Origin of the sequence: Pseudomonas viridiflava, assembly GCF_900184295.1 — a bacterium.
GTDB classification, from domain to species: domain Bacteria; phylum Pseudomonadota; class Gammaproteobacteria; order Pseudomonadales; family Pseudomonadaceae; genus Aquipseudomonas; species Aquipseudomonas viridiflava.
This window is the reverse complement of the sequence record NZ_LT855380.1, coordinates 2,810,941-2,926,283: the sequence shown is the minus strand read 5'-3', so window position 1 is coordinate 2,926,283 and position 115,343 is coordinate 2,810,941. Positions and strand designations below refer to the sequence as shown.

Below are 115,343 nucleotides of genomic sequence, written 5' to 3'. Positions count from 1 at the left end.
GTTGCGACCCACGTAATCCAGCGTGCCATCGCTGTTCCAGCGCACCAGATCGCCGCTGCGATACATACGTGCCTGGTTATCAGCACAGAACGGATCGGTGAGGAATCGTTCTTCGGTCAGGTCCGGGCGATTCAGGTAGCCACGGGCAACGCCCGCGCCCGCGATATAAAGCTCGCCGATCACACCGACCGGCACCGGTTGCTGTTGCTCGTCCAGCACATACAGGCGGGTGTTGGCTACCGGGCCGCCAATGTGCAATTGCGCGCCCGGAATCACCTGCCCCGAAGTCGCGACCACGGTGGTCTCCGTCGGGCCATAGTTGTTGATGACCGCAAAACCGGGGTCCTTGTCGAACTGGCGCAGGCGGTCGCCGCCGATCAACAGTGTGCGCAGGGTCGGATGCTGACGTGCACGGCCGAACGCCTGCTCGGCCACCGGCGTTGGCAGAAAGCTGACCTGAAGCGGTTGCTCCAGCCACCAGTCGAGCAGTTCGTCGACGTGCTCATTGGCGACTTCGGCAGGCGGCACATGCAGCACGGCACCTGCACAGAGCGCTGGCCAGACTTCCCAGGCCATGGCGTCGAAGCCGAAACCGGCAACGGTGCTGGTGTGGCTGCCTGCGTGCAGGTCGAATGCCTGGCAGTGCCAATGCACCAGATTGTTCAAGGTGCGGTGTTCGACCATCACGCCCTTGGGCTGGCCGGTAGAGCCGGAGGTGTAAATGACATAGGCCAGATGACGGTCATTGAGGCCTGCCACCTGCGGATTGCTGTCGGCTGCTTCGTGCCGGACGCCAAGGTCCAGATTCACCTGACGTACGTTGCCCACCAGACTGGCCGTCGAGTCTTCGGTCACGACGGCGCGCGGTGCGCTGTCTTCCAGCAGCCAGGCGATACGTTCTGCCGGGTACGCCGGGTCTATCGGAACGTAGGCGGCCCCAGCCTTGAGAATGGCCAGCATGCCGACCACACGGCCTGCACCGCGACGCAGACACAGCGCAACACGCTCATCCGGTTTCACGCCCAGGCTGATCAAGTGGTGTGCAAGGCGGTTGGCTCGCTGGTTCAGTTCGGCGTACGTCAGTACTTCGTCACCCTGTACGACCGCCTGAGCCTGCGGATCGCTTGCGGCGCAGGATTCGACCTGCGCGTGCACCGTCAGACCTTCGGCAAAGCTGCGTGCGCTGGCATTGAAGGCCGTCAACACGCGTTCCCGCTCGGCCGTTTCCAGAATCGACAGGCTTTCCAGCGGCTCGGGCAAGCCCTGTTCCAGCGCCTGCACCAGTTGCGTCACAGCGTTGTTCATCCAGCCGGCGATGCGCTCGGCCCCCATGCCATGCCGCGCAAGCACATGCAGGTCGAACCCTTCGCCCAGATCGTCCACACTCAAAGTCAGCGGGTAATTGCTGCGCACTTCGCCGCCCAGAACGCGCACGCCCTGCCACACACCTTCGCCGTCGCGAGGCCGGACTTCGGCGCTGTGGCGGTAGTTGAGCAAGGCGCTGAACAGCGGCGCGCCGGAAGCCACGCCGCTGCAGCGTTGAGCCAGCACCAGCGATGCCTGTTCATGGGCAATCAGGGCCGACAGCCTTGAATGCACGGCCTTCACGGCATGACGGGCGTTGCGTGTGGTATCAACCCGCAGCGGCAAGGTATTGATGAACACACCCAGCGCCCGGTCTGCGCCCTCGCCGCCTTGCATGCGACCCAGCAGCACCGTGCCGAAGACCACATCACGACGGTTGGCGATGACCCCGAGCACGCGGGCCCAGGCGGCGTGCATCAGGCTGGCTGCGCTGACACCTTGCTGGCGGGCCTGCTCGCGCAGACGCAGTGCCAGATCGTTGTCGAGTACCCGTCGGGCCTGCTCGACATCACCGCCGTCGGAACGCACGTCCTGCACCCCGAACGGCAGGGTCGGCTCGTCTACATCCCCCAGCATGTCGCTGAAAAACGCTTCGTGTCGCGCGTCATCATTGGCCATGCGCACATGGGCCACATAGTTACGGTATGGCACCGGCGCAGCGAGACGGGTTTGTGGTTCGAGCAGCAGTGCTTCCATTTCCCGAGTGACGATTTCCATCGCGGCGTTGTCGAGCACCAGATGGTGGAACAACAGAACGGCAGCGACTTCACCGTTGACCGGATCATGGGTATGAACCAGACGCATCAACGGCGCCTGGGAAAGGTCCATACGATGATGACGGGCGTCGAACTGCTGGTGCAGATGATCCATCACGGAGTCGGCAGCGTGCTCATCGGCAGCGCTGTTGAGGTTGACCTGCTGGACCAGCAGATCGGCCTTGCGCCAGACCACCTGTTGGGCGCTCTCAAGCCCTTTCCAGGCCACAGCGGTGCGCAGAATGTCGTGACGATCGATGACCTGTTGCAAGGCATCGGCCCACGCGTTCAGGCGCTCCGGGCTGTCGAACGCCAGACGCCATTGCAGCAGATAGGGGTCGCCCTGTTCGGCAGACAGGTGGTGATAGAGAATGCCTTCCTGCAGCGGTGCCAGCGGGTAGATTTCCTGCACATTGGCAGCGCCGCCCGGAACGCTGCCAACGATGCGGTCTATCGCGGCCTGATCGAGACAGGTCAGGCTCAGCATCTGCGGGGTGATGCGTTCGCAACCCGGTGGCACGGCGTTGGGCGGTACAGCCTGTTCGTGGATATCCGCCCTGCTCGCCGCCAGTGCAGCTACGGTTGGCTGTGACAACAACACATGCACATCAGCCTTGAGCCCGGCAGCACGCAGGCGCTCTACCAGCTTGATCGCGAGCAGCGAATGGCCACCCAGTTCGAAGAAGTTGTCATGCCGCCCTACCCGTTCAATGCCCAGCACCTGTGCCCAGACAGCTGCCATCGCGATTTCGGCTTCGCCTTCCGGTGCTTCGTACGCCTGGCCCAGCAGACTGGCAGGGTCAGGATTCGGCAACGCACGGCGGTCAAGCTTGCCGTTGCCGGTCAGCGGCAGGACGTCCAGACGGGTAAACGCGCGCGGCACCATGTACGCCGGCAATCGGGCGCGCAGGGCCTGGCGCAATTCGTCAGTGTCCACGCCCGAGGTTTCGGTAAACCACGCCAGAAGCTGCTCGTCGCGCACCAGCACTACGGCCTCCTTGACGCCGGTCTGACTGGCAATCACCGCTTCGATTTCGCCGGGTTCGATGCGCATGCCGCGAATCTTGACCTGATCATCGTTGCGGCCCTGGTAATCCAGCGTGCCGTCGGCATTCCAGCGCACCAGATCGCCGCTGCGGTACATCCGCGCCTGCGGGGCCAGGCTGAAGGGATCGGCCAGGAAGCGTTCTTCGGTCATTTCAGGGCGGTTGAGATAGCCACGCGCGACACCCGAACCACCGATGTACAGCTCCCCTGTCACACCGACCGGCAACTTTTGCAGCTGCGCGTCCAGCACGTAGACCCGTGTGTTGGCGATAGGACCGCCGATGTGCAGCGATGCACCGGCCTGCACCAGGCCGGAGGTCGCAACCACCGTGGTTTCGGTGGGGCCATAGTTGTTGACGACGGCGTAGCGGCGGTTTTCGGCGAACTGACGAAGACGGTCACCGCCGATCAACAGGGTGCGTAGCGTCGGGTGATCCTCATCGAGGCTGAACGCGTATTCGGCAACCGGTGTCGGCAGGAAACTGACGTCCAGCGGCTGCTTCAGCCACCAGCGCAGCATCGCATCGACGTCATCGCCATTTTCCTGAACCGGGGCCAGATGCAGCGTTGCGCCTGCGCACAGGGTCGGCCAGATCTCCCAGGCCATCGCGTCGAAACCGAAGCCTGCCAGACAGGACGCATGCCCGCCTGCACTCAGCTTGAACGCCTCGCAGTGCCAATCCACCAGATTGGCCAGCATTCGGTGCTCCACCATGACGCCCTTGGGCTGGCCGGTAGAGCCTGAGGTGTAAATCACGTACGCCAGGTTGCTGCTGCGCAGCGAGACAATGTTGGGTTTGATGTCGGAGCCACGGTCTTCATGGCAGTGGTCCAGCTCGATCACCGGCTGGCTCAGTTCCGGTAGACGCTCACGCAGGTTTGCACGCGTCAGCACCACCGACGGCGCGCTGTCGTTCAGCAGATAAGCCAGCCGCTCGCGTGGATGCGCGGGGTCAACCGGTACGTAAGCGGCACCGGCCTTCAGAATGGCCAGCAGGCTGACCAGCGTGTCCAGCCCTCGGCGCGAGACCACCGCAACGCGGTCGTCCGGCACAATGCCCGACTCGATCAGTCGTCGTGCCAGGCTGTTGGCACTGCGGTCAAGCTGGCTGTAGGTCAGGCTCTGACCATCGAAAATCGCTGCCACGGCTTCCGGACAATGACGGGCATGCTGCTCGATACGCTGATGAATCAACAGCTGACTGGCTGACACCGTTTCGGTGTCGTTCCAGCGGCTCATTTGTCGGCGTTCGGCAGGTGTCAACACATCGAACGCGCTGACCTGCAATGCAGGGTTTTCCAGCGCCTGCTGGATCACCTGCAGCAGCCGCTCGCCGATCGACTGGGCTTCCACATCATCGAACCAGGCGCGGTGATGGACCACGTGCAACGACGCCTGATCGCTGAACCTGTTGGTGCGCATGTGCAAGGCCAGAGGCGTCGGCTCATAGCCATTGGAGACTTTCACGGCCTGCGCCTGGATATCGCCAAAACGGTAGTCGTGGTCGTCTTGCTCGTAGGAGACCGAGACCTCGAACAACTGCGCCCGGTCTTCACGCGACACGCCAAGGGTGCGGTTGAGTTCGCTCAACGGAAAGCGCTGGTGACGGAAGTCGCGCTTTAGACTGTCGCGTACCTCGGTGACCAGTGCAGAGAAATCGAGGTCCTGTTCGAAGGCCATATGCACCGCGCTGACCTGCGCGAAATGCCCCAGCGTTGCCTTGAAACGTGCGCCCGTGCGGTTGAGCAATGGCAAGCCGACCACCCAGTCGTCGCGCTGTGCCGTGCGCGTGAAGTAGACATGCAGCGCAGCCAGCAGAACGTGAAACGCCGAGGCACCACGGCGCTCGGCGAACTGGTTCATGCGTGTGTGCAATGCGGCCGGGAACGCCAGTACACAGCTATGGGACGGTGCTGGGTCGGTGGACCTGCGGTTGTGGTAGCGGGACACCAGCAGCGGTTCCGGCAGATCCCGGTACTTTTCCAGCCAATAGGCCTTGTCCCTCTTATAACGGGGCGAATCGTGATAGCGCGCATCATCGTTGATGAAGTCGCTGTAGGACGGCCCCTGAAGATCAAGGCTTTCGCCTTCAGCGAGTGCGGTGTACTGCTCGGCCAGCGACTTGAGCAACTGGCCGAAGCCCCAGCCATCGAGAATCAGGTGATGGGCCTGAATGCCCAGCCAGTATTGATCCTCATCCGCGCGCACCAGGCAGAACCGGAACAGCGGGCTGCCATCAAGAGCATAGGGACGCTGCATCTGCTCGCGAATCAACGCCTGAGCGGCACTGATTCGCTCGGGATGGTCACGCAGATCGTGATGCGGCAGGGACACCGGGATGAAGTCGGCGTAGCGCTGCATCGGTAAACCGTCGGCACCTGCCCCCGGCAACAAGAGCGTGCGCAAGGCATCATGCGCTGCAACCAGTTGCTCGATTGCACGCTGCAACAGGACCATATCGACATGACCGACCAGCTTCACGTAGCCGCCGACGTTATACAAAGGCGAGTCGCCATGGCTGATCTGGTCCAGCCAGATGTCACGCTGGGCAGCGGTCAGGGGGAACAAATCAGTGGCCGACATGTCTCAAAGTCCTTCCTGGAAATTTAGTCGGGAATTGAAGCACTGGCATGTTGACACTGTATGTCCCGCTTAACCCGGACGCTGGCTCATAGCCATTACTCAATTGCCCGACCTAGACGCCTCGGCCCCTGCACGGGATGCTGCTGCATCCACCGATCTCTGTCCTTGCCTGTCCAGCGTGCGAAATGGGGTGGCAGGACTGTCCCTGTTTTCTGCTACAGACGTCGGATGGATCCTTCGGTTGAATACGCCGAATCATCCGCTGTATCTGCCGTCACCCTGTCGAAGGTCAATGTCAGGGCGGCGCTCATGCACGGACAGAGTCAAGGAGGCTAAAAGATGAAATCGACACGCTCGCCGAATGCCAGCCACGACCCGCGTTTCTATCAGGAACTCGGCCAACTGGTTTCCAGCACTGGCAGCTCGTCATTTGCCGGGCAAATGTTGCAACTGGTCGACACGCTGGTCTCGGTCCAGGGGATTGTTCTGTGCGAGTGGGCGCTTGATGCGGCTCAGTCAGGTGTCGAGCGCGTGACCCGCCTGGGTGGTGCGGGCGTTCAGCACGATATCTGCGCATCTGAAACCCTTCAGCAATCGTTGCTGCAGAGCATCGTGCACATGGACGCCTCTCTGCTGGTTCAGACCCGAGTGCCTGTTGGACAGAAATCGGCACGTCGTGACATTCAGGTCTGCAGCCTGGTGTCCAGCAGCGGCGAACTGCGCCGCATCATCTGCTTTTATCGACTGGCCGGTTCCAAAGCTTTCTCGCTGACCGAGTTGTCATTGCTCAAGAGTCTCTCCGACACCCTATTGCCGCTGGTCGAGCACCACTCACAGCTGCTGGTGCAATCTGCTGCGGAAAAGATCGAATCCGAGCCTGGCTCGATCGATGAAGCGTTCAGCGGGCGTCTGGCGCAGGACGCAATCACGCTGTCGGCGCGCGAGCAGGAAGTCTGCATCGGCCTGCTGACCGGTGGCTCGGTTGCAGAGATGGCACAAAGACTGAACCTCAAGAACAGTTCGGTGGAAACCTACCTGAAACGCGCAACCGCCAAGCTTGGCGTCAGTGGCCGACACAGTCTGGCGAGATGGATGGCCGGCCCGTAAGCCGTACAGGTCTCATTGCGTAGGAAAAAAGGGCCATGACGCGTCAGCGCATGGCCCTTTCTGATACTGATCGTGCCCATCGCTCCGCGTGGGCATGCCTCCCGTGACGCTCCGCGTCACAAATGGCACAGACTGTGGACTCAGTGAGCCGAGCGCCCGGCTCAGGTCACCTTTGCGCCCTTACGGCGCGCTACTTTGAGGGACCAAAGTAGCCAAAGTCCTTCGCTCCGGTTCCAGCCCCGGCTTCGCCGGGGTTCCTTCGTCCTGACACTGATTCGGGGGTCGCTGCAAATGGGCCATCCATGGCCCAGTGCAGCTCAATCGGCATCCATGCCGATTGCCCCCCGAATCAGCGCCAGGACTCAGCCTTCACCCACGTCGCAATCGGCGGTGTCCGCACTATCGCGCAAAAAAGCACGGGAGTGCCGCTGTCTCACTGGATAGCCAGATGACTTGTGTATAACGATGAGCGCGGAGCGTAGGAACGATCAGCGTGATCTCAAGCAAGCCGATCATGCCCATGCTTGTGCTCAGCGTTATACCCGAGTCTTGCTGCGACCACGGACTGTGGGAGGCGGCTTGCCGGCGACGCTTTTTCTGAAGCGACCTATCAGTGACTGAACGGACGCCATCGCCGGCAAGCCGCCTCCCACGGGGTATGCATTCAGTCAGTCACCTTCATTTTGCCCCCCCGTTTTGCGCGTCTTGCGGACTTGTGTATAACGACAGGCGTGCTGCTCAGTTCAGACGAAACGCGATCACGCTGTCACCCAGCGTCGTGCCCAGAGAACCGTGGCCACCTGCGGAGATGATCACGTATTGCTTGCCATCGCTTCCGATGTAGGTAGAAGGCGTCGCCTGCCCACCTGCGGGCAGTTCGTATTGCCAGAGCGCTTCGCCGGTGTTCACGTCGTAGGCGCGGATGAAGTTGTCAGCCGTTGCCCCGTGAAAAACCACACCGCCTGCCGTGACCAACGGACCGCCATGGGCCACCATTCCCATCGGGAACCCGACTGGAAAGCGGTCTTCCATGAAAGTGGTCTTGAGGTTCTTGGTCGTGCCGACCCGGCGTTTCCATTCGGTCTTGCCAGTGTTCAGATCCACACCGACCATGCTGCCCCAGGGCGGCGCGGTGCAAGGGATACCCAGGCCAGATGCCAGTCGCGAGATGCGGATCGCATAATCGCCGTTGAAGTTTTCGTTCCAGTACGGCTTGCCATCCTTGGTGAACAGACGCTTCTCCTGATCCTGCTCGGGACGCTTGATCAGGTTATAGATGTAGGCCAGACGCACAGGCGTTGCTACCAGAATCTGCCGGTCAGGATCTACCGCTACAGAGCCCCAGTTGAATACCCCGATGTTTCCGGGATAGATCAGCGAACCGGACTCGGTGGCCGGCGTCCAGGGATTACCATCGTAGCGCAGCGTGTTGAAGGTGGTGCGGCAGGCCATCTGATCGAACGGCGTGACGCCCCACATCGACTTCTCGGTCAGCGGCGGCGGAATGAAGTTGAGCCTTGAAACCGGCTGTGTCGGCGCAAAGCGTTCACCCGGCACGCCACCTGCTGTCTGCACCCTGGCCTGATCGACAGGCGTGATCGGTTCACCGGTCAGACGATTGAGGACAAAGATGTTACCCACCTTGGTCGGCAACAGCAGTGCAGGCTGTTTGCTGCCCTCCTTGCCCAGATCAAGCAACGAAGGCTGCGACGGGTTATCGCGATCCCACAGGTCGTTGTGGGAGGTCTGGAACTTCCATTTGAACGCACCGGTTTTCAGATCCAGCGCCACCAGTGCGTCACGGAATTTTTCGGTATTGCTGTTCGGGTCGCGACGCGTGCCGGTTTCGTCAGGCGACGCATTGCCGAACGGCACGTACACCAGACCGTTTTTCAGGTCGGCACTCAACGTGGCCCATGCCACCGGGGTGTCCTGCGGATAGTTCTGCTCTGCGGAAACAGGCGCGGTGTTTTGTGGATTATCGGGATCGAAGTTCCAGACCAGCTTGCCGGTGGCGACGTTGTAGGCGCGAATCACGCCTGACGGGTTGCCCTGGTCATAACCGTTATCCATCACCGAGCCACCGAGCACGATGAGATCCCCGGCTACCAGTGGCGCGGCGGTCTGCATCAGGGCGTGTGGGCGGACGTTGCCCATGTTGTCGTGCAGATCGACTACACCATTGCTGCCAAAATCGCTGCAGAGCTTGCCGGTGTCGGCATCGAGCGCAACCAGCCTGGCGTCCGCTGTGGCCATGATGATGCGTTTTTCGCACTGCGCTGCCGGTGCATTCTGAGCCGCAGGCGCTGCGTAGTAACTCACGCCACGACAGGTCTGGTGCTGCTGGAGGTAGGAACGGATTTTCTCCGGGGTGTATTTCCAGTCCGGCTTGCCGTTTTCCGGGTTGATGGCGTGTACTTCGTTATGAGGGGTGCACACATATACGCGGTTGTTGACCTTCAACGGCGTGGCTTCGAAAGTGTATTCGCCAGCATCCTTGCCCGCGTCACGCAGATCACCGGTGTGGTACTCCCAGGCCACCGACAGTTTGTTGATGGTCTGCGGATTGATCTGATCCAGACTCGAGAAACGCTGACCGCTTGGGGTGCCGCCATAAGCCGCCCATTCATTACCAGCGACCTCGGTACTGCGTGATGCGGTCGAGGTGCCAATCTGGCCCTTCACTGCATAGGGGTCGTAGAACATGAGCGCAATCACGATCAGCGCCATGATGGCGACAGTGCTGCCCAGAAAAGGGTGAAAGCCGCGATTGCTGCCGGCAGCCTGGTTGCGCAATAACGGGCGCACTACCCAAGGCATTGCCAGCCAGAAACCGATCAGCGCGAACAGGTCGCCCCGTGGAATCCACTGCCATTTATCAAAGCCGACTTCGTAGACGATCCACAGCACAATCCCCCACATCAGCAGCGCATACAGCGTCAACGCCGATTTTTTCTTCAGAAACACCAGTACTGCGGTGGCCAGCACGCCCAGGGCAATCACCGAATAAGCCGGGGAGCCGCCCACCGCTACCAGTTGTGCTCCCATATAAAGCAGCGCAATGCTCAGTATCGCCATCACGATACCTGTCGCTCTTAAAATCATCGTCCCTGTCCTTTCTTGTTATGTGATGAAACCGTGTGTTGAGCGCGTGTTTTTCAAGCGGCGGCTGAAGCCATCGCCGACAAGCCGCCCCCCACGGTCCCGCGTTTACTGAACGACAGTGCGATTTAGAAGACGTGGTGGTGCCTTCCACGAGACCTGCATCCAGCCAGCCGAAAAGGTTGTCTGACGACATACCTGTTCGGCACTGAAACGCAGTAAAGCGGTTTATGAAAGTGTTGGCAAGGCAACAAACCGTCAGGTCATCATACTTTGCGCGTGGCGTCATCCAGCGCAAGGATGGTGTGAGCGTTGGTCACAGTGGTCGCGAGGGTGTTGATCACACCGGAACGCAAAGCGCCCAGTGTCGCCGCCGCCTTGGTGTTTTCGCTGGCGATGGCCACCACATCCGGGATGCGAAACAGCTCCTGCACCGTCAGCCCGATCACCCTGCCCTGAATGGCATTGACCGCAGGCTGGCCATGAATGTCGATGAAGTCGTAGCCCATCATGTCGCCGACCGTGCCGGACAGCCGGGCCTGAGCGATTTCCTGTGGCGAGAACCAGCCCATGCGCACCATGTTGCTGTTCTCACTCATGTCACCGATGCCGATCAAGGCAATGTCGGCACGTCGCGCACGGTCCAGGGTAGAACGCACGGTGTCGTTATTGATCAGCACGCCACGCAATTCAGGATTGGCGACCAGCGCCGGGGCGTACAGGCTTTCGCTTTCGCCACCGAAACGCAGCGCCAGACGCCGACAGATGTGATCGGGGTTCATGTACTCGCCTGCCTTGAGCGAGCCGCCGATGGCACAGACAAAGGTGCAGTTGCGGGTCACGGGCAGGAACACATTGTCCGCCACCGCACCCACATTGCGGCCCATGCCGACGGCGACGATCATGCCGTCGCCCAGGGTCTTGTTCAGGTAATTGGCAACCAGACTCGCGACGGCAGAACGCTGGGTGTCGGGGTCGCTGTGATCGACTGCAATCAGAGCGCGATCCAGTTGAAAGCGCTCGACCAGCGCCTGCTCGAGTTCATTGTTCATCGCCGGATGCTGCAGAACACGCACTTCGACAATGCCTTCGTCACGCGCGCGTTTGAGCAATCGACTGACTTTTGCGCGGGACAGGTCAAAACGTTTGGCGATGGCTTCCTGAGTGACGTTCTCGAGGTAATAAAGCATCGCGACCTCGGTCATCAGATCGATGTCGCTGGCCATGCGCTGGTTACTGTCACTCATGTGGACGGGCTTCCGTTTCGACGTCAAAGGCGCATTCTCCCTACTCCCGGCCCTCTGCGTCCACTACTGATGCCCGTCGCGCTCGATGGCGCTGATGCGGTCGACCTTGGCACCCGAGCGCGCCGCCTCGAACTCCGACTCCAGAAATGACTTGACGATGCTTTTCGCCAGCTCCACGCCGATCACCCGCGCACCGATGGACAGGATCTGCGCATCGTTGCTCTTGCGCGCCCGTTCTGCCGAATAAGTGTCGTGGGCCTGCGCTGCACGAATGCCTAGTACCTTGTTGGCCGAGATCGCCATGCCGATTCCCGTCCCGCACACCAGTATGCCCAGCCGCTGCTGCCCGGCATTGATGGCGGTTGCCACGGCAAGGGCGATGTCCGGATACAGCACCGGCGCTGTCGAGTGGGTGCCGAAGTCGGTTACCGGGTGCCCCAGCGTTTCGATGTGCCGCTTCAACAACTCTTTGAGTTCATAACCCGCTTCGTCGCATCCGATAGCCACCGGGAAAAGTGTGTTCATGGCGTTTGGCTCCACTGCCGGGGGTCACATATCACTGACCAAATGTTCAATCGGTGAAATTCCGATCACTTATTTCTCAGATAATACCGGGATACTGTCAAGCAAGTTTTCGACGCATATTCAAACGATCGCTTAAAAACCGGCTTTAACCCCGATTTAAAAGCCTTTCGAAATTTATCGATGAAAGAGATTGACTGCACAGAATTTCATTTGATACACATATGCTCACTGAGCCACACCAGTGCACCTAATAAGAATTCACAGCACGAGGACACGCCGATGGCTATGCCATTACTGCTCCAGGCTGAACATGTCGCCAAGGCCTACGCCGGCATCCCTGCCCTGCGTGACGGCCGTCTCTCGTTGCGCGCAGGCAGCGTTCACGCCCTGTGCGGCGGCAACGGCGCAGGCAAATCGACCTTTCTCAGTATCCTGATGGGCATCACCCAGCGTGACGCCGGGACCATCCTGCTCAACGGCAATCCGGTGCAGTTCAATCGTCCAGGCGATGCGCTGGCTGCCGGGATCGCGATGATCACCCAGGAACTCGAACCCATCCCGTACATGACCGTCGCCGAAAACATCTGGCTGGGCCGCGAGCCGCGTCGTGCGGGCTGCATTGTCGATACCCGCGAGCTCAACAGGCGCACCCGCGAGCTGCTGGAGAGCCTGGAATTCGAGGTCGAGGCCACCAGCCCCATGCATCGCCTGAGCGTGGCGCAGATTCAACTGGTAGAAATCGCCAAGGCTTTCAGTCACGACTGCGAAGTCATGATCATGGATGAGCCCACCTCGGCCATCGGCGAGCGCGAAGCACAAACGCTGTTCAAGGCCATTCGGCGCCTGACCGCGCGAGGCGCCGGTATTGTCTATGTCTCACACCGCCTCAGTGAGCTGGCGCAGATCGCCGATGACTACACCATCTTCCGCGATGGGGCTTTTGTCGAAACCGGCCGCATGGCGGACATTGATCGCGCCCATCTGGTGCGCGGCATCGTTGGCCAGGAGCTGACGCGCATCGACCACAAAGTCGGTCGCGAATGCGCTGCCGAATGCTGCCTGAACGTTGAAAGCCTGAGTCGCAACGGCGAATTCCACGACATCAGCCTGCAACTGCGTCAGGGCGAGATTCTCGGCATCTATGGCCTGATGGGCTCGGGACGCAGCGAATTTCTCAACTGTATATACGGACTGACCACGCCGGACTCAGGCACCGTTACCCTGCAGGGCAAGCCCATGCCGGTCGGCCTGCCCAAGGCAACGATACGCGCAGGCATGTCGCTGGTGACCGAAGACCGCAAGGACAGCGGCCTGGTGCTGACCAGCAGCATTCTCTCCAACATTGCCCTCTCGGCGTACAAGCGTCTGTCGACCTGGTCGCTGATCGACGCACGCAAGGAAAGCCGTCTAGCCGAAGACATGGTCAGACGCCTGCAGATCAAGACCACTTCACTGGACCTGCCCGTCGCCTCCATGAGTGGCGGCAATCAGCAAAAAGTGGTGCTCGCCAAGTGCCTGTCCACCGAGCCCGTCTGCCTGCTGTGCGATGAGCCGACCCGGGGCATCGACGAAGGCGCCAAGCAGGAGATCTATCACCTGTTGGACCAGTTCGTGCGCGCCGGTGGCGCTGCCATCGTGGTGTCTTCGGAAGCGCCGGAACTGTTGCGCCTGAGTGACCGAATCGCCGTATTCAAGGCCGGAAAGCTGGTAACCATCAGCAGCGACACCGACCTTTCCCAGGAAGCCCTGTTGAGTCTTGCCTCATGAATGCCAAAACCGTCATCGCCCCCGCTAACGCTGCACCCCGAATCCGCCTGCGTCTGTCCCTGGACCGTTTCGGCCTGCCGCTGGTGTTCATCGTGCTGTGTATCGTGATGGCGTTCTCCAGCGAATACTTCATGACCTGGCGCAACTGGATGGACATCCTGCGCCAGACCTCCATCAACGGCATTCTCGCGGTCGGCATGACCTACGTGATCCTGACCAAAGGCATCGACCTTTCAGTCGGTTCGATTCTGGCGTTCGCCGGGCTGTGCAGCGCGCTGGTTGCGACTCAGGGCTATGGATTGCTGGCGGCGGTCAGTGCCGGGATGTTCGCCGGGGCAATGCTCGGGGTGGTCAACGGCTTCATGGTCGCCAATCTGTCGATTCCGCCGTTTGTCGCGACCCTAGGCATGCTCAGCATCGCCCGCGGCATGACCTTCATTCTCAACGATGGCAGCCCGGTGACTGACCTGCCTGAAGCCTATCTGGCGCTGGGCACCGGGCGAATCGGTCCGATTGGTGTGCCGATCATCATCTTCGCTGTGGTGGCGCTGATTTTCTGGATGGTGCTGCGTTACACCACCTACGGCCGCTACGTGTACGCCGTGGGTGGCAACGAGAAAAGCGCCCGCACCTCAGGCATCGGCGTGCGCAAGGTGATGTTCTCGGTGTACGTGGTTTCCGGATTGCTGGCAGGGCTAGCCGGCGTGGTGCTGTCCGCCCGCACCACGTCCGCCCTGCCCCAGGCAGGCATGTCGTATGAGCTGGATGCCATCGCAGCTGTGGTCATCGGCGGCACCAGCCTGTCGGGCGGCACGGGCAGCATCGTTGGCACCCTGTTCGGCGCGCTGTTGATTGGCGTGATCAACAACGGCCTGAACCTGCTCGGCGTGTCTTCCTATTACCAGCAGGTCGCCAAGGGCCTGATCATCGTGTTCGCAGTACTGATCGACGTGTGGCGCAAGAAAAAACGCTAATCGCTTTTCCTCTGAATGAACGACTGACTACAACAATAACGGAGTTCTCATCATGAAATTCGGCACATCCCTGGCCGCTGTCGCGGCGCTCACCCTGCTTGCCAGCAGCATTTCCCTGGCAGCTGACGGCAAGACCTACAAGATCGGCGCAGCCGTTTACGGGCTCAAAGGCCAGTTCATGCAGAACTGGGTTCGCGAGCTCAAGCAGCACCCGGCGGTCAAGGATGGCACCGTGCAAATCACCGTGTTCGACGGCAACTACGACGCGCTGACCCAGAACAACCAGATCGAAACCATGATCACCCAGCACTACGACGCGATCATCTTCGTGCCCATCGACACCAAGGCCGGCGTCGGCACCGTGGCCCGCGCCATGGAAAACGATATTCCGGTCATCGCGTCCAACACTCGTGTGGCCGGGACCAAAGTGCCCTACGTCGGCAACGATGATGTCGAGGGCGGACGCCTGCAGGCTCAGGCCATGGTCGACAAGATCAAAGGCAAGGGCAACGTGGTGATCATTCAGGGGCCGATTGGCCAGTCGGCCCAGATCGACCGTGAAAAGGGCGAGATGAAAGTCCTGAAGAAACACCCTGATATCAAGATCATTGAAATGAAAACCGCCAACTGGTCGCGTGCCGAAGCGCTAGCCCTGACTGAAGATTGGCTCAATGCGCACCCTAATGGCGGCATTTCCGGGATCATCGCCCAGAACGACGACATGGCGCTCGGCGCCTTGCAAGCCGTCAAATCACGCGGCCTGACCCCTGCTGAAGTGCCCGTCACCTCCATCGACGGCATGCCGGACGCCATTCAGGCTGCCAAGAAAAACGAAGTGACCACCTTCCTGCAGGATGCCCAGGCCCAATCCCAGGGCGCGCTGGACGTCGCCCTTCGCGCCCTCGCCGGCAAGGATTACAAGCCGCAGTCCGTGATCTGGGAGCGTTACGCCAAAGACGTGAAATGGGGTGATGGCACCGACAAGAACTACATCCTGCCATGGGTACCGGTGACCGACGCCAACGCCGATGCGCTGTATCAACAGGTGAGTGGCGGCAAGTAACCCTCTGCTGATCGTTCCGATGCGCTGCGTTCGGCGTCACACAAGTTCTGATGGCGAAATACGAAACTGATCGTTCCCACGCTCTGCGTGGGAACGCCGCCCAGGACGCTCCGCGTCCGCTCTCGGATATGACGCAGAGCGCCACGGGCTGCATGCCCACGCAGAGCGATGGGCAAGATCAGTGTGTTCCCTCCAACAACAGGAGTCATGTTCATGTCTGGATTCTGGAATCAGGCCTTCGACCTTACCGGCAAATGCGCCGTCATCACGGGCGGCGCGGCCGGGATCGGTCTGGCCTGTGCCAGCCTGCTGGTGGAGCGCGGTGCGCGGGTTGCGTTGCTTGATCGTGACCCCGCAGTGGTTGAAGTCGCCGCACGCCTGGGCGACGGCCATCTTGGCATCGCCGTGGACCTGCGTCAGCTCGATCAGGTGCAACGCAGCGTCGACCACGCCTTTGAGCACTTCAAGCGCCTGGATTATCTGATCAATAGCGCAGGCGTCGCGTTGCTGGACAAGGCCGTCGATGTCAGCGAAGACGCCTGGGACACCACGCTGGACATCAATCTGAAAGCCAGCTTTTTCGTTGCCCAAGCCTGCGCTCGGCACATGCTCGCCCAAGGCAGCGGGCGCATTGTCAATCTGGCGTCACAGGCGGCAGTGATCGGCCTGGATCGCCACGTCGCCTACTGCGCCAGCAAGGCTGCGGTGGTCGGCATGACTAAAGTGCTGGCCATGGAGTGGGCGCCGCACATCAACGTCAATGCCATCTCCCCCACCATCGTCGAAACCGCGCTGGGCAAGAAAGCCTGGGCGGGCGAGCTGGGTGAAAAGGCCAGATTGCAGATCCCGGCGGGACGCTTCGCCCAGCCGGAAGAAGTTGCCGGGCTGGCGCTTTACCTGCTCAGCGACGTCGCCGCCATGATCACCGGAGAGAACGTGGTGATCGACGGCGGCTACAGCATTCAGTAACCCCCTTTTCTGTCGCGAGGTTTCGTCATGTCCACCGCTACCGAACGCACCGCCGAACAACTCTCTCCCGTGATTCCCGCCACCATGCAGGCCGTGGTCTGTCATGGCCCGGAAGACTACCGGCTTGAAACGGTCGACGTCCCGACGCCCGGCCCTGATGAGATCCTGACCAAGGTCGAGCTGTGCGGAATCTGCATGGGCGACATCAAGACCTATCGCGGCGCGCCCTCATTCTGGGGCGATGCCGAGCAGCCGCGCTACGTCAAACCGCCTATGATTCCCGGCCACGAGTTCGTTTGCCGCGTGGTCGCCCTCGGCCCGGGTGCCGAAAAAAAACGCGGGGTGAAGATTGGCGACCGGGTGATTTCCGAGCAGATCGTACCGTGCTGGGGCTGCCGCTTCTGCAACCACGGTCAGTACTGGATGTGCCAGAAGCACGACTTGTATGGTTTTCAGAACAATGTTCAGGGCGCGATGGCCCAATACATGATCTTCACCAAGGAAGGCATCATCCACAAAGTGCCCGACTCCATCGCGCCGGACGAGGCGATTCTGATCGAGCCGCTGGCGTGCTCACTGCACGCAGCAGAACGCGCCAATGTCGATTTCGACGACGTGGTGGTGGTTGCCGGGGCCGGCACGCTGGGCCTGGGCATCATCGGCGCGGTGCGCATGCGTAACCCGAAAAAGCTCATCGTGCTGGACATGAAACCCGAACGCGCCGCCCTCGCCCTGCGCATGGGTGCGGATGAAGTCTGGAACCCGGCCGAAGTGGATGTACTGGCGAAAATTCGCGAAATCACCGAAGGCTATGGCTGCGACATCTATATAGAAGCCACCGGACACCACAAGGCGGTCAACCAGGGTCTGGCGATGCTGCGCAAGCTGGGTCGTTTCGTTGAATTCAGTGTGTTCAACGACGAGGCCACGGTAGATTGGTCAATCATCGGCGACCGCAAGGAACTGGACGTGCTGGGCTCACACCTGGGCCCCTACATGTACCCACGCGCCATCGATTTCATTGGCAACCGCAAGATCGACATGCGAGACGTGGTCACCCACAAATTCCCCCTCGCCGATTTCAAGGAAGCCTTCGCTGTGATGGAACGCGGCGACAAGTCGCTGAAAGTGGTGCTGGAACCGTAACACGCACGCTCCTTATAAAAAGAACACAGGAAACCGCGTTATGAATCGAGTCATCAACGATCCCGACCAAGTGGTCGAGGACATGCTGCGCGGCATTCTGGTTGCGCATCCCGAGCTATCGCAAGGCGACAGCAATCCCCGAGTCATCAGCAAGACCACGCCTTCACCCCACGGCCGGGTCGGCATCGTCACCGGTGGCGGTTCGGGTCACGAGCCAGCGTTTCTCGGCTATGTCGGCCCCGGCCTGGTCGATGCCGTGGCAGTCGGCGAGATATTCTCTTCCCCTACCGCCAAAAGTTTCTTCGATGCTTTCCGCGCAGCTGATCGTGGCGCTGGCGTGGCCTGCCTGTATGGCAACTACGCCGGTGACAACATGAACGTAAAGCTGGCGATGAAAATGGCCGCCAGCAAGGACTTGCAGATTCGCACCGTGGTCGCCAATGACGACGTGGCCTCGGCACCCAAAGCCGACATTGCCAAACGTCGCGGCGTGGCCGGTGAAATCTTCATGTGGAAGACCGGCGGCGCTGCCGCAGCGCTGGGCTACGACCTGGACGGCGTGATCCGTGTCGCCCAGAAAGCCGTCGATCAGTGCCGCTCCATCGGCATCGGCCTGACGCCCTGCACCATCGCGGCAGTCGGCAAGCCCAACTTCCAGATCCCGGACGGCCAGATGGAACTGGGTATCGGCCACCACGGCGAACCCGGCATTGAGGTCATCCCCATCGAGTCCGCCGCCGCCATGGCCGAACGCATGCTGGCGCCGATTCTCGCTGACCGGGATTTCCATCAGGACGACAGCGTCGTGGTGCTGGTGTCGGGACTCGGCGCAACGCCGGTCATGGAGCTGTACATCTTCTACGCCGAAGTCGAACGCCAGCTCAAGGCGCGCGGCCTGAACATTCATCGCTGCTACGTCGGCAACTACTTCACGTCCCTGGAAATGATGGGCGTGACCCTGACCCTGCTGGGCCTGGACGCCGAGCTGAAAACCTTGATCGACCACCCTTGCCGTTCCATCGGCATGACCCAGGCGGAGTGAACCATGAGCCAGCATTTTTCCTCTCGTGACGGCAGCGCCATCGTCACCGATCTGGTCACCGTGATCGTGGCTAACCGTGAATACCTCAGTGAAGTCGATGGTGCCATCGGTGATGGCGACCACGGCATCAACATGGCCAAGGGTTTTGCCCACTGCGGTCGCAGCATCGAGGGCCGACAACTGACCCTTGCCGAGGCGCTCGATGAACTTACGCTGAGCCTGATGGAAGGCATCGGCGGCTCCATGGGTCCGTTGTATGGCAGCCTGTTCATTGGCATGGCCGACGAAGTACGCGGCAGTGAGCAGATCGACGCAGCGACCTTCGCCCATTTGTTGCGCGGCGGGCTCACGTCCCTGCAGGACATCACCGAAGCGGGCGTGGGCGACAAGTGCCTGATGGACACCTTGATTCCAGCCGTCGAAGCCTTCGAACAGGCCCACGCCTCGGGCGCTTCGTTCAACGATGCGCTGGAAGCCATGAAACGCGCAGCCTCACAGGGACGCGACTCGACCAGGGACCTGATGGCCAAAATCGGCCGCGCCAGCCGTCTGGGCGAACGCTCTATCGGCGTGCTGGATGCGGGCGCGGTGTCGTGCTGTCTGATCCTGACCCGGCTGGCGGATTCGGTGCAGCCACGACTGGTCTAGCCGTGGCACCGGATGCTGATCCCGAGGTTATCAGGCTTCAGGAAACACCGGCTCCCCCAGATTCAGCATCAACCGATTGGCCCAGGCGAAAATCGAGATCGCATGAATCAGGTCCAGCACCTGCGCGTCGTCCAGTCCCTGCTCGCGCAGCGCGCTGATACTGCCGGCATTGAGCGAAGCGGGTTCAAGCGTCAGGTCGATGGCGAACCGGACGATAGCGCGCTCCCGATCATTGGTCCCTGCGGTAGCCGGGTCGGCGAACACCTGAGCGATGACGTCGTTGCGCTTGGCCAGTTGCTCGAAGCGCTGCGCATGCACCGAGGCACAGTACACACAGCGGTTGATGCGAGAGACCACGGTGCTGGCCAGTTCCCGCTCGGCGCGGGACAGACCACCTGGCGCGTACATGATGGCGTTGAATGCCTGAGAACGCTGACGAAGAATCGCCGGGTGATGCGCCAGGGTCAGGTAGTAATCCGAGGTTTTGGCCTGCGGATGGCTTTCTTCAAGCACGGCGAGCTGTTCAGGCATAGCGCTGTTCAGATCGACGGTGGGCAGCCAGGCTTTCCAGCCAAGCACCTGATTGGTGAAGCCATTGCTTTCGATAAGCTCGCTCATTGGGCTGCTCCGGCAGAGTGCATTGCAGCCAGCCCGGCGGCCAGACGCACTTGATAGGACATAAACGCAATCAGCTGTGCGAGCACCACGATTTCGGCGGTGCTCAACCCTTCGTGCTGCAATGCCAGCAGCGCGGCCTGATCACCATGCACCGGCGACTCGATCAACGTGCGGGTGAAACGCAGAATCGCCGCCAGCCGTGCATCGTCCAGTACATCAATGGCGCCCGCATCGACGTCGGCCAGTACCGAAGCTTTTATTCCCAGAGCCTGCAATTGCTTCAGGTAATGCGCGGTCAGCGTGGCCTGCTCGCCGAGCCTTGCGGCGTAATAGGCCACCCACAGGCGCTCGCTCAGCGACAGGTCGTTATCCAGCGCCGGATCGAAAAACAGGTTCTGACTGCCTTGGGTTGCCGAAGCCACTTTTTCACGCGCGTGGCGGATCTGGTGCAAAGGGCTGCCTGGCGCAATATTCAGCAGACTGTCGAGCAGATCCGGCTGTGGGTGAACTTCAGTCGTCAACGTCATGGGCATTCTCACTGTGAGTGTGGCCTTCGCACCGCGCGTCAAATGCTGATGCGAAGGCAGAGAGATCAGGGTTGTTCGGTGACCATGGTCGCAGCTGTGCGGTCGCTGACCAGTGGCTCGACTTTCAGGCCTTTGCGCGCTGCCCAGATGTTCTGATAGTGGAACAATGGAATGATGCCCACGTCATCACTGACGACCTTGACCGAGTCCTGAAGAATCTGGCGGCGTTTGGCTTCATCGAATTCGGCGGTCGAATCAGCGAGCGCCTTGTCCACCAGCGGGTTGCTGTAATGACCCCAGTTGGATGCGCCCTGCCCTTTGGCGCTGTCGACGGTGGTCAGGATATTGGTCAGCGCGTACGCCGCCTCGCCCGTTCCGTTACCCCAGGCGATGACGCTGATCGCCAGCTCGTTCTTGTTGGCCTTGCCGGCATAAACCGCCCATGGCAGCACTTCCAGCTGGACCTTGACGCCAATGCGCGACCAGAACTGCGCGACGGCTTGCATCACTTCCGGTGCCTGCGGGTAGCGATCGCCAGGCACATGCACGGTCAATTGAAAGCCTTCGGGAAAACCGGCCTGTGCCAGCAGGTCCTTGGCCTGCTTCGCGTCATACGGGATGTTCTTCACGTCCGGGTTGTAACCGAAGGTATTGGCTGGCATCCACTGATTGGCCTCGGTCACGGTGCCTTGCATGATGCGTTCATTGATGGCCTGACGGTTGATGGCCAGCGACAGTGCCTTGCGCACCCTGACGTCGAGCAGCGGGTTTTCGGGCAGCGGCTTGCCCGCATTGTCGCGAATGAATTCGTTGGGGCCAGCGCGGAAACTCGGCTGAATCAGCAACGCGCGCAGGCCCTGATAGGCATAGACCTTGACCGTCGGTGTCTGGCGCAAGCGTGCCACATCGGTCGGAGAAACCTTGTCGATCACGTCAACGTCACCTGCCAGCAATGCGGCAGTCCGGTTGGCCGCGTTGGCGATGAAGCGGTAATCGACCTTGTCCCAGGTCGGCTTCGCGCCCCAGTAAGCGTCATTGCGCTCAAAAACCGTCCGGTCGCCCGGCACGAAGGACACGAAACGATAAGGCCCGGTGCCGATCATGGCCTTGCCGGAGTTGTAGTCGGCACTGCTGGCGTTGGCGCCTGCGTGACGGCTGACGATGTAGATCGAATCGACGTCCGGCAGCAGGTTGGCGTTGGGCAGGCGGGTCTTGATGATCAGCGTGTGGTCGTCCCTGGCGGTCACGGATGCAACCGTGCGCGTGGCTCCGGCGTAGGACGCCACGCTGCCCGGCACGTTGCGGGCGCGCTCGAAGGAGAACACCAGGTCATCCGCAGTCAGCGGCTGGCCGTCCTGCCATTTGACGTCATCACGCAGGTCGAACTCCCACGTGGTGTCATCGACCACTTTCCAGCTTTTCGCCAGGCCAGGCAGCGTCTTGTCGTCGCGGCGGCTGACCAGCGACTCGAACGCATGCAATGCGACCGAACGGTCTCCTGCGTAGTTGTTCAGTTGCGGATCGAGGGATGAGATCGGGTCGGCATAGCCGATACGCAGGCTCTGCGCCGCCGCACTGCCTGCGGCCAGAACAAGGGCTGAAGCTAACAGGGAACGAACAAGTGGTTTCATGAGAATTCCTGGTACGCAATCAATGGCAAGAGGGAGCACGAGCATCTGCGCGCTCGTTCAGAGGTTGTCGTTGAGGTGACACGCGCTCCGGTGGTTCGGCGAAACCTCCCTCAGCGCTGGAACTTCTTCGCGGCAGCGCGCCATGGCGTGCGGGCAACGAGGATGGAAATGACACCCGGCAGGCGGGTTCAGCGGGCTGGGGATTTCCCCTTTGATCGCGTCATAACGGGTACTGCGGATATCGAAACGCGGGATCTGCGCCAATAGCGCCTGGGTGTACGGATGATTGGCACGGGCGAACAGATCGTCGACCGATGCTGTCTCGACCACACGGCCCAGGTACATCACGACGACCCGGTCACACAGGTGCTCGACCACCCCAAGGTCATGGCTGATGAACAGATACGTCAGGCCCAGCTCATCGCGCAGGTCCATGAACAGGTTGAGAATCTGCGCCTGGATCGACACGTCCAGCGCGGCGACCGACTCATCGCACACCAACAGCTCGGGCTGCACGGCCAGCGCTCTGGCAATACCGATGCGCTGGCGCTGACCACCGCTGAACTGGTGCGGGTAACGCTGGCGCAACTGCGGACTGAGCCCGGCGCGCTGCAGTTGCGCACTGACGTAGTCGTCCATGCCTTTGCTGTCGGTCAGGCCATGCAGCAGCGCACCTTCGCCGACGATACGGTCGACCCGCAGACGCGGATTGAGGCTCGACGACGGGTCCTGAAAGATCATCTGTACCTTGAGGCGCAACGCCTTGCGCTCGCTGGCCGTCAGGTTGTCGACGGGCTTGCCGTCCACCGACACCGAGCCCGAAGACACCGGCAGCAGTCCGGCGACCATGCGCCCGAGTGTCGACTTGCCGCAGCCGGACTCCCCGACCAGTCCCACCACCTCGCCCCGTGCGATGCACAGGTCCACGCCATCTACCGCATGGGTGACAGGTCTGGGTCGCGTCAGGTGCAGGCGCTGCAGAACGCCTTGAACGGAGCGTTCAGCCACCGGCTTGCCGAATGTCTTGCTGACCTGATGCAGTTCGATCAGGGGAATCTGTTCACTGGACATCGGCGGCTCCCGGATGAAAACAACGCACCGTCTGGCCGGGCGCGATTTCGCGTGGCGCAGGTTCCTGCGCACAGACCGACGAGGCTCTTGGACAACGGGCGGCAAACGCGCAGCCTTCCGGCATCGACAGCAGATCCGGCGCCATGCCGGGAATCTGCCGCAGGCGCTGACCTCGCCGGTTACGACTGGGCAGGCTGTCGATCAGCCCTTGGGTATAAGGATGTTGCGGGCGGTCCAGCACATCGGCGACCGAGCCCTGTTCGACGATGCGCCCGGCGTACATGACCGCCACGTCGTCGGCCAGCCCGGCCACCACGGACAGGTCGTGGGTGATCCAGATCAGCGACGTACCCTGCTCCCGGACCAGCTTCTGCACTTCGCTGAGAATCTGCGCCTGAATGGTCACATCCAGCGCGGTGGTCGGCTCATCGGCAATGATCAGGTCCGGGGCGTGCAACAGCGCGATGGCAATCGCCACACGCTGACGCATGCCGCCTGACAATTGATGCGGGTAGGCGCGCAGGCGCTCTTCAGGGCTGGCAATGCCCATCAGCGCCAACGTGCGGCTGGCGTGCTCACGTGCTTCGCGCTTGCTGACCGGACGATGCGCGCGAACGGCCTCCACCATCTGCGTGTCGACCCGCAGGACAGGATTGAGGGTCATCATCGGGTCCTGAAAGATCATCGCCACCCGATTGCCCTGCACGTCGCGCAATTGCGAGGCCGTGAGTTTCGTCAGGTCACGCCCCTTGAACAGCACCTGACCTGCGCTGATACGGCCCGGCTCGTCGACCAGTCCCAGAATGGAAAACCCCGTCACCGATTTGCCCGACCCCGATTCACCGACCAGCCCGAGAATCCGGCCCGGTTGCACGCTCAATGACACATCACGCACGGCCGGCAGCACGCCTGCTCGGGTATAGAACGAGGTGCACAGGCCGCGTACATCAAGGGTCGGCTGTTCAGCCATCGGTATTGCTTCAAGATGGCTCATCGCTGCAACCTCGGGTTCAGCACATCACGCAGACGGTCGCCCACCAGATTGATCGCGACGATGGTGATCAACAGCGCCAGCCCCGGAAACAGACTGATCCAGTATTCATTGCTGAGCATGTACTGGAAGCCATTGGCAATCAGCAACCCCAGCGAAGGTTCGGTGACCGGCACACCCAGGCCGAGAAACGAGAGGGTCGCCTCCAGCGTGATGGCGCGGGCAATCTGCAGCGCGCCGATGACGATCAGCGGCGGCAGACAGTTGGGCAGAATATGACCGATCACAATGCGCCATGGACCAATGCCCTGCCCGCGCGCCGCATCCACGTATTCGCGACGGCTTTCAGTCAGGGCCTGGCCCCTTGCAGTGCGGGCGTAATACGCCCATTCCAGCAATACCAGGGTGAGCATCACGTTACCGACGCCCTTGCCCAGCCAGGCGAGAATCATCAACGCCATGAGGATCACCGGAAACGACAGCAGAAGGTCCACCAGACGCATCAACAGCGCATCGACCCAGCCGCCTGCATACGCAGAGACCAGCCCCAGCAGCGTGCCGATCACGGCGGCGATCAGTGCCGAACCGATCCCGACCCACAGACTGATGCGCAGGCCGTAAATGATCGCTGAAACCAGGTCACGCCCCTGGCCGTCAGTGCCCAGCCAATAGGTGTAACCGGTGTCCATGTTCGGACTGCCGGGCGCCATGCGGGCATCCATGACGTTCAACTGCATCAGGTCGTAAGGGTTCTGCACCACGATCCAGGGCGCCAGCGCGGCGACCAGAATGATGATCATCAGAACCACCAGACCCAACATGGCAGACGGCGAGCGGGTGAACTCGACCGCCACGCGCCGCCACGGCGACTGCGCTTGCAGACCGACGCTGGCGGTGGCTGTTTTGGAGATGGCATTCATCGGGAAGCCTCGACGCGTACGCGTGGATCAAGCAGGTAATACAAGCCGTCGACGATCAGGTTGAGCACCACGAAAATCACCACGACGACCATCAGGTATGCGACCACCACCGGGCGATCCAGCATGTTGATGCTGTCCAGAATCAGCTTGCCGGCGCCGGGCCAGGCAAAGATGCTTTCTGTGACCACCGCGTAGGCAATGGTCGAACCCAGCTCCATGGCCAGTACCGTGACCACGGGGATCATGGTGTTGCGCATGACGTGCATGCACATCACCCGCAGTGGCGACAGGCCCTTGGCCCGGGCAAATTTGACGAATTCCTGGGGCAGCACCTCACGCACACCGGCGCGAGTCAGGCGCAACACCAGCGAAATCTTGAACAGCGCCAGATTCAGCGCGGGCAACAGCAAGTGCTGCAGGCCGTCCAGCGTCAGCCATGACCATTGCACGCCCAGCCACTCGCGAGTCTCGCCGCGCCCACTGGCGGGCAGCCAGCCCAGCGTGATCGAGAAGAGCATGATCATCATCAAGGCCACCCAGAACGCTGGCAGCGAGAAGCCGACAATGCTGCCCGCCATCAGCAGCTTCGAAACCGGATGATCCGGCCAGGTCCCGGCAAACATGCCCAGCGGCACGCCGATCACCACGGCCAGAAACAGCGCGCTGAAGGCCAGTTCGAAGGTTGCTGGCAGGCGTTGCAGAATCAGGCGCATCGCGTCTTCGTGGTAAACGAAGCTCTGGCCGAGATTGCCGTGGAGCGCGCCCTTGAGAAAGATCAGGTATTGCTGCCACAGCGGCTTGTCCAGCCCCAGATGCGCAATCGCCTGCAGGCGCTCGGCCTGATTGAGGTCTTCGCCCACCAGAATGTCCATCGGATTGCCAATGGCGTTCAGGCCGACGAATACCACCAGGGTCATCAGCAGAATCACCAACAATGACTGTGTCAGCCGACGCAATGCCCAGCCGATCATGAGCGTAACTCGTCGGCATTCGGCTGGCTGGCGACCCATTCGTCACCCAGCAATTCGGGATCGGCGTAGTCGCGCATGGCCTGAAAGTGCAACGCCACGTCTTCATTGAACAACTGCCCGACCAATGCGTGCGCCAGTCGCTTGGAGCCTTCGCTGATGGCCGGGATGTCACCGGACACCGCGCCATAGCTCAACGCTGCCGGGTAGCTGAAGCAGTGAATGTGCTCGATTCCGGGGCAGGCACCTGGCGTTTTCTCCTGAAACTCGAAGCAGTTGCCCAGGTCCGGCAATTGAGCCAGTTCCGCATCCTGTTCATCGGCAGACGCCTTGAAGCGGTCCTGCCAGACGCGAATGTGCGCGGAGAACGGTGCGAACTCAGGCCGCTGCGCAAAGTCGGTCCGAAAACCTGTCGCGAACACCACAAAGTCCGCCTCGATCCGTGCCGACGGCGTGTCCAGCCACACGCCGCCCGCAGGATTCTGCTCGACGCCCATCAGCGGACAACCGAGCAGAAACCGTGCCTTGCCGGAACCGGAGACCCGCAGCGTACTGCCGCGCGGTGGCGGAACCTGTTGAGTGTTGAGGTAATGACGGAGGCGCCACTTCCACTCATCCGGCAGGCGCCAGTAACCGTGGACCATCCCCGGATTACCTGCGCCCTTGCCCTTGTTGACGCGCGGCAGCACTGCACGGCGAATCAGCAGATCGACGCCTGTCGCGCCCGCCTCCAGCGCAGTCGCGGCGCTGTCCATGGCCGAAGCGCCACCACCGATCACAGCGACACGCTTGCCCTCGAACCAGTCGTCCTGCAAGCCGTCAGCGGAGTGAGCCCAAAGATGACGAGGCAGCGATTTCGCGAACTCAGGCACCCAGGGACCGCCCAGTCCGTCACGGCCGGTCGCCAGCACCACATGGCGTGCCTCGAAGAAAAGAGTCTGCGACGGTGTTTCGATATCCAGCGCGACCAACCCGTCCGCCCTGGGTGCGACCCGGCTGACACGGTGTTCATTACGCACATCCAGACTCAACACCTTGCGGTACCAGCGCAGGTAGTCGGCCCATTGCAGGCGCGGAATCTTGTCCAGCATCGCCCAGCCTTCGGTGCCGAACTGCGCTTCGTACCAGGCACGGAACGTGAGCGCAGGAAGACCGAGCGCCGGCCCCGTGAGCTGTTTGGGCGAGCGCAGGGTTTGCATGCGCGCCGTGGTCGCCCAAGGGCCTTCATAGCCTGCGGGCGATTGATCGAATATCACCGCGGCCACCCCCAGATGGCGCAGCTCGGCCGCCAGCGCAAGCCCCGCCATGCCACCGCCGATGATCGCAACGTCCAGCACGGCCCTGCCCTCGCTCTGGCGTGGTTTGACCCACGGGTTGGCAGGCAGGTCCAGCCAGGCAAGGTCCTGACGCAAGCGTGCTTCCAGTGCCGCAAGACCTGCGGGGGCATCTACATGGGGCATTGATCGGTACTCGGCAAATGATCGGGCAGACAACCCGAGCTTTCATTCAACCTTTCAAAATCCATTCCAATAACGAAATAAATGAATTCATTAAGGCTTTGAATGCGAAAACCGAATACTAAAAGGCGTTTTTTATTCCCGCAACGCGCAAAAAGGCATATTGATATTCCTAAATGTCAGGTCCTGACGATCTTTACCAACATCCGAACGGTCTTATTCTGCGTAAATGCTCTGCAACAGGGCGTCGTGAGCACTGGCTTCATGCATGACCATGTCCGGCAACAGCGTCTTCGCGGTGGTGGCAATTTCATCGATCAGCGCAAGGGCCACATCGGAGTGCGGGCTGGCGAACGCCGAAATCAGGCCGAAGAAAAACGGGATATTGCAGGCAATCGGCCGCACCACTACGCCTTGAATTGGCACGCCCATGGCCGTGAATGGATCGACCAGTGCGACTCCCAGCCCTGCCCTGGCCATCTGCATGGCGATCAGTGACGTGTTGGTATCGAGCATGTGCGGCAACTCGCCGCCCGCTGCCTGAAACGCCTTGTCGATGCGCCGACGAAACCGATAGGGATTGGCCATGGTGATCAGCGTCTGACACGCGAGCACGTCCATCGGTAGCACGTCATAAGCGGCCAGCTCTGAATCGGCCGGCAGGACAGCGACGCAAGGTGCTTCGCCTATCCAGTGAATCTCCAGCCCGCGATGCTCCAGCGGCAGGCTCACCGCCCCCAGGTCCGTGGTCTTGGACAGCACCGCCTGCACCACATTTTCCGGCGACATGCTCTGCAACTGGATCTGCCGTGGCTTCAAGTGCTCGGGCAGGCGTGCCAGCGCAGCGGGCAGCAACCCGGCGGCCAGGGCCGAAATCGCCACCAGCTTGATCTGATGATTCTCTTCCTCGGCGATATGCTGCGCGCGCTGGCGAATGTTGCGAATGCCCAGCAGCGCACTTTCTACCTCGCCATACATCATGAAGGCCTTGTGCGTCGGCGTGACCTTCGGCCCACTGCGCTCGAACAGCGCAAAACCCAGCTCCTGCTCAAGTTCCTGAATCACCCGGGTGACCGACGGCTGCGAGCGGCCGAGCATCTTGCCAGCGGCGGTGACACTGCCCGCCGACATCACTGCCGCAAAGGCTTCAAGTTGACGCAAATCCATAAGAACCCTTGATCGATACCGATGATGGCCGGAGCGCGCGTTGCGCGGCTTTGCCGTACGAGTGGCAAAAGTCTACACGCAGTGTGGAGCGGACGCGCCTGTACGGAGTACGATTTGCAGAGCCTGCACTGCCGCCCGAGAGCCCGACCGAACGCCGCCACTCTGCCACAGTCTCAACCCAGGCAACCCTGGAGGACAAAACGGATGATTTTCAACTCGCTGGTGTTTCTGGCCACGCTGATCGGCATGGAAGGCTTTGCGTTCCTGGCGCACAAGTACGTCATGCATGGCTGGGGATGGGGCTGGCATCGCTCGCACCATGAACCGCGGACCGGCTGGTTCGAGAAGAATGATCTGTATGCAGTGGTGTTTGCGGGCGTTGCCATCGTGCTGATTGCGCTGGGCACCGGGGGTTATCATCCGCTGGAGTGGATCGGTGCTGGAATGACGGCCTATGGCCTGTTGTATTTCGTAGCGCATGACGGACTGGTTCACCGGCGCTGGCCGTTCAGTCTTGTGCCACGCGCAGGCTATGCCAAGCGACTCTATCAGGCGCACCTGATGCATCATGCGGTGTCCGGCAAGCAGCGCTGTGTGTCATTCGGCTTTCTGTACGCGCCTTCCGTGGCAAAACTGAAGGCGCAACTGCGCGAGCTGCACGGCGGTCCGCTCAATAGGCACGACGAGGACGTTTCCACAGGTCGGGCGGACGTCGGGGATAGCGCTTCCCGCGCGAAATAGTGGCCTGCCATGCGCCGGCGGCGACCAGTCTGAGCTTGTCGAGTTTCGAGGTCGACTGGCGTGAGTCCCACGCCTGCGCTCCGGCCTCCCGCACCTTCACGCCTATCTCGCGGTAGACACCTCTGGCGGTGGCGACGGCCCAGGCCGAGCGCCACGGCAACGCGGCCAATCCGGCCTGCGCGCTGTCATAGAACGGCTCAGCCATGTCTACCAGCCGCCGGGCGAGCACGGCAATGCGCTGGCGATACTCCGGCTCGGCCAGCCGGTCACGCGGTATGTCCAGTTCGGTCAGCCAGTCGGCGGGCAGATAGCAGCGTCCGACGGCAGCATCTTCGACGATATCGCGGGCAATGTTGGTCAACTGGAACGCCATGCCCAGATCGCAGGCCCGATCCAGGATCGCTTCGTCACTGACGTTCATGACCTGCGCCATCATCAACCCGACGACCCCGGCCACGTGGTAGCAGTATTCCAGTGTGTCTTCGATGCTGCGATAGTCCCGTTGATTCACATCCATCGCAAACCCTGCGAGGTGGTCCAGCGCGTAATCCTGACGAATGCCGTGGCGGTAGACCACGTCCTTGAACGCGGCGAAGGCCGGGGTCTGCGGCGGGATGCCTGCGTAGACGTCATGCGTCCGGGCGATGAGCCCGGCCAGACGCTGGCGTACTTCTACGGGTGAGACGACCGTTGCGTCATGGCCCGCTTCCTGCCCATCGATCACATCGTCACAGTGACGGCACCAGGCGTACAACATCACGGCGCTGCGGCGTGTCAGCGGATCGAACAGTTTCGAGGCGGCCGCGAAGCTCTTCGAACCCACGGCAATGCTCTGTAAAGCATGGTCTACCAGTTGCTGATCCTGTGTATCCGGTGCTGTCATGCGTGGACGCCCTCCAGCATCAAGCCTGCGGTGGCCTTGGCCGAGCCGATCACACCCGGAACACCTGCGCCCGGATGCGTTCCGGCGCCGACCAGATACACATTGGCCAGATTCGCGTCGCGGTTGTGAGGCCGAAACCAGGCACTTTGTTGCAGGACGGGCTCCAGCGAGAAGGCCGAGCCCAGATGCGCGTTCAGTTCATCGCGGAAGTCGTTGGGTGTGAAGATCCGGCTGGTCACCAGGTCTTCGCGCAGGCCGGGCATGTAGTACTTTTCGAGGTATTCAAAGATCCGGTCCCGGTAGCGCGGCCCTTCGATTTCCCAATCAATCGGCGCATTACCCAGGTGCGGAACCGGTGACAACACGTAATGGCTGGAACAACCCGGCGGCGCAAGACTGGGGTCGGTGATGCAGGGTGCGTGCAGGTACAGCGAGAAATCCTCGGCCAGCGCATCGCCTTTGAAGATTTCCTGGATCAGTTCGCGGTAACGCGGCCCGAAGCACACGGTGTGGTGCTGCAATTGTGGCTGTGGTCGCTTGAGGCCGAAGTGAATGACGAACAGCGAGTTGCTGAACCGCTTTCGCTTGAGCCGCGCGCCCTCCTTCACGCCCCGTGGATACTGGGCCAGAAGATTGGCATAGGTGTGCACCACGTCGGCATTCGAGGCCACGCAGTCGGCGTTCAACACCCGGCCGTCATGCAACCGCACACCCGTGGCGCGTGCGCCGCTGACTTCGATGCTGGCGACTTCGGCATTGAGTTCGATGCGTCCGCCGATGTCCTCGAACAGTTTGACCATTCCCTGTACCAGTGCGCCGGTTCCGCCCTTCGGAAACCAGACGCCCCATTGGCGCTCCAGCGCGTGAATCAGGGTGTAAATAGAGGATGTGGCAAATGGATTACCGCCCACCAGCAACGAGTGGAACGAGAACGCCTGGCGCAGTTTCTCGTCTTCGATGAATTCGGACACTTTGGAGTAAACGCTGCGCCAGGCCTGAAGACGTGCCAGTTGCGGACCGGCCTGAATCATGTCGCGAAACGACAGAAACGGCACAGCCCCCAGTTTCAGATAGCCCTCGTTGAACACCGCTTTCGAATACGCCAGAAACCTCTGATAGCCCGCGACGTCCCTGGGGTTGAGCGCGCCGATCTGGCGATCCAGAGAAGCCTGATCGTTGGCGTAGTCGAACTGCGTGCCGTCCTCCCAGCACAGACGGTAGAACGGCGAGACCGGCAACAGGTCGACGTAATCCTTGATCGATTTACCGGCCGCCGTGAACAACTCTTCGATGGCCGAGGGGTCGGTGATCACCGTAGGCCCTGCATCGAAAGTGAAACCCTCGTCCTCATAGACGTAGGCCCTTCCGCCCGGCTTGTCGCGCTTTTCGAGCAGGGTTGTCTGCACGCCTGCGGCCTGGAGCCGGATCGCCAGTGCCAGGCCGCCGAAACCGGCGCCAATCACCACGGCGTTTTTTGCTGGGGTCATAGAGAATTCTCGTAATGTCTGGGCAGATAACGTACGGCGGCACGCATGGCTTCGGCGACCGGCACAGGAGGCTTGCCGACCAGCACCCGGACCTTGTCGCGGGCGAGCGTGTCACCGGCGTAAAAGCGGCGAATCAGGTTGTCGGGCAAACCGTAAAAGCGCTGCATCACTTGCCAGCGATCCTGAGGTCGGCCGGCCAGAAACAGCATCCGGTTGAGCAGCCGATAGAAGCGCTGGCGCTGCCATTGGGCACGCGCAAAGGCGCGAATGCCTTGTGCCAGCGACTCGGCTTCGAAGTCACGCTGGTGAGTGATCCACTCGGCCAGCCGCACGGCCAAGGGCAGCGAGTAGCCGGTGGTGCAGTGGAACAGCCCTGCACGCAAGCCGGAACGCGGCTGGCCCGGATGTTCGTTCCAGAACGCATTGAAATCCCCGGCCAGCGTAATGGGCAGCACACCCTGCTCTTCACGAAGGCACGACTGAATCGTCCAGCCGTGCTGACGCGCGTAGTCGGCAATGTGCCGACGCAACTCATCCGGTGACGACGATTGCCGATCCACGTAATGAGTGTCCTCGATCAGCAGCGTATCTCGGGTGAACGGCAGCACGTAGACGAAGCGATACCCGCTTTCCTGAGGCACGCGGGCATCCATGATGATCGGCATGTCCAGCCCGTGGGGGTGCTTCAATTGCAGCAACTGGCCCAGAAATGCCTGCTGTCCGAGTACCAGATGCTCGCTAGGCTGCACGCCACGGCCGTCGATCACGGCGCGGGCCTGCAGGCGCTCGCCATTGTCGAGCAGTACCGAGTCCGGGCTGACATCAGTGATACGCGTTCCTGTCATCAGGCTATCGTCCAACGCAGGCCCGATGACCTGAGCGAAGCGCTCGGAAGTGATACTCGCGTAACCACTCTCCATTCGCCGCGCTCGCTCTGGAAAGTAGACGTCGTAAGCAGGCCAGGTCTTGACCACCAACGGGCGGATCCATTGATGCTGATCCGGACTCAGATCGCCATCATGAAAGGACCAGGTGTGGTTGCCGCCCAACTGCGGCTGTTCCTCGACACACAGGATGTTCAACTCTGGCAGACGCTGCTTGAGTCGCCAGGCGATCAGCCCGTTGGCGAGTCCGCCGCCCGCCAGAATCAGGTCATAACGCATGAACGCCTCCTGCGAACACCGGTTGGCGCGTGCGAAGCACATCTTCGACGATATTTGCGGCCTTGAAGGTTCCGCCTGCCGAATCCAGTTCAGTTGCCAGCTGACGCAGCGGTTTGTCGGAATGCACAAGCAGGTGTTGTAACTGGGCCTGGATCTTCGCTGCTCGGGCGCGACGATGCAGCTGCTTGCCAAGCCTGTGATAACAGACCCTGGCTGCCACACCGGGCTGATCGAAGGCAATCGGCATGACCAGCATTGGCGTGCCGGCGGCAATCGCATCCATCACCGTGTTCAGACCGCCATGAGTAATCACCACATCGGCCTGCTCCAGCACCCACTGCTGAGGCGCGAATGCCGTCACCCGGACATCGCCCATCTGCCTGAGCGTCTGCTCCTGAGCGGCATCGAGGCCGCCACAGTGAGCGATCAGCAGTTGGGCATTCAGACGCTGGCAGGCAATCACCATCTGTTTGAACATACCCAGCCGACCACCCTGCAAGGTGCCCAGACTGGCGAAAATGAAGGGCCGGCTCGGATCGATGGACCACTCGCCCTGCACCTGATGGGGCGCCGATCGCAGCGGGCCGACGGTGTGAAAATGCGCAGGCCGGTTCTCACGCGGGAAATCGAAACCGTCCAGCGTCTGGCTGATCTGCGCAAACGGCGACAGGTACTCGTGCATGCCGTTGCGCGGGGTCACGCCCAATCGATGGGATGCCTCGTGCAGGACCTTGCGCAGCGGGCGCATCATCCAGTCGTACACCCTTGTGCTTGCCTCATAGAGGCGTCTGCTGCGCGCATCGGTGCCGTAGGCAAACGGCATCACCGGCAGCGGCAACCGGGGCTCACGGTTGATCGGCAGTGCGCAGGCCACTGAAACGAATGGCAGACCCAGCGCCTCCGCCACCAGCCCGCCGCCCGCCTCCATCTGATCGCACAGCAGTGCGTCGATGGCTTCGTGCGCCAGCGCGGCAGGCAGTTCGGTGCAGAACATGGCCGTCGTGCTACTCAGGTCGCGAATCACGCGGCGCAAGCCCAGCGGGCCGTGCGGAGCTGCGGCCCGGCGCAACGATCCAGCCAGACTGCCAGGCGGGTGGCTGATGGCGCCCAGGGTGTAAAAGCCAATGCGTGGATCGGTCAGCCAGCGATGAGCATCGGCCTGATGAAAGAACGTGACCCGGTGACCACGCTCGATCAATTCCAGCGCCAGGGCCTGGAGCGCCTGAAAGTGGCTGTAGAACGCGGGTGCCACGACGCCGAAATGACTCATGAAGCACGCTCGCTCGACGGGAGTGGATCGAGCAGTCGCGCCTCACGCAGTGCAGCCAGATCTCTGGAGCCGGTACAGAAGCAGGCGATGCGCAACTGGCGAATTATTGTTTCAAAATGTTCAATCACGGCGGAATCCGATTCCAGCGCCTCGGTAAGCACACCGGCAGCCTGTCCGACCAGATCCGCTCCGAGGCGGATTGCCCGGGCAGCGTCTATGCCGTTACGAATGCCGCCGGAGGCAATCAGCGTCGTGTGCGGCAGTGCCTGTCGGACTTTAATCAGACTCGTGGCCGTCGGTATGCCCCAGTCTGCAAAGGCCATCGCTACCTCTCGATCCGCCGACCGGGTGGCGCGCTCGCCCTCGATCGCTGCCCAGCTCGTGCCGCCCTTGCCCGCCACATCCAGTACCTGTACGCCGTGGGCAACCAGCGCGCGGGCGACCGGGGCCGACAATCCGGCGCCGACCTCCTTGACGATGACCGCCACGCCCACACTTTCGACCGTGCTCGCAATCGCATCCAGTACGCCGCGCCAGTTCTTGTCGCCCTCCGCCTGAACGGCTTCCTGCAAGGGGTTGAGGTGGATGATTAACGCATCGGCCTGCAACGCATCCACTGCCCGGCGCGCCAGGTCGAGGCCGTCCGCTTCAAGCAACTGCGCCGCGCCGATGTTGCTCAGCAATGGGATATCCGGGGCCAGACGTCTGAGTTCGCGGGTCAGGCCCTGATCGTTGGGGCTGCGCAATCCGACTCGCTGCGACCCTACGCCCATGGCAATCCCCAGCCGTTGCGCGGCCTGGGCCAGATGCCGATTGATCGCTGTCGAGCGTTCGGCACCGCCGGTCATCGAGCTGATCAACAGCGGTGCGCGCAGGGGAATACCCAGCAGACTGCTGCTTAAATCAATGTCGCCGAGGTTCAGTTCCGGTAACGCGCAATGTTCGAAGCGAACCGCTTCAAGGCCCGTGCCAGAGCCTGCGAAGCTTTGCTTGAGGACGATATCGAGGTGATCATCCTTGCGTCGACTGAGGTCGATGTTGTCCATGACAGCTCCGATTTAGCTGGATCATTTTTCCGAGCGTGTGGTCTCTAGATTCTTGAGGCACTCAGGAGCGTAGGTCGTTCCGTTTGATTGAAAGCCAGGAAATGAGCCTGAGACGAGACAGTTGGACTGTCGAGCCTACATAGCCAGAGTAGAAGCAATGACAAAAATGGAAATGGATGCCTCCCTCCATAGCGGACTGATCAAACAGCTGGCAGACATGCGTGAGCGCATCGAGAAGCGTCTGGATGAATTGCTGCCGCAGGAAGGTAATGAGCGCGACCTGGTCGCACTGGCAATGCGCGAGGGCACACTGGCACCCGGCAAGCGCGTGCGCCCCATGCTGTTGATGCTGGCTGCCGAAGGACTGGGTCATTCCGACCGCCAGTCTGAAGGCGCGTCGCTGGATCTTGGCTGTGCCGTGGAGATGATCCACGCAGCGTCTCTGGTGCTGGACGACATGCCGTGCATGGATAACGCGCAGTTAAGGCGAGGACGTCCCACAGTGCACCTGAAATTCGGTCAGGATGTGGCGATTCTCGCGGCGATCGCTTTGCTGAGCCGGGCATTCGGCGTGGTCGCGGCGATCAATGACGTGCCGCCTGCGAACCGTACCCGGATTGTTGAAATCCTCGCCGATACAGTGGGCATGCAAGGGCTGGTTCGCGGACAGTATCAGGACCTGCGTGAAGGTCAGCACAGCCGCTGTGCCGAAGAGATCGCCCTGACCAATCGGCTCAAAACCGGCGTTCTGTTTGGCGCCATCATGGACATGGCCTGGCTGATCGGCAGCGACGACGAACGCGTGCGGCTAGAGCTGCAGGGGTTTGCCACGGAGCTGGGGCAGGCCTTTCAGCTCTACGACGATCTGCAGGACGACGCGTTCGACAACGCCAAGGATCAAGGCAAGGACAAGGGCAAGTCGACGTTCGTTTCGCTGTACGGTCAGCAGAAAGTGGCTGAGCAGCTTCATGCCCATCTGTCGATGGCGGAAAAACACCTCTACCAGGCCTACGGCGACGCGCAAGCCATCAGTCCTTACCTCAAGCTGGTATTTTTCAAGGCGCTGTAACGCGAGCGCCCTGCTCGGCCGTCATCACTCGATTTCGGCCCTGTTCCTTTCCCTGATAGAGCAATGCATCCGCACGGTTGAGCGCAACCTGAAAGGCCTCGCCGGGATGAATGACTGCCGTCGCCAGCGTCGCCGTCACGTCCAGCTTGCGGGTGTCGATGTGCCCTGCCTCTTCACTGATCCGCGCCCAGATACGTTCGGCCACCTTGCGCGTATCGGCCAGCGAAGTGTCCGGCATCAATACCAGAAACTCTTCGCCACCCCAACGCGCGGCCATGTCGTTCTGACGCACGCAGGTGCTGATGATGCCTGCGACCCGTTGCAGGATGAGGTCGCCGGACTCATGGCCGTGAAGGTCGTTGATCTGCTTGAAATGATCGATGTCGAGCAATATCAGCGATGCGGAAAGCCCCTGGCGCTGCGACTCCATCTGTCGCACGCGGTGCAGGATTCGGCGGCGGGTGTAAAGGTTGGTGAGGCTGTCCCGATTGGCGATATGGAACAGGCTCAGCTGCATCGAAGAGGTAAAACGTACCGACAGTGCCGTGGCGTAGATCGACAGCGATGTGGCGATCAGCACATTGGCGATGCCGAACATGTCCAGAACCTCTCTGCTGAGCCCGGACGAGAGCCCCATATGACGGCGAAACGCGAAGCAGCCGACGGCCGCCATCAGGATCGACAGGCTGTAGACCAACCGTCGGAACGTGGCCAGTTGAAAGGTGAAGGCGATGATCGGCACGACGCAGAACAGGTAGAAACTGAAATTGCTGTCCCAGCCCAGCACCCAGGTGGCCAGAATCGCGTGACCTATGATTTCAAGGCTCATCAACTGACCCGCCTGCCGGTAGCGGCGACCGCGTATCAGGTACAGGCAATTGATGTAGATCAGCGTGCTCAGGAAGTTGGCGCCCCAGAGAATGGGCACGTCCAGTGCGATGAACAGCCCGAACAGAACAAAATGAATCAGGAGCGCGACGTACACGATGGGAATGATGTGTTTCCAGAACTGGACAGCAGTCTCCTTGAAGAGCTGGGAACGGTCATCGGCGGAGAGGATCATCACGTTATCTCGAGAGTACAGGTTGAATACGACCGTGGGGTATCAAGGCGTGATTCATGTCGTATTGTCGGCATGAACAGCCTGCGCTTGATGCGTCCCAGCAACAATAATTGTCGTTGCAACCGGGCTGTGAGGCTCTTGTTTGAAGGCATTGGCCCTTGAAAGTGCCCGTAGGGCCACAGAACAATTCGCTCGTGTGCTCTGGCATGCGGCTTGTGAAGGTGAAATGCCTCATTCAGGTCAAACACTGCTTTAATGGAACGCTGCTTCCCCAGCGCATGGCTGGCCTCGAATGACTGATAAGGAAGGGTACGGATGGAACGTCTCACAGCGAAAGACTTTGCACCTGAACTGCTCGAACTTTACGACTATTACGCCCATGGCAAGATCAACCGACGCGAATTTCTCGACCGCGCGGCAGTGTTCACCCTGGGCGGCCTTACCGCAAGCGCCCTGCTCGCTTCCCTGAGCCCCAACTATGCGTTGGCCGAGCAGGTGGAATTCACCGACCCGGACATCATCGCCGAATACGTGAATTACCCCTCGCCCAAAGGCCATGGTCAGGTGCGCGGCTATCTGGTGCGTCCCGCCAAGGCGACCGGCAAGGTTGCCGCCATTGTAGTGGCGCATGAAAACCGTGGGTTGAACCCGTATATCGAAGACGTTGCCCGGCGCGTGGCCAAGGCAGGCTTCATCGCCCTGGCACCGGACGGACTGTCATCGGTGGGCGGTTATCCGGGCAATGACGACAAGGGCCGCGAGCTTCAGCAGAAGGTCGACCCTGAAAAACTGATGAACGACTTCTTCGCCGCCATCGAGTGGCTGATGAAGCACGATGCAAGCACGGGCAAGGTCGGTATTACAGGCTTCTGTTATGGCGGTGGCGTCACCAACGCAGCGGCGGTGGCCTATCCGGAGTTGGGCGCGGCGGTCTCGTTTTACGGACGCCAGCCGAATTCGGAGGATGTGGTGAAGATCAAGGCGCCGATCATGATCCACTATGGCGAGCTGGACACGCGCATCAACGAAGGCTGGCCTGCTTATGAAAAGGCCCTGAAAGCCGCCCGCACGACTTACGAAACGTACATTTATCCGGGCGCCAACCACGGTTTCCACAACGACTCGACCCCGCGCTATGACGAGGCCGCCGCCAAACTGGCCTGGGACCGGACGCTGGGGTGGTTCAGGAAATATCTCGTTTGAATTGCTCCGCGTGGGCATGCCTCCCGTGACGCTCCGCGTCACAAATGGCACAGACTGCGGACTCAGTGAGCCGAGCGCATGGCTCACGTCACCTTTTCGCCCCTCGGCGACCTACTTTGAGGGGCCAAAGTAGGCAAAGCCCGCTGCTCCGGTTCCGGCCCCGGCTTCGCCGGGGTTCCTTCGTCCTGACACTGATTCGGGGGTCGCTGCAAATGGGCCATCCATGGCCCAGTGCAGCTCAATCGGCATCCATGCCGATTGCCCCCCGAATCAGCGCCAAGACTCAGCCTTCACCCACGTCGCGATCTGCGGTGTTCATGACATCGCGGTACAAAAGCGCATCGGTGCCACCGATTATCTAAGTGATCGGACCTGATGGGACGCGGAGCGTCCCGGGCGGCATGCCCACGCGGAGCGATGGGCACGATCATTCCTCCATGAGGACGTTTGTGTAACGACTAACGCAGATGTAGGGAAGATCGTGCCCCATCACCCCGCCCGCATCCGCTCAAGCAGCACTTGCAACGGATGCCTGATCACCTTGCCATCCTGACGCTTGACCTGACTTCTGCACGAGTAACCATCGGCAACCAATCGGTCATCCCCGCCATGACGCGCTACCAGCGGCTGCCAGGACTGGCTGTAGATGGTTTTACTGGTCTTCACGTTGCGGGTTTCATGGCCGTAGGTGCCGGACATGCCGCAGCAGCCGCTTGGCAATACCTGCAGGGTCAGGCCGTTGCGGGCAAAAGCTTGCTGCCAGAGGCCGACGCTGGCCGGTTCGTTGGTTTTTTCGGTGCAGTGCGGCAGGAAGTAATACGTTTCGCTTTCGGCTTCCGAACCCTGCTCGACCAGCGCCGAAGCCAGCCATTCCTGCGGCAGCATCACGGTCGGCACGTTTTCGCTGCCCAGGGTCTTGCTGTATTCCTGGCGATAGACCAGCGTCATTGCCGGATCAAGTCCGATCAGCGGAATGCCGGAATCCTGAAGCTTGCGCAGTGACTGACTATTGAAACTCGCTGCCTTTTCGAACGCACCCATGAAACCCTGGACCTGCAGGGGCTTGCCGTTGGGGGCGAACGGGGCAAGGTAAACCTGATAACCCATGCGCGAAATCAGCTCCAGCCAGTCGGCTGCCAACGGGGTTTCGAAGTAACGGGTAAACGCGTCCTGCACCAGCACCACCGTACGCTGGCGTTCTTCCTCGGTCAGCGCCGCGAGACGCGCAGGCGTTGCAATACCGACGTTCCAGCGCGCGCAGGCTGCGCGGAAGTCCATCAGACTCAGCAACGGGCTGTCGACCATGCCCGCCACATGCTCAAGCAGATAACGGACCGGCTTTGCCCCCATCACGCCGTTGTACAGTCTGGGAAAACGCGCCAGATGCGGAATGCTGAATTCCAGCGAGCCGATCAGGTAATCCTTGAGCGGCCGCAGGTAACGGCTGTGGTACAACTCCAGAAAGCGCGAGCGAAACTCGGGCACGTTGACCTTGACAGGGCACTGACCTGCGCAGGACTTGCACGCCAGGCAACCCGACATGGCGTTATAGACTTCATGCGAGAAGTCCTTCTGCCCCGCCACTCGCGCCACGCTGTTGACGGTGCGCTCGGCCAGGCTCTTCACCACATTGGCCGTACGCGCCCTGGCGCTGGCGGTCAGCACGTTCACGTCCTGCTCGCCCTGCAAGCGCAACCATTCCCTGACCAGCGACGCCCGACCCTTCGGTGAATGAACACGGTCGCGTGTGGCTTTCCAGGACGGGCACATCGCATCGTCGGGATCGTAGTTGTAACAGGCGCCATTACCGTTGCAATGCAGTGCCGTGTCATAGCTCTGCCAGACACGCTCGTCGATGGTACGGTCCAGATCACCGCGCAGTTTCACCTCGTCCACCAGGGTCAGGCGCGCCTCAGGCACCGAAGCAGGCGTGGCGATCTTGCCGGGGTTGAGCTGGTTGAACGGATCGCAGGCAGCCTTCAACGCCTGAAGTGCGGGATACAACTCGCCGAAATACTCGGGCACGTACTGTGAGCGCAGGCCCTTGCCATGCTCGCCCCAGAGCAGACCGCCGTAGCGCTTGGTCAGCGCGGCGACGGCGTCGGAAATCGGACGAATCAAGGCAGCCTGCGCCGGGTCTTTCATGTCCAGAATCGGCCGCACGTGCAGCACGCCCGCGTCCACATGGCCGAACATGCCGTACTGCAGACCGTAGCTGTCCAGCAGCGCACGGAATTCCTGAATGTAATCGGCCAGGTTTTCCGGCGGCACGGCCGTGTCTTCCACGAACGGCTGCGGACGCGCCTCGCCTTTGACGTTGCCCAGCAAACCCACAGAACGTTTGCGCATGGTGTAAACGCGGCTAACCGCAGCACTACCCGTCGCCAGGGTGTGGCCGAGACGCACGACCGAGGTATCCGTCTGCAGGTGCGCGACAAACGCATGCACCCGCTGCTCGACTTCGTTCAATTCGTCGCCACTGAACTCGATCAGGTTGATACCCAGCGTCGGCGTGGCCGGATCCTGAGGAAAATACTCGGCAACGCCGTGCCAGACGATGTCTTGCATCGCCAGCATCAAGACCTTGGAATCCACCGTTTCGATGGACAGCGGCTTGTGCGCCATCAACGCCTTGGCGTCGCGCAACGCGTCCATGAAGCCTGCGTACCGCACGTTGACCAGAATCGAATGTTTGGGGATCGGCAGCACGTTCAGCCTGGCCTCGACGATAAAGCCCAGTGAACCTTCGGAACCGCACAGCACGCTGTTGAGGTTGAAGCGCCCGTCTTCCTCACGCAGGTGCGCCAGGTCATAACCGGTCAGGCAGCGATTGAGGGGCGGGAAAACGTCCTTGATCAGTTGCGCCTGAGTGTCGGCAATCTGCTGCGCGCAGCGATAGACGTCGCCTGCACGATCAACACGCGCCTGTTCGCGCATCAGTTGCTCGGCATCCATGGCCTGGGTATTCACGTATGAACCGCCCAGCAACACGGTGGACAGTTCCAGCACGTGGTCACGGGTCTTGCCGTAGGTGCAACTGCCCTGCCCGCTGGCGTCGGTGTTAATCATCCCGCCCACCGTGGCACGGTTGGACGTCGACAGCTCCGGCGCGAAAAACAGCCCATGAGGCTTGAGCGCGGCGTTGAGCTGGTCCTTGACCACGCCAGTCTGGACGCGCACCCAGCGCTCCTCGACGTTGATTTCAAGAATATTGTTCATGTGCCGCGACAGATCGACCACCACGCCATCGGTCAGCGACTGGCCATTGGTGCCGGTACCGCCGCCCCGGGGGGTCAGGACGACCTCTTTATATTCAGGGCGGGCGGCCAGCCGGGCGACGATGGCCACGTCATGGCTGTCCATCGGGAACACCGCAGCCTGCGGCAGACGCTGGTAGATGGAGTTGTCGGTGGCCAGCACGGTGCGTGAACCCATGTCCCGGGCGATTTCCCCGCGAAAACCACCCTCGCTCAGGGCGTTGAGGAAACGGTCGTAGTGACCGACCTGTTCGGACGTGGGCTTCAGCAGCGCAATCATGGTGGTGTTCCTGACGGGTTAGGCTTTTTATATGCAAAGCACGTATGCTTCGAAGGGCTCGCAAGCACGGCAATATCAACGGTTGGCGTGATTCTCCGGCCTGCGGCGCCGCAGTGCAAACGTAAAACCTGCCGTTTTTCCATGAGCTTTATGAATGAACCCCAGAAGACTGACGCCTTCGATGTCGCTGCTGATCGCTTTCGAAGCGGCCGCCCGGCATGGCAGCTTTACCAAGGCCGCCGATGAACTGACGCTGACCCAGAGCGCGGTGAGCCGTCAGGTGCAGGCGCTCGAAGCCCAGCTTGAGGTCGAGCTGTTCAAGCGCGATGGCCGACGTATCGAGCTGACCACCGCAGGGGCGCTGTACCAGCACGAACTGGCCGCAGCCCTCGGTCGAATCCGCAGCGCGACGCTGCAGACCATCGCTCACAAGGCCGAAGGCGGCACCCTGCATCTTGCCGTGCTGCCCACCTTTGGCTCCAAATGGCTGCTGCCGCGCATGAATGACTTTTACGCGAGGCATCCGGGCTATGTGGTGCACGTGCATTCGCGCATCGTGCACGCCGACCTGACGCCAGCCGCCAGCGAGATGAACGCCATCATCTGCGCAGGCACCGGCAACTGGCCGGGCTACATCGCCCACCCGCTAGTCAGTGAAAAACTGGTCCTGATTGCCAGTCCCGGCGCGCTGAAAGGGTATGCATCCATGACCCCGGCACAGGTGGCGTACTACTCGCTGCTCAGCGTGGTGTCGCGTCCCAACGCCTGGTCGGATTGGTTCGAGCGTAACCGGCTGGATCATCATGTGATGCGCCCCGGCCCGAGCTTCGAACTGACCTCACACCTGATCCAGGCAGTGGCGGCAGGCATCGGTATCGCGCTGGTGCCACGCATTCTGGTGCTGGACGAACTCGCAAGCGGCGAGCTAGTGACGCTGTTCGAACCGCTGGACAGCGGCCGTAACTATTACCTGGCCTACGCCACACGTTTTCAGAACCTGCCGTCACTGTGCGTGTTCAGAGACTGGCTGCTGTCCATTCCGTTTCCCGACAGCCTCTGATCCGGAGTCTTCATGCGCATCGAACCGCTGCCACCCTTGCAGAACCTGATTGCTTTCGAGGCCACCGTACGCCACGGCAGCTTTACCCGTGCGGCGACCGAACTGCACCTGACGCAAAGCGCGATCAGTCGGCAAGTGGCGCAATTGGAAGAGTTTCTGGGCCGAGCGCTGTTCCGTCGCGAGCACAAGCGCATTCACCTGACCGTTGCCGGGCAGATCTACGCCGAACAGATTCATCGCGTGCTGACCCTGTGCGCGGAAGCCACGGCGCAGGTCATTACCCACAGTGGCGAGCAACAACTGACACTGGCCTGTTCCAGCGGCGTCGCGGCCTTGTGGCTCGGTCCTTTGCTGGGCCGCTATCGCGACGAATTTCCCGGCGTCGATATCCGGCTGCGCGTCGTGGACGGGCTGGATTCGCTGATCCGTGCCGAATTCGATCTGGCTTTGTATTTTCTGCGTGAAAGCTCGCCTGCCGGGCTGGACAGCCGGCTGCTGTTTGCCGAGTCGGTCAACGCCTACTGCTCGCCTGAGTATCTGAACGGCCAACTGCTCGAACCTGCGCAATTGCTCGACTACTGTCTGCTGATGCTGGAAGACGGCCAGCGCCAATGGCTGTCCTGGAATGACTGGTTCGGTCGTCAGGGCGTGGATGCCTCGCTGATCCGCAAGCGCATGACGGTCAACCTGTATCCGGTGCTGGTGGATCTGGCAATGTCTGGTCATGGCATTGTGCTCGGCTGGCAGCCGATGATCGACAGGCATGTGCGTTCCGGCGCGCTGGTGCCTGCGTGCAGCACAAGTGTCGGCGCGGTGGGCGGCTATTACCTTCTGACGCCCAGCGGCAAGATGCCCCGCCGCGCGGCACGTGCCTTCGAGAAATGGCTGAGCGACGAGATCAGTTCGCAAGGCTGATTGTTACAGAGAGCTCTTGCATGCGTATCGCGCATGCAAACCTGCGTAAAGAGCGTTTTCTCCAAACCGGGCATGAGCCTACTCTCAACCCTAACGGGCGCTAGACCTTATTCTGTTTCACCTTCCGACTCTGCCCCCTTTTCAATGCAGGGTCGTTCCCTGCGTGTATTGCATGCAGGAGCTAAAAAGTGAGCACACTACAACAATCCCTCACACATCCCCAGAACAGGCAGGCGCGCCGCGCCATCACTGCCACGGTCATCGGCAATGGCCTGGAGTGGTTCGACTTCACGGTCTACAGCTTTTTCTCGGTCATCATCGCCAAGGTGTTCTTCCCGACCGGTAGCGAACTGACGTCCTATCTGCTGGCACTTGCGACCTTTGGCGTGGGCTTTTTCATGCGTCCGGTGGGTGGCATCGTGCTGGGCATCTACGGCGACAAGCATGGGCGCAAGGCGGCCTTGTCGCTGACCATCCTGCTCATGGCCTTCGGAACGCTGATTATTGCCCTCACGCCGAGCTTCGCGCAGATCGGCTACCTGGCCCCGGTGCTGATCGTGCTGGCGCGTCTGCTACAGGGTTTTTCCGCCGGCGGCGAGATGGGCAGCGCCACGGCGTTTCTGACTGAACATGCGCCGGCCGGCCGTAAAGCGTTCTACTCCAGCTGGATTCAGGCGAGTATCGGCGTCGCCGTGCTGCTCGGCTCGACACTGGGCGCGATCCTGTCCAGCTACCTGACCCAGGCACAGCTGGAAAGCTGGGGCTGGCGCGTGCCGTTCCTGATCGGCACCCTGATCGGCCCGGTGGGTTTCTACATTCGCAGCCGGGTCGACGAGACCCCTGCCTATACCGCCAGCAAACCGGTCGATTCGCCGCTGCGTGAAGTGATCAAGACCTACCCGCGCCAGACCCTGATCAGCTTTTCGCTGGTGGTGCTCTGGACCGTCTGCACCTACGCGATTCTGTTCTACATCCCCTCTTACGCCCAGCGCGTGCTGGGCCTGCCGTCATGGATGGGTTTCAGCGCGGGGATGATGGGTGGCGCCGTGTTGATCGTCGCCACACCGCTGGTGGGCGCCATGGCGGATCGCAGCGGCAACCGTTCATGGCTGCTGGGCTCGGCCATCGCCATTTTCTTCAGCGCTTACCCGATGTTCCTGTTCATCAACCAGATGCCTGGGCTGTTCTCGCTGCTGATTTTCGAACTGGTGCTGGGTCTGCTGATTTCCGGCTACATCGGCTCGATTCTCTCCGCGTTCGGTGAGTTGCTGCCGACCCATGTCCTGTCCACGGGTCTATCGGTCGCCTACAACTTCGCAGTGACCATTTTCGGCGGTTTCGCCACCTTCACCATCACCTGGCTGATTGCCTCGACCGGCAGCAATCTCGCGCCGGCCTTCTACATCATGTTCGCGGCGATTGTCAGCGGCATCGGCGCGCTGCTCTATCGCGACCCTGCCCCTGCCGTAAACCGCCCTCTGACTGGAGCCTATCAATGAGTACTGCTGAATCCCCACGCCTGATCCTGCGCAACGGCCGCATTCTGGACGTTGAACTGGGCAAACTTGTTTCAGGTCAGGAAGTCGTGATCCAGGGCGAGCGCATTATCGATGTACGCGCCGAAGGCGAGCCTGCCGGACCGGACGATCAGGTGATCGATCTGGGCGGCAAGACCCTGATGCCGGGCCTGATCGACTGCCACGTTCACGTGCTGGCGTCCAACGCCAACCTGGGCATGAATGCGCTGCAACCCAACGCAATCATCATGTACCGCGCTCTGCCGATTCTGTCTGCAATGCTGGATCGCGGCTTCACCACGGTGCGTGACGCAGGCGGCGCTGACTGGGCGCTGGCGCGCTCCATTCAGATGGGGCTGATCCCAGGGCCAAGAATCTTTGCCTCGGGCAAGGCGCTTTCCCAGACCGGCGGCCACGGCGACATGCGCGCCCGCGGTGAACTGCTGCTCAACGAGCCCTGTTCCTGCTGCTTCCGGGCCGGTGCTATTGCCCGTGTGGTGGATGGTGTCGACAACGTACGCCTGGCCGTGCGTGAAGAGCTGCAACAGGGCGCGAACCAGATCAAAATCATGGCCTCGGGCGGTGTGTCTTCGCCGACCGACCCGATCGCCAACACCCAGTACAGCGAGGCTGAAATTCGCGCGATTGTCGATGAAGCGGCGGCGGCCAACACCTACGTCATGGCTCACGCCTACACCGCACGCGCCATTCGCCGGGCCATCGAGTGCGGCGTGCGGACCATCGAGCACGGTAATCTGGTTGACGCTGACACAGCGCGGTTGATGGCTGAGAAAGGCGCGTTTGCGGTGCCGACCCAAGTCACTTACGAAATGCTCGCCGAGTACGGCGAACGCTTCGGTCTGCCACCGGATTCAGTGGCCAAGATCGAGGACGTCCGTCAGGCCGGGCGCAACGCGCTGGTACTGTTCGCCGAAGCCGGTGTGCCGATGGGCTACGGCTCCGATCTGTTGGGCGAAATGCATGAGTACCAGACTCACGAACTGAAAATCCGCGCCGAAGTGCTGGGCAATCTGGCGGCATTGCGCAGCGCAACCAGCGTAGCGGCGCAGATTCTGCAGCGCGAAGGCGAACTGGGCTGCATCGCCAAGGGCGCGATTGCTGACGTGCTGGTCGTGGACGGCGATCCGCTGACCGACATTCACTGTCTGGTTGGCCAGGGCGAACGACTGGCGATGATTGTTCAGGGTGGCAAGGTGCGCAAGAACACGCTGATCTGAATGGCCAAATCGGCTCGGCCCTCGATCCAAGGGCCGAATGTCTCTGGTCAAACAACCCCAAACCACTGAAGAAACCGGATTTTGTGGGAGCGGACTTGTCCGCGAAGGGGCGGTGCGGCCGATGAAGGTTCAGCGGCTGAAATGCAGCATTCGCGGACAAACGGAACGCCGCCCGGTCCGCTCCCACGACGCCCGGTGTTTGCTGCGCGACAGCGCTACGTCGAAGACGTAGTGGCGCCTCCCACAGTTTGTATTTGCTGTCAGATAGCGCTGTGTCAGAGACAGAGAAGTATCTTGCGCAGTGGAATACCGACAGGGGCTCAGTCGGCGTTGTGATCCCAGATCCAGTTCCACAGTCCCGGTAGCTTCACGGATTCGTCTGCGTCCCTGACGGTGCGGGCCATTGCGGCGCGCTGCAACTGTGCGCTGTCGTCGTAGAACGGTTTGGCAGACAGTCGCACGCCGGTCTGATTGGCACTGTCGACCAGAATCTGCAGGTACTCACGCGCATGCCGGGCCGTGTAGCGGTTCAGGTCATGGAAGGTCACCACTACCGGAATCACACCATCGACTGCAGGCAATTCGCCCGCAGCGATGCGTTCACGCACCTGCGACAACTGGCTGACCATGTTCGAACGACGTCTCAGGCTGAAGTTGTAACCCCAGATCTTCCCGTCATTGGCACTCAGGTCGGTCAGCAGTACATGCAGCCCGTGCTGCTGATAAATGCCGAAGGTGCGCTTGTCGTAGTTCCAGAATGGCGGACGCAGCAGAACGGTCGGCGTATCGGTGATCGACTCGATGATTTCGCTGCCCTGAGTCAGCGACTGATGGAGTTCTTCAGAGGTCAGCGAGCGGTGGTTGGTGTGGTGCGGCGTTGCAGTGTGAAAGCCCAGCACGTGACCTTGCGCGTGCTCACGCTGCATCAGCGCCCTTCCCTCATCACTGTTGCCCGCCCCGGTTGCGCCGGTCTGCACGAAAAACACCGCTTTGATGTTCGGTTCCAGCGGATTGTCGGCCAGGCTGTCGAGCACGGTTGCCGTCGGGTTGTAGAAGGTTGTCGCGCTGGGGCCGTCATCGAACGACAGCAGGAAACGTACTGGCGGTTGCTGACGAAGCCGCTCGGCGGTCTCTGTCGTCAGCGGCACAGGCGAACTGATGCAGGCCGACAAACTCAAGACAGTGATCGAGGTCCACAAGACGGCAAAAGCGGTTTTCATGAGCGTGTGTTCCGAATGACCGGGCAATGAACATTCACCGGTACTGCGGCGCACACACTAGCCGCGCGTCAGGATTAAAGCCATAGCGGTTCATGAAACCTGCGCACAATCAGGTTCTCCAGGTCCCGACGGGTAAACGATCACGGCTGCCCGCAGCTTGTCAGTCCCGAAGCAACTCATGCGATTGAAGTCAGCGTGGCTCACCGGTAAATGCTGACAGTCGATGGCCTGACGGTGCAGGCTGTGATCGATATCCGGGTCATGCAGATAGACGAAATCGGCGTCGCAGTCCGTGACCATCACCCAGTGCGGAGCCTTGGAGCGGGTCAGGCGATAGCTGCTGATCAGCACCAGCGGTTTGCCGCCTTCCGCCAGCACACGCGGCAGGTTCAAGGCATGATTGGCCAGCGTCTGCACGTCGGAAGCGTCAAGTTCGCGGCAGAACTGTTCGTGGACCAGACGCACCACCTGTTTCTTGGTATCACTGCGCACGCCGTTCAAAAACAACGGCCCGGCTATCGACACCAGCAGTTTCACGGCAAAGCCGCGCCGCCAGGCTGCCAGCGCCAGCCCTTGCGGACTGCAACAGCCATGGCCCGACGTCATGAATACGGTGGTTGCCTCGCGCCATATCTGCAATTCCTCGGCACGCATCATCGAGCGCTCGGGCTGCAAGGCTTTCATGGCCATCAACAGGCAGGCCGGGCCGCAGGTAAAGTCCAGTGTCTGCTGGTAGTAAGGGACCGAGCGGCCGTTATGCCGGGCATGCTCGACGATGCGCTTTTCATAACGCAGCGCGGGTGCATGGTCCTGATAGTAATCGTCGACCTGAGCGAAACGCCGATAGCCACTGCGTTCATAAAGACCGATGGCTGCAAGGTTGTCGGGGCGCACTTCCAGACGCAGATACGCGCAATCGCGCTCGACCGCCCGCTGTTCGGCATGCTGCAACAGCTGCTTGCCAAGCCCCAGCCCTCGCGCCGCATCGGCGATGGCCAGCGAGTACAGACGCCCCAGCGACGTGCCACGGTGAAACAGCACCAGCGCGTATCCGGTCAACTGCCCGGCCCGCTCGGCCACGATCAGGCAGGCGTTGGCCCGGCGGATCATCCAGTTGAAACTGCGTGCCGTCAGCCGGTCGCCTTCAAAGCACTGGTTCTCCAGAAACAGCAAATCCTCGACGTCGGAATCCACTGCATCGCGAAATATAAAGTCCATCTGCACCGCCGTAAAAGTTGTGTAACGAAACGGGACATTTCAATAAGCACATGCTTAATAGAAAGGACTGTTTCCCATCGGATCGATTACACATGTCAGCGGCGCAGGTGAAGATGAACGAAGTATCGGCTCAACGTGCAGTTTCAGCAACAACGAAACGTGCTTATCCCGCAGTCCCTTTTGCAGCACAAAGCCAGGTGGTCATTATTGTCGAGCGGTTGGAAGACTGGGCATCCTATTTCCCCAGCGAAAACCTGATGACGGCGCAGGACTATCTGGAGAAGCCGCTGCAAGCCACGGCTGGCAAGCGCGTACAGGTCATCAACCTGTGCCGGAGCTATAAGTACCTGGGCCACGGTTATTATTGTTCTCTGCTGGCCGAAGCGCGTCAGCACCATGTCATTCCCTCCGTGCGTACTATCAGCGAGCTGACACGCAAATCATTGTATGGGCTGGCACTGGATGATCTGGACAAAGTGTTGGAAACCGCACTTCAGGATCACCCGTATGACAATACCGAAGGTTTTACCCTGACACTTTATTTCGGCCAGACAACACTCGCGCCCTTGAATGATCTGGCGCGTCAGTTGTTCGAAGCCTTTCCCTGCCCGATTCTGCTGGTTGAATTTCGCAAGCGCGAAAACTGGCATATCGCAGGCATCAAGTCCGGTGCCCTGCCCCGTTTGCGTGACGATCAACAGGACGAGTTCGCCCTTGCGCTGGACGGCTTCAGTCGTAAGGTCTGGCGTCAACCAGGCTCGCGCCGCGTGGCACGTTACGACCTGGCGATCCTGCACGACCCGCAGGAGCAATTGCCACCCTCCAACGCAGAGGCCCTGGCCAACTTCATTCGCGTCGGCCAGCGTCTGGGGATCGATGTCGAATTGATCGAAAAGAAGGACTACTCGCGACTCGCTGAATACGACGCGCTGCTGATCCGAGAGACCACGAGTGTCGACAACCACACCTATCGTTTCGCCAAGAAGGCAGAAAGCGAGGGGCTGGTGGTCATGGACGATTCGACGTCCATTCTGCGCTGTACCAACAAGGTGTACCTGACCGATCTGCTCAAAAGCCATGACCTGGGCATGCCGCGTACCGAAATCCTTTACAAGGACCGACCCGAAGAGCTGGAGAATGTCGCCAGACGGTTGGGCTTTCCGTTGGTGTTGAAAATCCCTGACGGCTGTTTCTCACGCGGTGTGATCAAGGTCGGTACAGCTGAAGAAATGCACACCGCCACTGCGCAGTTGTTCGAGCATTCGGTACTGCTGCTGGCGCAGGAATTCTTCTACACCGAGTACGACTGGCGCATCGGCATTCTTAACCGCAAGCCGATCTTTGCCTGCCAATACTTCATGTCCAAGGGGCACTGGCAGATTTACAACCACAAGGCTGTCGGGGCCGAAATCAACGGTGAATGCCGCACCCTGGCGGTTCATGAAGCGCCGAGAGCGGTGGTTGAACTGGCGCTCAAGACCGCCAACCTGATTGGCGACGGGCTATACGGCGTTGACCTGAAGCAGTCTGGCGACAAGGTGGTGGTGATCGAAGTCAACGATAACCCCAACCTCGACGCCGGTATTGAAGACGCCTACCTGCAGGACGATCTGTACGGTCTGATACTGGAAGAATTCATTCGCCGCCTGGACATCAAACGTCTTGGCCAGGCCTGGTAATCACCCATGATCAAAGGCCTGAAACTCGACGCCAACCGCCTTCAAGCCTGCGACCCACTGATGGCGCAGGTGCTGTGGTTCAGCAAACCGGACGCCGGCGAACGCACGCTGCTGGCCGAGCGTTTTCACCTGGATGAGCATGCTGTGGCATCGGCGCTGGACCCGGATGAAATTTCCCGCATCGAGTTTCATCCCGATGCGCTGTTTCTGATCTGGAAGCGGCCTGAAAACTATTCAGGCAAGGACAGCTTTTCGTTCGATGTCTCGTCATTCGGCGTTTTGCTGAAGCAGGATCAATTGCTGTTGATCTGCGACGACGATCAACCGCTGACGTCACTGTTGACGCAACGCCCGCTTGAGCAGCCGTTGGATATTCTGCTGGAGATGCTGTTCAACAACATCCATCACTATCTGGGCCACTTGAAGGTGATCAAGATGGTGGCGCGTGAACTGCAGCAGAAATTCAATTCATCACTGGAAAATCGTCACCTCCTGCAGATGTTCAACCTCAGTGAAAGCCTGGTGTATTACATCAACGCGATTCACAGCAACGGTGCTGTCCTGACCCGGCTGCGCAATCATGCGCAGGGCAAACAGTACGGCAACGCCAGCCTGGCGCTGATCGACGATATGATCATTGAGAACGATCAGTGCTACAAGCAGGCTGAAATCTATTCGACGGTCTTTGCCGGGCTGATGGATGCGCGGGGCAATCTGGTCAACAACAGCACCAATAACCTGCTGCGCAAGCTGACCCTGATCAACGTGGTGTTCCTGCCGCTCAATCTGATTGCCGGGATCGGCGGCATGTCGGAATTCAGCATGATGACTGCCCCGCTGCACTGGTGGGTCAGCTATCCCGCGCTGCTGGTAGCCATGCTGGGTATGGGCGTCGCGATGATCTGGGGATTGCGCAGGATGGCGCGCTCGGCATGAGCCGGTCTTTACCTTGGGAGGCATAGCCACGTCGACGTAGTGCTGTCGTGTGGCAAACACCGGACTGTGGGAGGCTGCCTGCTGCCTCAGAAAACCTAGACTTCCCATTCGGCCTTGGCGATCTGCAACCCATGCAGTCCGTTGTAAGCCGCGCGCTGGGGTGGTTGCCAGCCTTCCAGCAGAGTCGCTTCCAGATCATAGATTTCCACGCCCAACGGCCTGCATACGCTTAACGGATCCTGTGCATCCGGTCCCCACATCGGTAGTGACAGATCGCCTCCCGGGCAGGTCGACAACGCGCACAGCAAATCGATTTCGGCGAAGAACTCCAGGTAATCGCCCTTTTGTGCCGGGCAGGCTTTCATGAAGTACATGTCGTCATGATTGAGCCCGGTGCATTGGAAAATGTTCAGCACATCGTGCACATCGAACTCGGTCAGACCGTGAGGCAGTACAGCGCGCGTCAGGTTCGAATGGCAGTGATGATGAAAGTCCTCGCCGGTCAGCATTTTGTTGACGTAAGGGTCGCAACGCGTGCCCAAGAGGTCGTGCAGGCGTCCGCCATGTTCGTCGATGCCGTAACTGGCCAGGCTGTCGTCGGTGATGGTGACCATCGGCCGCAGGAACGGCAGGTTCGACCAGAGCCTGTCATGGGTGCTGACGTGCGCGCCCTGCAGCTGACGGGTTCTGGCGGCCCACATGCGCTCACGAGGATCGTCGGCGTTCCAAACGTTGAAATCGCCCACCTGCGGGCCTACCGGTGTGGTGACACGAAACACCTGTCCTGCCCTGACCTTCCACGCTCGCCCGGTGCGGATCGGTATTTCGAACTGCTCGATCAGTGTGCGCTGCTGCATATTGGCGCGTATGCGCTCGTAAAAGGCCGTATCCACTTGCAGCGCGGCACCTTTACTCACCTGATAGGCAGCGGGATAGTCTTTGTACATGCAGGACCTCTACTGGGCAGCTTGGAAAGGTTCTCAACGCTGCAAATTGCGAGCCCGTTTCGCACCCTGCACTCACTGGAAATCCCGACTGCGCACATCCAGCCCGGTCAGCAGCGGTGTCAGATCATAGAGACGCTGGGCAATCAGATGCCGCACGCCGCTCTTGGACTCCAGACGACCGAACACTTGCAGCAGCTGTGAACCGACCAACACTTTGCGCTGCCGCTCGGCCAGATCGCGCCAGACCACGACGTTGACCATTCCGAACTCATCCTCCAGCGTCACGAAGGTCACACCGCTGGCCGTGCCAGGGCGTTGCCTGCCAATGACCAGCCCGGCCACGCTGAGGGTTCGGTCATTCTCCAGCGTAAGCAGGTCCCGCGAGCTGCGAAAGCGCTTGGCAGCCAGTTGCCGTCGTAACAAGGCCAGCGGATGTGGCCCCAGCGTCGTGCCCAGCGTGGCGTAGTCGGCAACCAGATCCTCGGCCACGGTAGGCAGCGGCAATGTGACCTGATGCTCTTCGCTGGGCAGATCATCGAACAGCGGCCGCTGCGCTTCCACGCCAGCCACTTCCCAGCGTGCACGATGCCGGTGACCGATCAGGCCGCGCAACGCACCGGAATCGGCCAAAGACTCGGCAGCACGATTGTCCAGCCCGGCGCGAATCGTCAGGTCAGTGGCATCCGAAAACGCGCGTGTCGCTCTGGCGCGCTCGATACGCAGCGCATCGTCTTCCCGAAAGCCGCGCACCATGCGCATGCCCAAGCGGATCGCCAGATTGCGTGTGTAGTCAGGGTGTTCGATGGGCTCCAGCGAGCAATCCCAGTCGCTGTAACGCACGTCCACCGGACGGATTTCGATGTGATGGCGACGTGCGTCCTGCAACAGCTGGTCCGGGCTGTAAAAGCCCATGGGCCAACTGTTGATCAGCGCACAGGTGAAGGCTGCCGGTTCATGGCACTTGAGCCAGCAACTGGCGTAGGTCAACAAGGCGAAGCTGGCAGCGTGGGACTCGGGAAAACCGTAACTGCCGAAGCCCTTGATCTGCTCGAAGATGCGATCGGCGAAGTCCTGTTCGTAGCCGTTCTTGAGCATGCCCTTGGTCAGACGCTCGCGATGCGGCTCAAGCCCGCCATGACGCTTCCAGGCAGCCATCGAACGACGCAGCTGATCGGCCTCGCCGGGCGTGTAGTCGGCGGCGATGATCGCCACTTCCATGACCTGCTCCTGAAACAGCGGCACGCCGAGGGTTCGCTCGAATACTTTTTCAAGGGCGGGCGGATAGGTGATGGCTTCTTCGCCGTTACGTCTGCGCAGGTACGGATGAACCATGTCGCCCTGGATCGGCCCCGGTCGAACGATGGCCACCTCGATCACCAGATCGTAGAACTTCTCGGGTCTCAGGCGCGGCAGCATGGCCATCTGCGCTCGCGACTCGATCTGGAACACGCCGATGGTGTCGGCGCGGCTGATCATTTCATAGGTCGGGCGGTCATCCGATGGCACGCTGGCAAGCGTCCATTGTTTGCCGCGATGCAGATGCACCAGATCGAAGGTTCTGCGCAACGCACTGAGCATGCCCAAGGCCAGAATATCGACCTTCAGCAGGCCGACCAGATCCAGATCGTCCTTGTCCCACTGAATGATGGTGCGCTCGGCCATGGCTGCGTTCTCGACCGGCACCAGAGTGTCCAACGGATGCTCGGAAATCACGAATCCGCCCGGATGCTGCGAAAGATGTCGGGGGAAGCCGATCAGTTCGTCACTCAGGGCCAGCACGCGTTTGAGCATCGGCGCTTCAGGGTCCAGGCCGTATTCGCGCAGCCGCTCGGGGGATGGCAGCGTATCGCTCCAGCGGCTGAAGGCATCAGCCAGTGCGTTGATCTGATCCGGCGGCAAGCCCAGCACCCGCGCCACGTCACGCATCGCGCCGGAACCGTGATATGTGCTGGCCACGGCGGTGAGCGCTGCCCTGCCCCGGCCATAGCGCCGGAACACGTACTGAATGACCTCTTCGCGGCGGTCATGCTCGAAATCCACATCAATGTCAGGCGGTTCGTTGCGTTCCCTGGAGATGAAGCGCTCAAACAGCAGGTTGCTCTTCTCCGGATTCAGCTCGGTAATCCCCAGCGCATAACACACCACCGAGTTGGCCGCCGAACCTCGCCCTTGGCAAAGAATGTACTGGCTGCGGGCAAATTCGACGATGTCGTGGACGGTCAGGAAATAACTGTCGAAGTTCATTTCCGCGATCAGCGCCAGCTCCTTCTCGACCTGCTCACGGGTTGTCGGGCGCAGGCCGTCGGGCCAGCGTTTGCGCACGCCTCGTTCGGTCAGTTCGCGCAGCCAGGACGACGGCGTCTGGCCCTTGGGCACCAGCTCATGGGGGTATTCGTACTTCAAGTCGTCAAGGTCGAATGTACAACGGCGGGCGATGCGTACCGATTCGGCCAACAGCCAGTCGGGGTACAGCTCGGCGAGCGCATCCGGGGTGCGCAAATGGCGCTCGCCGTTGGCAAACAGCAGATGCCCGGCCTCGGCCACCGTCGTGTGGTGACGGATCGCAGTCATGGTGTCCTGCAACGCACGTCGTCCTCGGGCGTGCATGTGGACGTCGCCGCTGGCAACCGCCGGAATGCTCAGGGACTGCGCCAATGCCAGCAGATCTGCAAGCCGTTGTTCGTCATCCGGTCCTCGATGCAGCTCGACGCCGAGCCACAGGCGTTCGGCAAACCGTTCGCGCAACCAGTTGCCCTGAGCCAGACAGGCTTGCGTATCGTTCTCGATCTCTGGCAGCCAGACCGCCAGCAAACCGTTGGACGCTATCTCGAAGTCATCGGGCAACAGCCGGTACTCACCCTTTTTGGCGCGACGCCGGGCCAGGGTGATGATCCGGCACAGCGTTTGATAGCCGATCAGGTCTTCTACCAGCAGGACGATCTTCGGCCCGTTTTCGATCTGCATCTCACTGCCGATGATCAGTGGCAGACCACTGTCTTTCGAGGCCTGCCACGCCCGTACGATACCGGCCAGCGTGCATTCGTCGGTGATCGCCAGCGCCGTATAACCATGCCGTTTTGCTCTTTGAAACAGTTCCTGAGCGCTTGAAGCGCCACGCTGGAAGCTGAAGTTCGACAGGCAGTGCAGCTCGGCGTAATCCACGTTCATGCGAACCAGCCGTGCAGCAGCAGTTCGCCGTTTTCGCCCACCGTGCGGTAGGCCCAGGCGCGCTGGCCGCTGAGAGTTTCCACCAGGTAATAATCGCGCCGCACATCACCACCGTCCCACCAGCCTGACTCGATGCGCTCAGGCCCGGCCACGATGCGGGTGGTGTGCGCAGGCAATGGCTGTGGTTGGTGCAGCAACCAGCCCGGACGCGGATGACCGTGGACCTGCGCAATGACCTTGCTTTCAGCCACAGGCCGCCAGGCGCACTCGGGACGATGATCGGCAAGCGCTCGCAGGCCGTTGACCGACTCGTCGCCCAGCCGTGCCCGCAGGCGCTCGCGCAACTGCTCCCAGGGCAGCGTCTGTTGTTCGCGCTCATCGAACAGGGTTCGGTGCGTCGGGACGAAATCCGGCAAATCCTGCGCCAGCAAGCGCACCGCCCGCACCGGAGAAGCGACCAGCACCTGCTCCAGCCTGCCACGGGCCAGCTCGAACAGCATCGAGGCATCCCGTTCGGCGCTGAGCAGACCGACCTGCACGACGGTATCCGGCCCGTCCACATGCTCCAGGTGCAGGGCAAAACGCTGCACGCCGCTGTCGCGACCAGTCAGGAACATGGCCAGATCGGCAATCAGGCGCTTGAGCGGGAACAGAAGCGCTTGATGCGATTCGACGTCGAAATTCAATTCGATGCGCAGGTCGAAAAAGTCCGGTGGCATGTAGCACTCCAGCGCCACCGGCCGCTCGCCGAGCAGTGTATCGAGGTGCTGCAGCACGCTGGCAGGAAAGCGCCGCGCCAGGGTATCGCGTGGCAGGGCCAGCACCTGCCGGACATTGCGCAGCCCCATGCGGGCCAGGGCGGTTGCCACTTCGCGAGCGAGACCGATGCGGTCCACCGGCATCTGTTCCAGGGTGCGCCGCAGGTCATGCGGGCAATCGATACTCAGCCCGTCGTGCATGTTGGCCAGCATGCGCGCCGCAATCGGGTTGGGTGCCACGACGATGCGATGACGAAAGCCGAGCCCGGTCAGCTCTTCACGCAACCTCGCCTCGAACACCGGCCACGGCCCGAACAGCTTCAGGCTGGACTCGATTTCCATCAGCAGCACGCGTGGGTATCTGAGGCTGACATTGGAGCTGAAACCATAGGCCCAGGCGGCCAGCAGTTGCTGCAAACGCTCGGTTTCAGTCGGGTCATGCGGGACCATGGTGAAGCCTGACACCAGCGCCTGCGCCGCACTGAGCGATTGACCGGGTCGCAGGCCCAAGGCTCGAGCGGCCGGATTGACGGCCTGCAGCACTCGACGTTGCGCACTGCCGCTGATCAGGGCCAGCGGTTCATCCGGATCGGTATGGCGGCGCATGACGCCGTCGAGTGCCAGTTGCGGCAGCAAGACACAGGCCCACAGCATAAGAACCTCAAGCGTCGGTCGGGAAAGGTATCGGCAAGGCGGGAGCAAGCCCGCCACGGCATTTGAGCACCCGCAGTTGTGCAGGACGGGTATCGACAGCAATGCGCAGCGCAGCGGGCGACGGGTTGGCAGCGGCCAGTTGAGGCCGACAGGCGAAGGCCAGGGTCTGCCCGGTTTCAGCAGCCACTTGCAGGCGACGCAACGCACGGTCGTCGACCATGCCGGGCCAGCACACCACGGCGCCACAACTGCCGGAACGCAAACATTGTTCGGCGGCCCACAAGGCATCCCTGGCGCTGGCCTCGATCAGGGTCATCTGGCGTAAATCGACTCCAGCCGCCAGCCAGGCCTGCGGGTAAGGCAGGTAAGGCGGCGCGACCAGCACGATGCGTTCGCCTATGCCGGACAGCCTCGCCAGACTGGGCCACAACAGGCGCAGCTCGCCACTGCCATTGGCCGGAATCAGGATTTCAGTCAGCGCCGATGGCGGCCAGCCGCCTGTGGGCAGGACGCTGTCGAGCAAAGCATGGCCGCTGGGCTGCGGGCTGACCTGCGGCGCAGACTGCTGACGCCCTTTCCAGACCCTGCGCTCGTCCAGCAGGCTGTCCAGGCTGACGACAGCGCCCATCATTCGCGCCGGACCAGACCACAGAACACGCCTTCGATGGCGAAGTCCTGATCCGGCGTAACAATGATGGGCTTGTAGGCCGGATTGCGTGGCAGCAACTGCAGCCCGTCGGCACTGTGCCGCAGGCGCTTGATAGTGACTTCGCCGTCCAGCCGGGCGACAACGATCTGGCCGTCGCTGGCCTGCGGGTTGCGGTGCACGCCAACCAGATCGCCGTCGAGAATGCCGTCTTCGATCATGGAATCGCCCTGTACGCGCAGCAGGTAATCCGGCACGCGGGTAAAAGTGCTGCGATCCAGATGCAGCGTGGCATGTATATCAAGGTCCGGCCCAATGGGCGCACCGGCAGCGACCCGGCCCAACACGGGGATTTCCAGCAGCTCGGGGCGGGATTCGTTCTGCACCAGACGAATGCCGCGCGCCTGATGCGGCACGACTTCGATCAGCCCCGCTTCGGTGAGGGCCACAATGTGTTTGCGTGCCACGCTGCGTGAAGCAAAGCCGAACGCTTCGGAGATTTCCGCCAGGCTCGGCGATTGCCCTTGCTGCGCGATGCGATCGCGGATGAAGGTAAGGATGGCGCTGCGACGGGGAGATAATGTGCTCATGGAGTACATTTGTACTCTTTTGCGTTTTTTCTGGCTAGTGCGTTTTGTCGGATCAGCAGTGCCGCTTAATCATAGTTGCCATGCTTGCAACCGGTATCGTGCTTCAGATTGTTTAGATAAACCGAACAGTCAAATCGTAAATAGCCGGTTTATTGCGCAATGCGCAGAGTACACACTTGATCTGTCTTTTCATTCCAGGGAGAAAGCATCGTGATCACACGTCAACTGGGCCAGCATGGCCCGCAGGTTTCTGCAATCGGACTGGGCTGCATGGGCATGTCGGACTTCTACACCACGGGCATCGACGAACAGGAGTCCATCGCGACACTGCATCGCGCTCTGGAACTGGGCGTCAGCTTTTTCGACACCGCCGACATGTACGGCCCGCACACCAATGAAGCCCTTCTCGGTCGTGCCTTGCAGGGCAAGCGCGACAGTCTTTATCTGGCCAGCAAATTCGGTATCGTGCGCAGCGATGATCCGCATGCCCGCGGTGTCGATGGCCGTCCCGAGTATGTGCGCCAGGCCATCGATGGCAGCCTCAAGCGCTTGAACACTGACTATCTGGACCTGTATTACCAGCACCGCGTCGATCCGAATGTGCCGATCGAGGACACCATCGGCGCCATGGCCGAGCTGGTGAAGGCTGGCAAGGTGCGCCACATCGGTATTTGCGAAGCCAGCGCAGAGACCATCGAGCGCGCCCACAGGGTGCATCCACTGGCGGCGGTGCAAAGCGAGTACTCGCTGTGGTCGCGCGATCCGGAGCAGGACGATGTGCTTGCCACCTGCCGTCGCCTGGGCATCGCGTTTGTAGCCTACAGCCCGCTGGGACGAGGGTTTCTGACCGGAGAACTGCGCACCCCCGAAGACTTTGCGCCAGACGACTACCGTCGCTTCAGCCCGCGCTTTCAGGGTGAGAACTTCAACCGCAATCTGCAACTGGTGGAAAAGGTCAAAGCCGTCGCGGCAGCCAAAGGCATCAGCGCCTCACAATTGGCCCTGGCCTGGGTTCTGGCCCAGGGTGACGACATCATTCCGATCCCTGGCACAAAGCAGCGCAAGTACCTGGAAAGCAACGTGGCGGCGGCTTCGGTAGAGTTGAGCAAAGACGAACTGGCGCAGATGGATGCGATCTTTCCGGCCGAAGGTGCCGTGGCGGGTGAGCGTTACAGTGCAGAATCGATGAAGTTTGTAAACGGCTGATCGGGCGGATCTGATCAACCATCAACAGCTTGACTGAAGAAACACGCTATGTGGGAGGCATAACACCGTCTTCGACGTAGCGCTGTCGCGCAGCAAACGAGGGCCGTAGGAGCGCGCTTGCCCGCGATAGGTTCTTGCAGACAGAAAATTAGTGAATGACATGACGCAATCGCGGGCAAGCGCGCTCCTACAACAAATCGTTTTTCTTCAGTAAGTTACAGGTTGTTTGATAAGAGGCGGCTTGCCGGCGATCTGCCGGAAACCGGCAGCAAAACCTGCACACTCGGTGTATCAGATGCAACCTTGGGCTGCTGCGCAGCCCATCGCTGCCGTCGTAACCTCCGAGAGCTCCCACGCCCTCCGGGCAGAAGCGGGTGTGCGTGGCGACATTCTCACGTCGATTGCGGACACGCTTCGGTTCCGTTGTTCAGGCCCTGTTTGTGGTTCTTGTATTCCAGCGTGGCCTTGCCGTCGACCCACTTCAGGGTCACGACGACGACTGAGTCGAAATCATCGCCTTCCCAATCGTTGACCAGCTTCACGTCCTTGCCGGACGCTTCCTTGGCCACCTTGTTGATCAGTTCCGGCAGATAGCCGTGTGACCAAGCGGTGTAGATGATCGCGTTGTGGTACTTGTCGTGCATCAACTCGTCAGCCAGATCGCTGGTGTCGTTGGCACCGAAGTCGATGTTGATCGGCAGGCCCAGCTTGATTGCGCTCGGGCCAACGGTCATCAGGGGGCGAACGTAACTATAGGAAAGGTCGCCATCACCCTCTTCCACGTGCCGACTTGGATTGGCGGCAAAGATGAAGTCGGCCTTGCCGAATTCCTTAGGCAGCAGTTCGGACAGTTCGATGGCGCGATTGAGACCCTGACAATTCAACTGCCCCAGGCCCATGGAGGGCTTTTCGGCATGGCGCAGGAAGACCAGGGTCTGAGTGCCGTTTTTCGGGTCGGCGTACACGCCTTTGCCCATGGAAAACAGCAGCACGGCTGAAACCATCAGAACTGAAGGAAGGGTAATCCAGGCAATACGCCGCTGAAGTCGGCTGCTCAATGAGAGTTTGGGAATATTCATTATTGTCTGAGTCCGGTACGCGGTTAAGGGAAAAGTCAGCGTGTCGCTGCTGCGAAGGCGCTTGCCATAGCGGGTTCGCCACCCTTTTCTGTCCCTGCGGATCAGTCGAATACGTGTCCCTTGATCACGGATAAAGACTAGTACTGCAATGTTGCGGAATGAAGAATACGGACGATAGGAGTCCGAAAATCCCTTTCTGTTGCACTTGAGGCTGAAAAAAGCCTGATTTTTCTACAAAAAACCCAAACAAGGCAGGTCCTGCGCACCCGGTTTCGACTGTTGGTGGAGCAACAGTCTTCGAACAATCCTGTGCTTCAGGCAACAGTGCCTGCAGCCAGGATAGCGACAAATCACGCTGCATCGCCCCGGATTGCATCTGGCACAGAGGCTGCATATTCCCTTTTAAGCACCTTATACGCGCCCAACTGCTGAATTGGAAATAACAGATTCGGCAGCGCCTCCTCTTCCTGATCCGGACACCGATTTATGCCATCACTTCGTTCTGCGTTTCGCCTGAAGACTCCCCGCGTACTCGCCAAAGGGTTGCTGACCAGTCTCGCTTTGGCCTTTGCGCTTCAGCCGGCCGCCCAAGCAGTTGAAACAGTACCGGCAGAAATCCATCTGGATTATGCCTACTACTCACCCGTAAGCCTTGCGCTCAAACATTTCGGCTGGCTGGAGCAGGCACTGCCGCAATCGAAGGTGACCTGGGTCCTGAGCCAGGGCAGCAACCGTTCACTGGAATACCTCAACAGCGGCAGTGTCGATTTCGCCTCTTCGGCCAGTCTGTCGGCAGTGCTGGCTCGCGCCAATGGCAGCCCGATCAAGTCGGTGTATGTCTACAGCCGGGCGGAATGGACTGCGTTCGTGGTGCGCAAGGATTCGCCTCTGCAAACAGTGGCAGACCTCAAAGGCAAGAAGATCGCTGCCACCAAAGGCACCGACCCGTACCTGTTCACCCTGCGCGCGTTGCAACAGGCCGGTCTGAAGAAAGACGACGTGGACCTGCTGCACCTGCAACACCCGGATGGCCGTATCGCGCTGGAAAAAGGCGACGTGGACGCCTGGGCAGGTCTTGACCCGCACATGGCCGCCAGCCAGATTCAGGCAGGATCGCGCCTGCTGTATCGCAACAAGGACTTCAACAGCTATGGCGTGCTGAGCGTCACCGAGACCTACGCCAAGAAGCACCCGGAGGCGATAAAAACGGTCCTGACGGCTTATGAGAGAGCGCGGGACTGGGCAGTCAAGAACCCGGATGAACTGGCCAGATTGCTGGCCCAGGAGTCTGGCCTGCCACTGGAAGTGGCCCGCCTGCAATTGTCACGTACTGACCTGAGCGCGCCGCAACTGAGCGCCAGGGATGTTGAATCCTCCAAGGCAGCGGCGCCGATTCTGGTCTCCGAAGAACTGGTGCGCAAAGGCGTGAACGTCGAGCAGGTCGTCGAGCAGTTGATCACGCCTGACTTTTCGGCTTCCGTGATCGCTCACCAATGAATCGTGCAGAAAAAACGCTGACGGGTGCGCAGTCTGCCCTGTTCACCGAGCCAAAACGCGGAGTGTGGGGAAGACATAAAACATTAGGTAAAGGGTTGGTATTACCTGCCCTGATTATCGTGTTTCTCGAGCTGGTCGTGAGGATCGGCTGGCTGCCTTCCTACCAGATGCCTGCGCCCAGCGAGATCGTGATGACCCTGGGTGATCTGGCCGAGGGTTCGTTGTGGAAGCACATCGGTGCCAGCCTGCTGCGGGTACTCAGTGGTTTTGCCATCGGTGCGAGCCTGGCGCTGTTGTTCGCTGCCTGGGTGGGCCTCAGCCGTGAAGCCGAGGCCTATCTGGAACCCACTTTTGCCGGACTACGCTCGATCCCGAGCCTGGCGTGGGTGCCGTTGCTGCTGTTGTGGCTGGGTATTGGAGAAACCTCAAAGATCGTGCTGATTGCCATCGGTGCGTTTTTCCCGGTCTATCTCAATGGCGTGGCGGCGATACGCGGCATTGACCGCAAACTGGTGGAGGTCGGGCAGATGTACGGCTTCAGCCGCTATCGCCTGACACGTCGGATTCTTCTGCCTGCCGCCCTGCCCGGCCTGTTCACCGGACTGCGCAGCGGCATGAGTCTGGCCTGGATGTTTCTGGTCGCCGCCGAACTGATCGCCGCCACAAAGGGCCTGGGATACCTGCTCAGCGACGGCCGCGAAACCTCGCGTCCGGACATCGTTCTGGCCGCCATCGTCGTGCTGGCGGGCCTGGGCAAGTTAAGTGACGGCCTGCTGGCGAGGCTGGAAAGACGTTGCCTGAGCTGGCGCGACGCATTCAACGGCCAGAGCCAGGAGGGTTGATCAATGGCTGCTGCATTGATGGAAATTCGCGTTACACACAAGGCCTTTGCCGAGAGCACTGTCCTGCGGGACATCGACCTGTCGTTGCAGGCGGGTGAAATCGTCAGTCTGCTTGGCCCGAGCGGTTGTGGCAAAAGCACGCTGCTGAGAATCGCCGCCGGCCTTGAGCGCGACTTTCAGGGCAAGGTGAACAGGCTACAGGGAGAAGTGGCGTTCGTTTTTCAGGAGCCGCGGCTGATGCCATGGTTAACCGTCGAGCAGAACATCGGCTTCAGTGATGACGGGCATTACGACCGTGTCTGGGTCCGGCAACTGATCGATGAAGTGGGCCTGACCGGCTTTGCCGAGGCCCTGCCCAAGGCGCTGTCCGGTGGCATGGCGCAACGCGTGGCGATTGCCCGCGGCCTGTACTCTCACCCGGCCGTTCTATTGCTGGACGAACCGTTCAGTGCCGTGGATGCGTTTACCCGCATGAAGCTTCAGGACCTGTTGCTGCAACTGGCCAGCCGCCACGCCATCACCCTGCTGCTGGTGACCCACGACGTGGATGAAGCGCTGTACCTGAGTGACCGTGTGCTGGTCATGGGCAGCCGCCCCGGCAGAATCGTGCATGAACTGACGGTGGACCTGAACACGCCACGGGATCGACGTGACCCGCGGCTGGCCAGCCTCAAGGCCCAGGCCCTGACCGAATTGCAGGAGGCTCATCTGATCTGAGCGTGGTCGCGAGGTGCTACCTGCCAGCCTTGATGTCATTCCATATACCGGCCCGCAACGCATCGATTTTGGTCGGCAACGGGCTCATGGCAAACATGCGCCCGAGCGTTTCCGCGTCAGGATAGATATCGGTGTCCGTCCACAACGCAGGGCTGATCAAGGCGTCGGCTTTTTCATTGCCATTGGCGTAGTGCACGACATTGGTAATCCTGGCGATGACTTCCGGACGCAACAGGTAGTTGAGAAACGCGTAGGCGGCTTTCGGGTCGGGAGCATCGGCCGGTATGGCGACCATGTCGAACCACATTGGCGCGCCCTCTTTGGGAACCATGTAGTTGACGGTGACCTTGTTGCCCGCCTGCTCTGCCTTCTCCTGAGCCTGGGAGATGTCCCCCGAATAGCCAACAGCGACACAGATTTTGCCGTCTGCCAGATCCGCGATGTACTGCGATGAACTGAAATCACGAATGTACGGGCGTACGCTGTTCAACACAGTCTGCGCCTTGCTGTAATCGGCAGGGTTCTCACTGTGCGGTTCAAGCCCCAGATAATTCAGGGTGATGGGCAACATGGCGGGTGCGCTGTCCAGAATGGCGACGCCACACTGGGCAAGTTTCTTCATGTTTTCGGGTTTCAGAATCAGGTCCCACGAATCCAGCGGCATATCTTTTCCAAGCACCGCTTTCACCTGAGCCACGTTGTAGCCGATACCGGTACTGCCCCACAGATACGGAAAGCCGTGCTGGTTGCCTGGATCACTGCTTTCCAGCGCCTTGAGTAATACCGGGTTGAGGTTTTTCCAGTTCGGCAACTGACGCTTGTCAAGCGGGGTGAGCAGGCCCTTTTCTATCTGCCTGCCCATGAAGTGAACGGACGGAAAAACCACGTCATAGCCGGAATGCCCGGCCATCAGCTTCGCGTTCAGCTCTTCATTGGTTTCATAGGTCTCGTACACGGCCTTGAAGCCCGTGGCGGACTCGAAATTCTTCAACGTGTCCGGCGCGATGTAGTCGGTCCAGTTGTAGATATTGACCGTCTCCGCTGCATGGCTGGTGGAGGCCAGCAACATCAGCGCAGCAAGGGCTTTTTTAAACATTATTGTTTTTCCTCAGGTCAATGGCGACAGCTTGCCCTAGTGCATGACAAGGCCACAAGACCTGCACAGAACGCCCCTTACGAATACTCGATACTGACCCACATCAAATAATTGAAAAAATCTTGCTGCGTCATAAAAAATTTTTCCATCAGCCCGTTGTCGGGTGCTATTTTTAGTGCTGGTCAGACCGCTCTGATAACACCGTAGGAAAGCAGCATGATGCGGCCAGGAATTACCTCGGTAATTCTTACCCGCTCTCTCGGGCTTTTGCAGGTTGAGTCTCGGTGGGTCTCCCTACCCTATGGAGCCCGGAAGTGCTCGATTGAATCAGGTGGGCCATCGTCATGAATATAGCCATGAACAAGGTAACGTTCCCCAATGCATGCCAACTCATGCGCTGGCATTTTCATCCGGTAGGCTTTGAAGCCAGCATGGACGCGCCCAGCAGCATGATCGCCCGACTGTTCGACCGAGCCAGTGGCGAGACGGTACTGGCCATCGCCGGACTGCCCTGCGCCACGGTCATGAACGCTGCGGATGTGGAACGAATCATCGAGGCCATCGAGACCGAACTTGAACTGTTCGGTGCCCACACTCAACTGGTCGGCTTTTCCTGATATCAATCCCGATGCAAACAGCGCGTCACTGACTGCCTGTCAGTGACTTCTGGCGCACGTCTTCGAAGAAGGGCTTGTCACCTGCGACCCTGTCCGATGCCTTGGGCATCTGAACGCTGTCAGTGCCGCTGGTACTTTCTTCGACATACCAGTAGCAATGCCGGGCTGCACGCGTAATGGCGACATAGGCCAGGCGCAACACTTCATCCTTCTGTGCCGAATCGAACGGTTGCAAGTCATTGGCATCGCCAAGACCCGCCAGGCGATAAACCTGATTCTTGTAGGGCGAAACGGTCAGGTGCTGGCAATCGCCCAGCAGAAACACGGCATCGGCCTGCAACCCTTTGGAGCTGTGGTACGTCAGCGTCCTGATGCGCCGGTTGTGCGCGCCGAGCAGGGTGTCAGTGTCGATCAGCGCTTGAAGCCGCTGTGAGAAACGGGCCTTTTCGCTGCCCTTGCGGTACAGCAGCAGGATCGAGTCGCCGTCGTTGTAATGCTCGGCGACCCGCTCGGCAAGCTCGTCCTCATCCCGATCACGCACGCTGACCGGCAGCAACTCCTGAGGCGCACCGCTGGCCCGGGCTTTCTTGCCGGGAATCGCCGGGGCCGCCCGAACGATATGCTCGGCCGCATCGATGATGTACTGATGGCTGCGGTAGTTTTCGCTGAGCATGACTTTAGTGGTCGCCGGCGACGGGAACTCCTTGGCGAACTCCATGAAGTACTTTGGCGAACTCCCGCGCCAGCCGTAGATCGACTGCCAGTCATCGCCCACGCAGAGCAGTGACGAATGCTGGGCAATACGTCCGACGTGCATCGCCGGTCCACGTCGGCGGATTTCGCGCAGACAGGTGCGAATCCACGAAACGATCTGCGGCGAGACGTCCTGAAACTCATCGATCATCAGGTGCGACAGAGGACGCAGTACAGGGTCACTGACGTGCCTGAGGTTCTCCGGCGAGGTTTCCCCGAACAGCGCGAACATCCGGTTGTACGTCATGACCGGTGGAGACTGGGCCAGCAGGTGCTGCTCGAAGGCTTTCCAGAACAGGCTGAGGGCTTCGAAGAAAAACCGGTCCGGATCATCGCTGGCAAAGCTCATCTCGGCAACGGCACTCGGCACGTCCAGGCCCAGGTTTTCGATGAAGCTTGCAGCCGTCACAAAACAGTCCAGCAAAGGCCCGGCGCTGAGTTCGCCCTTGACCCTATAGTCGAAACCGGGACCGGCGACAGCGGAACCGGCCAGCGACTGCATGACCTTGTTCGCCGAATCGTAATTATCCATCCATATCAATGGCTTATTGCAGAAAGCTTGAAACAGGGTGCGCTTGATGACGCCTTCCGCCCAGACCGGCAATTTCGCCCCGGGTCGCTTGAGCTGCTGGTCCTCACTCGAATCCAGCCCCAGCACGACCCATGCATCCAGCTCGGCGATATAGCCGTGAAAATGGAAAGGAAACCCATTGATTTCAACGGTTTGCCGCATGGGCTCAATGCCTTTTATAGGCCAGGCCTTGGCACGTATCCACAGGTCCTCGACGGTATCGCACCACTCCTCGTCCCGTTTCGAGGACAGCTCCGTCACCGCCACCCGTTTCTGCACATCGGGATGGTCGCGGTCCAGCTCCTTGAGCTGCAGGGCGTGGCGATACAACGGCGCCATCACCTCCCGGAAACGCTCATTGCTGGCATAGAGGTCGCGATAACAGAGGTTCATCTGATGGCGCTGGGCATCGTTGATGCGCAGATCGAACGGATTGCTGTCGGCGTCTTCCTGAGTGGACGTCTGGCTGTCGAGCGTCTCGAAGGCTCGCAACTGTTCGAAGCCAGGCAGGCTGCGTACCAGCGGCAGAATGCGTGAGTGGAAGGTACGCACCACATCGCGCGCCTGTTTCTGGCTCAAGGCATGTCCCCACAGGGCCATGACGTCGATCAGCTTATTGATGAAGTCCTTGCGTGACTCACGGGTGAAGGTCACCACAGTCATCGCATCCAGCTCGTAGCCCAGGTAGTGATGCAGCAACAGGATGCGCAGCACCAGCGACGTGGATTTACCTGCGCCTGCACCGGCAATCACATAGGTTGACGGCGTGTCGCTGAAGATCATTTTCCACTGTGCCGCACTCGGCTGGGCATGCGCGGGGAGTTTTTCGGCGACATCACTCTTGATGCGTTTTTTCAGTTCAGGCGTGAGCGCCAGCCGCCAGTCGTCGAACAGGTGATCGTCCACCTTGGGGCCGCGGTGCTTTGCCGGACGTGTGTCGCTGATCACCAGCACCTGACGGCCTTCCTGCTGACCGTCCATGTAACCGTCGGCGTAACCTTCCCTGACGCCTTCGATGTGCCCGTTCAGGTAACCATCGGCATGCCCATGAAACCACGACGGCATGTGCTGCGACCCCAGCCCGGTCAGGCTGCGGCCGAGCAGCCGTGCCAACAGCCGCTTGAGGAACGGCAACTGCTCGGGAGGGTTGAGATCGACATCCAGGTCATGGGGAAGCGCAGAAGGCAGGTCGTCGGGCACGCAGACTCCGGTCATGGGCTCGTGGGCAAAAAGGACGCCTATGGTGGCTGGATTCGCGCTCAGGTTCCAGCGAAATGCTTTGCACTCAGTGCGTTAGCCGATCAACTGCATGTAATGCGGTAAATGCCATTACTGCGGCATGACAGATTTCGGCACCAGTGCGCCCGGATGCTGAATGACGATACCCGCCAGCCGATGCCCGGCTTCAGCCGCCTGCTGTGGGTGTTCACCCTTGAGTCGGGCCGCCAGATACGCAGCGCTGAACGAATCCCCGGCGGCCGTGGTGTCGACTACCCGCTCCACCTTTTGCGTGGGAATCTCGAAACGCTTGCCGTCGGTTTCCACGATGCAGCTCTGTGCGCCCCGTTTGATGACGACTTCGTCAATCCCGCGCTGCCGATAGGCCGTCAGCAACTGATCGGTGTCGGTATATCCGTACAGCGCCTGCTCGTCGTCTTCGGTCAGCAATGCCAGGTCCACATACGGAAGGCAGGCAAGATAAGCCTCACGTGCCTGCTCGACACTGGCCCACAACCGGGGCCGGTAGTTGTTGTCAAAGGCAACCTTGGCACCGCGTGAGCGGGCCTTGGCAAGCATCATGAGCAAACGCGACCGGCCTTCGGCACCCAGCACCGCTAGGGTGATGCCGCTGAAGTACAGCACATCGTAACTGGTCAATGCAGCGAGAATCGGCTCGGCTGCCGGTGTCATGAAGCAATCGCGCACCGCAGCCTCGTTGCGCCAGTACAGAAACCGTCGCTCGCCATTGGCATCGGTCTGGATGCAGTACAGCCCCGGCAAGCGGCCTGGCAGGCGCTGCACTTTGCCCAGACCGATCCCCTCTTCCGACCAGACCTTGCACATGGCATCGCTGAAGCTGTCGTCGCCGAGCGCGGTGACGTAGTCCACCTGCCCGCTGCCCAGCAAGCGGGCCAGATAGACCGCCGTGTTCAAGGTGTCCCCACCAAAGCTCTGGCGCAGACTGCCGTCAGCATGCTGCTGCAACTCGATCATGCATTCGCCGATCAAGGCGACACGTGGAAGGCTCATGTGGCGGTCACTCCTCTGTACGCGTGGAATCAGAAGTACGTGCTGAAGGGTTCTATCACCCGCAGGTCATCATCCACCAGGCAACCTGAACGCCACTTGTCGAAGGTGAGACATGGATGCGATGTGCCGAAGGCGATGATGTCGCCCACCTTCAGCTCACAATCGGGCGCCACAGTCATGAAGGCGTGCTGATCCATCACGGCCGTGACCTTGCAGCCGCTGACGTCATCGCCGCTGGCAGGCAGTACACCCGCCTTGTAACGGCGCAACGGATTCGGCATGCCTGCATCATAGGCCACATCACGCTTGCCCATGGCGATGACCGCAAAGCCTGGCTCCGGCATGGACTGCACGTGGGCCCATACTTCCAGCGCCGGTCGTAGCGCTTCGCTCAGCTCGGCACGCCGGTCCAGCACGCAGCATTGCGCATCCTTGTAGATGCCATGGTCGTGCACCACATAACTGCCGGGGCGCAACACGCTGAGAAACCGCTCGCGCACTGCTTGCTCATCAAACGCCTCGGCGATCAGGTCATACCAGGCCGAACCTGACGCGGTGACGATCGGCCGATCCAGCGCGAACGCGCCCTTGTCCTGCAACTCGACCGCCAGGCGCACCAGCGAAGCGGCAAATGCCTTGATGCCACTGATGGCGTGATCACCATGAATCACGCCTTCGTAACCCTCGATGCCGGTCAACGCCAACGAAGGCTGCGCCAGAACGGCGTCTGCCAACTCGAGCACCTGGGCTTCGGTGCGACAACCGCAACGTCCGCCCGGCACACCGTATTCGATCATCACGTTCAAGCGCAGACCACGCTCGGCGAAGAATGCGCCCAGCGCAGCGACATTGTCCGGATGGTCGACCATGCAGTGAAATTCGAAGGTCGAATCCGCCAGCAGTTCGGCAATCAGCGCCATATTGGGCTGGCCGACCAACTGGTTGGCCATCAGGATACGGCGCACGCCATGGGCATAGGCGGCCTGGGTCTGTACCGCGGTCGCCAGTGTCATGCCCCAGGCGCCCTCCTCGATCTGCCGCCGGAACAGCGCGGGCACCATGCTGGTCTTGCCATGCGGTGCCAGTTCGGCGCCGCTGTTGGTCGCGAAGGTCTGCATCCAGCGAATGTTGTGATCAAGCGCCTGCTGGTGAACGACCAGCGCAGGCAGGCTGACGTCGCTGACCAGACTGTCTCCCGGCCGGGCGAAACCCTTATCGATGACGGCAATGCTCATCAGTAATCTCCTGCTGAAAACACGTTATTCGTTGATTCGGCGAGCCAGGCCGTTGGCGCTGTCGATCAGCACCCGGCGATAGTCGCTGTAATGAGTCTTGGCATCGGCACGCGGCGCAACGATGCACAGGGTGGCGATGCATTGGCCCTGCTCGTTCCTGACCGGCGCGGCGAAGCAATGCGTGAAGGTGTCGGCCACGCTGTCGAAGGAAAAGAAACCTTCCTCACCCGCCTTGCGGATCTCGCTCAGAAAGGTGTCCAGCGGCAGCCGTTCGCCGCCCGGCAGGATGAAGTCCTCAGGGTCGATCAGGTCGATGATCTCCTGGTCACTGAGGTGGCTGAGCAGCAGGCGCCCGGAAGCCGTCCAGGGAATCGGCGCATTCTCACCAATGTCCGAAGATATCCGGAAATGCCGCTCGCCTTCTTTCATCAGCGCCACGGTGTACTTACGGCCATTGAGCAGGCACATCTGCGCAGTTTCCCGGGTCTGGCTGACAATCTCACCCAGGCACACCTCTGCTTCGCGAGTGAAATCAAAATGCCGCAGGTGCGCCTGGCCCAGAAAATACAGCTGGCGACCAAGGTACACGTGTCCGTCCTTGCCGACCGGCTCCAGAATCCGTCGCTCCAGCAGTGAAGCCACCAGCTCGTAGATCGTGGACTTGGGGCTGCCGATGCCGCTGGCAATCTCATTGGGCCGCATGGGCGTGGCTTTTTCCTTGAGGAAGTCGAGGATGTCGAACGCCCGGTCCAGCCCGCGGGCACGGCGCTTGATGGTGTCTTCGCTCGCTTGAGTCACGTCGGTCATCTGCTGCTATCCATAGTGTTGAGCCGCCAGCGCGGGCTGGCGGCAAATCTGAGCCGCTACTTCTGCCGATAGGCGATGCAATCGATCTCGACTTTGCAGTCCACCATCATGTTGGCCTGTACACAAGCGCGTGCGGGTGCGTGCTCCGGCGTGAAATACTCACCGAAGACCTTGTTGAAGCTCCAGAAGTCGCGTGGATCTTCCAGCCAGACGCCGACGCGGATCACATCCTTGAGCTCGTAACCGGCCTCTTCAAGGATGGCGATCAGGTTGCGCATGGTCTGATGGGTCTGCTCGACGATACCGCCGACGATGATCTCGCCGTCCACCGCCGGGACCTGCCCGGAGACGTGCAGCCAGCCATCGGCTTCGACGGCGCGTGCGAATGGACGGGGCTGGCCGCCCCCGGCAGTGCTGCCAGCACCATAACGGGTAATGCTCATGGGGTTCTCCTTCTTGAAAAATTAAAACCGGATGTTTTTGAGAAATTCGCTCAGGCGCGCTGACTTGGGTTGCTCGAACAGCGCCTTGGGCGGGCCCTGCTCCTCGATACGGCCCTGATTCATGAACACAATCTGATCGGACACTTCGTAAGCGAATCGCATCTCATGGGTGACCAGCAACATGGTCATGCCCTCTTCCGCCAGGTCCTTGATGACATTCAGCACTTCGCCGACCAGTTCCGGGTCCAGCGCCGAAGTCACTTCATCGAACAGCATCAGACTGGGATTCATGGCGATGGCTCGGGCAATTGCCACGCGCTGCTGCTGACCGCCAGACAACTGGCCGGGGAAGTGATCGCGCCTCGACAACAGGCCAACCCGATCCAGCCATTTCTCGGCCAGCGCCACGGCCTGGTCCTTGGGCATCTTTTTGACCTTGAGCAGCCCGAGCGTCACGTTTTGCAGCGCACTCAAATGCGGAAACAGGTTGAACTGCTGGAACGCCATACCCGTCATGGCTCTGTGTTGAGCAATAAGGCGCTCGGGATGACGGGTGCGCTTGCCATTGATTTCGCTGTAACCGATGTCCTGGCCTTCCAGCCGGATGTGTCCGCCCTGGAACTCTTCCAGCAGGTTGACGCAGCGCAGCAGCGTGGTCTTGCCCGAGCCACTGGAGCCGATCAGGGTCACGACATTGCCTTTCTGCATGCGCAGATCGACGCCCTTGAGCACTTCGACAGTGCCGTAGGATTTGTGTAGCCCCTCGATGCTGAGCAACGCGGGTGAAAGCGTTTTGGTCTGGGTTTGTGTCATGGCAAGGCCACCCGTTTTTCGATGTGTCGCCCAAGCAGCTCAATGGCGTAGTTGATGAGGAAGAACAGAAAACCGGCGAACAGGTAGAACTCCAGCGTCATGAAGGTCCGGGCGATCACCTGTTGGGTGCTGAGCAGCAGTTCGGCCACGCCGATCACCGACAGCAGGGTCGAAGCCTTGACGATCTCGGTCGAGGAGTTGACCCAGGTCGGCAGGATCTGGCGCATGGCCTGCGGCAACAGCACGTAGCGCAGCGACTGGCCGAACCGCAGCCCGATTGCCTTGCCTGCCTCCAGTTGTCCGCGCGGAATCGCCTGCAGGGCACCGCGTACGATTTCCGACACGTGTGAGCCGCAGAACAGTGTCAGTCCCAGCGCACCGGCCTGAAAGGCACTGATCTGCCAGCCCAGCGCGGGCACCATGTAGAACACCGCGAGCACCAGCACGAACACCGGCGTGCCGCGAATGAGATCGACGTACAGCCGAATCGGCAGGCGCGCAAAAAATCCGCCGTAGGTCAGCACCAGACCGGCGAACATGCCGATCAGGGTGCCGAACAGAATGGCCAGCGCCGAACACTGAATACTGGTCAGAAAACCCGACCACAGCACTTCACGGGCATTCCACACTTCCTGCAGCCAGCCAGGGGGTTGATACATGACGGCCTCCTAACGGCGAATCGCCAAACGTTGTTCGAGGGCGCGCAGCAGCATGGCGATCGCATAGCAGGCCACCACATAGAGCGCAGTGGTCACCAGCCAGGTTTCAATCACCCGGTAGCTTTCGACATTGATCTTGCGTGCGTAGTAGGTCAGTTCCGGCACTGCGATGGCAGCGGCCAGCGAGGTGTCCTTGAACAGCGAAATGAAATTATTGGACAGCGCCGGCAGCACGTTACGCAGCATCACCGGTACAACGATGTACGCCCTCACCTGCCACTCGCCAAGACCGATAGCCAGCCCCGCTTCACGCTGCCCCTTGTGAATGCTCAGCAGACCGGCGCGAAACACTTCGGTCAGATAAGCGCCTGCGTACAACGACAGGGTGATGACGAACGACGGCAGCTTGTCCAGACGAATGCCCAGGCCCGGCAGCGCGAAGTAGATCAACAGAATGAGCACCAGAATGGGTGTATTGCGCACCACCGTTACGTAGATCGACGCCACGATACGCAACGCGCGGTAACGCGACAGCAGCGCGAACGCGTTCATCAGACCGATCACACAGCCGATGGCAATCGAGATCAGGGCCAGTTCCAGCCCGAGGCCCAGCCCCGCCAGCAGACTCGGAAAATCGCGCCAGACGGCATCAAAATTCAACTGATAGTTCATGGTTGCCTGTACCCGGCAGGGTTGGCATTTCAGCTCACCCTGCCCTTCAAGAGGTTCGATCCGACTTACTTGTATTCCATCGGGAAGCCAATCGCAGGCACTGGCAGGTCCACGCCGAACCATTGCTTGAACGAAGCGGCATAGGCCGGGAATTCGACACCGGTCATGGCTTCATGCAGTGCGGTGTTGACGAAGTTCAGCCAGTCCTGATCGCCACGCTTGACCGCGCAGGCATAGGTTTGCGGGCTCCAGGCGAAGGCTGGCGAACGATAGCGGCCAGGGTTCTGCACCATCAGGTACTTGACCGAGGACTGGTCGGTCGCAGCGGTGTCGGCACGGCCGGAGTTGACGGCCTGGTACATCAGGTCAACGCTGTCGTACTGATCGACCTTGGCCTTGGGCAGCGCCTGATGAACCAGTTCTTCGGCGTAGACGTTCTGCAGCACGGCAACCGTTACGCCGTCGCCTGCGGCTTTCAGGTCATCGATTTCCTTGTATTTGCTATTGGCAGGCAACAGCAGCGCGACGCCTTCCCGGTAGTACGGCAAGGTGAACGCAACCTGTTGGGCACGGCTGGCGGTGACGGTGATGAACTGGCAGCTGATGTCCACCTTGTCCGTCAGCAGATTGGGAATGCGCGCGTCCGACGACTGAACCACGAACTCGACCTTGCTCGGATCGTTGAACAGGCCTTTGGCGATGATCCTGCCGATGTCGATATCGAACCCCTGCAACTTGCCGTCCGCCCCCTGAAAGTGCCAAGGCGCATTGGTGCTGCCCGTGCCGACCACCAGATTGCCGCGTTTCAATACCGCGTCCAGTTTGCTGCCCTCTGCTGCTATTGCCGGATTGACCAGGGTGACGGCCGCTGCAAAAGCAAATACACAGGTTTTCAGAAAAGAAGGTCCGTAGCGCATCACATGAACTCCACCAGATTTGTCTTTATTCCGCTATAGCGGATATAGGTATGTAACAACGGAATAGAGAGCAGAAAGTGTGCCATAGAATGCGTGGCAAAAGCAGACCGCAAAAAAACGAGGCGAATCAAGGGACTGGAAAATACCGTGCGACGGGGACAACTCAGCGCTTTCGACAAGATGGCGCTACCGGCAGCAACATCTGAGTCATAAGGCCCCATACCTGTGCGTGCGCGCCGCAAATGGGCGCACAGCGGCCATTCGCGCTGAGCGACGTCTGAAAAGCGGTGGTTTGCAGACGACACCCACACTGGGATGTTTTTGCAGTGGGTCATGCAGAGTTGAAGAAGGGACTGGCGTTACTTTTTGCAAGCAAAGGCCCACCAGAGTGGCGGGCCTGAAGGGCGATGCTTAAAGGCAGGTGGCGATGGCGGCGGAGCGCAGGCCTGTCTGGGTGTCGCTCGGGGCGGCATAGAAATCGACAGAAGACGCTGCGCCCTGGGGACGCACGTCCGCGAAGTAACGGGTCTCCGTGGTAAACACAGTGAAACCCCCTCCAGACAGCTTATCCATGAACACGTCAGCAGAGCTGCCGAACATGGCTTCGTTCTGCCAGGTCACCTGAATGCACTGGGCGACGGCAGCCGCCGGTTTGGTGCTGGAGAGAATCTTGAATGGTCCGCCTGAACGTGCCGAATTCGACGGCGCCGCGCATCCGACCAACACCGCTGCCGCAATCACCAGAATCGCTAACTTCATGTCATGCCTTCGCTGATAAAAAACCGATTCTAGCACCGCGGTCACCCGTCATCCTTCGGCGATTTGCTCTTCGTACTCTTTCACGTACTTACCCGCCAGGGACTGCTTCTGCTTCTCGTCGAGCAGCTTGCCAGCCATCTGGAAGAACTTCTGCTCTTCTTCCTTCAAATGGTGGTGCACTTTCTCGGAGAGCTTTTTTGCAGTCGCCAGCCAGGCCGGGCTCGACATTTCGGTCTCGTCCAGCTCTTCCATCATCTCGTCCATTTCGTGGTGCTCGGAAATGGCGTGACGGCTCAGATCAATGCCGTTGTCGTGTTCCATCAACGGAATATAGAAGAAACGTTCTTCAGCGGTTTCATGCGCCTGAAGTTCTTCCTTGAGTTGCTTGTAGGCCTGGGCCCTTGCTTCTGAATCGCCGCTGGTCTGGATCAGTGCATCGGCATAGCCGCGTTGACGATCATGGCTTTCGCGTAGTGCTTCGAAAATATTCAAGGGCTGATCTCCAGTTCGACTTCCGGGTTGTGGAAGCATTGTTGACTAGACCCTTCGCGAAGATCAGCGGTTCCAAAAAATACTGGCGAATCGGCATCTCGCCAGCATTTTGTCGAACGCAACGCTCAAGCCAGCTCGAACACCACGTCCTGCGCCCCTTCCCAGAGTGTTTTCACACCCAGCTTGCGCAGGTTTTCCTTGCCCTCGGTGATCGTCAGGAAATGATTACCCGCCAACTGCCCCATCTTGCTGGCAAAGCAGCACGACCCATACGCCAGGATGATCTCCGTCTCACTGTAGCCGCCGGGATAAAACAGGATATCGCCCACCGAAGGATGACTGGTGGCGTTTTCAAAGCCGACCAACGTGTCATCGAGCTTCAATTCGTAATCGTCCAGCGGCACCCAGCAACCTTCGCCGCTCCAGCGCACATGAATAAACTTCTGCTTATAAGGCAGCAGCTTCAAGAACGCAGCGACAGTCTTCGGCGCGTCCGGATTGGTTTCGGCCAGAAACGAATAGCCGCCAGCGGTTATTTTAATGAGGGTCACTGCCGCGTTTCCTTTGATGATTATCAGGTGGGCGTGAAGGATAAACACTGACGCCATCAGACGTCACGAGATACCGTTTCGTCCGTACAACAGATAGCCCGGCCGATGACTGAGCCGTTCGTAATACCCATTGACTGCCGGCAGGTCGGGATGCTCGAAGGGCGTTTCGAACCAGCGATTGACTGAAAGCCCGACAGCAATGTCAGCCAGAGAAAACTGCTCGCCAGCCACATAAGCACCGGTCTTTTCGAGTTGGCTGTTCAGCACCTGCATGTGCCTGGACCACATGGAAAGCGACGCAGCAACTGCGTCTGCATCCTGAAAATTGGCCGAGCGACGTGCCAGTGACATAAAGGCATAAGTCCACGACTTGTTGAGGTCAGAGCTCTGCCAGTCCATCCACTGATCAACCCGCGCCCGTGCCTTCGGCGCCCTGGGATAGAGGTGCTCGCCGCCATACTGACCGGCCAGATAACGGATGATGGTGTTGGATTCCCACAGCACGAAATCACCGTCAATGATGACGGGCACCATGGCATTGGGATTAAGCTTCAAAAACGCTGCACTGTTGGTCGATCTGAAATCGCTGCCCCAGTCCTCCTGGGTGAACGGTATTGCCAGTTCCTCGCATGCCCACAATACCTTCCGCACATTGATGGAAGACGCCTTGCCCAATATGCGTAACATTCAATGTCCTTATTGCGGATCCATGTCCTTCGGTTCAAAACCATACAGCCGTTTGGCGTATAGCCGATTCTCGTGTTCTTCGCCTTGTAACACATACATCGGCGCGCCCTCGAGCCTGTAGCCCATTTGCGGATAGAAACCCAGCGCGCGATCGTTGCCCACCCAGACCGTCGCCCAAAGCAGAAGCGCGCCGCCGAGTGCGGCCTGCTGTTCGGCAGCCCTGAGCAGGCGCTTCCCTACTCCCAGCCCGGTAAACCGTTCCTGTACATACAGACGCTGCAGTTCGGCCGCCTGCGCAGTGTCGATCATCTCGTGCGCAGCAAGCAGCGCCACTTGGGCAAATCCCACCAGATGCCCATGAGATTGGGCAACGATAACGAATGTACCGGGCTGAGCAATGATCCCGGCAATGGACGCTTGGGAAAAGGCTTCCAGTGCCTCACGAGCAATCGAATCACGAATGCCCTCAGTGGCATAAGTATCCAGAAACACCTGCAGCCCCAATACCGCCACACACAACGAATCTTCGACAATGGCTTCGCGAAGGACCAAATCAAATGGGGTGGTATTAATCATTGAACGACTGGCCGAAAAAGTGAAGGACGACACGCCGATCATACATCAGGAGGGCCACTTTATCGGCCAGCGAGCCCGGTCCAGGACCAGGCTCGAAGTGAAGCTCAATGCTGGAAAAGCTGTTCTTTGGCAGCCTTGATCCGTTTCTCGCGTTCCTTGACGAGTTTGTCTGCAAGGTCGGCAGCAGCGACGACCGCCTCCTCTGCCGTCTCGGTGCACGTAATCGTCGTGCTGAGCGCAGCCGCCGCATAACGATCCCAGGCAGGAACTTCGTCGTTGAAAAGTGGTGGTATTGTCGACATGGGATACCTCCTCACTGCAAGGTCTGACAGGGCGTCAGACTGTCTGCCAGACAGACTAGGCGGTGACGGGCAAATCGCAACCGGTCGATTGTGCGATCGACCGGTTTCATCATGGGCCTGAAGGCTATCAGCCTTCAGGCAAGGGTCCGGATCAGCGACCCAGCATGACAGCCTGCAAGCGGGCTTGCGCCTGTTGGACGTTTTTCGCCTGTGCGTTGAGGTCCTGCAGCAACTTGTTGAGCTCGGTCTGCACGACTGGGTCATTCACTTTCGCAACCGAACCGGACAGATCGATCTGCGATTTGTGCGCATCGACATAGTCGGCAATCTTCAGCGTGCTTTCGAATGTGCCGTTGATCTGCGGCAGGATTTCGCGAAAGGTATTGGCCGGCACGCTGACAGTCTTGTCATAGGCCTTGTTGTAGACCACTTTCAGATCGTCCGGCTGCTTCAGCTTCTCATGAGCGGCATCAGCCTTGGCCTGCTCTTTGGTCAGTTGCTCGCCCATCTCGTTGAGGCCTGTCTGCACAGCCTTCAGGTCGGCGCGGCGCTCCATCACGTCATTCAACGAACGAATAGCGCCCTTTTGCACAAGCTCATTCAATGGCTTGACCGAAGCATCCATCCCTGCGTTGAAATCCGAGATGACGGCATAGTGGGAGCTGTAATCGCCGAAGGATTTCTTTTCATCCTCGGTCAGCGTGGGAACCCGAACGCCAGGCTTGTCGACAATGCGGGTCTGCAGGAACTGCGTGAACGCGGCGCGCTGCTCCGGCTCCTTGTCACCACAGCCAGCCAGTACCAGGGGCAGCGCAACAGCCAGCAGCAGAGCGGGACGAAAAAAGGACTTCATGTCATGGATCTCCGAGATCATAAGAATGCGCGCTCGATCAGACAGCCTGTCGAACATAAGCGAACCTATAGTCTCGCAATGCCATCATCTAGTTCCCCTGACACGCGTAAAAACGCCGCGCTCTTCCTGGGAAGGCGCGGCGTTTGAATTCCTGAAGCCCGATACAAGAGCGTATCGGCCCGCAGCTATTGAACCTGCACCGAAGACTGCCCAACAGCAGAGATTGCCGAAACCGGCGCTACCGTCAGTGTCGAATTGATCTTCTCCGGTAGCGTGTACATGGCGCCGGTTGCGGGATCGACGATCAGCATGCCGATCAGCCCACCAATAACAATGTTGCCCCAGTACCAACCGTCAATGCCTGACTCGAGTGTTTGAGTGCTGCTGGTATAGCCGTCCTTGCGATAGGTGACCGTGTATTTCTCGCCGTCGAAATAACCCGCTCCAGCCCTCAGCGTCACCTCGTCAGGCGTGACACCCGAGCGAACGGAAACGCCACCCTCATTGAAGATCTCGTAAGCAGCGCCGGAGGGACTGGATGTCACCGCTACCGGGTATTTCGAATCGCTGACGATGCTCGCACAACCGGTAACGGCAAAGGCCGCGATGGCAAAGAGGGAGATTTTGAGGGGTGACGCTGGGCGCATTTTTGCAACTCCGTTGCTGGATAATCATCAAGTTAAAATGATATCACAAAGCAATATCATAACGACATCATACTGACTTAAATCCATGTATTTCATCGCATTACGCCTGGACACCTCATCACGATGGCGAGCCAATCAACCGTACTCATATTCGATATTCATCTGCAACTTCGGACAACTAACAGATACAATCCGGATACATGACTAAAACAGCGATTTAACTTGGCGAACTATTTTTAGATGCAGGGTGATATCATCCAATACCAGCGTATGTAACTAACCCGCACCATATAACATCAATAAGCCATCACGATGATTAGACACTTTTCGAAAGTAACGGATTATCCTATGCCTGTTGCCATCGAGGTTTCCGATGATATCTGTGATCAGCAAGATTTCGGCAACTGCAAGGGCAACTCGGCAGGGCCGGTCTTTCTGGTGGGTTCGGGCGCCTCGGCAGCAGACTTCCCGATAAGGGAGTTTTCCTGCATCCCCATGATTACGATGAATGGGGCGATTTCCATGTTTACCAGGGCTGGAATCAACCCCCACTTCTACGTCTGCTCGGACCGGGACTTTTCCAGGCAACAGCCGGAACTGTTTGCCCAGGCCATGCGCAGCAGCGACAACATCGCCCTATGGGACAGCCAGATCGGGAAGCTCCGAACTTCGCCCAGGGGCAATGTCTATGCGCTGAAGAAGGCCGACCGGCTGGGTGCCGCGAGCCTTTTCGAACAGCGATCCGATCTGGTCAGAAAGCTTTCACTGTTCAGCCGACGCAGCAGGGACATCGGTTTCAGCAAGGACATGAGCCTGGGCTTTTTCGACGCCCGCACCGTCATGTATCTGGCCCTGCAACTTGCCCATCACCTTGGCTTCAGCAAGGTGTTTCTGGTGGGTTTCGACATGAATCAATCTGCAGGACGCTACTACGAAACATCTGGGGCCAGACTGTCCCCGTGCGGGCTTGACCAACACTATGAGTCGCGGATCCTGCCGTCCCTGAAACTGATGGCCAACTCGGTGATGGGTGACGACTTCCAGGTCTACAACCTGTCGGCGACATCCAGAGTACCGGACGACGTCATCCCCAGGCTGAGCCTGGAAGGTGTTCGACACATGCTGGGGCTTTCGAGCTATAACGGATGATGTTGCGGCATCGGAATGACCTGCGCCAACGACCAACAAAAAAGGCCTGCAAGCTGACGCTCACAGGCCTTTGATATCAGAACAGATCCTTTGGATCAGCTCACCTTGAAACGACCGACCAGCCCCTGCTGCTGTTCGGCCAGTCGTGCCAGCTCGCGGCTGGTGACGGCTGTCTGCTCGGCACCTGCGCTGACCTGAACCACCAGCGTGTTGATGTCGTTGACGTTGCGGTGGATCTCCTCGGCGACCAGGCTTTGTTCTTCGGCGGCCGAAGCCACCTGAATATTGCGATCACTGATCGACGCAATGCCTTCGGCGATTTCTTCCAGCAACTCACCGGCACGCACCACGTTGCTCGCGCCCTCCTTCGCTTTGCCCAGTGTTTCCTGCATGGAACTGGCGGCCCGATCAGAGCCGGACTGCAGGTTGGCAATCATGTTCTGGATGCTGACGGTGGAATCCTGGGTTTTCTTGGCCAGGTTCCTCACTTCGTCGGCGACCACGGCGAAACCACGGCCTTGCTCGCCTGCGCGGGCAGCCTCGATGGCAGCGTTAAGGGCCAGCAGGTTGGTCTGCTCGGCAACGCCACGAATCACATCCAGAACCGAAGAGATCGAATCGCTTTCACCCTTGAGCTCCCCAATGATCCGCGAGGTCTGTTCAGCCTGAACCTCCAGTCCCTGAATCAGGCTGATGGTGTTTTCGATTTCAGTCTTGCCCTGCAGAGTGCTGGCATTGACGCGCTGTGACATCTCGGCGGCATCGGTGGTGCTGCGTGCGACGTCCTTGACCGTGGCGCTCATCTCGCTGATGGCAGTGGCGACCTGGTCAGTGCCCTGACGTTGCTGTGCCACGTTGTTGCTGGTCTGCAGGGCTACGGCAGATGATTGCTCGGCCGCGGTGGCGACCTGTGCGGTGGCGCTGCCAATCTCGCGGATGACTTCGCTGATCTGCAGGGCCATGTTGTCAAGATTGCGAGCGATCTCTCCAAACTCATCCTTGCCCGTATAAAGAGTCCTGGCTGTCAGGTCACGGGTCGAAAGCGAGATCAGGGTGCGATTCACATCAACAACGGCGATCTTGATATTGCGAATGATGACCGATGCCAGCCACAGCACGGCAATCAACATCAGGACCACGATCGCGATTGCCACGTACAGACTGCGTTCGGCGTCGGTACGCTCATCACTGGCAAGACCCACCACCATCTGCCCCAGCTCCGCCTCCACCTTGGCCATCAAGTCGATGCGAACGGTGGCCAGGTTGAACCAGTCTTCCGGCTTGATATTGAGTGGATCACCCAGCGGCGTATCGAAACCCAGACGCTGCAGACGCGCCACTTCCAGTGAGCCGGGCTGTTGCAGAACGGCATCCAGCTTGTTCTTGAATTCGACAGGCGACCAGCGCTGGTAAGCTTCGAAATAGCCGGAGAACTCACCGAGGTTGCGGCTGAAGCGTGACAACAGTGCTGCGTCAAAGCGGTTCTGGTTGAACGCCAGACCGAGCAATACACGCTCTCGGCCAGCGCGTTCCTTCATATCCACGAACTGGTTGAGCGAGCTCAACCCGCGCAGGATCTGTGGATCGTCGATACTCGCTTCCAGAGAATAATTGAAGCCGATCAGGACTTTGATCAGGTCGGTAAAGCGGGCACCGGATTCGGTATTGTTGATTGCCTGCGAATCGACCTTGAGGCGCAGCGCGATCAGATCATCCAGCGCACGAAGCACCTTGTCCGGCGCAGGAATACCCTCGGTCGTTTGCGCTCGCATCACGCCAACCGCCTTGTCGGTTTCCTGGCGAAAGGTCTTCAGCTCGTTCTGCATGGACTTGCCACCACTGCCCAGAAACACGCCGCTGGCGCCGCGTTCACGCTGGATGGTAGTAACGACATCGCTCAGTTTCTGTGCAGCATTGGTAGCGGTAACAGCCCGGTTCATGGAACCGAGCGTATCGCTTTTGTCAGCCACAAAAATCCCCGCAAAGGCCAGAAAGCCAAGCAGAGGGAACATCAGAATAAGTAGCAGTTTGGTACTCAAAGGGGCGTTTCTAAGCATTGCAGACCTCATGACTTGCACACTTGTGGTTAAAACGACCTCGGGCGAACGTTCTATGAAGGTGACGTTTTCTAATAGCCGAAGATGATTCAGTAGCAGCCTGCCGTAGCCTGTTTTTTCCTCCGTTCGACTGTTTCGGCTGCAAAGTGCCAAGCTTGATCTGTGCGCGGAAATACCAGCAGGGGATGCCCTCAGGCAGTGCCCAACGTTACTTCGCGCCAGGCACGCAAGATGCGTGTGCCCTTGAGAATGTATCGACGCATATCTCCCTGGCCATACAACTGTCGCCATACCTATGCGACAATGCGCGCCATGTCTGGCATGAACCCCCGCATTTATCTCCCGGCAGCTCGGCCATAACGCGCTGATGCTGCTGTCGACGCATGCGCGATGGATCAACTCGAGCCCGGACTGGAGCGAACCGGAAAGGCTCCTGATTGGCCCTGAATGGGTCCCGGCCCAAATAAGCGCACCATAAGCTATTGATAGGTAAAGTAATTGATCTCCACAGCTAACATCACGATGCAGTTCGGCCCCAAACCCCTGTTCGAGAACGTCTCGGTCAAGTTTGGTGCCGGTAACCGTTACGGCCTGATCGGCGCGAACGGCTGCGGTAAGTCCACGTTCATGAAAATCCTGGGCGGCGATCTCGAGCCTTCGGGTGGTCAGGTGATGCTGGAGCCGAACGTGCGTCTGGGTAAGCTGCGCCAGGATCAGTTCGCCTACGAAGAATTCACTGTGCTCGACACGGTGATCATGGGTCACGAAGAGCTATGGAAGGTCAAGGCCGAGCGCGATCGCATCTACTCGCTGCCGGAAATGAGCGAAGACGACGGCATGGCCGTGGCCGAGCTGGAAACCGAGTTTGCGGAAATGGACGGCTACACCGCCGAGTCCCGCGCCGGTGAACTGCTGCTGGGTCTGGGTATAGGCATCGAACAGCACAACGGCCCGATGAGCGAAGTCTCGCCCGGCTGGAAACTGCGCGTACTGCTGGCGCAGGCGCTGTTCTCCGATCCTGAAGTGCTGTTGCTCGACGAACCGACCAACCACTTGGACATCAACACCATTCGCTGGCTGGAAAACATCCTGACCCAGCGTAACAGCCTGATGATCATCATCTCCCACGACCGTCACTTCCTGAACAGCGTGTGCACGCACATGGCTGACCTTGATTACGGCGAGCTGCGTCTGTTCCCGGGCAACTACGACGAATACATGACCGTGGCGACCCAGTCCCGCGAGCAGTTGCTGTCCGACAACGCCAAGAAGAAAGCGCAGATTTCCGAGCTGCAGTCGTTCGTCAGCCGCTTCTCGGCCAACGCTTCGAAAGCCAAGCAGGCCACCTCCCGCGCCAAGCAGATCGACAAGATCCAGCTGGCCGAGGTCAAGCCGTCCAGTCGCGTCAGCCCGTTCATTCGTTTCGAGCAGACCAAGAAGCTGCACCGTCAGGCGGTTGTGGTCGAGCGCATGGCGAAGGGTTTTGATGGTGTGCCGCTGTTCAAGGACTTCAGCTTCACCGTTGAAGCCGGCGAGCGCGTGGCGATCATCGGCCCGAACGGTATCGGCAAGACCACCCTGCTGCGCACCTTGGTCAACGAGCTGCAACCGGATGCAGGTTCGGTCAAGTGGACCGAGTCGGCAGAGATCGGTTACTACGCGCAGGACCACGCTCACGACTTCGAAGACGACAGCACCCTCTTCGACTGGATGGGTCAATGGACCCAAGGCGGCGAGCAGCTGGTTCGCGGCACCCTGGGCCGCATGCTGTTCTCCAACGACGAGATCCTCAAGTCGGTCAAAGTGATTTCCGGTGGTGAACAGGGTCGCATGCTGTTCGGCAAGCTGATCCTGCAAAAGCCGAACGTGCTGGTGATGGACGAACCGACCAACCACCTGGACATGGAATCCATCGAGGCCCTCAACCTCGCGCTGGAAAACTACCCGGGCACGCTGGTGTTCGTCAGCCATGACCGTGAGTTCGTGTCCTCGCTCGCCACGCGCATCATCGAGCTGAGCCCAAGCGGCGTGATCGACTTCAGCGGTACGTACGACGACTACCTGCGCAGCCAGGGCGTGGCGTTCTAAGCCTGACGCCTCGATTCGCACTTGCTGTACCTGAAACCCCTGCCCTTGCGGCAGGGGTTTTGCGTTTCAGAACTACGCAAACAAAACGGGTGGCATTACTGAGCAGGCTGGCTGAGCATTTCGATCCACAATGCGCCTTTGCCTGACGGTGCTTCACTGACGCGCTTCAACGCGCCGTCCGCTGCGATGCTGTAGCTGCCGACCTTCTCGGCTTTCTCCCCGGTCACCAGCAACCAGCGTCCGTTCGGCGCCACTGCGATGTTACGCGGCTGCTTTTCCTCAACCGGATAGTTTTCCACGAACGTGACCTTGCCAGTGGCTGGGTCAACCTTGAACACCGACACACTGCTGCTGGTGCGCTCGCTCGTGAACAACCATTTGCCGTCGGGCGAAATACGCACGTCAGCGGCCCAGATGCGCGGGGTCGGATCGTCCTTCAAGTCGTTGTTACGCGCATCCCGCGCCTGCCCCGGAGCCAGCTTCAGACGCTCGGGAATGCCGTTGGCCTGGTTGACCTGCTTCAAGCCTCCGGTCTTGTCATTGATCGAAAAGGCCGTGACGGTGCCGCTCATTTCGCCGACGACATAGAGGAATTTGCCATTCGGTGCGAACGCCAGGTGGCGCGGTCCGGTGTTTTCAGGAACCGTCACATAGCCCTCACCGATCGGCACCAGCTTGCCGTCCTTGGGTTCGAGGCGGTATTGCAGAACGCGATCAACGCCGAGGTTGCCTGCATAGGCGAATCGGTTGCTTGGGTCGGTGCGCACCGAATGCGCGTGCATACCGGTCTTGTAAGTCTGAATGCTGTCGCTGGGGCGATGCTGGGCGTCGATGGGCTGCACGCTCAACAAATCGGCGCCATAGGACGCGCCCATCAGAAAGCGGCCGCTGCGGTCGGTGGACAGGTACGCCAGGCTCTCTGCCAATGGCGCCTGAGCCAAGGGCTTCAAATGCCCGGTCACAGGCTCGATGCTGAAGCTGACCACCTGATACGGTTTGGCGCGCAACGCTGCAAACAGCGCCTTGCCGTCGGGCGATAGCGCCATCGGGTTGACCTGATCGCCTGCCTTGGTCTGCTCGACCAGGCTGAGCGCACCACTGGCGTCGTCCAGTTGGTACTGCGAGATGAGCCCGTCGGCGGGGCTTGAGATATAAGCGAAGGTCGATGCCTGGACCGGCAGACCGAACGAGCAGCCAACCGCAGCGGCCAGCAGGAGGATTTTTTTCATGGAGGACCTTTTTGTTATTGTTTGTGATCAGTCATCCTATGACTATCCAAACGCAACGGCAACAGCGCCGTGAAGCGACAGATAAACCGTTAGCGTGCTTTCATTTATGGGCAACGCGGGCCATGATGATGCACGCCCACCGCCTGCCAGCGAACGAGCCCGATGCCTGCCTCACCTGAACAATCTGCCGTGCAGCCCAGTTCGATCACGATCACGCTGCAAATCGTTTCCATCGTTCTCTACACCTTCATCGCCTTCCTGTGCATCGGCCTGCCGATCGCGGTGCTGCCGGGCTATGTTCATGACCAGTTGGGTTTCAGTCCGCTGATCGCAGGTCTGGCCATCGCGTCGCAATACCTCGCCACCCTGCTCAGCCGCCCCTATGCCGGTCGGGCCACCGATACACTGGGCAGTAAACGCGCGATTGTCTTCGGCCTGTGGGGCATTGGCATCACTGGCGCAATGACCTTGCTGGCCACTCTGCTTGAGCCTTTTCCAACTGCGAGCCTGTCGATTCTGATTCTGGCCCGCCTGTTTCTGGGCGTTTCCCAAGGACTGATTGGCGTCGGGACCATCAGCTGGTGCATCGGCAAGGTGGGTTCGGAACACACTGCCAAGTCGATTTCGTGGAACGGCATTGCCTCCTACGGCGCCATCGCCATTGGCGCACCACTGGGCGTGGTGGTGATCGACGCTGTGGGCTTCAACAGCCTGGGTATTGCGCTGATCGTCATGGCAGGCCTGGCGTTGTGGCTGATACGCAACAAGCCTTCAGTGCCCATTATTACCGGCGAACGCCTGCCCTACTGGTCGGTGTTCGGCCGCATTGCGCCCTATGGTTTGGGGCTGACATTGTCCTCCATCGGCTACGGCACCTTGACCACCTTTATCACCCTCTACTACCTGAGCCGTGGCTGGGAAGGCGCAGCCTATTGCCTGAGCATGTTCGGGGTGTGCTTCATCCTTGCCCGACTGCTGTTCATAGGGGCCATCAATCGACTCGGCGGGTTCAACGCGGCCATTCTCTGCATGGCGGTGGAAACTTGTGGACTGGTATTACTGTGGCTTGCACCGAGCAGCGGCTTCGCGTTGGCTGGCGCGGGATTGACCGGTATCGGTCTGTCTCTGGTCTACCCGGCGCTGGGCGTCGAAGCGATCAAGAACGTGCCGACGCCCAGTAGAGGCGCAGGCTTGAGTGCCTATGCGGTGTTCTTTGATCTGGCGCTGGCGATTGCCGGCCCGGTGATGGGTGCCATCGCGCTGGGTCAGGGTTATGACTGGATATTTTTCTACGCCTCCCTGCTGTCGGTGAGCGCCTTGCTGCTAACCGTCTGGCTGTCTCGTCGAGCTCGCAAAACCGTCTGAAAACGCTCATTACGCTATAAGCTTTTACCTGCTTGTTCCATAGGTTGCGTATTCAGCCAATCCCTTTGCCGCCGGTCGGTCAACTTCTTGACGCTGAACGGGATCCATCCTTGACTTGAACGTGCGGCCCTTTCTGTGGGCTGGCAGAGCAGTCGTCGCCAGCCTCCAGCGCGACGTCACTGACGTGGCAGCCGGGCACCCGACGCAACCTTTTCATGCCTCCCTGACCACTTCACAGGGAGAGCAGTCATGACCCTCAAGCAGTTCCCGCAGTGTGGCAAAGGCAAACTTCTGACCGTCGCGCTATTGGTGATCGTTTCGCCCTACGCCGAAGGCGCGTGCGATCTGGTGTCGACGCCCGGCAGTGATACGCAAACCTGTGACAGCGGCAGCAGCGGCGCAGTGACCTGGTCGGGGGCCAACGACACGCTGATTTTCCCTGCCGGTGGCAGCGGCTCGATCAATGGCAATGTCACGTTCGGCCCGGGTCTGGACAGCGTGGACATGAACTCGGGCCGTATTACCGGTAATGTCATGCAAGGCGCTGGCAGAGACCGGTTCTCACTGTCCGCGGGCATCGTCACCGGCGATATCAGCCAGGGAGCGGAACCGGACACCTTTATCATGAGCGGGGGCAGCATCGGCTCACTGGCTCAGGGCGACGGACTCGACACGTTCCAGATGACGGGCGGCATCATCACCAGAGCGTTCGAGGATGGCGACCGGGCGACCATGAGTGGCGGCAGTATCGGGCGGGTGGACATGAAGCTGGACGACAACCTGTTCGATCTCTCCGGCGGCACGATCATTGGCAATCTGGTCACCGGCTTCGGGCGCGACACCATCAACGTGTCCGGCGGCAGAATCGGTGGCGCAGTCAGTGTCAGTGGCGGTGATGACCGACTGACCCTCAGTGGCGGCGAAATCCTCGGCGGCATCAGGGCCAGCTTCGGCAACGACCAGTTCACCTGGCGTGATGGCGGCAACGTGACGGGCAGCGTACTGATGGCCGAAGGCGACGACATCGCCCGCCTGTACAACCTGAGCGAGTATTACCTCAGCACCAGCAGCGTGCTCGATGGCGGAACGGGCAACGATACGCTGACGCTGGACAACACGACCTCGGCAGTGCCCGCCCGCTATCGCCAGTGGGAAACGGTCAATCTGAACAACGGTTCACGGATGGACCTGGCGGGCGACCTGACGCTGGGAGACAGCGCCAGCGGAACCGGGGTTTTGAACATGGATGCCAGCAGTCGCCTGTCATCCGCGTCAGGCGCGATCAGGTCATTCAACAGCGCCACGCCCGCCACGCTGAACAATGCAGGCACCCTGGACCTGAGCAGCGGATTCGCTCGGGACACCCTGACGGTGCAAGGTAATTACACCGGTCTCAACGGGCAGTTGTTAGTGCAGTCGGTGCTGGGCGACGACAGCGCCGACAGTGACAGGCTGGTGATCGCCCAGGGTCGAATCGGCGGAACCACGCGCATGACCGTCATCAACGAAGGCGGTCCGGGCGCGCTGACCCAGAGCAACGGCATCGAAGTGGTCCAGGCCATTCAAGGGGCAACCAGTGACAAAGGCGCATTCTCGTTGGAGAACTCGCTGTCGGTCGGGGCGTACCAGTATTACCTGTTCAAGGGCGGTGCCACGGCGGGCAGCGAGAACAGCTGGTTCCTGCGTTCCTCCGTGCTTTCACCACCACTGACGATTGCGAGTCTGCCTGCCGAGCCTGATCCAGCGCCGGAGCCAGCACCTACACCTCCATCGCCAACGCCAACGCCAACGCCACCACCTGAGCCTGAATCTCCTGCCGAACCTGTTCCACCAACACCCGAACCAACCGCCCCAACTATCCCGCAACCTGCAGCCACCCTGCCCGTTCCGGCCGTCGGCACACCGCCACTGCCCGAGCCCCTGCGCGGTGCGGCACCGGTCCCGATTTACCGGCAGGAGGTGCCGGACTATTCCGTCATAGCGCCTGCCGCTGCCCTTTTGGCGACGTCCTCGTTAGGCACTTTCCACGAACGACAGGGCGATCAGTATTTGCTGAATCAACAGGGTGCGAACCCGGCAGGCTGGGCGCGCGTATTTGGCAGTGATCTCAAACAGCACTGGTCCGGTACGGTCAGCCCGAGCCTCGACGCGTCGCTTGAGGGCTACCAGATCGGCCACGACCTGTTTGCCTGGCAGCCTGGCGATGGCGCGATCCAGCGGGTCGGCATCTTCGTGGCGAACAATCGCCTGAAAGGACGCATCAAGGGCTTCGCGGGCGGATTCGAGGACACTCGTACCGGCCGATTGAGCCTTCGCGGCGATAGCATCGGCGCGTACTGGACGCTGATCGGTCCCCGTCAAGGCTATGTGGACGCTGTGGCGATGGGCACACGCCTCGACGGCTCAAGCCGCTCCGAGCGTGGCGTGCGCGTTGATATCGACGGTCACGTAGTAAGTCTGTCGATTGAGGCCGGTTATCCCTTGCCTGTTGGCGCCAACTGGGTGGCAGAACCGCAGGTACAGGTCATTCACCAGCGTGTCGATCTGGACGATCAGCACGACGGGATATCGTCTCTCGAATTTGATAGCCCGTCCCGAAACACGGGGCGTTTGGGCATACGGTTAAAGGGTCGTTACAGACCTTGGGGAGTGCCCGTAGAGCCCTATATGAGGGCCGATCTCTGGCGCGACGCCAATGGGCACGACACTGTTATTTATCAAAGTGTCGACAGGATCAGAACAGAACATGATTCGAAAACCGCGAGTCTGGGTGCCGGATTGGTGGCACAGCCATCTGAACACCTGGGTGTTTACCTGAGCGCGGATCACAGGCGGGAGCTGAGCGGAAGTGACACACAACAAACGGGCTTCAGCGTCGGGATCAGGCTGAGTTGGTAATCGACTTGCAACCAGCGCCCTGTCATACAAAACCTTTGAATGAAGAAGGCGGCTTGTCGGCGATTGCGTAAAGCCAGTCAAAAAATTCAACTGACAGACCGCATCGCCGGCAAGCCGCCTCCCACGGTTCGTGCATGCTGCGCGACAGCGCAACGTCGGAGACGTGGTGACGCCTCCCTCCGTGCCCTATGACCTATAACAGGTTATTACTTTCAGTCCTGACGTCCCACAGGCTTGAGAATCAGCACCGCCAACGGTGGCAGGTTCAGACTCAGCGACACAGGCTGTCCGTGTGCCTGCTGATCATCAGCCACTACCCCTCCGCCATTACCGATGTTCGAACCTGCATACATTTCGGCATCGCTGTTGAGCAGTTCGCCCCATTTGCCATCGAACGGCACACCGATGCGGTAGTCCATGCGCGGAACCGGCGTCATGTTGGCGACCACCAGCAACGGCTCGCCTTCCTTGCTCCAGCGCAAATAGGCATACACGCTGTTGGTCTTGTCGTCACCGATCAGCCACTGGAATCCCATCGGCTCTGCATCACGTTCGTGCAGGGCCTTTTCTTCGCGGTAGATACGGTTCAGGTCGCTGACCAGCTTCTTCACGCCGATATGATCCGCGTACTGCAGCAGGTACCAGTCCAGTTGCTCGTCGTGGTTCCACTCGCGCCACTGGCCGAACTCGCAGCCCATGAACAGCAGCTTCTTGCCGGGATGGGTCCACATGAATGTCAGGTAGGCGCGCAGGTTGGCGAACTTCTGCCAGCGATCACCGGGCATCTTGTCGATCAGTGAGTGCTTGCCGTGTACCACCTCATCGTGGGAAATCGGCAGGATGAAGCGTTCGGACCATGCGTACATCAGACCAAAGCTCAATTCGCCATGATGGTGCTCACGATGGATCGGGTCCTGTTCCATGTAGTGCAGCGAATCATGCATCCAGCCCATGTTCCACTTGTAGTTGAAACCCAAACCGCCCTGTTGGGTCGGTTGGCTGACACCCGGCCACGCCGTGGATTCTTCGGCGATGACCATGGTGCCCGGCGCTTCCAGCGCGACGACGTCATTGAGGTGGCGCAGGAAGTCGATCGCTTCGAGGTTCTCGCGGCCGCCAAAACGGTTCGGCACCCATTCGCCCGCCTTGCGGGAATAGTCGCGGTACAGCATAGAGGCCACCGCATCCACCCGCAGGCCGTCGATGTGGTAATGCTTGAGCCAGTGCAGCGCCGACGCCAGCATGAAGCCGTGAACCTCGGTGCGGCCCAGGTTGTAGATCAGCGTGTCCCAGTCCTGATGAAAGCCTTCCTTGGGGTCGGCGTATTCATACAAGGCAGTGCCATCGAACTGAGCCAGACCGTGAGTATCGGTCGGGAAATGCGCGGGCACCCAGTCCAGAATCACACCGATGCCCGCCTGGTGACAGGCGTCGACAAATGCCGCGAAATCTTCAGGCGAGCCGTAGCGTGCAGTCGGTGCGAACTGGGCAAGCAGTTGATAGCCCCACGAACCACCAAACGGGTGCTCCATGATTGGCATCAGCTCGATGTGGGTAAACCCCAGTTCCTTGATGTAGGGGATCAGACGGTCTGCCAGCTCACGCCAGTTGTATTGACGCCACTCGCCTTCCTCGTTCTGCTCCATCTGCCACGAACCGGCGTGCAGTTCATAGATCGACAATGGCGCGCTCACGTCATGCAGGCTGGCCCGGGAGTCCATCCAGTGGCTGTCGTTCCAGTTGAAATGCAGCGGTGCGGACACCTTGGAGGCCGTATCCGGCGGCAGCGTCGTGGACAGCGCCATCGGGTCGCACTTGAGCGGGAGAATGCCGTGAGGGCCGAGAATCTCGTACTTGTAGACTTCGCCCGGTTGCAGGCGTGGGACGAAAATTTCCCAGACACCGGTCGGGTGACGCAGCCGCATCGGGTGACGACGGCCGTCCCAGTTGTTGAAGCTGCCGACCACCGAGACGCGCCGGGCGTTCGGTGCCCAGACGGCAAAACGTACACCGTCCACGCCACCAACGTTGGTCACCTGCGCACCCAGGCAACTGCTCAGGTCGCGATGATTGCCTTCGGCAAACAGATACAGGTCCATTTCGCCGAGCAACGGGCCATAGCTGTAAGGGTCTTCGGTGATCTGTTCGCCGCCTGCCCAGTTGATTTTCAACTGGTAGGGCTGAGCGTGTTCAAGATGACCGATGAAGAAACCCGGGACTTCGCTCATCTCCAGCTCGCCCAGTTCGCGCCCGTCATCCGGGGCGAGCAGACGCACACTCAGGGCGCCCGGCAGGTAGGCGCGGACGAACTGCCCGCTGCCACCATCGCCATGCGGGCCGAGAATCGAAAAAGGGTCACGATGTTCAGCACGGATCAACGCATCCATGTCCACTGCGGCGGGCATCGCCTGGCGACGCATACCGGTTTTGTCAGGTGCATTCATGTTGGCTCTCCATCAGACAGGTGCAGCAATCCACGCAAGCCTTGCAGCGGCACAGCCAGCCAGGTCGGGCGATTCTCGGCTTCGTAGATTACTTCATAAGCGGTTTTTTCCAGGGTGAACAGTTCCAGCGCGGCGTCCCCCCCGTTTGAATCTTTCCAGGTGTGGGCCATCTCGGTGGTCGCTGCGCGATAACCTTCGATGAACGCTTCACGGGCCTGGGACAAATACGTACTGGCAACGCGTTTGCGAGCGGCAGCCGCCTCTTCGGAAGTGTCCACGCTTTGCGCGCTGCGCACGGCCATGGCGGCAGCGTAGTCGAACGAGCGCAGCACACCACTGACATCCTTGAACGGGCTGTGCTTGGCGCGACGCTCACTCAACGCACGCGCAGGCTCGCCCTCGAAGTCGATCAGGTACGCGTCACCCTTGACGACCAGCACCTGACCCAGGTGCAAGTCCCCGTGTACGCGGATGCGCAGACCGCCTACCGAGCGCTTGGCGAGACGCGCAACATGCTGCGCGATGGCCTGACGCTGGGCGACCAGGTCATCCACCAGTTGCTGATCATCGGCACCGAGGTCGCCTTTGCGCTGTTCAAGCAGTTGCAAGGCTCGATCCAGCTGGGCTACCACACTTTTCGCCGAAGCCTCGCCATCTTCCTGACCGGTCACTTCCACGGCAAAATCCGGATTGTCGGTCGCTGCGGCCAGAATCTGATGCATCTCACCCAGACGCTGCCCCAGGCTGCGGGAGAAATCGGCCAATTCAAGCAGCGCGTTGTAGTGCTGCTCCTGCTCGGAAACACCATGCGCGAGCTCATCACGAACGGCGCGCTCCAGATTGTTCTGGGTCCACTCCCATGCATCACCCTGATTGCTCAGATAACCTTGGGCGATCATCAGCAGATGCGGCTCACCGTCATGCCCCACGCGGACCACAGAGCCCAGCAGCGGCGAGATGTTGCGATAGCCTGCATTGGTCAGGAACGCGCCCATTTCCAGTTCCGGGTGGGTACCGGCGCTGACTTTACGGATCATCTTGAGAACCAGACCGCTGCCCACTACCACCGAGCTGTTGGACTGCTCGGCCGACAGATAACGCACTTCAGATTCGTTGTTCAGCCCCAGCGGCGCGAGTTGCGCAGTCTGTTCAAAGCGCAGCTCGCCGTCATCGCAAGGGATCACGGTGTCGGCCTGCATGCCTTGAATCACTGCGCGAATGAAGGTTTCCAGCGTGAAGGCATCGGTGATCAATCCCACCTGACGGCCACGGCGGACCCTGGCCAGCGCCAGTTGCTGGGGCAATGCACTGTTGATTTCCTCTTCCGCCAGCAGGCCGAACGGCAGTTGGTAGCGTTCGGTCTGTTCGCCTGCGGTGACTTCGATCTCGTTGAGCAGGACAGGATGTGCCGGATCGCCAAAACGAACCGCGTAGGCAATATTGACCCGCTCAATGGGCTTGTCCTTGCCTGCGAACCACCGGCGCTTGGGCATGTAGACCGCCAGTGAGGTGTTTTCCATGGTGCTGCGGAGCGGCTCGTCGAGCAGCTCCTCCAGACGCTTCTTGAGCACCAGGGTCGGGAAGTCCGGCATGCTTTGTGCCGGTTCGACGTGCCAACTGGGCATTTGATTCTCCGAAGCCAATAGAAACCAGTAAAAACCGTAAGGCGGCAGCGTGAGCAAATAACTCAGCTGGCCAATCGGCGGGAATGCGCTGCCACCCAGCATCTCGACGGGAACGGTGCCGGCATAGGCCGACAATTCGAGTTCTGCGGCCTGGGCTGCGCTGGATACGTTGGCCACGCACAGCACGATTTCGCTGTGGCCATCGGGTCCGGTGTATTCGCGCAGGTACGCCAGAATCCTGCGATTGGAAGGCGACAGCATCTTGAGCGTGCCGCGTCCGAATGCTTTCTGCTGTTTGCGCACGGCCAGCATGCGGCGGTTCCAGTTAAGCAGCGAATGTGGATCGCGCTCCTGACTTTCGACGTTGACCGACTGGAAGCCGTACATCGGGTCCATGATCGGCGGCAACACAAGGCTGGCCGGATCGGCGCGGGAGAAACCGCCATTGCGGTCGATGGACCATTGCATCGGCGTGCGCACGCCATCCCGGTCGCCAAGATAGATGTTGTCGCCCATCCCGATCTCGTCGCCGTAATAGAGGGTGGGAGTGCCCGGCATGGACAACAGCATGCTGTTCAGCAACTCGACCCGACGACGATCACGCTCCACCAGAGGGGCGAGACGACGGCGGATGCCGAGGTTGATCCGCGCACGACGATCCGCGGCGTAGTAATTCCACAGGTAGTCACGCTCACGATCCGTGACCATTTCCAGCGTCAGTTCATCGTGGTTGCGCAGGAAAATTGCCCACTGGCAGTTTTCCGGAATTTCCGGGGTCTGACGCAGGATGTCGGTAATCGGAAAGCGGTCTTCCTGCGCCAGCGCCATGTACATGCGCGGCATCAACGGGAAGTGAAAGGCCATGTGGCACTCATCGCCGTCAGGCCCCTTGCTGTCACCGAAGTACAACTGGGTGTCTTCCGGCCACTGATTGGCTTCCGCCAGCAACATGCGGTCCGGGTAATTGGCGTCGATCTCGGCCCGAATGCGCTTGAGAACCTGATGGGTCTCGGGCAGGTTCTCGTTGTTGGTGCCATCGCGCTCGATCAGATAAGGGATCGCATCCAGACGAAGACCGTCGATACCCATGTCCAGCCAGAAACGCATGACTTCCAGCACCGCTGTCATGACCGCCGGATTGTCGAAATTCAGGTCCGGCTGATGCGAATAGAAGCGGTGCCAGAAATACTGCTCCGCCACCGGATCCCAGGTCCAGTTGGACTTTTCAGTGTCCAGAAAGATGATGCGCGTGCCGTCGTATTTCTGATCGGTATCGGACCACACATAGAAGTCCCGCGCCTTGGAACCGCGCTTGGCGTGCCGGGCCTTCTGGAACCAGGGATGCTGATCCGAGGTGTGGTTGATGACCAGCTCGGTGATGACCCGCAAGCCGCGCTTGTGGGCCTGAGCGATGAAACGCTTGGCGTCCGCCATCGTGCCGTAATCGCTGTGCACGTCGCGGTATTCGGAAATGTCGTAGCCATCGTCCCGACGCGGCGATGGGTAGAACGGAAGCAGCCAGATCGTGTTGACCCCAAGCGCAGCAATGTAGTCGAGCTTGTCGATCAGGCCTGCGAAATCACCGATCCCATCGTTATTGGAGTCGTAGAACGATTTCACATGCACCTGGTAAATCACCGCGTCCTTGTACCAGAGCGGATCTTTGATGAATGCCGCGTCATCGGGCTTTTTTGCCATGGCTGACTCCTTGCAGTTTTACTGTGCGACCTGGATACGCCAGATACCGAAAGGTTGATACGACGGGTCAATGCGCATCCACTGCACCTTGCCGTACCAGTTCCAGCGGTGACCGGTCATCAAATCCTCACCGGACGTCACTGCATCGTCTGGCAAGCCCATTTCCCAAAGCGGCAACTCGAAGTTCGCTTCCTGAACGTTGTGCGGGTCGAGGTTGACCGCGACCAGCACAAAGTTGCTGCCATCAGCCGAACGCTTGCCGAAATACAGGATGTTGTCGTTCCAGGCATTCAACAGCTTCAGGCCCAGATGGGTCTGCAACGCCGGGTTCTGGCGGCGAATACGGTTGAGCTGGGCAATCTCGGCAATGATGTTGCCCGGCGCGGTGAAATCGCGGACTCGAATCTCGTACTTCTCGGAGTCCAGGTATTCTTCCTTGCCGGGGATAGGCGCGGCTTCGCACAGTTCGAAGCCCGAATACATGCCCCACAGCCCCGAGCCCATGGTTGCCAGTGCCGCACGGATCAGAAATCCGGGCCGCCCTGACTCATGCAGGAATCGCGGGTTGATGTCCGGCGTGTTGACGAAGAAGTTCGGCCGGTAGCAATCACGCCATGGCACCTCGTTCAACTGGGTGAAGTACTCGGACAGCTCGGCCTTGGTGTTGCGCCAGGTGAAGTAGGTATAGCTCTGCGAGTAACCCACCTTGCCCAGGCGGGCCATCATTGCGGGCTTGGTAAAGGCTTCAGCCAGGAACATCACGTCAGGATGCTGACTGCGCACTTCACCGATCATCCATTGCCAGAACGGCAGCGGCTTGGTGTGCGGATTGTCGACGCGGAAAATCTTCACGCCCTCCTCGACCCAGCCCAGCACGATGTCACGCAGTTCCAGCCACAGACCGGGAATGGCGTCGGGTGCGTAGAAGTCGACGTTGACGATGTCCTGGTATTTCTTCGGCGGGTTTTCCGCGTAACGAATGGTGCCGTCTGGACGCCACGAGAACCAGCCCGGATGCTGCTTGAGCCACGGGTGATCCTGAGAACACTGAATGGCGAAATCCAGGGCGATTTCCAGCCCGTGATCCGCTGCAGCGGCAACCAGGCGACGGAAGTCCTCACGGCTGCCCAGTTGCGGATGAATCGCCTCATGGCCGCCGTCCTCGCTGCCGATGGCGTAAGGGCTGCCCGGATCATCGGGGCCTGCGGTCAGGGAATTGTTGGGGCCTTTGCGGTGTGCGCGACCGATCGGATGGATCGGCGGGAAATAAAGGACATCAAAGCCCATGTCACGAATCATCGGCAGGCGCGAATGCACGTCGTTGAACGTGCCATGGCGGGCCTTGTCATCGGTGATGGAGCGCGGGAACAGCTCGTACCAACTGGCGAACTGGGCCAGCTCACGCTCGATGTCGAGCGGGAACTCTGCACTGCGGCTGAGAAACGCATGATTGTCAGCCTGTTTCATCAGGCCTGCGGTTTCGCTGTGCAGCAACAGGGCAACCTTCTCGTCGTTGTCCGACTCGCCCAGACGCTGCAACACACTCTCGATGGCATGACGTTGCTCATCCTGGCTACGTTCCGCTGCATGAAGGAGGTGGATGCGACCTTCCTCCAGCTCCAGCTCAATGGGCACGCCCGCGCCGAATTTCTTTTCCAGCTCGTAGCGGTAGCTGCCGAACTGATCAATCCAGGCTTCCAGGCGAAAGACATAGCGGGCCACGGAGGTCGGCGTGAACTCACCGACCCAACTGTCGTTGCCCAGTTCGCGCATTGGCGCGCTGTGCCAGTGTTCTTCATCCGCAGCGCGCCAGACAATGTTGACGGCCATCTTGTCGTGACCGTCTGCGTAAACCTTGCTGGTGACGGTCACCGGTTGGCCGACGATACCTTTCGCCGCAAACAACCCGCCATCGATCACCGGCAACGTGTCTTCGATCACGATGCGGGGCAACTGCAGGGCTTGGGTCAATGACAAGGGACGACTTGGGTGCGGAACTTCTGAGGCCAGGGAATCCGGGCCGTATGACTGTTCATTCATCGAGCATCACTCCTTCACGCCCCAGGGACGCTCCTGTGCATTCCATGCAATTGAAAAATTGACGATACGGCAGCACAAATCCCCCCTGCGCTGACAACTCGCCTGATTCGGCTGCTTAAGTTCCGAGCGGTCTGCGTGACTAAAGTTCAAAGGTTTTGAGCAGAGGATGACGACGTTTCAGAGCATAGCGCAGCAATGGACAAGTGAACCTCGTCAGGCGATATGCCCACAGCCCACGGCAGCGTTGCGATTGGATTGAATCATCGGTGACGGGCGCAAGTCGAAAGAAAGCCAACAGGCCAACAAGGAGGCTGAAGCCATGAATATTCCAACCCCGCCGGAACCCATCGACCCGAACATCGATGAACCTCCCGTTCCCGTACCGCCCTCGGACGTGCCGCCCCCTGAGCAGGAGCCTCCGTCGACAGTGCCGCCGGTCATCGACCCGCCTGCCGGTGATCCGCCTGTTCAGGAGCCGCCAGTCATTATCTGATCGATTCTGGAGTGCAACTACTTATTGAGGACAACTAGGGATCCTCTGACCCGTTCCTTTTGGCCGTAGTGCCTTTGGACGGGTCAGCCCGCTCGACGATGTACGGCACAAAGCGAAGAATACCGAGTGCCAGAAAGGTACTGAGGATAGCGGTCATCTCACGGCCCATTCCCGCCGACACGCCGATTGCGGCAGTCATCCACAGCCCGGCCGCCGTGGTCAGGCCTTTGACCTGCGCCACGTTTCTCGCGTTTTCCTTGAGGATGGTTCCCGCGCCCAGAAAGCCGATCCCGGCGACCAGCCCTTGAATCACCCGACTCAACGCGTCGTCATCGGCGCCGCCCAGGCGTGGCACCAGAACGAACAGCGCTGCACCCATCGACACCAGCATGTGGGTGCGCACGCCAGCGGCCTTGCCGCGGTTCTCGCGCTCGAAACCGAGAATACCGCCCAACAGCGCGGCCACCGTCAGACGGACTGCCACCCGCGTCATTTGTGATGCGTCGGTAACGTCCGAAAATTCCGACTGCAGCGTTGTCACGACTTCCTGCCACCATTCGTTCATCGTCGCTCCTTGAAAAAAGGACCGACATTATTGACCTCGACGATGTGACAGAGTGCCGGTCAGCGTCCGCCCGCCAGATCAATGAACGTACCGGTGGCGTAGGAAGCCTTGTCAGACAGCAGCCACAGAATCGCCTCTGCAACTTCCTCGGCGGTACCACCACGCCCCATCGGCAGCGCGCCTTCAAGCTTGCTCACGCGGAACGGGTCGCCACTGAGGGCGTGGAAGTCTGTGAAAATGAAACCCGGTCTGACCGCATTGACCCGTATACCCTCCGGCGCCACTTCCTTGGAAAGGCCGAGGGTGAAGGTGTCCAGCGCTCCTTTGGATGCGGCGTAATCGACGTACTCCCCGGCCGATCCCAGTCTGGCCGCTGCCGAGGACACATTGACGATGCTGCCGCCCTGCCCGCCATGGTGCGGCGACATGCGCAGCAACGCATGCTTGCTGCAAAGCATGGGGCCGACGACGTTGCTCATCATCATCTTGAGCATGCGGAATTCCGACATCTCTTCGACCCGGCAGGCCTGGGCCAGCGTGCCGGCGTTGTTGACCAGATGCGTCACGCGCCCCAGCTCGGCATCGACACGGGCGAACAGTCGGATGATCTCGTCTTCGTTGCTGACGTCCGCCTGTACGGTGATGGCCTGGGCGCCCTGAGCCCTGACCTGCGCGCAGGTTCTCTCGGCAGCGGCATGATCAGACAGGTAGTTGATGCAGATGCGGTAGCCCTGAGACGCAGCAAGAATGGCCGTGGCTGCGCCAATCCCCCTGGAGCCTCCCGTGATGATGAGAACTTTTTCCATGGATGGGTCTCTTGTGTTTCTCAAACTGACCGTGGGCACCGGGCACGTGCCTGCGGTGAGCACTGATCCTGCCAGTGTTTGGAATCAGACGCCATCGCCGTGTTTCAGTTTCAGCCGGCCTTACCGGTCAGCAAGCGCTGCCATACAGAGACCTCCATGACCTCAGCGCTCGGCCACCGGCGACGCTTGCGCCTCTTGAGCATCCCAGCCGCCGCCCAGTGCAGCGATCAACTGCACACTGGCGATCAGGCGACTTTGCAGCACGTTCAGCACCGTACGTTCGTTGCTCAGTGCCGTGGCCTGTACGTTGACCACATCCAGATAGCCGATCAGACCGGCCTTGTACTGATTGCTGGTCAGGCGCAGGGAGTCGCGGGCAGCCACCAGGGCTTCCTGACGGACCCCGGCTTCCTCTTCGTAGACCTTGAGCTGAACCAGATAATTCTCTACCTCCTGGAAACCGTTGAGCACGGTCTGTCGGTACTGGGCGACGGTCTGGTCGTAGACGGCTTCGGTGCGGTCCACTTCAGCAGAACGTCGCCCTCCGTCGAACAGGGTCATGGCCAGTTGCGGACCGACCGACCAGAAGCGATTCGGCAAACTGATCCAGTTGGCAAACGTACTGCTGTTATAGCCGCCGCTCATGCTCAGGGTGAAGTCAGGGTAATAAGCCGCCTTCGCAACACCGATATTGGCGTTGGCCCCCATCACCGAACGCTCGGCGGCAGCGATGTCGGGTCTGCGTTCGAGCAACTGGGACGGCAAGCCGACAGGAATCTGCGGCAGTCTGGGGATGGAGGTGGTTGCCTGCAGATTGAAGTCCGCTGGCGCCATGCCCATCAGCACGGCAATGGCGTTTTCAAATTGCGCCCGCTGCCACGCCAGATCGATCAGATCGGCCTGGGTACTTTTCAACTGGGTCTGCGCCTGAGCCACGGCATCACGCCCCGAGATACCGGCACGGTACTGATTCTGGGTCAGCGTCAACGAGCGCTGATAGGCATCGACCGTGGCTTCCAGCAAGCGCTTCTGCTCGTCGATGACGCGCAGTTGCAGGTAGTTCTGCACCAGTTCCGACTGCAGACTCAGACGCATGGCCGCCAGATCCGCAAGGCTTGCCTGTGCGTTGGCCGTGTCGGCCTCAAGGCCGCGACGCAGCTTGCCCCAGACATCGGCCTCCCAACTGACACCCAACTGGGCACTGTGGGTCTCGCGGATGCCGGAGTTGAGGTTACTGCTCCCCGACGTACTGCTGCCGGTTCCCTGACTGGAGCGGGTCTTGCCGACGGAGAGATCAAGGGTAGGAAAAAACGCTGCTCGCGAGCTGCGAATCAACGCCTGGGCCTGACGGTACTGAGCTTCGTACTGTGCCACGGTCTGGTTGGAGGCGTTCAGACGCTCCACCAGTGCGTTGAGCGCCTTGTCGTCGTAGACCTCCCACCATGCGCCTCTGGCCACTGCGTCATCGCGTGGCGTCGCCTGCTTCCAGCCTGCTGCCGCCTTGAAGCTGGCAGGTGTGGCCATGTCCGGCTTGTGATAATCCGGGCCGACCGCACAGGCACTCAGCAGCAAGACGCAAAGCGCCATGCCAAGCGGCCTGACCAGCCATCGGTGATTGGGTTTGGAGTCGAGGCGATCAGTCATAACGGAGTTTCCAGAGCTGCATCGGTACGACGGCCCCGCCACCGGCTGAAGCGGTGACGCAGGCGGTCGAGATAAAGGTAAACCACAGGAGTGGTGTAGAGCGTCAGCACCTGACTGAACACCAGACCACCAATGATGGTAAGGCCCAGCGGCCGACGCATTTCAGCGCCCTCGGCGGTGCTGAGCAACAGCGGCAGCGCGCCCAGAATGGCGGCCATGGTGGTCATCAGGATGGGCCGCAAACGCTGCAGGCACGCGCTGCGGATGGATTCCTGAGGCGTCATGCCCTGATCCCGTTCCAGGTGCAACGCCAGATCGATCATCATGATCGCGTTCTTCTTGACCACGCCGATCAACAGGAACAGGCCCAGCAGCGAGATCAGGCTGAATTCGCTGCGCAGCACATAGATGGTCAACAAGGCGCCCACACCCGCCGACGGCAAGGTCGAAAGGATCGTCAGTGGATGAATATAGCTTTCATAAAGAATCCCCAGCACCAGGTACACCGCCAGCAAGGCACCGAGAATCATCCAGGGCTGGCTTTTCTGGGTCGCGGCAAACGCGTTCGCAGTCCCGGCCATCTTCGAAATGATCCCGGAGGGCAAGCCGATGGCTGCGACGGAACGCTCGATGGCGACGGTCGCCTGATCAAGGCTGACGCCCTCGGCCAGATCGAACGAAATGTTCTCCGAGGCAAACTGACCGTCGTGAGAAACGCGGTCGTTCTCCAGGCTGCGTTCATAGTGCGCGATGCTCGACAACGGCACTCGCTGCCCGTCGGCCGTGATGACCTGCACCTGCTCGAGGGTCACCGGGTCCTGCGCATATTTGGGGTTGACCTCCATCACCACCTGATACTGGTTCAGGCTGTCGTAGATCGTGGAAACCTGACGCTGGCTGTAGGCATTGTTCAGCACCGCGGTGACCATGTTCATGTCGATGCCCAGCCGCTTGGCGGTGTCGCGATTGACGATCAGCGTGACCTGCTGCGCCCCTCGCCCTTCCCGCGCGTCGATGGCCGTGAGCTGCGGCAACGATTTGAGCGCGGCGACGATTTTCGGGTACCACTCGCGCAGGACTTCCAGATCGCCGCTCTGCACGATGTACTGATACTGCGAGCTGGTCTGTTCGCGCCCGCCGCCCAACTGCAGGTCCTGATCCGGGGCCAGAAACAGACGGCCGCCCGGCACATGCGGCAGGTTCTTGCGCAGCCGCTCGACCACCTTCTCGGCCGACAGCTTGCGCTCGCCGATGGGCTTGAGGCGCACGATCATGAAAGCGTTATTGGTCCCGCCGCTGCCGCCGATGAAGCCTGCGACGCTCTGCACTGCCGGGTCCGCCAGCACGGCGCGCCTGAAGATTTCCATCTTCGGCTGCATGACCTTGAACGACAGGCCGTCGTCTCCGCGAACGAAGCCCATCAGTTGCCCGGTGTCCTGTTGCGGCAGGAAGGTCTTGGGCACTACGACATAAAGCGCGATATTGACCACGATGGTGATCAGCAGGCTCACCAGCGTGAGGCGCGGGTGGCGCAGCACCCAGCCAAGCGAACGATCGTAGCCAGCGACCATCCGGTCATTGACCCGCTCGCTCCACCGCTGAAACGCATTCTCCTGCTCCGCCTCACGCGGCTTCAGCCAACGGGCGCAGAGCATGGGCGTCAGCGTCAGGGAAACGACCAGCGAGACGACGATCGACACTGACAGCGTGATGGAAAACTCGCGGAACAGGCTTTCGACCAGACCGCCCATGAACAGAATCGAAACGAACACGGCCACCAGCGAGACGTTCATCGACAGCAGCGTGAAGCCGACCTCCTTGGCCCCCAGAAAAGCCGCTTTCATGGGGTCAAGACCGTTATGAATGTGCCTTGAGATGTTTTCCAGCACCACGATGGCATCGTCCACCACCAGCCCCGTGGCCAGAATCAACGCCATCAGAGACAGGTTGTTCAGGGAAAATCCGCACAGGTACATGAGGGCGAAGGTGCCCACCAGCGAGACCGGCACCGCCAGGGTTGGAATCAGCGAAGCGCGGAAGCTGCCCAGAAACAGGAACACCACCAGCACCACCAGCACCACGGCGATCAGCAGGGTCATTTCGGCTTCATGCAGGGTTGCAGTGATCACCGGGGAACGATCCATGGCGATGTCGAGCTTCACGCTGGCAGGCAATACGGCCTGCAATGCAGGCAACTGGGCCTTGATCTGCGCCACGGTCTCGATGATGTTGGCGCCGGCCTGCCGGTTGATGACCAGCAACACGGCCCTGTCGTCATTGAAGAAACCGCTGTTGTAGCGGTTCTCGACCGCATCGCTGACCTTGGCAACATCCTTGAGTCGCAGCGTTGCGCCATCCTGATAGCGAATGATCAGCGGCGCGTAATCCTTGGCCGTTTCCAACTGGTCGTTAGCCTGGACCTGCCAGTTGTGTTGATCGTTTTCCACCGAGCCTTTGGGTCGCCTGACGTTGCTGCCGGTGATCGCAGTGCGCACCTCGTCCAGCGAGATGCCGTACTGGGAAAGCAACTGGGGCTCCAGTTCGATACGCACCGCAGGCAGCGAACTGCCGCCGATCTGCACTTCACCCACGCCCGTGACCTGGGACAGGCTCTGCGACAGGATGGTGGACGCCAGATCGTACAGTTGGCCTTTTTCCAGCACGGTCGACGTCAGCGACAGCACCATGATCGGTGCCTGGGACGGGTTGACCTTCTTGTAGGTCGGCATGCTGCGCATGCCGCTGGGCAGCAGATTGCGCGATGCGTTGATGGCAGCCTGAACCTCACGGGCCGCACCGTTGATGTCCCGATCCAGATCGAACTGCAGAATCACCCGCGTCGTGCCCTGACTCGAGTTGCTGGTCATGGTGTTGACCCCGGCGATGGTGCCCAGCGACCGCTCAAGCGGCGTGGCAACGCTCGACGCCATGATTTCCGGACTGGCGCCCGGCAGGCTGGCCGAAACGACAATGACCGGGAAATCCATGTTCGGCAATGGCGCCACCGGCAACAGCCGGAAACTGACGGCGCCCAGCAGCATGATTGCCAGGCTCAGCAGAACGGTGGCGACCGGTCGGCGGATGAAGGGTGCTGACAGGTTCATGCGTCAGCCTTCTCCAGTCGAACCGGGGCGTCAGGTTTGCGGCTCCATCGGCGACCCAGCCGGTCGAAATACAGGTAGATCACCGGTGTGGTGAACAGGGTCAGAATCTGGCTCAGCAGCAGACCGCCCACCATCACCAGACCCAGCGGTTGACGCAGCTCTGCGCCGGAACCGGTGGCCAGCATCAACGGAATGGCGCCGAACAGCGCTGCCAGAGTCGTCATCAGGATCGGCCGGAAACGCAGCAGGGCCGCTTCGTAGATCGCCGTCTCGGGATCGACACCACGATTGCGTTCTGCGTCGAGCGCGAAGTCGATCATCATGATGGCGTTCTTTTTGACGATACCGATCAGCAGAATGATGCCGATGATGGCAATCATGCCAAGGTCGTTACCGCTGATGAGCAGCGCCAGCAACGCGCCGACCGCAGCGGAAGGCAGGGTCGAGAGAATGGTGATCGGGTGAATGTAGCTCTCGTACAGCACGCCCAGCACGATGTACATCGTCACCACGGCTGCGAGAATCAACAGCAGCGTGCTGGACAAGGATGCCTGGAACGCCTGCGCCGCGCCCTGGAACTGGGTCTGTACGCCAATCGGCATGCCGATGTCCTTCTGCACTTGCTCGATGACCTCGACCGCCTCGCCCAGCGCGATGTTCGGCGCCAGATTGAACGACATCATGACCGCCGGGAACTGCCCGATGTGGGCGATTGCCAGCTGCGCCTGACGCTGCTCGACCCGCGCCAGGCTCGACAGTTTGACCTGAGCACCGTCAGTGGTTTTCACATGAATCTGTTCCAGTGCTTCCGGCCCCAACTCGCTGGCGGACGCCGACTGCAGCACTACCCGGTACTGACTGGCCTGGGTATAGATGGTTGAAATCTGGCGCTGACCGAACGCGTCATACAGCGCGTCGGTGATGTTGGCGACGCTGACGCCGACCCGACTGGCCGCATCCCGGTCAATCACCAGATACACCTGAAGCCCCTTGTCCTGCAGATCGCTGGCGACATCCGTCAACTCGGGGCGCTGGGCCAATGCATCTGCCAGCCTGACACTCCATTCGCTGAGCAGCTCTGCGTCAGGGGATGACATGCTGAACTGATACTGGGTCCGGCTGACGCGGTCTTCGATGGTCAGGTCCTGCACCGGCTGCATGAACAGGCGAATGTCCGACAGTTTGTCGACTTCCGGCTGTATACGCTGAATGATTTCGGCAGCCGTCAGGTCGCGTTCGCCATGGGGCTTGAGGTTGATCAGGAACCGGCCACTGTTGAGCGTGGCGTTGTCGCCATCCACACCAATGTAAGAGGACAGACTGACCACCGATGGATCTTTCAGAATGATATCGGCCAGTGCCTGTTGGCGCTCGCTCATCGCCTTGAAAGACACGGACTGAGGGGCTTCGGAAATGCCCTGGATGACGCCGGTGTCCTGCACCGGGAAAAAGCCCTTGGGCACGATGATGTAGAGCAGCACCGTAAGACCCAGCGTGCCGATGGCCACCAGCAGTGTCAGCGGTTGGTGCTTTAGCACCCAGCGCAAACCGCCACCGTAGACATGGACAAGCCAGTCGATCCACGCACCGCTGGCACGATAGAAACGGCTTTGCTCCTCTTCCCTGGGTTCGCGCTTGAGCAGACGCGCGCACATCATCGGCGTCAGGGTCAGCGAGACCAAGAGGGAAATCAGGATCGCGACCGCCAGTGTGATGGCGAACTCGCGGAACAGCCGCCCCACCACGTCGGCCATGAACAACAGCGGAATCAGTACGGCGATCAGCGACAGGGTCAGGGAAATCAGAGTGAAACCGATCTGCTTCGCCCCCTTCAAGGCCGCCTGCAGAGGCGTTTCGCCTTCTTCGATGTGGCGCGAAATGTTTTCCAGCATGACGATGGCATCGTCCACCACAAAACCGGTGGCAATGGTCAGCGCCATCAGGGTCAGGTTATTGATGGAAAAACCGGCCAGATACATGACCCCGAACGTACCGACGAGTGACAGCGGCACGGCAATCGACGGAATGATCGTCGCGCTCAGGCGACGCAGGAACAGGAACGTGACCAGCACCACCAGCACGATGGCGATCAGCAATTCGTGCTGGACGTCGGTGACCGAGGCGCGGATGGTCTGGGTGCGATCGGTCAGCACCGTCACGTCGAGTCCGGCCGGCAGATTATCGGTGATGCCGGGCAGCAGGGTCTTGATCCGGTCCACCACGTCGATGACGTTGGCGCCCGGCTGACGCTGGATGTTCAGCAGAACGGCCTGATTGCGATTGGCCCAGGCCGCCAGCCTTTCGTTCTCGGCACCGTCGACGATCTGCGCCACGTCCTTAAGGCGCAGTGGCGCGCCATCCTTGTAGGCCAGGATCAGGTTGGCGTATTCCTCGGGCGACTTGAGCTGGTCGTTGGCATCCAGCATTGAAACCCGGGTCGGACCGTCGAAGTTGCCCTTGGGCTGATTGACGTTGGAGGCGCTGATCAGTGTGCGCACATCCGCGAGGTTCAGGCTGTTGGCAGCCAGTGCCTCGGGGTTGACCTTGATTCGTACGGCCTGCCGCTGCCCACCGGCAATGCTGACCATGCCGACGCCGCTGATCTGCGAGATCTTCTGCGCCATGCGTGTGTCGACCAGATCGTTGAGCTTGGGCAGCAGCATGGTTTTGGAGGTGATCGCCAGGGTCAGTACAGGCGTATCTGCCGGGTTGACCTTGTTGTAGACCGGTGGCGCAGGCAGGTCAGTGGGCAACAGGTTGGTGGCGCCATTGATGGCGGCCTGCACTTCCTGCTCGGCCACGTCCATGTTGATTTCCAGGCTGAAGCGTAGCGTGATGACCGAAGCGCCGCCCGAGCTGGTCGAGGCCATCTGGGTCAGCCCCGGCATCTGACCGAACTGACGTTCCAGCGGCGCCGTGACGGCACTGGTCATCACCTGCGGGCTCGCGCCCGGATACAGCGTCATCACGCGAATGGTCGGGTAATCCACCTGAGGCAGCGCCGAAACCGGCAGCAGGCCATAGGCGATCAAACCGGCAAGCACAATCGCCAGCATGCTGAGCGTGGTGGCGACCGGGCGCAGGATGAACAGGCGGGACATGTTCATACGCTTGGTTTATCCGCCTTCAGCACCGACGCCGATTTATCGGTACCGCTGTCAGGCTTGCCCTGCAGTTTCTGGCCCGGCCCTGCGGGCACGTCCTTGCTGTCACTGACCACTTCGACCTCGGCGCCGTCACGCAGACGGTCGGTGCCTTCCAGCACTACACGGGCTCCGGCAGCCAGACCTTCGGTGATAACCGTGGACGTCTCGTTGCTCGGGCCGGTCTTGAGCAGGTTGATCTTGACCTTCTTGTCACCGTCCATGACATACACGAACGTTCCGTTGGTGCCGAACTGGACCGCAGCGGTGGGCACCAGAATGGCCTGGGTCAGCGTGTCGGCCCGCAGCCGGACGTTGACGAACTGATTGGGGAACAGGGCTTCGTCACGATTCTCGAAACGCGCCTTGAACTTCAGGGTGCCTGTTGCCACGTCAATCTGGTTGTCGAGGCTGGCGAGTACGCCGGAGGCCTGCATCTTGACGTCGCCGCGATCCCAGGCTTCGACGGGCAGCTTGTCGCCGGTGCGATAGCGGGCAATGACGCTGGACAGGTCTTTCTCGGGCAACGTGAAATTGACTGAAATCGGTTGGGTCTGGGTAATCACGACCAGCGCAGTAGTGTCGTTGGCAGCCACCAGATTGCCGACGTCCAGTTGCTTGAGCCCTACCCGGCCGGCAATCGGCGCGCGGATACGGGTGAAGTCCAGATTGAGCTTCGCTTCGGCCACCGCTGCCTGATTGGTCTTGATGGTGCCCTGGTACTGATTGACCAGCGACTCGGCGGTGTCCAGCGTCTGCTTGGCGATGCTGTCCTCGGCGTAAAGGCCGCGATAGCGCTGAACGTCAAGCTGGGCATTTTTGAGCAGTGCCTGATTGGTTGCCAGCGTGCCTTCGGCCTGCTGCAGTGCGACCTGATAACTGCGCGGATCGATTTCCGCCAGCAGGTCGCCCGCCTTCACCATCTGGCCTTCCTGAAAGTTGAGCTTGACCAGTTCGCCCGCAACCCGGCTGCGCACATTGATGGTATTGGTTGCAGTAACAGTGCCCAGCGCCTTGTAATAAATCGGGAAATCGCCCTGTGTCACCGGCGCGACGCGCACTGGAACGGCAGCAGCCGAGCCGCCAAACCCTGGCCTGACCATGCCACTCGATTTGCTGGTGTGCGTGGCTTTGCCAGCCGTGTCTGTGCCGGTCGTCGACGCAGAGCCGGGCCAGAACCACCAGCACAGGCCGACAATGAGCAACAGAACCAACAAACTGATCAACCAGCGACGGGATTTACGGGGGCCAGACGATTGCATGAATAAATCAACCATTACAGGTGAGGGCTACTTTGGAGGCTGAACAATAAGCACAGATGAGCTGCAAGCAAAGCGCCTTTACCAAGCGCTTACTTTCATTAAACGGTTGAAGCACAAATAAAAACGGCCTGAACGGGTTCAGGCCGTCGATGTGTTGCCGAACGTTACTTCAATACTGCCAGTGCAGCCTCGTAGTTCGGTTCTTCAGCGATTTCGGAAACCAGTTCACTGTGCAGCACGTTGTTGTTTTCATCCAGAACCACAACGGCGCGTGCAGTCAGGCCTTTCAGAGGACCGTCGGCAATGGCGACGCCGTAGTTTTCGCTGAAATCGGCGCTGCGGAAGGTGGACAGGTTCTTGACGTTTTCCAGACCTTCGGAGCCGCAGAAGCGAGCCTGGGCAAAAGGCAGGTCAGCAGAAATGCACAGTACGACGGCGTTGGCCACATCGTTCGCCTGAGCGTTGAACTTGCGTACCGACGTCGCGCAGGTCGGGGTGTCGACGCTTGGGAAGATGTTCAGCACTTTGCGCTTGCCGGCGAACTCCTGCAGAGTCACCTCAGCCAGACCGGCACCCACCAGTGTGAAAGCAGGTGCAGCGCTGCCGTTCTTCGGCAGTTCGCCGTTGACTTGAACAGGGTTGCCTTTGAGGGTCACTTGAGCCATGAAACGATGTCCTTTTTCAGTGGGTTTAGATAAGAACCAGAAGTTAAACACGAAAGTGCAGCATGACCTATATCGGATAATTCCGAATTCGCTCAGGAATTGAGCCTGTCCCTGATCTCGGGCCGGGCACACAATTCAGCCAGCCAGTCGACAAACACCCTCACCCGCCGCGACAGCTGTCGATGGGGTGGATATAACGCCATCAACGGTAATGCAGGCGGTCGATATTCACGCAGCACCTCGACCAGCGTACCGCTGCGCAACTTGTCGGCAATATGGTAGCGCGGTGCCTGAATAAGTCCGAATCCAGCCTCGCACGCAGCGATATAGCCTTCAGCACTGTTGACGGCAATTGATCGCGGTAGGCGCGGCTCGTGCAATTGTCCGCGTACCATGAACTGTAACCCGTAACGCTTGTTGGTCCCGGTCGAGAAATATTCGATCACCTGATGCTGCGCCAACTCATCAAGGTCCAGCGGCGAGCCGTGCTGATCCAGATAAACCCGGCTGGCACAGGTCATCTGCGTCAGGTTTTCCAGCGGCCTGGCGACCAGCGCCTCGTCATGGGAACTTCCGGCGCGCAGCACGCAATCGACGCCTTCGCGTATCAGATCGACCTGCCGGTCACTCATGCCGATCTCCAGTTCGATCTGCGGATAACGTCGAGTGAACTCGGGCAGCGAGGGCATCACGATCATGCATCCCAGACTCATGGGCAGATCAACCCGCAGCAGGCCCTTGGGCCCGGTATTAAGGGATGAGAACGCTGACTCGGCATCTTCCAGATCAGCGAGCAGACTCAGGCAGCGTTGGTAGTATGCGTTGCCATCAGGCGTGGCACTGACCTGGCGCGTGGTGCGCTGCAGAAGCTGGACACCCAGATGCGCTTCCAGCTGCTTGATCAGGATCGTCACCGACGCACGAGGCATCTGCAGGCTCTCGGCGGCTCTGGCAAAACCGCCAAGCTCGACGATGCGGGTGAAAACGCGCATGGCGTTGAATCGATCCATGATTACCGGTATTCCGCTTTGCTGGGTGAGCCAATAAGAAGAAACGTTTTAGCGGGTTCTTGCCTGTTCTGTCGAGCGCAACATCTTTTCAGCCTTCTGTGACAGCCCCGCTATCAAAAGTCGCGCTTGTAGAATATGTCCAGCGAGCTGGCGATTCCACTGGCCGCTTCCAGATAGACCCGCTTGCTGAGCAGGTAGCGCAACGCGATGGTATTGGCAGGCTCGAACACGCCAACTCCGTAGCGCAGACTCAGCTTGTCGGTGATCTTGCCACTGGCCACCACATTGGTCTTGTCGCCGGTGCCGCTGGTGTCCAGTTCGAAGTCCTTGATGCCCAGATTATCGGCCAGTTTGCCAGTTGTCGAAGCACTGCCTGCAACGCCCAGTGCCAGCGCGGCTTGCGCAACCATGTTGTTGTCCTCACCGGAATTGCCCAGCGGACGGCCCATCACCAGATAGGACAGCGCCTGCTCCTGACTCATCGCAGGCTCCGAGAACACTTCGGTGGTTGGCTGCTCGGCGCTACCGGTCAGGCGAATACCTGCGATCACATCGTCTGTCTGACGAATCGCTTCGATATCCAGATAAGGTTGATCCACAGGGCCTGCAAACAGCAGCCGCGCCTTGCGAATGGTCAGGCGCTGCCCATAGGCCCGATAACGCCCGTTGTTGAGATTGAGCTCGCCACGGGTATCGAGGTTGTCGCCTATGTGGACACGCCCGACCAGATCGGCAGTGAGGCCGAAGCCGTTGAAGCTGAGCTTGTCCTGACCGACTTCCACGTCGATGTCCATGGCAACGGCAAGCGGCGGCGCGCCCTCCTCGGTCTGCTGGCCGACAATCACAGTGTCGCCCGACAGCTTGACGGTTGAAGGTGGCAACTCACGAACGGTGATGGTTCCCTTGGGGATCAGGACCTTGCCGGAGACCGCCAGCCGCTCGCCCTGCATTGAAATTTTCAGCTCAGGCGCCGCTTCGACTTCGGCGTAAGGCTCCACATGGATCGGCAGCCGTGAACCCTTCAGATTCAGATCAACCACCAAGGCCTGTCCCCAGGCCACTTGTCCGGTCAGAGCGCCCTGCCCCGTAGCGCCACTTTTCCAGCCGCCGTTCACCTGAACACTCTCCCCGGCAATCAGCGCCTGGACATTCAGGTCAAGCAATTCCATCGGCAGCTCTGGACCCGATACTTCGCCGCCCTGCAGCGTCACGCTGCCATTGACCAGCGGTGCAAGCAATCCACCCGACAGACGACCACTGCCGTTCAGACGACCGTTGAGTTTCTCGACCATGGGTGCAAACGGACGCGCCACCGACAGGTCCAGACCCGACAAGCTGAATTCGCCAGACAGCGCCTTGTTGCTGGACAGCGGATCGATCTGCGCTGTCAGCAGCAGACGCCCCAACTTCGCGCCATCGAAATCGAGGCGCGAGTCAATGCGCTTGGGGGTCAACGAGCTGGTCAGCCTGAGCGTCTGGTAAGGGAAGTCGAGCCATTGGTCCTTATCACGCACCCGCAAGGTGCCGCCACCGGCATCGACCGTGATCTGGCCATTGGGGCCAGCTGCTGGCACATCCAGTTGAACGTCGGCGTTGAGCGATCCTTTCCAGGCAAAGTCCTTCGGCATCCACTGGGCCAGGCTGTCGAGCGGGAAGTTCTTGAGGTGATAGCGCAAGCGAGGCTGGGGCATCAGCCGCTGATCCTCACCGCAAAGGCTGGCGTTACCGGACAACCAGCAATGCGCACCAAAATTGAGTTTGCCATCAGCCAGTCGTTCGATCTTTGCAGGCTGTTGCAGACGCCAGGCCTGCCCGCCGCTCTGGACGTTGCCACTGGCCAGACGGCCACGCCAGTTGCCGTTATCCAGCGTGCCGTCCAGCGCGAGCGCCAGCTTGAGCAACGGTCCTTGCAAATCAAGCTTCAGCTGCTGCGCCTTGAGGGTGCCCTGGCCGTCCAGCGTCAACGTCCCCAGCGCCGTATCGCCCGCCTGAATACCCGAGCCCTTGACGTTGATCGTCGCGCGTTGCGCCGGGTCGAGTTTCGCGCTGGCAACCAGACTTTGCAGACGGTTGTCCTGAAACGCGAGCTGGCTGCCTTGCAGATTGAGCTGGCCCTGCGGCGCCTTCAAGGTGCCCGCCAGATCCACACGTCCTTTAGCCTGACCCTGCAGGCGTGGCCACAATTGGCCCAGTCGCGGCAGATTCAGATCCAGTTGACCCTGCAGGCGCTGATCGAGACTGCCGCGCCCCTCGATCCGGTTGTCACCGAGGCGCATGCTCAGGCCGGCCAGATTCCATTGCTGACCCCGGCCGTCGGCCTTGACCTGCAACACCGCGGGTTGCCCGCGCAGGCGACCTTTCAGATCCAGGTCGGCGGTCAGCTCCAGTTGCTCGTTTTTGAACTGCCCCTTGCTGCGCAAAGGACCGGCCAGCGTGCCGGGCAGTTCAGCCACCCAGAACGAGGGATCAAGCGCACTCAGGTCCAGCGCCGTGTCCCAGCCGATGCCGTCGGCGAATTGCAGGTTCAGATGACCGCTGGCCTTGCCCTGCCCGGCCACCACTTCCAGTTGCGGCAGATAGATCCGCTGCAGGTCGCCGCTGAACGGACTGACGACGGTAAACGCGCCGGCCGGCCCCTTGAGACCCGCGTTGAAATTCCCCAGGTACTTGCCGTCGGTGTAGGACACATCACCCTTGAACGCATGCAGCGCCACTTGAGGCTCCGCTTCAAGCGGGTAAAGCCGCTGCCACGGGAAATCGAGCCAGTCGACGGAAGCGTCTGCGCTGAAACCGGTTTCCCAGTTCAGCTTGCCATTGACCAACAGGCGCTGTTGCTCGCTGGCGGCGAGGTTCAGCGCGTCAATGGTGGCGCCCTTGGCATCCGCAAGCCCTTGCAGCACAAGAGTCATGGGGCTTTTTTCAGCAGGCAGGCCAGCCGTTCCGTTGATCTGATAGCCACTGTCCAGATTACCTTCGGCGGTCAGTAGCAATTGATCGAGCTGTATCGTTTCCGGCAATCCTGCGCTGGGCCTGAAGCGATCCGAGGTCAGTTTCAGGCGAGCAGGCAAATGCTCGGCGAGCGGTTGCAACTCTCCACTCAGAACCCCTGCCAGGTACCCGCTGCTGTCGGCTTTGAGGTGCAGGGTCTTGAGCAGATCGCCCTGAATATCCAGGGCCAGCATCCAGGGTTTGCCGTCCTGCGGCGGCAATTGCAATTGCCCGTCAAGGGTCAGCGGCCAGTCGCCAGCAGGATCGAGCAGGCCGTTGAGGTCCAGCACCAGTTCGTCACGTTGCAGATGCGCACTGTCGATCTGCAACCCCTGAGCCGTCCAGTGCGCGGCAAGCCTGAGGTCGCGCAATTGCTCGATGCCGTCGAGTTGCAGACTGCCAAGCTGGACATCCTTGAGCTGAATAGCCAGCGGTAACGTGAGATTGGGTAACGTGATGGGGCCTTCTTTGGCTGGCTCGGTGCCGGGCGCAAAGTGCAGCATGATCTTTTCGGCGTTCAGTCGATCGATGCAGAGCGTCATTTTGAGCAGGCAACCCGGCGTCCAGTCGAATGCCAGCGCCTGGACCTCGACGCGGTCCTCGCCTTGCAGCCAGAGCAACCGGTCGGCGCTCCACTGCCCGCCCAGCCGGCCTTGAAAGTTCTCCAGTTGCAGGCCTGGCACTCGCGCCAGTGCCCACTGGCTGCCACTTTGGGTGCCGACTACCATCCAGATGCTTGCCACCAGAATCAGCAAAACCGCCAGCAGGCTCAGGCCGGCGATTTTCAGGCCGCGCTTGATGTTCATCCTCGTCAAAGCTCCGGCCCCATGGAAAAGTGCAGACGAACGCCGCCGTCATCGTCCAGTGGATGCGCCAGATCGAGACGCAGCGGTCCGACCGGAGAAACCCAGCGCACACCAAATCCCACACCGGTTTTCAGACTCGGCAGATCCAGATTATTGAATGAATTGCCCTGATCGACAAAGGTCGCCAGTCGCCATTTTTCGGCAATGGAATACTGATACTCGACACTGCCTGCGACCATGTAGCGCCCACCGATCCGGTCGCCGTCGGAGTTGGTCGGTGACAGGGTCTGGTAGTCATAACCGCGCACGCTCTGATCGCCACCCGCGAAGAAGCGCAGTGACGGGGGTATCGAGGTGTAGCCATCGGTGAAGTTGCCGCCGAACTGCACGCGCCCGAGGAAACGGTGATTTTGCGCAACGGTGGTCAGTCCTTTGAGCAGCACGTTGCCGCGAATCAGGTTGGCGTCGGACCCAACCCCCTCCTTGGCCACTTGCGCATCGAATTGCAGCCGGTAGCCTTTGTG

General features: G+C 60.2%; 88 protein-coding genes and 1 pseudogene (2 of these 89 only partly in view). 28 read left to right on the top strand and 61 right to left on the bottom strand.

Annotated elements, in window-relative coordinates; genetic code table 11:
• Window positions 1–5,751: the 5' portion of a non-ribosomal peptide synthetase gene (locus CFBP1590_RS13320; RefSeq protein ID WP_088235215.1), read on the bottom strand. Its footprint begins 3,750 nt before the window's first position; the window shows 5,751 of its 9,501 coding nt (coding positions 1–5,751); the start codon lies at window positions 5,749–5,751; its stop codon lies off the left edge, out of view.
• A 339-nt stretch (window positions 5,752–6,090) separates the two neighbouring features.
• Here CFBP1590_RS13320 and CFBP1590_RS13315 point away from each other — a divergent pair, with 339 nt between their 5' ends.
• A complete protein-coding gene (locus tag CFBP1590_RS13315; RefSeq protein ID WP_029242697.1) occupies window positions 6,091–6,858 on the top strand; it encodes a helix-turn-helix transcriptional regulator in 768 nt (255 codons plus the stop codon).
• Window positions 6,859–7,596: 738 nt separating this feature from the next.
• On the opposite strand, the gene CFBP1590_RS13310 is transcribed toward CFBP1590_RS13315, so the two are convergent.
• The 3 genes from CFBP1590_RS13310 to rpiB all read right to left on the bottom strand — a co-directional run bounded on the left by CFBP1590_RS13310 (window position 7,597) and on the right by rpiB (window position 11,732).
• On the bottom strand, window positions 7,597–9,963 hold the full coding sequence (locus tag CFBP1590_RS13310) for a membrane-bound PQQ-dependent dehydrogenase, glucose/quinate/shikimate family (protein WP_088235214.1): 2,367 nt from the start codon (window positions 9,961–9,963) through the stop codon (window positions 7,597–7,599).
• A gap of 263 nt (window positions 9,964–10,226) precedes the next feature.
• Window positions 10,227–11,207, bottom strand: coding sequence for a sugar-binding transcriptional regulator (locus tag CFBP1590_RS13305; protein WP_029242699.1), 981 nt, complete (start codon window positions 11,205–11,207; stop codon window positions 10,227–10,229).
• Window positions 11,208–11,270: 63 nt separating this feature from the next.
• The gene (gene rpiB / locus CFBP1590_RS13300) at window positions 11,271–11,732 is read right to left on the bottom strand and encodes a ribose 5-phosphate isomerase B (protein WP_004885473.1); all 462 of its coding nucleotides are present in this window, start codon (window positions 11,730–11,732) and stop codon (window positions 11,271–11,273) included.
• Window positions 11,733–12,011: 279 nt separating this feature from the next.
• On the opposite strand from rpiB, the gene CFBP1590_RS13295 reads away from it, so the two are divergent.
• The 7 genes from CFBP1590_RS13295 (at window position 12,012) to dhaL (ending at window position 19,341) form a co-directional block, all read left to right on the top strand.
• Complete coding sequence (locus CFBP1590_RS13295) at window positions 12,012–13,499, top strand: sugar ABC transporter ATP-binding protein (protein ID WP_088235213.1); 1,488 nt, start codon at window positions 12,012–12,014, stop codon at window positions 13,497–13,499.
• A complete protein-coding gene (locus CFBP1590_RS13290) occupies window positions 13,496–14,473 on the top strand; it encodes an ABC transporter permease (protein ID WP_088235212.1) in 978 nt (325 codons plus the stop codon). Before CFBP1590_RS13295 ends, CFBP1590_RS13290 begins: the two co-directional genes overlap by 4 nt.
• A 52-nt stretch (window positions 14,474–14,525) precedes the next feature.
• The gene (locus CFBP1590_RS13285) at window positions 14,526–15,536 is read left to right on the top strand and encodes a substrate-binding domain-containing protein (RefSeq protein WP_088235211.1); all 1,011 of its coding nucleotides are present in this window, start codon (window positions 14,526–14,528) and stop codon (window positions 15,534–15,536) included.
• 213 nt (window positions 15,537–15,749) lie between these two features.
• On the top strand, window positions 15,750–16,505 hold the full coding sequence (locus tag CFBP1590_RS13280) for an SDR family oxidoreductase (protein WP_043303506.1): 756 nt from the start codon (window positions 15,750–15,752) through the stop codon (window positions 16,503–16,505).
• Window positions 16,506–16,532: 27 nt separating this feature from the next.
• The gene (locus CFBP1590_RS13275; RefSeq protein WP_088235210.1) at window positions 16,533–17,651 is read left to right on the top strand and encodes an MDR/zinc-dependent alcohol dehydrogenase-like family protein; all 1,119 of its coding nucleotides are present in this window, start codon (window positions 16,533–16,535) and stop codon (window positions 17,649–17,651) included.
• Window positions 17,652–17,691: 40 nt separating this feature from the next.
• Complete coding sequence (locus CFBP1590_RS13270; RefSeq protein ID WP_025995848.1) at window positions 17,692–18,693, top strand: dihydroxyacetone kinase subunit DhaK; 1,002 nt, start codon at window positions 17,692–17,694, stop codon at window positions 18,691–18,693.
• Between the two features lie 3 nt (window positions 18,694–18,696).
• A complete protein-coding gene (gene dhaL / locus CFBP1590_RS13265; protein ID WP_025995847.1) occupies window positions 18,697–19,341 on the top strand; it encodes a dihydroxyacetone kinase subunit DhaL in 645 nt (214 codons plus the stop codon).
• A 30-nt stretch (window positions 19,342–19,371) separates the two neighbouring features.
• Here the strand turns inward: dhaL and CFBP1590_RS13260 are convergent, their stop codons facing one another.
• From CFBP1590_RS13260 to CFBP1590_RS13220, 9 genes are all read right to left on the bottom strand, one after another.
• A complete protein-coding gene (locus CFBP1590_RS13260) occupies window positions 19,372–19,959 on the bottom strand; it encodes a peroxidase-related enzyme (RefSeq protein WP_029242703.1) in 588 nt (195 codons plus the stop codon).
• Window positions 19,956–20,480, bottom strand: a complete 525-nt coding sequence (locus CFBP1590_RS13255) for a CMD domain-containing protein (RefSeq protein ID WP_029242704.1) — start codon at window positions 20,478–20,480, stop codon at window positions 19,956–19,958. The genes CFBP1590_RS13260 and CFBP1590_RS13255 overlap by 4 nt, the downstream gene beginning before the upstream one ends.
• 71 nt (window positions 20,481–20,551) lie before the next feature.
• Window positions 20,552–22,117 (bottom strand): ABC transporter substrate-binding protein, encoded by a 1,566-nt coding sequence (locus CFBP1590_RS13250; RefSeq protein WP_029242705.1) that lies wholly within the window; start codon window positions 22,115–22,117, stop codon window positions 20,552–20,554.
• A gap of 57 nt (window positions 22,118–22,174) precedes the next feature.
• Window positions 22,175–23,188 carry an ABC transporter ATP-binding protein gene (locus CFBP1590_RS13245; protein WP_004885508.1) on the bottom strand — a complete coding sequence of 338 codons (1,014 nt, stop codon included), beginning with the start codon at window positions 23,186–23,188 and terminating at the stop codon, window positions 22,175–22,177.
• The gene (locus CFBP1590_RS13240; protein WP_058432135.1) at window positions 23,178–24,182 is read right to left on the bottom strand and encodes an ABC transporter ATP-binding protein; all 1,005 of its coding nucleotides are present in this window, start codon (window positions 24,180–24,182) and stop codon (window positions 23,178–23,180) included. The genes CFBP1590_RS13245 and CFBP1590_RS13240 overlap by 11 nt, the downstream gene beginning before the upstream one ends.
• Window positions 24,179–25,099, bottom strand: a complete 921-nt coding sequence (locus CFBP1590_RS13235) for an ABC transporter permease (protein WP_029242707.1) — start codon at window positions 25,097–25,099, stop codon at window positions 24,179–24,181. Before CFBP1590_RS13235 ends, CFBP1590_RS13240 begins: the two co-directional genes overlap by 4 nt.
• A complete protein-coding gene (locus CFBP1590_RS13230; protein WP_088235209.1) occupies window positions 25,096–26,070 on the bottom strand; it encodes an ABC transporter permease in 975 nt (324 codons plus the stop codon). Before CFBP1590_RS13230 ends, CFBP1590_RS13235 begins: the two co-directional genes overlap by 4 nt.
• On the bottom strand, window positions 26,067–27,527 hold the full coding sequence (locus CFBP1590_RS13225) for a SidA/IucD/PvdA family monooxygenase (protein WP_029242709.1): 1,461 nt from the start codon (window positions 27,525–27,527) through the stop codon (window positions 26,067–26,069). The genes CFBP1590_RS13230 and CFBP1590_RS13225 overlap by 4 nt, the downstream gene beginning before the upstream one ends.
• Window positions 27,528–27,740: 213 nt before the next feature.
• Window positions 27,741–28,691, bottom strand: a complete 951-nt coding sequence (locus CFBP1590_RS13220; RefSeq protein WP_088235208.1) for a LysR family transcriptional regulator — start codon at window positions 28,689–28,691, stop codon at window positions 27,741–27,743.
• Window positions 28,692–28,895: 204 nt separating this feature from the next.
• Between CFBP1590_RS13220 and CFBP1590_RS13215 the strand changes: the two genes are divergently transcribed.
• On the top strand, window positions 28,896–29,432 hold the full coding sequence (locus tag CFBP1590_RS13215) for a sterol desaturase family protein (protein WP_088235207.1): 537 nt from the start codon (window positions 28,896–28,898) through the stop codon (window positions 29,430–29,432).
• On the opposite strand, the gene crtB is transcribed toward CFBP1590_RS13215, so the two are convergent.
• The 5 genes from crtB to fni are packed head-to-tail and all read right to left on the bottom strand — an operon-like array spanning window position 29,362 to window position 35,281.
• Window positions 29,362–30,315 carry a 15-cis-phytoene synthase CrtB gene (gene crtB, locus CFBP1590_RS13210; RefSeq protein ID WP_025995836.1) on the bottom strand — a complete coding sequence of 318 codons (954 nt, stop codon included), beginning with the start codon at window positions 30,313–30,315 and terminating at the stop codon, window positions 29,362–29,364. The two genes, CFBP1590_RS13215 and crtB, sit on opposite strands and share 71 nt — an antisense overlap.
• A complete protein-coding gene (locus CFBP1590_RS13205) occupies window positions 30,312–31,802 on the bottom strand; it encodes a phytoene desaturase (protein ID WP_088235206.1) in 1,491 nt (496 codons plus the stop codon). Before CFBP1590_RS13205 ends, crtB begins: the two co-directional genes overlap by 4 nt.
• Window positions 31,799–32,965, bottom strand: a complete 1,167-nt coding sequence (gene crtY, locus CFBP1590_RS13200; RefSeq protein WP_088235205.1) for a lycopene beta-cyclase CrtY — start codon at window positions 32,963–32,965, stop codon at window positions 31,799–31,801. Before crtY ends, CFBP1590_RS13205 begins: the two co-directional genes overlap by 4 nt.
• On the bottom strand, window positions 32,955–34,235 hold the full coding sequence (locus CFBP1590_RS13195; RefSeq protein ID WP_088235204.1) for a glycosyltransferase: 1,281 nt from the start codon (window positions 34,233–34,235) through the stop codon (window positions 32,955–32,957). Before CFBP1590_RS13195 ends, crtY begins: the two co-directional genes overlap by 11 nt.
• The gene (fni, locus tag CFBP1590_RS13190; protein WP_088235203.1) at window positions 34,232–35,281 is read right to left on the bottom strand and encodes a type 2 isopentenyl-diphosphate Delta-isomerase; all 1,050 of its coding nucleotides are present in this window, start codon (window positions 35,279–35,281) and stop codon (window positions 34,232–34,234) included. The genes CFBP1590_RS13195 and fni overlap by 4 nt, the downstream gene beginning before the upstream one ends.
• Before the next feature lie 166 nt (window positions 35,282–35,447).
• Here fni and CFBP1590_RS13185 point away from each other — a divergent pair, with 166 nt between their 5' ends.
• Window positions 35,448–36,350, top strand: a complete 903-nt coding sequence (locus tag CFBP1590_RS13185) for a polyprenyl synthetase family protein (protein WP_088235202.1) — start codon at window positions 35,448–35,450, stop codon at window positions 36,348–36,350.
• On the opposite strand, the gene CFBP1590_RS13180 is transcribed toward CFBP1590_RS13185, so the two are convergent.
• Window positions 36,337–37,413, bottom strand: a complete 1,077-nt coding sequence (locus CFBP1590_RS13180) for a GGDEF domain-containing protein (protein WP_088235201.1) — start codon at window positions 37,411–37,413, stop codon at window positions 36,337–36,339. The genes CFBP1590_RS13185 and CFBP1590_RS13180 overlap by 14 nt on opposite strands.
• 315 nt (window positions 37,414–37,728) lie before the next feature.
• Here CFBP1590_RS13180 and yghX point away from each other — a divergent pair, with 315 nt between their 5' ends.
• The gene (gene yghX / locus CFBP1590_RS13175; protein ID WP_088235200.1) at window positions 37,729–38,616 is read left to right on the top strand and encodes a YghX family hydrolase; all 888 of its coding nucleotides are present in this window, start codon (window positions 37,729–37,731) and stop codon (window positions 38,614–38,616) included.
• Between the two features lie 489 nt (window positions 38,617–39,105).
• On the opposite strand, the gene ydiJ is transcribed toward yghX, so the two are convergent.
• Entirely contained in the window at window positions 39,106–42,153 is a 3,048-nt protein-coding gene (gene ydiJ / locus CFBP1590_RS13170) for a D-2-hydroxyglutarate dehydrogenase YdiJ (RefSeq protein WP_088235199.1), read from the bottom strand.
• A 154-nt stretch (window positions 42,154–42,307) separates the two neighbouring features.
• Between ydiJ and CFBP1590_RS13165 the strand changes: the two genes are divergently transcribed.
• The 4 genes from CFBP1590_RS13165 to CFBP1590_RS13150 all read left to right on the top strand — a co-directional run bounded on the left by CFBP1590_RS13165 (window position 42,308) and on the right by CFBP1590_RS13150 (window position 46,883).
• Complete coding sequence (locus CFBP1590_RS13165; protein ID WP_088235198.1) at window positions 42,308–43,213, top strand: LysR substrate-binding domain-containing protein; 906 nt, start codon at window positions 42,308–42,310, stop codon at window positions 43,211–43,213.
• Between the two features lie 12 nt (window positions 43,214–43,225).
• The gene (locus tag CFBP1590_RS13160; RefSeq protein ID WP_004885542.1) at window positions 43,226–44,128 is read left to right on the top strand and encodes a LysR substrate-binding domain-containing protein; all 903 of its coding nucleotides are present in this window, start codon (window positions 43,226–43,228) and stop codon (window positions 44,126–44,128) included.
• Window positions 44,129–44,316: 188 nt separating this feature from the next.
• Window positions 44,317–45,627, top strand: a complete 1,311-nt coding sequence (locus CFBP1590_RS13155; protein ID WP_088235197.1) for an MFS transporter — start codon at window positions 44,317–44,319, stop codon at window positions 45,625–45,627.
• A complete protein-coding gene (locus tag CFBP1590_RS13150; RefSeq protein ID WP_088235196.1) occupies window positions 45,624–46,883 on the top strand; it encodes a metal-dependent hydrolase family protein in 1,260 nt (419 codons plus the stop codon). The genes CFBP1590_RS13155 and CFBP1590_RS13150 overlap by 4 nt, the downstream gene beginning before the upstream one ends.
• Before the next feature lie 320 nt (window positions 46,884–47,203).
• On the opposite strand, the gene CFBP1590_RS13145 is transcribed toward CFBP1590_RS13150, so the two are convergent.
• Window positions 47,204–48,103 (bottom strand): polysaccharide deacetylase family protein, encoded by a 900-nt coding sequence (locus tag CFBP1590_RS13145; RefSeq protein ID WP_004885547.1) that lies wholly within the window; start codon window positions 48,101–48,103, stop codon window positions 47,204–47,206.
• Window positions 48,104–48,193: 90 nt separating this feature from the next.
• The gene (locus tag CFBP1590_RS13140) at window positions 48,194–49,321 is read right to left on the bottom strand and encodes a GNAT family N-acetyltransferase/peptidase C39 family protein (RefSeq protein WP_088235195.1); all 1,128 of its coding nucleotides are present in this window, start codon (window positions 49,319–49,321) and stop codon (window positions 48,194–48,196) included.
• 92 nt (window positions 49,322–49,413) lie between these two features.
• On the opposite strand from CFBP1590_RS13140, the gene CFBP1590_RS13135 reads away from it, so the two are divergent.
• Together CFBP1590_RS13135 and CFBP1590_RS13130 are read left to right on the top strand one after the other, a co-directional pair.
• Window positions 49,414–51,000 (top strand): RimK family ATP-grasp domain-containing protein, encoded by a 1,587-nt coding sequence (locus CFBP1590_RS13135; RefSeq protein ID WP_032651919.1) that lies wholly within the window; start codon window positions 49,414–49,416, stop codon window positions 50,998–51,000.
• A gap of 6 nt (window positions 51,001–51,006) precedes the next feature.
• The gene (locus CFBP1590_RS13130; RefSeq protein ID WP_004885554.1) at window positions 51,007–51,936 is read left to right on the top strand and encodes a magnesium transporter CorA family protein; all 930 of its coding nucleotides are present in this window, start codon (window positions 51,007–51,009) and stop codon (window positions 51,934–51,936) included.
• A gap of 95 nt (window positions 51,937–52,031) precedes the next feature.
• Here the strand turns inward: CFBP1590_RS13130 and CFBP1590_RS13125 are convergent, their stop codons facing one another.
• From CFBP1590_RS13125 to lexA, 5 genes are all read right to left on the bottom strand, one after another.
• Entirely contained in the window at window positions 52,032–52,883 is an 852-nt protein-coding gene (locus tag CFBP1590_RS13125; RefSeq protein ID WP_058432644.1) for an urea carboxylase-associated family protein, read from the bottom strand.
• 72 nt (window positions 52,884–52,955) lie between these two features.
• Window positions 52,956–56,051, bottom strand: a complete 3,096-nt coding sequence (locus CFBP1590_RS13120) for an error-prone DNA polymerase (RefSeq protein ID WP_088235194.1) — start codon at window positions 56,049–56,051, stop codon at window positions 52,956–52,958.
• A complete protein-coding gene (locus CFBP1590_RS13115; RefSeq protein WP_029242437.1) occupies window positions 56,048–57,463 on the bottom strand; it encodes a Y-family DNA polymerase in 1,416 nt (471 codons plus the stop codon). Before CFBP1590_RS13115 ends, CFBP1590_RS13120 begins: the two co-directional genes overlap by 4 nt.
• Before the next feature lie 7 nt (window positions 57,464–57,470).
• Window positions 57,471–58,091 (bottom strand): translesion DNA synthesis-associated protein ImuA, encoded by a 621-nt coding sequence (gene imuA, locus CFBP1590_RS13110; RefSeq protein WP_057410597.1) that lies wholly within the window; start codon window positions 58,089–58,091, stop codon window positions 57,471–57,473.
• The gene (gene lexA / locus CFBP1590_RS13105; protein WP_025995817.1) at window positions 58,091–58,708 is read right to left on the bottom strand and encodes a transcriptional repressor LexA; all 618 of its coding nucleotides are present in this window, start codon (window positions 58,706–58,708) and stop codon (window positions 58,091–58,093) included. Before lexA ends, imuA begins: the two co-directional genes overlap by 1 nt.
• A gap of 201 nt (window positions 58,709–58,909) precedes the next feature.
• Here lexA and CFBP1590_RS13100 point away from each other — a divergent pair, with 201 nt between their 5' ends.
• The gene (locus CFBP1590_RS13100; RefSeq protein ID WP_088235193.1) at window positions 58,910–59,905 is read left to right on the top strand and encodes an aldo/keto reductase; all 996 of its coding nucleotides are present in this window, start codon (window positions 58,910–58,912) and stop codon (window positions 59,903–59,905) included.
• Window positions 59,906–60,297: 392 nt separating this feature from the next.
• Here CFBP1590_RS13100 and CFBP1590_RS13095 read toward each other — a convergent pair whose 3' ends face one another.
• The gene (locus tag CFBP1590_RS13095) at window positions 60,298–60,984 is read right to left on the bottom strand and encodes a hypothetical protein (RefSeq protein WP_029241855.1); all 687 of its coding nucleotides are present in this window, start codon (window positions 60,982–60,984) and stop codon (window positions 60,298–60,300) included.
• A gap of 486 nt (window positions 60,985–61,470) precedes the next feature.
• Here CFBP1590_RS13095 and CFBP1590_RS13090 point away from each other — a divergent pair, with 486 nt between their 5' ends.
• Genes CFBP1590_RS13090 through CFBP1590_RS13080 form a run of 3 tightly spaced genes read left to right on the top strand, consistent with a single transcriptional unit; the run spans window position 61,471 to window position 64,040 of the window.
• A complete protein-coding gene (locus tag CFBP1590_RS13090) occupies window positions 61,471–62,481 on the top strand; it encodes an aliphatic sulfonate ABC transporter substrate-binding protein (protein WP_029241854.1) in 1,011 nt (336 codons plus the stop codon).
• Window positions 62,478–63,323, top strand: coding sequence for an ABC transporter permease (locus CFBP1590_RS13085; RefSeq protein ID WP_088235192.1), 846 nt, complete (start codon window positions 62,478–62,480; stop codon window positions 63,321–63,323). The genes CFBP1590_RS13090 and CFBP1590_RS13085 overlap by 4 nt, the downstream gene beginning before the upstream one ends.
• A gap of 3 nt (window positions 63,324–63,326) precedes the next feature.
• Window positions 63,327–64,040: an ABC transporter ATP-binding protein gene (locus tag CFBP1590_RS13080; RefSeq protein WP_029241852.1), complete on the top strand. Its 714-nt coding sequence runs from the start codon at window positions 63,327–63,329 to the stop codon at window positions 64,038–64,040.
• A gap of 16 nt (window positions 64,041–64,056) precedes the next feature.
• Here the strand turns inward: CFBP1590_RS13080 and CFBP1590_RS13075 are convergent, their stop codons facing one another.
• Entirely contained in the window at window positions 64,057–65,136 is a 1,080-nt protein-coding gene (locus CFBP1590_RS13075; protein WP_088235191.1) for a polyamine ABC transporter substrate-binding protein, read from the bottom strand.
• A 356-nt stretch (window positions 65,137–65,492) separates the two neighbouring features.
• Here CFBP1590_RS13075 and CFBP1590_RS13070 point away from each other — a divergent pair, with 356 nt between their 5' ends.
• Window positions 65,493–65,753: a DUF1652 domain-containing protein gene (locus CFBP1590_RS13070; RefSeq protein WP_004884495.1), complete on the top strand. Its 261-nt coding sequence runs from the start codon at window positions 65,493–65,495 to the stop codon at window positions 65,751–65,753.
• A 25-nt stretch (window positions 65,754–65,778) separates the two neighbouring features.
• Here the strand turns inward: CFBP1590_RS13070 and CFBP1590_RS13065 are convergent, their stop codons facing one another.
• The 17 genes from CFBP1590_RS13065 to CFBP1590_RS12985 all read right to left on the bottom strand — a co-directional run bounded on the left by CFBP1590_RS13065 (window position 65,779) and on the right by CFBP1590_RS12985 (window position 79,740).
• A complete protein-coding gene (locus CFBP1590_RS13065) occupies window positions 65,779–68,277 on the bottom strand; it encodes a UvrD-helicase domain-containing protein (protein WP_167383091.1) in 2,499 nt (832 codons plus the stop codon).
• Between the two features lie 129 nt (window positions 68,278–68,406).
• On the bottom strand, window positions 68,407–69,327 hold the full coding sequence (gene kdgK / locus CFBP1590_RS13060) for a 2-dehydro-3-deoxygluconokinase (RefSeq protein WP_088235190.1): 921 nt from the start codon (window positions 69,325–69,327) through the stop codon (window positions 68,407–68,409).
• 29 nt (window positions 69,328–69,356) lie between these two features.
• Entirely contained in the window at window positions 69,357–70,562 is a 1,206-nt protein-coding gene (locus CFBP1590_RS13055) for an amino acid deaminase (RefSeq protein WP_004884489.1), read from the bottom strand.
• A 24-nt stretch (window positions 70,563–70,586) separates the two neighbouring features.
• Entirely contained in the window at window positions 70,587–71,369 is a 783-nt protein-coding gene (locus tag CFBP1590_RS13050; protein WP_004884487.1) for an IclR family transcriptional regulator, read from the bottom strand.
• A 56-nt stretch (window positions 71,370–71,425) separates the two neighbouring features.
• On the bottom strand, window positions 71,426–71,812 hold the full coding sequence (locus CFBP1590_RS13045) for a RidA family protein (protein ID WP_004884486.1): 387 nt from the start codon (window positions 71,810–71,812) through the stop codon (window positions 71,426–71,428).
• A gap of 21 nt (window positions 71,813–71,833) precedes the next feature.
• Window positions 71,834–72,625 carry an amino acid ABC transporter ATP-binding protein gene (locus tag CFBP1590_RS13040; RefSeq protein ID WP_004884484.1) on the bottom strand — a complete coding sequence of 264 codons (792 nt, stop codon included), beginning with the start codon at window positions 72,623–72,625 and terminating at the stop codon, window positions 71,834–71,836.
• Entirely contained in the window at window positions 72,622–73,284 is a 663-nt protein-coding gene (locus tag CFBP1590_RS13035; RefSeq protein ID WP_004884483.1) for an amino acid ABC transporter permease, read from the bottom strand. Before CFBP1590_RS13035 ends, CFBP1590_RS13040 begins: the two co-directional genes overlap by 4 nt.
• A gap of 9 nt (window positions 73,285–73,293) precedes the next feature.
• Entirely contained in the window at window positions 73,294–73,956 is a 663-nt protein-coding gene (locus CFBP1590_RS13030) for an amino acid ABC transporter permease (protein WP_025995805.1), read from the bottom strand.
• A gap of 65 nt (window positions 73,957–74,021) precedes the next feature.
• Complete coding sequence (locus tag CFBP1590_RS13025; protein WP_088235189.1) at window positions 74,022–74,873, bottom strand: transporter substrate-binding protein; 852 nt, start codon at window positions 74,871–74,873, stop codon at window positions 74,022–74,024.
• Between the two features lie 411 nt (window positions 74,874–75,284).
• The gene (locus CFBP1590_RS13020) at window positions 75,285–75,632 is read right to left on the bottom strand and encodes a hypothetical protein (RefSeq protein WP_004884479.1); all 348 of its coding nucleotides are present in this window, start codon (window positions 75,630–75,632) and stop codon (window positions 75,285–75,287) included.
• Window positions 75,633–75,680: 48 nt separating this feature from the next.
• Complete coding sequence (locus tag CFBP1590_RS13015; RefSeq protein ID WP_004884478.1) at window positions 75,681–76,124, bottom strand: hemerythrin domain-containing protein; 444 nt, start codon at window positions 76,122–76,124, stop codon at window positions 75,681–75,683.
• A 125-nt stretch (window positions 76,125–76,249) separates the two neighbouring features.
• Window positions 76,250–76,675 (bottom strand): DUF3830 family protein, encoded by a 426-nt coding sequence (locus CFBP1590_RS13010; protein ID WP_004884477.1) that lies wholly within the window; start codon window positions 76,673–76,675, stop codon window positions 76,250–76,252.
• Window positions 76,676–76,738: 63 nt separating this feature from the next.
• On the bottom strand, window positions 76,739–77,362 hold the full coding sequence (locus CFBP1590_RS13005) for a glutathione S-transferase family protein (protein WP_088235187.1): 624 nt from the start codon (window positions 77,360–77,362) through the stop codon (window positions 76,739–76,741).
• Between the two features lie 9 nt (window positions 77,363–77,371).
• Entirely contained in the window at window positions 77,372–77,938 is a 567-nt protein-coding gene (locus CFBP1590_RS13000) for a GNAT family N-acetyltransferase (RefSeq protein ID WP_058431483.1), read from the bottom strand.
• A 104-nt stretch (window positions 77,939–78,042) separates the two neighbouring features.
• Window positions 78,043–78,240, bottom strand: a complete 198-nt coding sequence (locus CFBP1590_RS12995) for a hypothetical protein (RefSeq protein WP_004884474.1) — start codon at window positions 78,238–78,240, stop codon at window positions 78,043–78,045.
• 151 nt (window positions 78,241–78,391) lie between these two features.
• Entirely contained in the window at window positions 78,392–79,093 is a 702-nt protein-coding gene (locus CFBP1590_RS12990) for a DUF3053 domain-containing protein (protein ID WP_088236409.1), read from the bottom strand.
• 185 nt (window positions 79,094–79,278) lie between these two features.
• On the bottom strand, window positions 79,279–79,740 hold the full coding sequence (locus CFBP1590_RS12985) for a hypothetical protein (protein ID WP_088235186.1): 462 nt from the start codon (window positions 79,738–79,740) through the stop codon (window positions 79,279–79,281).
• Between the two features lie 348 nt (window positions 79,741–80,088).
• Here CFBP1590_RS12985 and CFBP1590_RS12980 point away from each other — a divergent pair, with 348 nt between their 5' ends.
• Window positions 80,089–80,889 (top strand): WaaZ-like lipopolysaccharide core biosynthesis protein, encoded by an 801-nt coding sequence (locus CFBP1590_RS12980; protein WP_088235185.1) that lies wholly within the window; start codon window positions 80,089–80,091, stop codon window positions 80,887–80,889.
• A 95-nt stretch (window positions 80,890–80,984) separates the two neighbouring features.
• Here CFBP1590_RS12980 and CFBP1590_RS28710 read toward each other — a convergent pair whose 3' ends face one another.
• Window positions 80,985–82,901, bottom strand: a complete 1,917-nt coding sequence (locus CFBP1590_RS28710) for a methyl-accepting chemotaxis protein (protein WP_025995797.1) — start codon at window positions 82,899–82,901, stop codon at window positions 80,985–80,987.
• A gap of 318 nt (window positions 82,902–83,219) precedes the next feature.
• On the opposite strand from CFBP1590_RS28710, the pseudogene CFBP1590_RS28090 reads away from it, so the two are divergent.
• Both CFBP1590_RS28090 and CFBP1590_RS12965 read left to right on the top strand, forming a co-directional pair.
• Window positions 83,220–83,424 (top strand): annotated as a pseudogene (locus tag CFBP1590_RS28090) (hypothetical protein); the annotation flags it as partial.
• 20 nt (window positions 83,425–83,444) lie between these two features.
• Window positions 83,445–85,034 carry an ABC-F family ATPase gene (locus CFBP1590_RS12965; RefSeq protein WP_025995726.1) on the top strand — a complete coding sequence of 530 codons (1,590 nt, stop codon included), beginning with the start codon at window positions 83,445–83,447 and terminating at the stop codon, window positions 85,032–85,034.
• Between the two features lie 95 nt (window positions 85,035–85,129).
• Here CFBP1590_RS12965 and CFBP1590_RS12960 read toward each other — a convergent pair whose 3' ends face one another.
• On the bottom strand, window positions 85,130–86,263 hold the full coding sequence (locus CFBP1590_RS12960; RefSeq protein WP_088235184.1) for a lactonase family protein: 1,134 nt from the start codon (window positions 86,261–86,263) through the stop codon (window positions 85,130–85,132).
• A 162-nt stretch (window positions 86,264–86,425) separates the two neighbouring features.
• Here CFBP1590_RS12960 and CFBP1590_RS12955 point away from each other — a divergent pair, with 162 nt between their 5' ends.
• Together CFBP1590_RS12955 and CFBP1590_RS12950 are read left to right on the top strand one after the other, a co-directional pair.
• On the top strand, window positions 86,426–87,628 hold the full coding sequence (locus CFBP1590_RS12955) for an MFS transporter (RefSeq protein WP_088235183.1): 1,203 nt from the start codon (window positions 86,426–86,428) through the stop codon (window positions 87,626–87,628).
• A gap of 249 nt (window positions 87,629–87,877) precedes the next feature.
• On the top strand, window positions 87,878–90,526 hold the full coding sequence (locus CFBP1590_RS12950; RefSeq protein ID WP_058431467.1) for an autotransporter family protein: 2,649 nt from the start codon (window positions 87,878–87,880) through the stop codon (window positions 90,524–90,526).
• A gap of 212 nt (window positions 90,527–90,738) precedes the next feature.
• On the opposite strand, the gene glgB is transcribed toward CFBP1590_RS12950, so the two are convergent.
• From glgB to CFBP1590_RS12935, 3 genes are read right to left on the bottom strand one after another with little or no spacing between them, the layout of a single operon-like run.
• Window positions 90,739–92,970 carry a 1,4-alpha-glucan branching protein GlgB gene (gene glgB, locus CFBP1590_RS12945; protein ID WP_088235182.1) on the bottom strand — a complete coding sequence of 744 codons (2,232 nt, stop codon included), beginning with the start codon at window positions 92,968–92,970 and terminating at the stop codon, window positions 90,739–90,741.
• A complete protein-coding gene (gene treS, locus CFBP1590_RS12940) occupies window positions 92,967–96,293 on the bottom strand; it encodes a maltose alpha-D-glucosyltransferase (protein WP_088235181.1) in 3,327 nt (1,108 codons plus the stop codon). The genes glgB and treS overlap by 4 nt, the downstream gene beginning before the upstream one ends.
• Before the next feature lie 18 nt (window positions 96,294–96,311).
• The gene (locus tag CFBP1590_RS12935) at window positions 96,312–98,333 is read right to left on the bottom strand and encodes an alpha-1,4-glucan--maltose-1-phosphate maltosyltransferase (protein ID WP_058431464.1); all 2,022 of its coding nucleotides are present in this window, start codon (window positions 98,331–98,333) and stop codon (window positions 96,312–96,314) included.
• Between the two features lie 319 nt (window positions 98,334–98,652).
• Here CFBP1590_RS12935 and CFBP1590_RS27875 point away from each other — a divergent pair, with 319 nt between their 5' ends.
• A complete protein-coding gene (locus CFBP1590_RS27875; RefSeq protein WP_167383090.1) occupies window positions 98,653–98,826 on the top strand; it encodes a hypothetical protein in 174 nt (57 codons plus the stop codon).
• Window positions 98,827–98,860: 34 nt separating this feature from the next.
• Here CFBP1590_RS27875 and CFBP1590_RS12930 read toward each other — a convergent pair whose 3' ends face one another.
• The 10 genes from CFBP1590_RS12930 to CFBP1590_RS12885 form a co-directional block, all read right to left on the bottom strand.
• A complete protein-coding gene (locus CFBP1590_RS12930; RefSeq protein WP_088235180.1) occupies window positions 98,861–99,391 on the bottom strand; it encodes an MgtC/SapB family protein in 531 nt (176 codons plus the stop codon).
• A 59-nt stretch (window positions 99,392–99,450) separates the two neighbouring features.
• Window positions 99,451–100,197 carry an SDR family oxidoreductase gene (locus tag CFBP1590_RS12925; protein ID WP_058431462.1) on the bottom strand — a complete coding sequence of 249 codons (747 nt, stop codon included), beginning with the start codon at window positions 100,195–100,197 and terminating at the stop codon, window positions 99,451–99,453.
• A gap of 162 nt (window positions 100,198–100,359) precedes the next feature.
• Window positions 100,360–101,841, bottom strand: a complete 1,482-nt coding sequence (locus CFBP1590_RS12920; RefSeq protein WP_088235179.1) for an efflux transporter outer membrane subunit — start codon at window positions 101,839–101,841, stop codon at window positions 100,360–100,362.
• Window positions 101,838–104,945 carry a multidrug efflux RND transporter permease subunit gene (locus tag CFBP1590_RS12915; RefSeq protein WP_088235178.1) on the bottom strand — a complete coding sequence of 1,036 codons (3,108 nt, stop codon included), beginning with the start codon at window positions 104,943–104,945 and terminating at the stop codon, window positions 101,838–101,840. The genes CFBP1590_RS12920 and CFBP1590_RS12915 overlap by 4 nt, the downstream gene beginning before the upstream one ends.
• On the bottom strand, window positions 104,942–108,052 hold the full coding sequence (locus CFBP1590_RS12910) for an MdtB/MuxB family multidrug efflux RND transporter permease subunit (RefSeq protein WP_004884455.1): 3,111 nt from the start codon (window positions 108,050–108,052) through the stop codon (window positions 104,942–104,944). Before CFBP1590_RS12910 ends, CFBP1590_RS12915 begins: the two co-directional genes overlap by 4 nt.
• Window positions 108,049–109,365, bottom strand: coding sequence for an MdtA/MuxA family multidrug efflux RND transporter periplasmic adaptor subunit (locus CFBP1590_RS12905; RefSeq protein ID WP_004884454.1), 1,317 nt, complete (start codon window positions 109,363–109,365; stop codon window positions 108,049–108,051). The genes CFBP1590_RS12910 and CFBP1590_RS12905 overlap by 4 nt, the downstream gene beginning before the upstream one ends.
• A gap of 149 nt (window positions 109,366–109,514) precedes the next feature.
• Entirely contained in the window at window positions 109,515–110,015 is a 501-nt protein-coding gene (tpx, locus tag CFBP1590_RS12900; RefSeq protein ID WP_088235177.1) for a thiol peroxidase, read from the bottom strand.
• A 92-nt stretch (window positions 110,016–110,107) separates the two neighbouring features.
• Window positions 110,108–111,025 (bottom strand): LysR family transcriptional regulator, encoded by a 918-nt coding sequence (locus tag CFBP1590_RS12895; RefSeq protein ID WP_088235176.1) that lies wholly within the window; start codon window positions 111,023–111,025, stop codon window positions 110,108–110,110.
• A 113-nt stretch (window positions 111,026–111,138) separates the two neighbouring features.
• Window positions 111,139–114,819, bottom strand: a complete 3,681-nt coding sequence (locus CFBP1590_RS12890; RefSeq protein WP_088235175.1) for a translocation/assembly module TamB domain-containing protein — start codon at window positions 114,817–114,819, stop codon at window positions 111,139–111,141.
• A gap of 5 nt (window positions 114,820–114,824) precedes the next feature.
• On the bottom strand, window positions 114,825–115,343 hold the 3' end of the coding sequence (locus CFBP1590_RS12885) for an autotransporter assembly complex protein TamA (protein WP_088235174.1). It continues 1,209 nt past the right edge of the window; only the last 519 of its 1,728 coding nucleotides appear in the window; the start codon falls outside the window, past its right edge — the gene reads right to left on this strand; it ends in the stop codon at window positions 114,825–114,827.

Excerpts from the sequence above, each read along its gene's own strand:
- CFBP1590_RS13315 (WP_029242697.1), top strand. The coding sequence starts at position 6,091 with ATGAAATCGACACGCTCGCCGAATGCCAGCCACGACCCGCGTTTCTAT.
- CFBP1590_RS13310 (WP_088235214.1), bottom strand. The coding sequence starts at position 9,963 with ATGATTTTAAGAGCGACAGGTATCGTGATGGCGATACTGAGCATTGCG.
- CFBP1590_RS13305 (WP_029242699.1), bottom strand. The coding sequence starts at position 11,207 with ATGAGTGACAGTAACCAGCGCATGGCCAGCGACATCGATCTGATGACC.
- rpiB (WP_004885473.1), bottom strand. The coding sequence starts at position 11,732 with ATGAACACACTTTTCCCGGTGGCTATCGGATGCGACGAAGCGGGTTAT.
- CFBP1590_RS13295 (WP_088235213.1), top strand. The coding sequence starts at position 12,012 with ATGGCTATGCCATTACTGCTCCAGGCTGAACATGTCGCCAAGGCCTAC.
- CFBP1590_RS13290 (WP_088235212.1), top strand. The coding sequence starts at position 13,496 with ATGAATGCCAAAACCGTCATCGCCCCCGCTAACGCTGCACCCCGAATC.
- CFBP1590_RS13285 (WP_088235211.1), top strand. The coding sequence starts at position 14,526 with ATGAAATTCGGCACATCCCTGGCCGCTGTCGCGGCGCTCACCCTGCTT.
- CFBP1590_RS13280 (WP_043303506.1), top strand. The coding sequence starts at position 15,750 with ATGTCTGGATTCTGGAATCAGGCCTTCGACCTTACCGGCAAATGCGCC.
- CFBP1590_RS13275 (WP_088235210.1), top strand. The coding sequence starts at position 16,533 with ATGTCCACCGCTACCGAACGCACCGCCGAACAACTCTCTCCCGTGATT.
- CFBP1590_RS13270 (WP_025995848.1), top strand. The coding sequence starts at position 17,692 with ATGAATCGAGTCATCAACGATCCCGACCAAGTGGTCGAGGACATGCTG.
- dhaL (WP_025995847.1), top strand. The coding sequence starts at position 18,697 with ATGAGCCAGCATTTTTCCTCTCGTGACGGCAGCGCCATCGTCACCGAT.
- CFBP1590_RS13260 (WP_029242703.1), bottom strand. The coding sequence starts at position 19,959 with ATGAGCGAGCTTATCGAAAGCAATGGCTTCACCAATCAGGTGCTTGGC.
- CFBP1590_RS13250 (WP_029242705.1), bottom strand. The coding sequence starts at position 22,117 with ATGAAACCACTTGTTCGTTCCCTGTTAGCTTCAGCCCTTGTTCTGGCC.
- CFBP1590_RS13245 (WP_004885508.1), bottom strand. The coding sequence starts at position 23,188 with ATGTCCAGTGAACAGATTCCCCTGATCGAACTGCATCAGGTCAGCAAG.
- CFBP1590_RS13240 (WP_058432135.1), bottom strand. The coding sequence starts at position 24,182 with ATGAGCCATCTTGAAGCAATACCGATGGCTGAACAGCCGACCCTTGAT.
- CFBP1590_RS13235 (WP_029242707.1), bottom strand. The coding sequence starts at position 25,099 with ATGAATGCCATCTCCAAAACAGCCACCGCCAGCGTCGGTCTGCAAGCG.
- CFBP1590_RS13230 (WP_088235209.1), bottom strand. The coding sequence starts at position 26,070 with ATGATCGGCTGGGCATTGCGTCGGCTGACACAGTCATTGTTGGTGATT.
- CFBP1590_RS13225 (WP_029242709.1), bottom strand. The coding sequence starts at position 27,527 with ATGCCCCATGTAGATGCCCCCGCAGGTCTTGCGGCACTGGAAGCACGC.
- CFBP1590_RS13220 (WP_088235208.1), bottom strand. The coding sequence starts at position 28,691 with ATGGATTTGCGTCAACTTGAAGCCTTTGCGGCAGTGATGTCGGCGGGC.
- CFBP1590_RS13215 (WP_088235207.1), top strand. The coding sequence starts at position 28,896 with ATGATTTTCAACTCGCTGGTGTTTCTGGCCACGCTGATCGGCATGGAA.
- crtB (WP_025995836.1), bottom strand. The coding sequence starts at position 30,315 with ATGACAGCACCGGATACACAGGATCAGCAACTGGTAGACCATGCTTTA.
- CFBP1590_RS13205 (WP_088235206.1), bottom strand. The coding sequence starts at position 31,802 with ATGACCCCAGCAAAAAACGCCGTGGTGATTGGCGCCGGTTTCGGCGGC.
- crtY (WP_088235205.1), bottom strand. The coding sequence starts at position 32,965 with ATGCGTTATGACCTGATTCTGGCGGGCGGCGGACTCGCCAACGGGCTG.
- CFBP1590_RS13195 (WP_088235204.1), bottom strand. The coding sequence starts at position 34,235 with ATGAGTCATTTCGGCGTCGTGGCACCCGCGTTCTACAGCCACTTTCAG.
- fni (WP_088235203.1), bottom strand. The coding sequence starts at position 35,281 with ATGGACAACATCGACCTCAGTCGACGCAAGGATGATCACCTCGATATC.
- CFBP1590_RS13185 (WP_088235202.1), top strand. The coding sequence starts at position 35,448 with ATGGAAATGGATGCCTCCCTCCATAGCGGACTGATCAAACAGCTGGCA.
- CFBP1590_RS13180 (WP_088235201.1), bottom strand. The coding sequence starts at position 37,413 with ATGATCCTCTCCGCCGATGACCGTTCCCAGCTCTTCAAGGAGACTGCT.
- yghX (WP_088235200.1), top strand. The coding sequence starts at position 37,729 with ATGGAACGTCTCACAGCGAAAGACTTTGCACCTGAACTGCTCGAACTT.
- ydiJ (WP_088235199.1), bottom strand. The coding sequence starts at position 42,153 with ATGATTGCGCTGCTGAAGCCCACGTCCGAACAGGTCGGTCACTACGAC.
- CFBP1590_RS13165 (WP_088235198.1), top strand. The coding sequence starts at position 42,308 with ATGAACCCCAGAAGACTGACGCCTTCGATGTCGCTGCTGATCGCTTTC.
- CFBP1590_RS13160 (WP_004885542.1), top strand. The coding sequence starts at position 43,226 with ATGCGCATCGAACCGCTGCCACCCTTGCAGAACCTGATTGCTTTCGAG.
- CFBP1590_RS13150 (WP_088235196.1), top strand. The coding sequence starts at position 45,624 with ATGAGTACTGCTGAATCCCCACGCCTGATCCTGCGCAACGGCCGCATT.
- CFBP1590_RS13145 (WP_004885547.1), bottom strand. The coding sequence starts at position 48,103 with ATGAAAACCGCTTTTGCCGTCTTGTGGACCTCGATCACTGTCTTGAGT.
- CFBP1590_RS13140 (WP_088235195.1), bottom strand. The coding sequence starts at position 49,321 with ATGGACTTTATATTTCGCGATGCAGTGGATTCCGACGTCGAGGATTTG.
- CFBP1590_RS13135 (WP_032651919.1), top strand. The coding sequence starts at position 49,414 with ATGTCAGCGGCGCAGGTGAAGATGAACGAAGTATCGGCTCAACGTGCA.
- CFBP1590_RS13130 (WP_004885554.1), top strand. The coding sequence starts at position 51,007 with ATGATCAAAGGCCTGAAACTCGACGCCAACCGCCTTCAAGCCTGCGAC.
- CFBP1590_RS13125 (WP_058432644.1), bottom strand. The coding sequence starts at position 52,883 with ATGTACAAAGACTATCCCGCTGCCTATCAGGTGAGTAAAGGTGCCGCG.
- CFBP1590_RS13120 (WP_088235194.1), bottom strand. The coding sequence starts at position 56,051 with ATGAACGTGGATTACGCCGAGCTGCACTGCCTGTCGAACTTCAGCTTC.
- CFBP1590_RS13115 (WP_029242437.1), bottom strand. The coding sequence starts at position 57,463 with ATGCTGTGGGCCTGTGTCTTGCTGCCGCAACTGGCACTCGACGGCGTC.
- imuA (WP_057410597.1), bottom strand. The coding sequence starts at position 58,091 with ATGGGCGCTGTCGTCAGCCTGGACAGCCTGCTGGACGAGCGCAGGGTC.
- lexA (WP_025995817.1), bottom strand. The coding sequence starts at position 58,708 with ATGTACTCCATGAGCACATTATCTCCCCGTCGCAGCGCCATCCTTACC.
- CFBP1590_RS13095 (WP_029241855.1), bottom strand. The coding sequence starts at position 60,984 with ATGAATATTCCCAAACTCTCATTGAGCAGCCGACTTCAGCGGCGTATT.
- CFBP1590_RS13090 (WP_029241854.1), top strand. The coding sequence starts at position 61,471 with ATGCCATCACTTCGTTCTGCGTTTCGCCTGAAGACTCCCCGCGTACTC.
- CFBP1590_RS13085 (WP_088235192.1), top strand. The coding sequence starts at position 62,478 with ATGAATCGTGCAGAAAAAACGCTGACGGGTGCGCAGTCTGCCCTGTTC.
- CFBP1590_RS13080 (WP_029241852.1), top strand. The coding sequence starts at position 63,327 with ATGGCTGCTGCATTGATGGAAATTCGCGTTACACACAAGGCCTTTGCC.
- CFBP1590_RS13075 (WP_088235191.1), bottom strand. The coding sequence starts at position 65,136 with ATGTTTAAAAAAGCCCTTGCTGCGCTGATGTTGCTGGCCTCCACCAGC.
- CFBP1590_RS13070 (WP_004884495.1), top strand. The coding sequence starts at position 65,493 with ATGAACAAGGTAACGTTCCCCAATGCATGCCAACTCATGCGCTGGCAT.
- kdgK (WP_088235190.1), bottom strand. The coding sequence starts at position 69,327 with ATGAGCCTTCCACGTGTCGCCTTGATCGGCGAATGCATGATCGAGTTG.
- CFBP1590_RS13055 (WP_004884489.1), bottom strand. The coding sequence starts at position 70,562 with ATGAGCATTGCCGTCATCGATAAGGGTTTCGCCCGGCCGGGAGACAGT.
- CFBP1590_RS13050 (WP_004884487.1), bottom strand. The coding sequence starts at position 71,369 with ATGACCGACGTGACTCAAGCGAGCGAAGACACCATCAAGCGCCGTGCC.
- CFBP1590_RS13045 (WP_004884486.1), bottom strand. The coding sequence starts at position 71,812 with ATGAGCATTACCCGTTATGGTGCTGGCAGCACTGCCGGGGGCGGCCAG.
- CFBP1590_RS13040 (WP_004884484.1), bottom strand. The coding sequence starts at position 72,625 with ATGACACAAACCCAGACCAAAACGCTTTCACCCGCGTTGCTCAGCATC.
- CFBP1590_RS13035 (WP_004884483.1), bottom strand. The coding sequence starts at position 73,284 with ATGTATCAACCCCCTGGCTGGCTGCAGGAAGTGTGGAATGCCCGTGAA.
- CFBP1590_RS13030 (WP_025995805.1), bottom strand. The coding sequence starts at position 73,956 with ATGAACTATCAGTTGAATTTTGATGCCGTCTGGCGCGATTTTCCGAGT.
- CFBP1590_RS13025 (WP_088235189.1), bottom strand. The coding sequence starts at position 74,873 with ATGCGCTACGGACCTTCTTTTCTGAAAACCTGTGTATTTGCTTTTGCA.
- CFBP1590_RS13020 (WP_004884479.1), bottom strand. The coding sequence starts at position 75,632 with ATGAAGTTAGCGATTCTGGTGATTGCGGCAGCGGTGTTGGTCGGATGC.
- CFBP1590_RS13005 (WP_088235187.1), bottom strand. The coding sequence starts at position 77,362 with ATGTTACGCATATTGGGCAAGGCGTCTTCCATCAATGTGCGGAAGGTA.
- CFBP1590_RS13000 (WP_058431483.1), bottom strand. The coding sequence starts at position 77,938 with ATGATTAATACCACCCCATTTGATTTGGTCCTTCGCGAAGCCATTGTC.
- CFBP1590_RS12995 (WP_004884474.1), bottom strand. The coding sequence starts at position 78,240 with ATGTCGACAATACCACCACTTTTCAACGACGAAGTTCCTGCCTGGGAT.
- CFBP1590_RS12990 (WP_088236409.1), bottom strand. The coding sequence starts at position 79,093 with ATGAAGTCCTTTTTTCGTCCCGCTCTGCTGCTGGCTGTTGCGCTGCCC.
- CFBP1590_RS12985 (WP_088235186.1), bottom strand. The coding sequence starts at position 79,740 with ATGCGCCCAGCGTCACCCCTCAAAATCTCCCTCTTTGCCATCGCGGCC.
- CFBP1590_RS12980 (WP_088235185.1), top strand. The coding sequence starts at position 80,089 with ATGCCTGTTGCCATCGAGGTTTCCGATGATATCTGTGATCAGCAAGAT.
- CFBP1590_RS28710 (WP_025995797.1), bottom strand. The coding sequence starts at position 82,901 with ATGTTCCCTCTGCTTGGCTTTCTGGCCTTTGCGGGGATTTTTGTGGCT.
- CFBP1590_RS12960 (WP_088235184.1), bottom strand. The coding sequence starts at position 86,263 with ATGAAAAAAATCCTCCTGCTGGCCGCTGCGGTTGGCTGCTCGTTCGGT.
- CFBP1590_RS12955 (WP_088235183.1), top strand. The coding sequence starts at position 86,426 with ATGCCTGCCTCACCTGAACAATCTGCCGTGCAGCCCAGTTCGATCACG.
- CFBP1590_RS12950 (WP_058431467.1), top strand. The coding sequence starts at position 87,878 with ATGACCCTCAAGCAGTTCCCGCAGTGTGGCAAAGGCAAACTTCTGACC.
- glgB (WP_088235182.1), bottom strand. The coding sequence starts at position 92,970 with ATGAATGCACCTGACAAAACCGGTATGCGTCGCCAGGCGATGCCCGCC.
- treS (WP_088235181.1), bottom strand. The coding sequence starts at position 96,293 with ATGGCAAAAAAGCCCGATGACGCGGCATTCATCAAAGATCCGCTCTGG.
- CFBP1590_RS12935 (WP_058431464.1), bottom strand. The coding sequence starts at position 98,333 with ATGAATGAACAGTCATACGGCCCGGATTCCCTGGCCTCAGAAGTTCCG.
- CFBP1590_RS27875 (WP_167383090.1), top strand. The coding sequence starts at position 98,653 with ATGAATATTCCAACCCCGCCGGAACCCATCGACCCGAACATCGATGAA.
- CFBP1590_RS12930 (WP_088235180.1), bottom strand. The coding sequence starts at position 99,391 with ATGAACGAATGGTGGCAGGAAGTCGTGACAACGCTGCAGTCGGAATTT.
- CFBP1590_RS12925 (WP_058431462.1), bottom strand. The coding sequence starts at position 100,197 with ATGGAAAAAGTTCTCATCATCACGGGAGGCTCCAGGGGGATTGGCGCA.
- CFBP1590_RS12920 (WP_088235179.1), bottom strand. The coding sequence starts at position 101,841 with ATGACTGATCGCCTCGACTCCAAACCCAATCACCGATGGCTGGTCAGG.
- CFBP1590_RS12915 (WP_088235178.1), bottom strand. The coding sequence starts at position 104,945 with ATGAACCTGTCAGCACCCTTCATCCGCCGACCGGTCGCCACCGTTCTG.
- CFBP1590_RS12910 (WP_004884455.1), bottom strand. The coding sequence starts at position 108,052 with ATGAACATGTCCCGCCTGTTCATCCTGCGCCCGGTCGCCACCACGCTC.
- CFBP1590_RS12905 (WP_004884454.1), bottom strand. The coding sequence starts at position 109,365 with ATGGTTGATTTATTCATGCAATCGTCTGGCCCCCGTAAATCCCGTCGC.
- tpx (WP_088235177.1), bottom strand. The coding sequence starts at position 110,015 with ATGGCTCAAGTGACCCTCAAAGGCAACCCTGTTCAAGTCAACGGCGAA.
- CFBP1590_RS12895 (WP_088235176.1), bottom strand. The coding sequence starts at position 111,025 with ATGGATCGATTCAACGCCATGCGCGTTTTCACCCGCATCGTCGAGCTT.
- CFBP1590_RS12890 (WP_088235175.1), bottom strand. The coding sequence starts at position 114,819 with ATGAACATCAAGCGCGGCCTGAAAATCGCCGGCCTGAGCCTGCTGGCG.